The sequence below is a fragment of the Bradyrhizobium sp. Tv2a-2 genome (assembly GCF_000472425.1).
Classification (GTDB): Bacteria; Pseudomonadota; Alphaproteobacteria; order Rhizobiales; family Xanthobacteraceae; genus Bradyrhizobium.
This window is the reverse complement of record NZ_AXAI01000012.1, coordinates 113,212-227,408: the sequence shown is the minus strand read 5'-3', so window position 1 is coordinate 227,408 and position 114,197 is coordinate 113,212. Positions and strand designations below refer to the sequence as shown.

Sequence of the window (114,197 nt, the reverse complement as noted above, 5' to 3'; positions counted from 1 at the left end):
GCGGACGTTCGGGACGCAAGGTCAAGAGCCGCAAACAGGCGATCGCGATCGGGCTGTCGGAAGCGCGCCGTGAGGGCAAGAAGGTGCCGTCGCGGAAGTCGGCGAAGAAGTCGAAGAAGCGCAAGGCCGCGAAGAAGCGGAAGTCGAAGAGATAGCAACTGTCTCCTCGTCGTGCCCGGGCTTGATCCGGACATCCACGTCTTTTCGCGGGCGAGGAAGCACGATCCAGAAATGCGATCAGCTCGCTTTCCGGCGTCTTGCCAATGACCGGTTTGCTTTCTTCGTCGAACGGCGATGCGACATCCGCCGCCGCGCGGGCGCATGTGTCGCGCGGTTCGGTGACCCGCGGCTTTTCAGACTTTGCTTCAGAGCATCCATCAGACTGACGACATTGCTCGGCCGTTCCTCCATCTTCTCGACTTTGATCGGCTTGCCGGCGGCCTTGCGTTTGACAAGCGCCTTCAGAGCATTCTCGTAAGTATCCTTGAAGGTCGATGGATCGAAGTGAGCGGCCTTGCTGTTTAGGATGTGTCGTGCCAGCTCGATCATATCCTTGGTGACTTTCGGAGACTTGATGTTATCGAAGTAGTCCTCGTGCTCGCGCAGCTCGTAGGGGTAGCGCAGCGTGGTGGCGAGGAGGCCTTTGCCGAGAGGTTCGATCGCGACCACGTGCTCGCGGTTGGTCAGCACGATGCGTGCGAGCGCAACCCTGTCCTGATCTTTCATAGCATCGCGAATGACTGCGAACGCATCGAGGCCGACCTTGCCGTCCGGTGCGATGTAATAGGGGTGGTCGAGATAGCGTTCGTCGATCTCGTCTTTCGGGACGAAGCTGTCGATGTCGATCGTGTGAGTGCTTTCGATCTGGATGGCGTCCAGCTCGTCCTTTTCGATTTCGACATATTTGCCCTTGGCTACCTCGTAGCCGCGCGTCTTCTGCCCGTCCTCGACGATCTCGTCGGTTTCGGAATCGACCATCTGCTGCCGTAGCCGGTTGCCGGTCTTCCTGTTGATCATGTGAAAGCGGATTTTGTCGACCGTGGTCGTCGCCGGATACAGCGCGACCGGGCAGCTCACCAGTGACAGCTTAAGCGATCCCTTCCAGTAGGCGCGAGGAGCCATTGCGATCTCCGGACTAAGAACTTTGAAGGGTTTTCAGCGACTTGTCGGAACCCCAACGGGTGTTGCGGGTTTTGGTTCCGAGAGGGGACTGGTGCGTGATAGAGTTCGCGTCGACGCGAAAGAGAAAGATCGATCGTGCTGCTCAGGGACCTCTCGACCTACCGGAAGAAGCGGGATTTTGCCAAGACCGCCGAGCCTTCGGGCGAGGCGAAGGTCGCGCCGGCGCAGCGGCGGCGCTTCGTGATCCAGAAACATGCGGCGACACGGTTGCACTACGATCTGCGGCTGGAGTTCGACGGCGTCTTCAAGTCCTGGGCGGTGACGCGCGGGCCCTCGCTCGATCCGCATGACAAGCGGCTGGCGGTCGAGGTCGAGGACCATCCGCTCGACTATGGCGACTTCGAAGGCACCATCCCGAAGGGCGAATATGGCGGCGGCACCGTCATGGTCTGGGACCGCGGCTATTGGGAGGGCGCCGATCCCGAACGCGGCTTCAAGAAGGGCGATCTCAAGTTCACCCTCGACGGAGCGAAGCTGCATGGCAGCTGGGTCCTGGTGCGCATGCGCCACGATCGCACCGAGGGCAAGCGCACCAACTGGCTCCTGATCAAGCACCGCGACGAATACGCGCGGGAGGGCGACGAGAACACGATCCTGGACGAGGACCGCTCGGCCGCGTCCGGCCGCGCCATGGATGAGATCGCGCAAGGCAAGGGCCGCGCGCCAAAGCCGTTCATGCTCGCGAAGAACGGACGCGCCAAGAAAGACGCGGTCTGGCATTCCAATCGCGGCGAAGCGGCCGACGCGCGCGCCAAGTCGAAGTCGACGAAGGCGCCCGCGAAAGCGAGGAAGATCTCGGAGATGCCCGACTTCGTCCCGCCGCAGCTCTGTGCCTCGGTCGACACGCCGCCTGGCGGCGAGGGCTGGGTCCATGAAATCAAGTTCGACGGTTACCGGATGCAGCTCCGCGTCGGGGATGGCGGCGTTACCTTGAAGACGCGCAAGGGGCTGGACTGGACGGAGAAATTCGCCGCGATTGCCAAGGAGGCCAGCACGCTGCCTGATGCCCTGATCGACGGCGAGATCGTGGCGATGGACGCCGAAGGCGTGCCGGACTTTTCCACGCTGCAGGCCGCGATCGCCGACGGCAAGACCGACAAGCTTGTCTTCTTCGCCTTCGATCTGTTGTTCGCGCAAGGTCTCGATCTGCGCCGGCTGCCGCTCTCCGAGCGCAAGGCTCAGCTGAAGCAGCTGTTGGAAGCGCGGCCAAAAGGCAAGTCGAAATGCATCCGCTATGTCGAGCATTTTGACGCCGATGGCGAGTCGGTGATGGAGTCGGCGAAAAAGCTTGCAATGGAGGGGATCGTCTCCAAGAGGCTTGCAGCAACCTATCATTCGGGACGTTCGGAGAGCTGGACCAAGACCAAGGCGCGGCCGGGCCACGAGGTCGTCATTGGCGGCTATAAGACCACCAACGGCAAATTCCGGTCTTTGCTTGCCGGCGTCTACCGCGACGACCACCTGGCCTATGTCGGGATCGTCGGCACCGGCTTTGGTCAGGACACGGTAAAGCGTATCATGCCGGCGCTGAAGGCTGCCGCATCCGACGACAATCCCTTCGGTGGCAAGAACGCGCCGCGCAAGACGCGCGACGTGCATTGGTTGAGGCCCGAGCTGGTCGCCGAGATCGAATTTGCGGGCTGGACCGGTGACAAGAACATCAGGCAGGCCGCTTTCAAGGGCCTGCGCCGGGACAAGCCGGCACGCGAAGTGAAGGCGGAAGAGCCTGTCATGACCAACGTTGCCAAGCCCGTCGCGCGTACGGGCGCAAAGGTACGAACAGCTGCGACACAAGCGAAATCATCGGAGGTCATGGGCGTCGTCATCTCAAAGCCGGACAAGGAGCTGTGGCCTGATGGCGGCGACGGCAAGCCAGTGACGAAGCTCGACCTTGCGCATTATTTCGAGGCGGTCGGCGAATGGCTGATGCCCCATATCAAGGGGCGCCCTTGCTCGATCATCCGTGCGCCCGACGGCATCCAAGGCGAGCAGTTCTTCCAGCGCCATGCCATGCAGGGCACGACGAAAAACCTGGAACTCGCAAAGGTCTCCGGTGATCGGAAACCCTATCTGCAGATCGACCGGATCGAGGGACTCGCGGCAACGGCCCAGATCGGCGGGCTCGAGCTGCACCCCTGGAATTGCGCGCCTTACGCCTATGACACGCCGGGCCGGCTGGTGTTCGATCTCGATCCCGCACCCGACGTCGATTTTGCGGATGTGGTTGCCGCCGCCAAGGAGATGCGCGAGCGCCTCGCCGATGTCGGCATGGAGAGCTTTTGCAAGACCACCGGCGGCAAGGGCCTGCATGTCGTGGTGCCGCTGCTTTACGGCGCGAAAGACAAGGTCGGCTGGAAGGAAGCCAAGGCCTACGCACAGGCCGTCTGCCAATGGATGGCGAAGGATGCGCCCGACCGCTACCTCCTGAACATGTCGAAGCAGAAGCGCACGGGAAAGATCTTCCTCGATTATTTGCGCAACGATCGCCTGTCGACCGCGGTGGCGCCGCTCTCGCCGCGCGCCCGCGAAGGTGCGACCATCTCGATGCCGTTGACCTGGGCGCAGGTGAAGGGCGATCTCGATCCGAAGCGCTACACGATACGTTCGGTGCCGTCGCTGCTCGCGAAGAGCAGGGCCTGGCTGGGCTATGACGACGCGGCATCGTCGATCAAGGCGGCGATGAAGAGGTTGGTTGATAAGGCGGGATAGCAGTCTCTGGAATACTACATCGCCCGCTTTCGCGGGCGATGCGGCGGATCAGGCAAAAACAGCGTGCAGGGAAAGCTCGCGCCTCAAATCCTTCCGAGCAGAATCAGGATCAACAGGATCACGATCACAAGCCCGAGGCCACCGCCACCGTAATAGCCCGTGCCGTAGAACGGTCCACCGCCGATGCCGCTGAAGCCGCCGAGCAAGGCGATGATGAGAATGATCAGGATAATCGTTCCAATCGACATAAGATATCTCCTCCAGCCCTATCAAGGGTTCTCGTTTCGGGAGGAGAACGGGTGGGAAACTTGAAGGTTCCGCGGTTGCAACCAGAGAAATTCCGCTGCGGCATCTCTTATTTTCGGATCGCGCTGAACTAAATCAAGGTTGGATTTCTGGAGGGCTCATCGATGTCAGCGCCGCTTGTCGTGTCGATACCGCATAAGCTCGGCCGCGAGGAGGCCACGCGTCGGCTCAAGGGCGGATTGACACGCGCAGCCGCCAGTGTGCCGGTGTTGCAGGTTGATGAGGAGCGCTGGGAGGGCGATTGCATGCTGTTTCGCGTGCGCGCGCTGGGACAGCTTGCGAGCGGGCAGGTCGATGTTGGTGACGATCACGTGCGGGTCGAGGTGGTGCTGCCTTGGCTGCTGCAGCGTTTCGCAGCTGCAGCGCAGGCCGCCATCCGTAGTCGTGGTCAGTTGCTGCTGACCAAGAAGAGCTGACGCGCCGCGCTGCAGCAACGAAAGTCTGTGAGCAGCGGAGGCGCGCAGCAGCGCATAAGCTTGTCGTTAACGAAGTGATGCGGATACTTTGATTCGCGCGGGCAGAGGGAACCGACCCATGAGTCGGCACGACATCCGCCGGGCCGTCCGGCCGTTCGATCCCGGACGGCCTCTGCGTTTCAGCCGATGATGCGATGCCGCAGGCGCTTGCCCGCTGCCGCGGTTCGCGCTTTCAAGACCGCAACCGGCAGAGACGCAAACAGCGATGCGAGGGGAATTTCGCCCAAGGTCGCGTCTGGACCTTCAAGCGCCAATCCCTGCAGGTTGACGCTGCCTTCGAGCGTCTCCAGACGTGGCCAGACCCGGCCACCCTGAGTAAATGGCGCGAAGCTTCTCACCACGGCGACGATCGCGGCCTCGCGGCCATGGCACCTTGCGAAGGCGATCACGTGCTCACGGTGGGGACCGTTCACGTCGAGCGGCTGATAATCGCCTGTGGTGAACAGCCCGGCCCGTTCGCCCCGCAGTCTCAACAATTGCCGTGTCCAGGAGAATTTCAGCGCACCGCTTTGCCAGTCTTGTGCAAGCCGCGTCCAGTCGGGCGACTCAAGCGAAGCGAGCAGCCTGGCGCGGCCTGCGAAATCGACCGGGCGGCGGTTATCTGGATCGACAAACGACAGGTCCCAGAGCTCGGTACCTTCATAGAAATCAGGCACGCCCGGCAGCGTGGTCTTGAGCGTCACCTGGCTCAACGAGTTGAGCGCGCCCAGGAGCGCAAGCCGCCGGGCCAGGCTGTCCAACGCGCCAAGGAATTCGCTTGAGATCGCGGGATCGAGGATGCGATCGATGAAGGCGTGCAATCCCTCTTCATAGGCCGCATTCGGATTCAGCCAGCTCGTCTCGGCCTTGCTCTCGCGGGCCGCCTTCAGCGCATAGGCCTGGAAGCGCTCTATGAAGCTCGTGTTGCTTTCGCCGACTGGCCGGGCGCCGAGGAGGGCCTGGTACAGCATGTACTCCGCCGTCACCGAGGGCGCGCGCATCTCACCCGCCGTGACTAGATGCGGTGCGTTCAGGACTTTCCATCGCGCAACCACGGCTGCCCATTCGTCTGACATCTCGGACAGCGCCATCAGCCGCGCGCGCGCGTCCTCGCCGCGCTTGGTGTCGTGGGTTGCGGTGGCGGTCATGCCGTGCGGCCATTCCTTGGCACGCCGCGCCATCATTGCGTGAAAGGCCTCGATCGAAAGTCCGGTCGAGGCCGGATTGCCGCCGACCTCGTTCAGGGCGAGCAGGCGGTGGTAGCGGTAGAAGGCGGTGTCCTCCAGCGACTTCGCCATCACCGGCCCCGTGAACTGCTGCAGCTTGAGCGCAAAGCGCCTCACCCGCAGCGCGCTGTGAGGCGGCCGCCCTGGCTCGAGCAGGTCCATGGTGATGGTATCGCGGAGAAAGTCGAAAATGCCGTCGTCAGCCGCGAACCATTCGGCGCGCGCCCGTTCGATCGTCCTTGAGATCAGCTCACGGTCATGCACGCTCGGGCCGTGGGCCGCGAGATAGGTGCGGTAAACCGGGAAATGCAGGATGTAGAGCTCCAGCGCCTGGCGCAAGCTGTCGGCCGAATAGTCGCGGGTCGAGTAGTGACCGTCGGCGATGCGCGCGAGCAGCCGGCTCAGCACGGTGAACTCGCTGGTCAGCAGTGTCTCCAGCACGCGCCGCTTGGCGGCCAAGAGCACTGGATCAAACCGCGGCGGCGCGTTGCTGATCTGTCGCCAGATCTCATCGAGCCTTCCAAGTCCCTGTCGCTCGATCAGGACCTGCGTGATGGCGTTCAGCCATTCATAGCCGGTGGTGCCGTGCACGCCGGCAAATGCCGGAAGCTTCTCGTCCTCGCCCAGGATTTTCTCGATCACGAGATAGAATGCGCCGGCGTCCTTGCCCTGCGCAGTCCGGATCAGGCGGCGCAGCCGCTGGAAATATTGCGCGGGATCGCGCAGGCCGTCGATATGGTCGAGTCGCAGCCCCTGCAGCTTGCCTTCCGCAATCAGTCGCGCGACCAGCCGGTGCACGGAGTCGAACGTGCCGGCATCCTCGACCCGCAAGCCCGCCAGCGAATTCACGTCGAAAAAGCGGCGGTAGTTGATGTCGCTGGAGGCGAGCCGCCAATGGCCGAGCTTGTAATGCTGGCGTTCGAGCAAATGGTGCAGCGCCAGCGTCTGCGCCGGGCGGTCGGCGCCAGCGCGATAGGCGGCGAGGCCACGCGCGACGATGGCGGCGGCGCCGGGAATATCCCTCAACTCCGCCTTGAAGGCTGGCGCCTCCTTGCGATTGGGGTGCCGCAGGCCGGTATAGCGGGAGGCAAGCGAGATCAGGCGCGCGCCCGCGTCACTATCCTCGGCACCGGCCTCCTTGACCGCCACGCGCAACACCTCGCCATAGCGCTCGGGTGCGATCGGCAGGCGATGCTCGTAATACCAGCAGGAGAAGCTGCCTTCATTCGCGTCGTAGCGCAGCTCGATCTGGCCGCTTTCCAGCGCCTCGCCGTAGGAGACGCCGAGGATCGGCAGCAGCACGCCGCCACGGGCGCGATGCGGCAGCTGGTCCCAATCGATGTCGAAGGAGACTGCATGCGGTGACGCCTCGCCCCATTCCAGAACGTCAAGCCACCACGGATTGTCGTCGAAATGCACCCCGACATGATTGGGGACGAAATCGAGAATAAGGCCGATATCGTGTGCCTTGAGCGCCGCGTCCAGGCGCGTAAAGCCTTCCTCGCCGCCAAGCTCGGAATTTAGTTTGGTGTGGTCGGTGATGTCGTAGCCATGGGTCGAGCCGCGCCGCGCCTTCATGAAGGGCGAGGCGTAGAGATGGCTGATGCCGAGCGCCTTCAGATAGGGAACCACCTCGGCAGCGCGCTCGAAGCCGAAATCGGCGGTGAGCTGCAGCCGGTAGGTGGCGAGCGGAAGCGCGGGAGGCATCTCAGCCCTCGAGCCGCCAGAACACCGACCAGGGCGGGAGGCGATCGCCGGGCTCGCCGCCCCAGATCGGCGATCCCCGCTCTTGCTGTCGGCCGGGCTTTACCGCGCGGCTGATCTCGGTCGAGGACAAATTGGCAAGGAGATGCAGTGCCATTCCGTCACCCATGACCCAGCGTGCCGTCAAAAGCCCATTGTCCTCGGCGCGGGCCTGGTCAAAGTTCGCATCGGCAAGCCGCGGCACGATCTCGCGCTGCCGCGTCTTCAGCAGCCGCTGCACCAGCGTGAGCCGCGCTTGTCCCGCCGCCGAGCTGATGGATTGCCAGTCCAGCACGGCGGACTGGAATGTGGCCGGCTCCAGCGGATCCGGCACCTCGCTGCCATAGCGCGCATAGGCCCAGCCATATTCGCTGCGGCGGCCGCGACGGACTGCTTCGGCGAGATCGCCGTGAAAATCGCAGAAGAAGGGAAACGGCGCCTTCGAGCCCCATTCCTCGCCCATGAACAGCATCGGCGGCATTGGTGCCAGCAGCGTCACGGCAAGCGCAGCCTCAATCGGCTTGCTTCCCGCCAGCGTCTCCAGCCGGTCGCCGAGCGCGCGGTTGCCGATCTGGTCATGGTTCTGCAGGAAATTGACAAAGGCGGCCGGTGCGAGATGGCCGCTGGCCTCGCCGCGCGGCCTGTTGCCCCAGAAGGTGGACGTCTCGCCCTGGTAGACGAAGCCGGAAGAGAGCGAGCGTACAAGGGCCGTGAGTGGCGCGGGATAGTCGCCGTAATAGCCCTGCGCCTCGCCCGTCAGCAGCACGTGCCAGGCGTGATGATAGTCGTCGTTCCACTGCGCACGATATTTGCCGTTTGGCGGGCCCTCGGCCGGATCAAGCAGGCTCGCGACATTGTCGCCATTTTCCAGCACGAGATGGATGTGCCGGCCGGTCTTCTCGGCGAGCTTCCCGACCGCCTCGCTCAGCTCATGCAGCACGGGCACGTCACCGGGCGCGGCGACGATGTGGTTGGCGGCGTCGAACCGCAGGCCGTCGAAGCGATAGTCGCGCAGCCAGTGTAGGGCGTTCTCGATGGCGAAGTCGCGCACCTGCCGAACACGATAGTCGATCGTGCTGCCCCAAGGCGTGTGGGCCTCGGTAAAGAAAGTCGGTGCATAACGGCCGAGATAATTTCCCTCGGGGCCGAAGTGATTATAGACCACGTCGAGCAACATCATCAGCCCGCGCCGATGCGCGGCATCGATGAGCGCTTTCAGATCGTCAGGGCGGCCATAGGCGCTGTCGGGCGCGTACCACAGCACACCGTCATAGCCCCAGTTGCGCTGTCCTGCGAAATCCGCCAGCGGCAGCAGCTCCAGCGCAGTGATTCCGGTCTCGACCAGATGATCGAGCCGGTCGATCATGGCGCGGTAGCTGCCTTCGCGGGTGAAGGTGCCGACATGGGTCTCGATCAGCACCGTCTCGTGCCAGGGACGCCCGCGCCAGTCCGACGCCTGCCACTGATAGCGCGCGTGATCGATCACCTCGCTCGGGCCGTTGACGTCATCCGGCTGGAAGTCGGAGGCAGGATCGGGCACATCGATCTCGTCATCGATACGGAATTTGTAGCGCGTGCCTGCGCCGGCTCCTGCGATGTCGGCGGTGAACCAGCCGTCGTCGCTCCGCTCCATTGGATGCGGATGGTTCAGGAGCAGATCGACGCGCTTGGCGGCCGGCGCCCACAAGCGAAATGTTGCGCCGCGCGCGCTCAGCTTTACGCCAAACTGTCGCGCCGTCATGTCCGGCCCATGAAGGCGAGGACCGAGCGGGCCGGTGCCTTGGTGTCGGCGGCTGCATCGAAGTCGACGGCGATCTGCTTTGCTTCGGTCGTGTTGAGGACCTGTCGCCAGCTCTTGTATTCGGGCATTTTCGGCAGCTTGAATGGAATTTCTTCGGGGGCGGCATTCAGAACGATAAAGATCGGACGCTGTCCTGGTTCCAGCGGGCCCAGCACATAAGCGAGAAATCGCCCCTCCGGAAACTTCCAGTCCTCCTCCTTCATCTCGTCGGCATCGGGCCGCAGCCACAGCACGCCATAGGAGCCGTCGGCGCGCCGTCCCTCGAGCCAGCGGCGAGCGCGGATTTGCGGAAAGCGCCGGCGCAGTTCCGTCATGTGACCGACAAAGGCGGTGAAGTCGTCGCCTTCTTTGCCCAGCGCGTCCCACTTGACCCAGCCCACATCATTGTCCTGGCAATAGGCATTGTTGTTGCCGAACTGGGAGTTGCCGGCCTCGTCGCCGGCGAGGATGAGCGGCAGGCCTTGCGCCAGCAGGAGGCAGGCAAGCTGGTTCTTGCGCAGCTGGCGGCGCAGGCCGAGGATTTTCGGGTCATCGGTCGGGCCTTCCACGCCGCAATTGTTGCTGTGGTTGTCGTTGGAGCCGTCGCGATTGTCCTCGCCATTGGCTTCGTTGTGTTTTTGATTGTAGCTGAAGAGATCGGCCAGCGTAAAACCGTCGTGCACGGTGATGTGGTTGACGCTGGCGCGCTGGGTTCGGCCGTCATGATTGAAGATGTCGGACGAGCCGGTCATGCGTCCCGAGATCTCGCCGATCAGGCTGCCTTCGCCGCTCCAATAGCGCCGCATGGCGCTGCGATAGCGGTCGTTCCACTCCGACCATTGCGATGGAAACCCGCCGACCTGGTAGCCGCCAAGGCCGAGGTCCCAGGGCTCAGCCACGAGCTTGACCTGCGCCAGCACCGGGTCCTGGCGTACAGAGGTGAGGAACGACGAGTTGCGGTCGAAGCCGTTCGGGCCGCGGCAGAGCGTGGTGGCCAGATCGAAGCGGAAGCCGTCGACGTGGCAGACCTCGACCCAGTAGCGCAGCGAATCCATCACCATCTGCAGGACGCGCGGATGGGTCAGATTGACCGAGGAGCCGCAGCCGGTGAAGTCGTCGTAGTAGCGCGGGTTGTCCGGCTTCAACCAGTAGTAGGAGGCGTTGTCGATGCCGCGGAAGCACAGCGTCGGCCCAAGGTGATTGCCTTCGGCGGTGTGGTTATAGACGACGTCGAGCATCACCTCGATGCCGGCGTCGTGCAGCCGCGCCACCGTGGTGCGGAAAGCGTCGAGCGCATTGTCCTGCGCATAGCGCGGCTCCGGCGCGAAGAAGGCCAGTGTGTTGTAGCCCCAGTAATTCGCCAGCTTCTTCTCGACCAATATGCGGTCGTCGATGAAGCCGTGGATCGGCAACAGCTCGATGGTAGTGACACCGAGTTTTTTCAAGTGCGAAATCATCGCCGGGGACGACAGGCCGCCATAGGTGCCGCGGAGATTCGGCGGCACGTCCTCGCGCTTCTGCGTCAGTCCCTTGACGTGGGCCTCGTAGACGATCGTGTCTTCCCAGGGGACATTGGGCCGGATCTCGCGGCGGCCCCAATTGAAAGTCTCGTCGACCACGACGGCCTTGGGCATGCCGCGCGCGTTGTCGCGCCGGTCAAAGGACAGGTCCTCGCGCGGACTGCCCGTGCGATAGCCGAAATGCGCATCGCTCCAGACCAGCCGCCCCAAGAGTCGCTTGGCGTAGGGGTCGAGTAGCAGCTTGTTGGGATTGAAGCGGTGGCCGTGCTCCGGCTCATAAGGGCCGTGCACGCGATAGCCATAGACCTGCCCCGGCGAGACGTCGTTGAGATAGCCATGCCAGACATCCTCGCTGCGCTCCGGCAGCTCGATACGCTCGAGTTCGCGGCGGCCCAGGCTGTCGAACAGGCACAGCTCGACCTTGGTCGCGTTGGCGGAAAACAACGCGAAATTGGTGCCGCGGCCGTCCCAGCTTGCACCGAGGCGTGCATGGCTTCCGGCTGTCAATCGCATCTGTCAGTTTTCCGGTACCAGGAAGATGGCGGCCAAAGGCGGGATGGTCAGATTGAGCTCGGGTGCTTTCGCGTTTGAAGCCGGGACCTCGCCGGTGTTTCCGACATTGGTCCCGCCATAATGCGCAGAATCTGAATTGAAAACCTCATACCACTTTCCGGTGAGGGGCACGCGGACGCGGTAATTGTAATACACGTTAGGCGAGAAATTCACGACGACCAGGCAAACCGCGCGCTCCTCGTTGCCCTTGCGCAGCCAGGCGAACACGTTGTGGTCGGCATCATCTGTGATCAGCCATTCGAAGCCATTGTCCTGGCAATCGCGTTCGTGCAAGGCGGGCAGGGCGCGGTAGAGCCGGTTGAGGTCGCGTACCAGCGACTGGATGCCGGCGTGCTTCCTCTGCTCTACGAGATGCCAGTCCAGCGAATGATCATGGCTCCATTCGCGCTCCTGGCCGAACTCGCAGCCCATGAACAACAGCTTCTTGCCGGGATGGCCGAACATGAAGCTGTAATAGGCGCGCAGATTGGCAAAGCGCTGCCAGTCGTCGCCGGGCATGCGCCCGAGGATCGAGCGTTTGCCATGCACGACCTCGTCATGCGACAGCGGCAGGATGAAGTTTTCCGAGAACGCATAGTGCAGGCCGAATAGGATGTCGCCATGGTGGTGTTTGCGATGCACCGGATCCTTGCTGATGTAGTTCAGCGTGTCGTGCATCCAGCCCATATTCCATTTGTAGCCGAAGCCGAGACCGCCATATTCGACCGGCCGCGTCACCTGCGGCCAGGCGGTGGATTCTTCAGCCGCTGTCGTCGCCTGCGGAAAGCGCGCGAACAGTTCGGTGTTGAAGCGGCGCAGGAAGGCGATGGCCTCGAGGTTTTCGCGTCCGCCGAACTGGTTGGGGATCCAGGCGCCCGAGGGACGGCTGTAATCGAGATAGAGCATGGAGGCCACGGCATCGACGCGCAAGCCGTCGACGCCATAGCGCTCCAGCCAGAACAGTGCGTTCGACACCAGGAAATTGGCGACTTCGGTGCGGCCGAAATTGTAGATCAGCGTGCCCCAGTCGAGATGGCGGCCCTGCAGCGGATTGGCGTGCTCGTAAAGCGCGGTGCCATCGAAATGGCCGAGCCCGTGGGGGTCGTCGGGGAAATGCCCGGGCACCCAGTCGATCAAGACGCCGAGGCCTTCACGGTGGCAGGCGTCGACCAGCGCGGCGAAATCCTCCGGCGGCCCGAAACGGCTGGTCGGCGCGTAGAGGCCTGTCGGCTGGTAGCCCCAGGAGCCGTCGAAGGGATGCTCGCTGACGGGAAGAAACTCCAGATGGGTGAAGCCGAGGTCGCGCGCATAGGCCGGCAATTGTTCGGCAAGCTCGCGATAGCTCAGCCATTCATTGTTGCCCTTGCGCCGCCAGGAGCCGAGATGCACTTCGTAGATCGACATCGGGCTGCTCAAGGCATTGATGCTTGATGGCAGCGGGCGCGGATGCGGGATCTTCTTCTCGTCATAGACGATGGAGGCGGTCTTCGGCCGAACCTCGGTGGCAAAGGCCAACGGATCAGCCTTCAGCGGCAAGGGCTGGCCCTGCGGGCCGATGATGTCGAACTTGTAGTGGTCGCCGGCCTTGGCGCGCGGAATGAACAGCTCCCAATAGCCGGCCCCGCGCACGCGCATCGGGTGCCGCCGCGCGTCCCAGAAATTGAAGTCGCCGACCACGCTGACCCGCCGCGCGTTAGGTGCCAGCACCACGAAGGCGACGCCTTCGACGCCATCGAGCGTCATGGGATGCGCGCCGAGCTTGTCGTAGAGCCGCTGGTCGGTGCCCTCGCCGAGCAGGTAGAGATCGTAGTCGCTCAAAACAGGCGGAAAGCGGTAGGGGTCCTCGAGCTCGACGACGTTGTCGCCGAACTGGGCCCGCAGCTGGTAGCGCTCGGGCCCGTTGGGGAGCGCACCTGCGAACAGGCCTGCATCGTGAATGCGTGACAGTGAAGCAACATTGCCATGCTCGCCGATCGCCTCGACCTTTGAGGCCTCGGGGAGGAAGGCGCGTACCACCGTCCTGTCGCCCTCCTTATGGAGGCCGAGATAGTGGAACGGATCGGAATGGCGGCCTTCGATGATGGCGTAGGCCTCGGCGGAGAGCTTGTTCATGAGGCCTCGTCGGCGGACTCGGACAGGACAAGAAGCGTGGTGCTCAGCGGCACGCGCAAGCCTTCCGGCCGGCGCGCCAGCTCATATTCGATTTCGGCGACGGCTTTTTCCAGTAAAAAGAAGCTCAAAAGCTCATGTTCGGCGCGCAGATCGGCAGGCCACAGCTGCTTGTCCGTCATGGCCTCGTCATAGCCGGCCAGGAAGGCGGCTTTCGCGCCGGTCCGCCAATCGGACAGTGCGGCGACAAGCCTGGAGAAGTCGTCGACGCCGGCCTGGCGAGCGCGGTCGAGCGCTGCCGTCACCGAATAATCGATAGAATGGATCAGGCTCGCGACATCATAAACCGCCGGCATCTTGCGTCGGCGCTCCGCGAGCGGCTGGCCCGGATTGCCCTCGAGATCGATGATGAAGATGTCGTCCCGGACGATCAGCGTCTCGCCCAGATGGAAATCGCCGTGATGGCGTATGCTGAGGCCGCCGATATCGGATGGCAGAGCGGCAATGCGGTCCTGCAACGTCGTGCGGTGGGCAAGCAACTGGTCGAGCAGGGCCTGGTCTGCCTCCTTGAGGCCGTCGCGGCGCTGCTTCAGCGCGTCGAAGACGCGATTGGCACGCGCCGTCGCGTCGGCAATCCAGCGCTCGACGTCATCAGGCCGCAGAGGCTCCGGTGCGAAGTCAGGTAGTTCGGGATGCGCGGCGAGCGCAAGATGCATTTCGGCGAGGCGGCGTCCGATCTGCAACATCAGGCGCTGATAGGGCGCAAGCTGGCCGCCATCCTGCCCGTGCTCGCCACTGGCGCGCACGCGCTGTTCGTCGACAAAGCGGTCTAGATAGCCCGTCGTTACAGTCCAGCCGTCACCCTGGTTCTCGATAAAGGCCTGCACCACGCCGATGGCGCTGCGCCCATTGCCCTCGACCAGCTCGGCGCTGCCGAGCAGGGCAGGCGTATTGGCAAAGCCCGCGACATCAGTCAGATAGCGGCCGAGCTCGACTTCGGGATGAATGCCCGCTTCCACCTTACGGTAGATCTTGACCACGTAGTCATGATCGACCAGCGAGACCGTATTGCGCCCTTCGGCCTCCAAGGCGTGGACGCGTTCGGGCTCCTTGATCGAGCGGTCGGCGAATTCGCCGGTCGGGATGAACTCCAGTCGAAGCCCGTTCTCCTCCACGACCTCGCGCTCTCGCAGATTGCGCAGGAACAGCCCGATGAAGATGGGATCGCCCGCGACATCCAGAAGTGTTCCCTCGCGCGCACCCTGGCGCACGGCAGCGAGCGCCTGCGGATTGTAGCGTTCGCGGTCGAAGCGCACCCATTCGATCTGCATCGGCAGCACGTGACGGCTGGTCACGCCGCTCTGCGTGGCCTCGAAAAAGGCGACCCATGGTCGGTTGTCGCCGATCGTGCAGAACGGGACGGCAGCGGTCAGCGTGGGCTGGATGTCGTTCGGATTGCGCTCCGGATACCAGCGGCTGCGCGCGAGGAAGCCCGGCAGCACGTCGTGCTCGAACACGCCGCGGGTACGCGCGAGCGATACCCAGGTCGAGTTCAAGGGCACCACCAGCGTCTCGAATTCCAGAGCGGCGTGCGGCGCCGGCAACTCCGACTTCTCACGCTCCTCTAGCTGGAACCAGTAGAAGCCGTATGGCGCAAGCGTAATCATGTAGGGCATTTCGCCAATCGCGGGAAAGCGCGTGCGGCCCAGCATCTCCAGCGGAATGCGGTCCTTCCACGGTGACAGGTCGAGCTCGGTCGCTTGCGCCGCGCGCGACAGATTGGCGACGCAGAGAATCACCTCGTCCTTGTACTGCCGGACATAAGCAAGCACGGCGCGGTTCGTGGGACGGATGAAGGTCATGCTGCCGCGGCCGAAGGCGAGCGTCGACTTGCGCACCGAGATCAGTCGCCTGGTGGCGGAGAGCAGCGACGACAGGCTGCGCGACTGCGCCTCCACATTCACCGCCTCATAGCCATAGACCGGGTCCATGATCAGTGGCGCATAGAGCCGGGCTGGATCGCAGCGGGAGAAGCCGCCATTGCGATCGGGGCTCCATTGCATCGGCGTGCGCACGCCGTTGCGGTCGCCGAGATAGATGTTGTCGCCCATGCCGATCTCGTCGCCGTAATAGATGATGGGCGTGCCCGGGAACGAGAGCAAAAGCGAGTTCATCAATTCGATCTTGCGCCGGTCATTGTCCATCAGGGGCGCCAGGCGCCGGCGGATGCCAAGATTGATGCGCGCGCGCGGATCGTGGGCGTAGGTCGACCACAGATAGTCGCGCTCGACGTCGGTGACCATTTCGAGGGTCAATTCGTCGTGGTTGCGCAGGAACAGCGCCCATTGGCAGTTCTGCGGAATGTCCGGCGTCTGCCTGAGGATGTCGGTGATGGGGAAACGATCCTCCTGCGCGATCGCCATGTAGATGCGCGGCATCAGCGGGAAGTGATAGGCCATGTGGCATTCGTCGCCCTGGCCGAAATATTCCTGCACGTCCTCCGGCCACTGGTTGGCTTCCGCCAGCAGCACCTTGTGCTTCGAATAGTGATCGAGCTCGCCGCGCAGGCGCTTGATGATGGTATGCGTCTCGGGCAGGTTCTCGTTGCTGGTGCCCTCGCGCTCGCAGAGATAGGGAATCGCATCGAGCCGGAAGCCGTCGACACCGGCATCCAGCCAGCGCTTCATCACCTGGATGATGGCGCTGACCACGCGAGGATTGTCAAAATTGAGATCCGGCTGGTGCGAGAAGAAGCGGTGCCAGTAGAACTGGCCGGCCTCGGGATCCCAGGTCCAGTTCGACTTCTCGGTGTCGGTGAAGATGATGCGCGTGCCCAGATATTTCTGGTCGGTGTCGCTCCAGACATACCAGTTGCGCGCGCTCGATTTCGGGTCGCTGCGGCGGGCGCGCTTGAACCAGTCGTGCTGGTCGGAGGTGTGGTTGACGACGAGCTCGGTGATCACGCGTAATCCGCGCTTCTTCGCCTCCTGGATGAAGCGCTTGAAGTCCTTCATGGTCCCGAAATCGGGATTGATCGAGCCGTAATCGGAGATGTCGTAACCGTCGTCGCGGCCGGGCGAGGGATAGAACGGCAGCAGCCACAGCGTCGTGACGCCGAGCTGCTGCAGATAGTCGAGCTTCTCCGTCAGTCCCGTGAAATCGCCAATGCCGTCATTGTTGCTGTCGGCAAAGGCTTTCACATGCAGCTGATAGACGATGGCGTCCTTGTACCAGAGCTCGTCGCCATCGAGCTCGGTGACGGGCAGCTCATGCGTATCGATCGATGACAAGACATTCATGGCGCGACCTCACGCCAGGCAGCGGAGAAAGAGGGCGGGATCGCGGTCCGGCTCGATCCGCAGGCTCAGGCCGCCCCAGTCGAGCATCGTTCGCGCGCCGCTGACAAGGTTCTCGACCGCGGCAACATGCCGCCGCTCGCCGCCGATGTCGAGCTTGGTGTCGCCGATCGGTAGCCAGATGTCGTGAATGTCGCGCGACAGCGCGATCACGACGGCGACCGCGTTGGTCATATCGTCCGATTGCTTGACAAAGGCGATCACATTGCCGTCATCGACTGCAATGAAGCGCAGGTTGGCGGTCTGCTGCAGGCTTGGGTTCTCCCGTCGGATACGGTTGATGAGGCCGAGATAGGGCTTGATGTGACCGGCCTTGTCCCAGTCGCGCGGCTTGATCTCGAACTTGTCGGACGCGCGATACTCCTCGCTGCCCGGAAGGGCGTCATGCTCGATGAGCTCAAAACCGTTGTAGATGCCGTAAGAGGCAGACAGCATTGCCGCGAGTGCCGCGCGTGACTTGAACATCCAGACCTCGCCGCCCTGCAGGTGATACGGGAGGATATCGGTCGTATTTGCGAAGAAGTTGGGGCGGAAATAGTCCCGCGTCGGATAGCAGGTGAGCTCGCCGAGATAGTGCTCCAGCTCCGCCTTCGTGGTGCAGGAGGTGAAACGGGTATAGGACTGGCTGAAGCCGAGCTTTGCCAGCCCCTTCATGATTTTCGAGCGCGTGAAGGCTTCAGCCAGGAAAATCACACCGGGATCGCGGCGCTGCACCTCCTGGATCAGCCATTCCCAGAACGGCAGAGGCTTTGCCTGCGGATTGTCGGCGCGAAAAATCTTCACGCCCTGTTCGACCCAGAACAGCACGACGTCGCGCAGCGCGTTCCAGAGGCTCGCGGAATCCTCGCAGGCAAAATCGAACACGACGATGTCGTCGCAGGTCTCCGACGGATTTTCCGCCTGCAGCAGCGACCCGTCCGGCCGCCGCTTGAACCATTGCGGATGTTCGGTGACCCAGGGATGATCCGGCGAGCACTGCGCGGCCAGGGTGAGCGCAACTTCCAGGTTGCGTTCCGTGCAGGCGGCGATGAAATCGCGAAAGTCGTCGAGCGTGCCTAGTTCCGGATGCACGGCGTCGTGGCCGCCGGCGGCCGCGCCGATGGCATAAGGACTGCCGGGATCGCCGTCCATCGCGGGAAGGGTATTGTCACGGCCCTTGCGATGGGTCCAGCCGATCGGGTGGATCGGCGGCAAGCAGATCACGTCAAAATTCATGGCCGCGATATCGGCGAGGCGGGCGGTGCAGTCCTTGAACGTTGCATGGGTCCCGGCCATGGCGTCCTTGTTGTCCGCGGCGCCGTAGTTGTCAGCGGCGGCCTTGTTGCCTGCAGCGGCCTTGTTGCCTGCGGCGGCTTGGCTGCGCGGCATCATCTCGTACCAGGCACCGACGCCGGCCCGCGCCCGGTCGACCACCAGGGGAAACAGTTGCGAGCGGCTGAGGTCAGGTCGGAACTGGCTTTCGGCCATCGCGTGCTCGAGCTCGTCTGTCAGCAACGCTGTCACATTCCCGGTCTGAAGAAAAATCTCGCATTGCTTCAAGATGACGGCCGTCGCGTCCGGGCCGCCGGCTCGCGCCTTGGTCAGCATTCCCGCGCCCACGATGGCGTCGACCGTCGCATCCGCGCCTGTTTGGTGCTTCCTGGCAAAAGCGTCGCGCCAGGTGGCGAATTCGTCGGTCCAGGCTTCGACCGCATAAACGTAGCGGCCGGGCCGATCGGGGACGAAGGTGCCGACCCAGCGATCGTCGGTGTGATGGGTCATCGACACGCTCTTCCAGTCGCGTTCGCCGTCGTGCCGCCACACCAGGTGGGCCCGGGTGACATCACCGCCGTCGCGGTAAATATCGGCCCACACCTCGACGCGCTCACTGCTGATCCGTTTCACGGGAAAACGGCCGCAGTCGACGGTGGGATAGACTTCTTCAAAATGGAAAGCGCCGCCTGCCGCGCCATCGACAAGTTGAAATGATTTATTCACGGTGATGCCATTGACATGCGAAGACTGTCCCGCTTCCCTGCACGAAAGGAGACGCTACCAACCTCTATAACAAGCCTGTGAGCTGCCATTGGTTCCCCTGGGAACAGCCAGCGAGTTTGCGAGTTAAACACGGCTATCCTCTTCCTGCATCTTAAGAATTCGCGATTTGGCTCCGAGCCGTCGCGTGCAAAGTGCGTGCCGAATGGACATTTACAGCAAAGCCAGGTCTCTCGGAGTTCAGGCGGACTACATAGATGGTCAGGGGCGCCAGCGTGTGACGGAAGCAGCAGCGCTCGGGATCATTCTCGATGCGCTGCCGCCGGCCGCGCCGCGACGACTCCTCGAGGGGCCCGCGGTGATCCGCACCGGGCGGCCGCTGTCCTGCGCGCTAAGCCAAGCAGCGGCTCTTCCGGTCTCCTGGAAAATCCTCGCCGGTGCCGCGGTCGTGGCGGAAGGCAAGACGGAGGCGCGCAGCATTGCGTTTCCTGAGGGGCTTAAGCTTGGCACCTACCGGCTGCGATTGATCGATGCGGCCTCGACAAGCGAGGAGGCGCCGCTGATCGTGGCGCCCGAACAAGGCTTTGGCGGCAATTTCGACCGTTGCTGGCTCGTGGCCGTTCAGCTCTACGGCGTCCGCTCGCCGCGCAACTGGGGCATCGGCGACTTCACCGACCTCGAGGGATTGTTGAGGCTTGCCAATTCCCTGGGTGCCGACGGCATCGGTCTCAATCCGCTGCATGCGCTGTTCGACGATCGCCCGGCCGATTGCAGCCCGTACTCGCCGAACAGCCGGCTGTTTCTCAATCCGCTCTATGTCGATGTCGAGAAGCTGCCGGAATTGCCGCGCGAGCTTGTGGCGCGCAACCGCGAGAGTCTGTCGCGGCTGCGCGCGCTCGACATCGTGGACTATGTCGCGGTCGCCGAGCTGAAATGGGCGGCGTTGCGACAGGCCTTTGCGAATTTCATCGCCAGTCCTGCGCTGGAGCGGCGGCGCGATTTCGAGGCTTTCCGGAAAGAGCAGGGCGCGCTGCTGTCCCGCTTTGCCTGTTTCGAAGCATTGCGGCACCGGTTTGGCAGCCCATGGTGGGACTGGCCGGAAGAATGGCGACAGCCGAACGATGCCAAATGCGCGGAATTGCGCGCCGGTGAGGACGCGCGCGAGATCGAGTTCGTCGAGTTCGTGCAATGGACGGCCGCGCGGCAGCTGCTCGGCTGCAAGCAGCTTGCCGGGAGCCTCGGCATGAAGGTCGGGCTCTATCTCGACGTGGCCGTCGGCGTGCAGTCCGATGGCTTCGATGCCTGGAACGAGCAGGAGGCGATTTCGCGCCTGCTCGGGGTCGGCGCCCCGCCGGACCTCTTGAACACCGTGGGCCAGGATTGGGGCCTGGCCGGCTTCAACGCCGCAGGGCTGGAGCGTCGCTCGTTCGAACCCTTCCGCGAAATGCTGCGCGCCTCCATGCGCTATGCGGGCGCGATCAGGCTCGACCATGTGCTGGGCCTCAAGCGGCTTTATCTGGTGCCGCGCGGCTTTCGCCCGGACAATGGCGCCTATGTTCAGATGCCGTTCGAGGCGCTGCTTGCCGCAACCGCCCTGGAGAGCGCTGCGCATGCCTGCGTCGTCATCGGCGAGGACCTCGGCACCGTGCCGCCCGGCTTCCGTGAGCAGATGAACGGCTGGGGCATCTGGTCCTACCAGGTCATGATGTTCGAGCGCGACGATGCCGGAAGATTCCGCGGCATCGATCATTACTCGCCGAACGCGCTCATCACCTTCAACACCCACGACCTCTGCACCTACGCCGGCTGGCGCTCGTTCGCCGACCTCAAGCTCAAGCGCGCGCTCGGCATCGACCCCGGCGAGAGCGACGAGGGACGCTGGCAGGCGCTCGGCGCGCTGGACCAGGCGTTGCGCGGCGCAGGCATCGACGGCAACACCTTCTATTCGGTCGCGAGCTTCCTGGCGCGCACGAAGTCGCGCCTGCTGGCAATCTCGCTTGAGGATCTGCTCGGCGTCGTCGATCAACCCAACATTCCCGGCACCGTCAATGAGCATCCGAACTGGCGGCAACGGCTGCCGGTGGCGATTGACCAGATCGCCTCCGCAATCGATGTTGCGGCACTGAAGGCGGCGACGGCGGAACGGGCCAGGCATTAGGAAGGGCGGGGGTAGCGGTGAGCGAACATTGTCCTCAAGGATCGAAGATTATGGCCTGATCGGCGACTGCGAGACCGCAGCGCTTGTCGGCCGCGACGGCTCGATCGACTGGCTGTGCTGGCCGGCTTTCGATTCCGACGCCTGCTTTGCCGCGCTTCTCGGCGATCGCGGGAACGGCCGCTGGAAGATCGCGCCGGCGGCAGACGCGACGAACATCTCGCGCCGCTACTGGGACGACACGCTGATCCTGGAGACGCAGTTCGAGACCGCGCATGGCGCCGTCGCGCTGATCGATTTCATGCCGCCGCGAGGACAAGCGTCCGACATCGTCCGTCTGGTGCGGGGCTTGCGCGGAAAGGTGGAAATGCGGATGGAGCTGATCATCCGCTTCGGCTTCGGCAACGACATTCCCTGGGTCAGGCGGCACGACGACCGCACCTCGCTGCTCGCGATCAGCGGCCCCGACATGACGGTGTTGCGTACGCCGGTCGAGACCCGCGGCGAGGACCTGACCACCGTCGCCCACTTCGAGGTGAGCGAGGGAGACACCATGCCCTTTGTGCTGACCTATGGGCCGTCGCATTTGCCGCCGCCCAAGGCGATCGATCCTGACGTCGCGTTGCGGGAAACGAAGGAATTCTGGACCGATTGGTGCAGCCGCGGCATCTACGAGGGCGAGCACCGCAATCTCGTCATGCGCTCGCTGATCACGCTGAAGGCGCTGACCTTCGCACCGACCGGCGGCATCGTCGCCGCGCCCACCACGTCGTTGCCCGAAAAGCTCGGCGGCGCGCGCAACTGGGACTATCGCTTCTGCTGGCTGCGCGACGCGACCTTCACTTTGCTTGCACTGATGAACTCGGGCTATACCGAGGAAGCCATGGCCTGGCACAATTGGCTGCTTCGCGCGGCCGCTGGTGCTCCGGCCAATATGCAGATCATGTACGGCATCTGGGGGCACCGCAGGCTGCTGGAATGGGAAGCGGAATGGCTGCCCGGCTATGAAGGCTCTCAACCTGTTCGGATCGGCAATGCCGCGCACGCGCAGATCCAGCTCGACGTTTATGGCGAACTGGTCGACGCGTTCCACCAGTCGCGCATGACCAGGCTCAAGCTCGACGAGCAGAGCTGGAGCCTCGAATGCGTGATGCTGGATCATCTCGCTGAGGTCTGGGACAAGCCCGATCACGGCATCTGGGAGCGGCGCGGCGACGGCCGGCACTATGTATTCTCCAAGGTGATGACCTGGGTCGCCTTCGACCGCGGTATCAAGAGTGCCAAAAAATTCGGCTTCGACGCACCGGTCGAGAAATGGCGGAGACTGCGTGACATCATTCATCGTGACGTCTGCGAGAAGGGCTTTGACGTCGAACGGAATACGTTCCTGGAATCCTACGGTTCGAAACTGCTCGATGCCAGCATCCTGTTGCTGCCGGCAGTCGGATTCCTGCCGCCCGACGATCCCCGCATTCGCGGCACCATCGACGCGGTCGAACGCCACATGATGCGCGACGGTTTCGTGCTGCGCCATGACCCGAGCGAGGAGAGCAGCTACGAGCAACAGCCGATCGAGGGCGCGTTTCTCGCCTGCACCCTATGGCTCGCCGATGCACATGTGCTGGCCGGCGATCTGGACAAGGCACGGGTGCTGTTCGACCGCGTCGTCGCCATTGCCAACGACGTTGGCCTGCTGGCCGAGGAATATGACCCGATTGGCAGCCGCCAGCTCGGCAATTTCCCACAGGCGCTGACCCATATTGCACTGATCAACACCGCCCACAATATCGACGTGGCGCTCAAGAGAAGCGACAAGCCGGCAATGCAACGCTCGCAATAGCAAACTCTATTTATGATTCATCCGCCATGCACCGTCCCAGCCGGGCGGGGGCGGATCGCTCTCCAACATCTCGATCCGACCGAGCAGCGTCTGCGATGGTCCATCATTGGGTGCCGCCTCAAGCGCGGCTTTGAAGGCGTTGCGCGCCTGCTCGAAGCTGCAGGCACGGTAGGCGGCAAGCCCCGCGGCGTAGCGATCGCGCAAGGCGCTCTGGTTCGCCGTCAGCGCACCCTTCTGGCCGAACACCTCGAATACCGATTGTGGCTGGGTCTGACCGAGCACGACGATGCGATCGATCTCGCGCGCCTCGATCGCGCCGCCTGCAGCGGCGACGGTGGCCTCCGTGACCAGCGACCTCGTACCGTATTCCTTGTTCGCGGCCTCCAGGCGCGAGGCGAGGTTCACGGTGTCGCCCATGATGGTGTAGCTCATCATGAATTTCGAGCCCATGCTGCCTGCGAGCACTTCGCCGGTGGCAAGGCCGATCCGGATGTCGCAGTCCATGGGGATGGTTCGCACACCGAGAATTTCGGGCAGTTCCTTGCGCAAGCTTACGACGCGGTCCATCATCTCGGCGGCGGCAATGCAGGCGAGCCGGGCGTGCTCGGCGTCGCCGACAAAGGGCGGGCCCCAATAGGCCATGATGGCGTCGCCGATATATTTGTCGATGATGCCGCGATTATTGCGGATCGGCTCCGACATCATCGACAGATAGTAGTTCATCACCTTGACCAGGCCTTGCGGCGTCACGCCCTCGCTCAGATTGGTAAAGCCCTTCATGTCGCAGAACAGCACTGTCATGACCCGCCGCTGGCCTTCGGTGGCAACGCGGCCGGGCTGATCGACGATGCCCTCTACGATCTTGGGGTCGAAATATCTGCCGAAAGTCTCGCGAACCTGCTCGTTACGGCGCAACTGTTCAACCATGCGGTTGAACGCGCCCGTCAATTCGCCGATCTCGTCGGTCGTCGTGATGCTGATCGGCCGGTCCAGCCGGCCGGCCTCGATGTCACGCGTGCCTTCCAGCAATTGGCGGAGGGGCCGGCTGATTCCGCTGGAGACAAGCCAGGCGAAGCCCAGGCCGATGGTCGCAGCCAGCGCGGTGACGATGGCGGAGATCAGCATGGTTTTCCGCTGATTGCGGATCACCACCGCGCTCGAAGAAAGCACCTGCTTGCGCATGTCGGCGCGGATGCCGTCAATCTTGGCGGTGAACTCGCCGCGCAACTCGTCCGCCCGAGTAAGCGCTTCGTTGAGGCGGGCGGAATCCTTTGCCTCCAGTGCGTGGAACACCTGATTGACCTCCTCGTTCAGGCGCCTGCCCGTGTCGTGGACGGTGTTGTCGATCCGGTCGTCTAGGCGGCCCAGTGCGGCATTGTCGGAGGGGGTCGAGGGGTCGTTGATGATCGCATTGATGAGCTTGCGCGCGGCGTCGGTCTCCTGTTCGACCTCGGGACCCTTCTCCTGATAGATCTTCAGGAGCGAAGCAAAGGTCTGCTCGTCCGGAGGGGTCTGCAGTCGCGCGATCACCATCCGCCGGACGGTCATGGCGCGCTCGAGCGACCTCACATTTGCCCGCGCCAGATCCCCATAAGCCGGTATATATTTCGTCGAGAGCTCGTCCAGGAGATGGGCGACCGTGTCGGTCATGAACATCGAAAGCACCGAAGTGATGACCATGAGCACGATCAGCGCTAGCGCGATGCTGACGATCTTTCGTCGGATTGTCCGGTAAAACATATTGTCTGCTTCGCCCCTGCCCGAGACCTAAGCGCCTGCCAGCATCCCTGCGCCGGCGGGCGCGATCATGACAGGAAAAATCATACAAAATGAAGGGGAACGGCGCGATGAGGACCAAGAAATGATGCGGTGCCTGACCGTCGCCGCAGTGCGAGATTGACGTTAATTTCTCGTGTTCTCCCGTAAAATTGTCTCCATGGCGAGCGCAAATCCGTTCTCTTCGTTGGAGGCCGTGCCGCGGCCCGCGTGGTGCTTGACGTCATCGGACGCGTTGCCCATCGCAAACGACAGACCGCTCTGCTCGAACATCGCTACGTCGTTCTGCATGTCGCCGATGGTGGCGATCTCCTGGGTCGAAATACCGAGGTGCTTTGCCATCGCCTGCACGAAGGTCCCCTTGTTGTGACCGGGCGGGGTGATGTCGAGATAGTAGGTCTGGGACCGGACGGCCGTCGCCCGTGCCCCCAATTCGTGCTGCATTGCCTGTTCGCAACGGATCAGGAGTTCCGGATCGGAGGTCGATCCCACCACTTTGCAGGCCCTGCCAACATAGGGTGCGAAGTCGTCGATGATGGTCGGGTCGGCCTTGATCGCCAGTTTTTCCCGCGGCACGTATTCGCCGTGGGGGTTGCGGGTGAGCCACAGCTCGTTGGTGAACAGCCAGATATCGATGCCGAAATCGGACAGCATCTCCAGGCTGCGCCTGGTGGCAGCCTCCGGCAGCAGATGCTGCTCGATCGGATTCATGTCGGGCCCCACAATAGAACTGCCGTTGAAGGGGCCGACGGGCAGAGTGATCTGCAAGGGCCCGATCAGGAAACGCATGCCAATAGTTGGCCGGCTTGACGTGATGGTGAAGCCGACGCCGGCCTGATGCAGCTTTTGCACCGCGGCGCTGGCGCGATCGGTCAGCACCTTCTCCTTGGTCAAAAGCGTGCCGTCGACGTCGGACACCACGAGCGCGATGCGGGTCATGTGCAGTTCCTGCTTGAGGTGCTGGCCTCGGATCGTCCCAGACTCAGCTGGTTCAAGACATCGTCCACGATTCCTTCAATCGGCGCGTCGATCGATACGCGCACCGCGCGCTCATCTGCGTCAGGCGGCTCAAGCGTCGCAAACTGGCTCGCGAGCAGGCCCGGCGGCATGAAATGGCCCTTGCGGTGGTTGAGCCGGTCCTCGATCAACGGCTCGGTGCCGTCGAGAAAAACGAGGCGGACATCCTTGCGGCCATGCAGCAGCACATCGCGATAGGCGCGCCGCAGCGCCGAGCAGGCCATCACCACATGACCGCCGCTTCGGCAGACGCGGTCGATCTCGGCGGCGATCGCACGGAGCCAGGGCCACCGGTCGTCGTCGGTCAACGGGTGACCGGCCCGCATCTTGGCGACATTGCTTGCCGGGTGAAACGCGTCGCCATCCTCGTAACGCCAGCCCAGTCTTGCTGCGAGTGCTTCGCCGACCGTGCTCTTGCCCGCGCCCGACACGCCCATGACAATGAGCGCGCAAGGGCTATCGCCGTCAGTCCCCACCAGCTTCCTCCGGAAGCGCACTCTTGTCGACCAGCCAGACCGTCTCGCCGGCCGCATATGCGCGGTTCGCCGGCAGGTTCTCGCCGGCGAGCACCCGCGTCAAGATCGCACGCTTGTCGGGGCCCGCTACTTCGAACAGCATTTCATGGCAGGAGCCGAGCGCGGGAAAAGTCAGGGTGACTCGCGGCACCTTGGGCGCGACAGGTGCGGTCGCAACTCCGACCACCCAGCGCTCACGCTCCCCGAGCGCGGGATAATCCGGAAACAGCGAGGCGACATGGCCGTCAGGGCCGACGCCCAGCAGGACCATGTCGAACAGCGGTCTCGCGGGATCGAGGCGCTCCGCACCGTAGAACGATTTCAGCTCCTGCTCGTAAGCGCGCGCCGCGTCCTCCGCGCTCGCAACATCCGTTGCAATGGGATGGATATTGCCGGCTGGCGCACATTGGTCGAGGAAGACCTGCCGCGCCATGGTCATGTTGTGCAGTTCATCGCCGGCCGGGACGAAGCGCTCGTCGCCGATGAACCAGTGCAAGCGGGCCCAGGGAATCCGGCTGCGATAGGGCTCGCGCGCCAGGAGGGCGTAGAGCCGCTTCGGGCTGGAGCCGCCGGTCAGGCAAATGGCGATCGCGCCGTCATTGGCCGCAATCCGCGCCAGAAGCCGCTCCGCTGCGGCTTCGGCAAGCGCTATCGGGTCGGCCGTCCTGATGATTCTGCCATGAGCAGGCGCAGCCATGGTCAGGTCAACTTGCGCCAGCTGCGGCCGTCGCGGGCCAGGAGCTCGTCGGCCTCCTCAGGGCCCTCGCTGCCGGGGTCGTAGATCTTCAGCCCCCTGGCGCCGGCCTTCTTCCAGGCATTGATGAAGGGCTGTACCGCGGCCCAGCCAGCCTCCACGCTGTCGGCGCGCTGGAACAGGATGTTGTCGCCGATCATGCAGTCATAGATGAGCGTCTCATAGCCGGTCGACGGCGCGGTCCTGAAGTAGTCCTTGTAGCGGAACTTCATCTCGACGCCGTCGATATTGATGGTCGGACCGGGTACCTTGGTGTTGAACTGCAGCTCAATGCCTTCGGTCGGCTCGGTGGAGATGACAAGGTAGTTCTGCGACAAACGATCGACCGACGTGTCGCGGAACATCGCAAACGGCGCCTGCTTGAACTTGATCGCAATCTCGGTGCGTTTGACGCCGAGCGCCTTGCCGGTGCGGAGGTAGAACGGCACGCCGGCCCAGCGCCAATTGTCGATGGTCAGCTTCAGCGCGGCATAGGTCTCGGTCGTGCTGCCGGACTTGACATCCTCCGTCTTGCGATAGTCCTCGATTTCGGTGTCGCCGACCTTGCCGGCGCGATATTGGCCGCGCACGGAGTTCTTCTGCGCCTCTTCTTCCGTCTGGGTTTGGATCGAGGACAGCACCTCGCCCTTCTCCGAGCGCACCGCGTGCGCATCGAAGCGCGCCGGCGGCTCCATCGCGACCAGCGATAACAGCTGGAACAGGTGGTTCGGCACCATGTCGCGCAGCGCGCCGGTTGCATCGTAGAAGCTGCCGCGATGGCCGACGCCGAGCTTTTCGTCGACCGTGATCTGGATGTGATCGATGTGATTGCGATTCCAGATCGGCTCGAACATGCCGTTGGCGAAGCGCAGCACCAGGATGTTCTGCACCGTCTCCTTGCCGAGATAGTGATCGATCCGGTAGATCTGGTGCTCGTCCATGAGCTTCAACAGCTCGGCATTCAGCGTTTTGGCCGAGGCCAGGTCGGTGCCGAACGGCTTTTCGACCACCAGCCGCCGCCACGATCCGTTCTCGGCCAGCATGCCGGTGCGGCTGAGTTCTCGCGAGATCGGCAGGAACGCGCTCGGCGGCGTCGCCAGGTAGAACAGGCGATTGCCGCCGGTCTCGCGCTTGGCTTCGAGCCTGTCGAGCCGGTCGCGCAACGCGTCGAACGAGGCCGGATCGCTCGGGTCAGCCTCGACTGCGGTGACGCATTCGAACAGGCGCTTGGCGACCGACTCGTCGACCGGACGCGTAGCGTATTGGCGCAGCCCCTTCATCAGGCTGTCGATCAGTTCGTCGCTCGACATGCCGTTGCGGGCGACGCCAACCACGCAGAACTTGTCCGGCAGCAGATGGCCCGCCGCGAGATTGTAAAGCGCCGGAATGACCAGGCGATGGGTGAGGTCGCCGGTGACACCGAAGATGACGAAGGAGCAGGGGTCAGGCTTCTTTTGCACGTGAGCGTCAGCCATGCGTCTTCAGCCCTTTGCGCCCTTCGGTGGTTCCTTGTGACCACCGAAGCCCGCGCGCATCGCGGAGAGAATTTTTTCGGCGAAGGTGTGCTCCTTGCGCGAGCGGAAGCGTGCAAACAACGCCGCGGTCAGGACCTCGGCCGGCACTGCCTCGTCGATCGCCGCGTTGACCGTCCAGCGGCCTTCTCCGGAATCCTCGACAAAGCCGGAATAGCCTGACAGCCCCGGGCTCTCCGCAAGCGCGCTCGCGGTGAGATCGAGCAGCCAGGACGGAATGACGCTGCCGCGCCGCCAGACTTCCGCGATATCGGCAATGTCGAAATCGAAGCGATGCTCGGCCAGTAGCGTCTCGCTGTTGGCGTTCTTCAGGATGTCGAAACCTTCGGCATAGGCCTGCATCAGACCATATTCGATGCCGTTGTGGATCATCTTGACGAAATGGCCGGCGCCAACGGGACCTGCGTGGATGTAACCACGCTCGACGCGCGAGTCGCGGCCGTCGCGGCCCGGTGTGTGCGGGATGTCGCCTTTCCCTGGCGCGAGCGTGCCGAAGATCGGGTCGAGCCGGTCGACCACCTGCTTGTCGCCGCCGATCATCATGCAATAGCCGCGCTCGATACCCCAGACGCCGCCTGAGGTGCCGACATCGAGATAGGAGAGGCCGCGCTCCTTCAGCGCCTTGCCGCGGCGGACGTCGTCCTGCCAGAAGGTGTTGCCGCCATCGATGATGACGTCGCCCTCCTGCATCAGCTTCGCCAGCGCCTCGATAGCGGCCTCGGTGATGGCGCCCGCGGGCAGCATCACCCAGGCGGTGCGCGGCTTCTCCAATTTGCCGACGAACTCTTCCAGCGTGGCGGCGCCGGTCGCGCCTTCAGCTGCAAGGCTTGCGACGGCCTTGGCGTCCTTGTCAAAGACGACAGCGGTATGTCCGTTCCGCATCAGCCGACGGACGATGTTACCCCCCATCCGCCCCAGGCCGATCATGCCGAGTTGCATCGCAATTTCCTTTTCGTTTGACGTCTAGTTCAAGGCCTGTGCGATCGCGTTGTCGAGCATTTTCAACCCCTGCGCGATATCGCCCTTCAGATGTATGCGCAGCGCGCGACGGCCGCGCTCGGTCAGGACGTCGAAATCACCGCGCGCCTGCGCCTGCTTGATCACGCCGAAGCTCGCTTTCTGGCCGGGAATCTTGAGATCCTCGGCGTCATCGGCGGTGATCTGCAGGAACACGCCGCTGTCGGGCCCGCCTTTGTAGGCCTGGCCTGTCGAGTGCAGGAAGCGCGGCCCGAACTCGGCGCAGGTCGCCAGATGCTTGCCGTCCCGCACCTTCAGCCGCATGTCCTGCAGCGCCTCGATATGCTCGGCATTGCGCTCGATATAGGCGAGCAGCGCGAGATAATCGCCCTTATGCGTGCGGGAAAGATGCGCCTTCACCCAGGACTCGAAGCCGCCGTCGGCGCCGGCCTTGCGCAGCTCGGCGGCGTTGTGCTCGTCGGTGAAGATATCGGCTTCGTCGAACGCCATCACCGGTTCTTCCGCCGGCAGCTTGCCGGTCTTCTCGAAGGCGCCAGTCAACTCGCGGGTCTTGATCTTGGCGCTTTCGACGTCCGGCTGGTTGAACGGGTTGATGCCAAGCACCGCGCCCGCGACGGCGGTAGCCATCTCGAAGCGGAAGAATTCCTGGCCGAGATGGTCGATCGATTTCATGACAATTCGCGCCACCGGATGGCCGGCTTTCTCCAGCGCATCGAGCTTCTCGTCATGGGCGGCATCTTCCTCGCCTTCGGTGCGGATGTCGATGAAGAAGCGGTCGTTGCCGTAAGCTTCCGGCGCGCCCAGCGGCTCGCCGTCGATCGGGATCAGGCCCTTGCCTTCCTTGCCGGTCGATTCCGCGATCAGCTGCTCGGTCCAGGCGCCGAAATCCGCGATCTTCCCCGACGAGGTGATCGTCACCTTGTCGCGGCCATCGAGGCCGGCCTGGCCCATGGCGAGCCCGAGCTGCACGCCGGGATTTTCCTGCGGCGGCACGTCTGCACTGCAGGAGCGCACCATGGAGAGAGTATGCTGGATCAGGCTGCGCACACTGATGCCGGCAGTTGCCGCCGGCACGAGGCCAAAGGGCGAGAGCACCGAATAGCGTCCGCCGATCGTCGGCTCGCCATGGAAGATGCGGGCAAAGCCCTGCTTGATCGCGACCTTCTCCAGGGACGAACCGGGATCGGTGACCGCGATGAAGCGGTGGCCGGCCTTCTTGGCGCCGATCGCCTTGGCGACGCGGTCGTAGAAATAATCTTTCATGGCGTTCGGCTCGGTGGTCGAACCGGACTTGGAGGAGACGATGAACACGGTGTTCTTGATGTCGATCCGCGCTTCCATCGACCGCACTTGGGCGGGATCGGTCGAGTCAAGCACATGCAGTTTGGGGAAACCTTCCTTCTTCGGGAAGGTCATCGCCAACACTTCAGGGCCCAGGCTCGAGCCGCCCATGCCGAGCACGACGGCATCGGAGAAATTCTGTCCCTTCACGCGGTGGGCGTAATCCTCGTAGTCGGCGATGTCGGCTTTTGCTGCGCTGGCGAGCCAGCCCAGCCACTTGTCCTCGTCTGTGCCGGTCCACACAGTCTTGTCACGCTGCCAGAGCCTGCGGATCCTGGCGGATGCGCGCCATTCCTCGCTGTCCTTTGCCACAGCCTTGGCGAGCTCGCCGCCGAGCGCGAGCGTCTGATGGTCGATTGCGGGGCCGAGCACCGTGGCGCGCTTGTGGGCGACGGCGCCATAGAGCTTGTCGGCGGCATCGGCAAACAGCTTGACGCCGTCCTTGACCAGCTCGGCAGTGATGTCGTCGAGCGAGATGCCGGATTTTTCGAGCTCGGCCAGCGCCTGGCGCGCCTCCTCGACATTCTCCGCGAGGCTGTCGCGCAGCTTGCCGTGATCGCGGAAGGCATCGAGCGTAGCCGGCGGCACGGTATTGACCGTGTCGGGACCGATCAGTTCCTCGACATAGAGGACGTCGCTGTACTCCTTGTTCTTGGTGCCGGTCGAGGCCCAGAGCAGCCGCTGCGGCTTTGCGCCCTTGGCCGCAAGCTTCTCCCAGCGCTCGCCCGCGATCAGCCTGTTGTAGTCCTGATAGGCGAGCTTGGCGTTGGCGACGGCGATCTTGCCCTTCAGCGCGGCAAGCCTCTCCTTCTCGCTGGGGTCGTTCGCCCTGGCGATCTTGTCGTCGAGCTGCTTGTCGACCACGGTGTCGATGCGGCTGACGAAGAAGCTCGCGACACTTGCGACATGGGAGGGATCGCCGCCGGCGGCGACGTATTTCTCCAAGCCCTTGAGATAGGCTTCCGCCACCTGCAGGTAGACTTTTTGCGAGAACAGAAGGGTGATGTTGACGCTGATGCCCTCGCTGATCAATTGCTCGATCGCGGGCAGGCCCTCTTCCGTCGCCGGCACCTTGATCATCAGGTTCTTGCGATGGACGCGCTTCCACAGCTTGCGCGCTTCCGTAATCGTGCCCTTGCTGTCGTTAGCAAGATAAGGCGAGACTTCCAGGCTGACATAGCCGTCCTTGCCATGCAGGGAGTCGTAGACTGGCCGCAGCACGTCGGCGGCGTTCTGGATGTCCTCGATCGCGACCTCTTCGAACAATTCGGCGACGGGACGGTCACTCTTGTGCAACGCCTTGCCGATCGGGGCGTCATATTCGTCCGACGAGCCGATCGCTTTCTCGAAGATGGATGGGTTGGAGGTGACGCCCTTGACGCCGTCTTCGTCGATCAGCCGTTTCAGCTCGCCCTTGAGGATGAAGCCGCGGGCCAGGAAATCCAGCCACACCGCCTGGCCATGCTTTTCAAGTTCTTTGACGGGATTCATGATGCCTGTTTCCGTTTTCGAGCTGGTCTGTTGACAAAACACTATCAGCTTTCTGGCGCGATGAGGAATGCCAACAAGGAGGCCTGCTGCCATGGTCGGCCGAAAACATCCGTCCAGAAAAAGATCGAAGAAAAATAACGCCGTTCGCGCCGCTTCGATCCATTCAAATAGGGTCGATACGGCGGCCATTGCGGCACAATTTCGTGACAAGAGCTTGGGAGCGCCGGATCCGTCTCAAGACCGCTAGTAAAGGATAGCCCTGCGATTGCAGCGCCGCCAGGCGTACCACCCACCCGTGTCGACGCCAACGAAGCCCGGCGGGACGTCGTTCGGCGTCACATTCTGCGCCCGCGCGGTGTTGCCGCAGGCGGCAAGCTCGAGGCCGGCCTTGGAAACCGGCCGACATGGGCGCCAGATCGGGGCTCGCGCCGGGTGGCGGCGCGGGCGGATACGGCGTCGAACAGGCCGGAAAACAGCTGACACTGCGCCCTGCACGATGTTGCGGCGACGCACAGCTTCCTCCGGGTTTGACTGCAGCAGTATTGCTTGCGGCGCAGCGCTACCAATTCGTTGCCGTCGGTCACCAGCGAGGCGCTGTCCTGTGCGTCCACGCGGTCGAGGCAGCGACATCGATGCCGCCGCCTTCGCCGAGCTGGAAGGAATAGGCCAGTCGCTTCTCGCCTTCCGGAATGTCGTGCTGACGAGAAGCTTCATCGCCGCGACTTTCTGCTTCCGATGTTGCGCCAGATTCTGCGTCATAACGGCGCATAAAACAGACGTAGGCCTTGTCGCCGGGCGGGCGCATGAACATGTCGATGTGTAAGGTGTCGGCCTTGTTCTGGTCGATCGCGTCCTGAGCGTACGCGTAGGGAGCATGAACGATCTGGGACAGGCCCGCGCCGGCAAAGCTTGCGACAATCGCGGCGATTAGGATAGGGCGTTTCATGCTGGCCTTCCGCAACTCTTTCCAACCTGCACGACATGATTTGGCGCGCCGAACGGCGGCGCCCGGTCGCGCGCGTGATCTTCCGCCTGTCGGTATGGGGCGCGCCGGCTCGGCCGTGCGTTCAAGCGGCCGTTCAGGGGCAGCTGTGCGGCATTCAGGCGGCGTTCATCTGGCGGGCTTGCGGACTGCCTCAAGGCTGATCACAAACGCTTGTGCAGTGCCGAGAGGCGGTATCTCCGGGTTCATACGGATGTTGCGAAGGCGCTACAATAGGCCGAAACTATCGCATTGGAAGGGATTCTGCCGAACTATTGGGCGAAGTGCTTGTTGATATGGCACTGACTGCTTGCGGTACGCATTGCGAAAGGGAGCCTTGCGAGCGTTCAATGGTGTCAGCGTGCTCAGTTTGATTCGTCGGTGAGCAGGAACGCTTCCCTGACTCCGCCCGTTTCAAAATGAGCAGAATCTATCGCGGAGAGAGAGGGATCATGTACAACGATTCTCTATTCAATGCCTTCGCCCGATCGTTCGAGGCGCGAAGCCAGACCGACATGTCGATGGCGGAATACCTGGAATCGTGTCGAACAGATCCGATGCGATATGCGAATGCGGCCGAACGACTATTGGCGGCGATCGGTGAGCCCCAGATGATCGACACGGCCAAGGATGCCCGCCTTGGCCGTATTTTTTTGAACCGCACGATACGCTCCTATCCGGCCTTCGCCGGCTTCCACGGCATGGAAGACACGATCGAGCGCATCGTTGGCTTCTTCCGCCACGGGGCGCAGGGGCTGGAAGAGCGCAAACAAATTCTCTATCTGCTCGGCCCGGTCGGCGGCGGCAAGTCCTCGCTCGCCGAACGCTTGAAGCAGCTGATGGAAGTTCATCCGATCTATGTGCTCAAGGCCGGCGATGAGTTGAGCCCGGTGTTCGAGAGCCCGCTCGGGCTGTTCGATCCCGATACGCTTGGGCCGATGCTTGAAGAGAAATACGGCATTCCGCTCCGCCGGCTCACCGGGTTGATGAGCCCGTGGTGCTACAAGCGGTTGGAGGCCTTCGGCGGCGACATCTCGCAATTCCGCGTCGCGCGCATCCAGCCGTCGCGGCTGCGTCAGATCGGCATTGCCAAGACCGAGCCGGGCGACGAGAACAACCAGGACATCTCCTCGCTGGTCGGCAAGGTCGACATCCGCAAGCTCGAGACCTACGCCCAGAACGACCCCGATGCCTACAGCTATTCGGGCGGTCTCAACCGCGCCAACCAGGGCATTCTTGAGTTCGTCGAGATGTTCAAGGCGCCGATCAAGATGCTGCACCCGCTGCTCACCGCGACGCAGGAAGGCAATTATATCGGCACCGAGAATATCGGCGCGATCCCGTTCTCCGGTATTATCCTCGCCCACTCCAACGAGGCAGAGTGGCAGAGCTTCAAGACCAACAAGAACAACGAGGCCTTCATCGACCGTATCTGCGTCATCAAGGTGCCGTACTGCCTGCGCGTCATTGAAGAGCGCAAGATCTACGAGAAGCTGATCCAGGGCTCGGAGCTTGCCTCTGCGCCTTGCGCGCCGGCCACGCTCGATACGTTGTCGCGCTTCTCGGTGATGTCGCGCCTGCGCAAGCACGAGAACTCGACGCTTTACGCCAAGATGCGGGTCTATGACGGCGAGAGCCTGAAGGAATCCGATCCCAAGGCGCGCAGCGTCCAGGAATATCGCGATGCGGCCGGCGTCGACGAGGGCATGGACGGCGTCTCGACCCGCTTTGCCTTCAAGGTCTTGGCTGCGACCTTTAACCACGACACCCAGGAAGTCGGCGCCGACGCCGTACACCTGATGTATGTGCTGGAGCACTCGATCCGCCGCGAGCAGCTGCCGGAGGAGATCGAGAAGCGCTATCTCGAGTTCATCAAGGCCGACCTCGCGCCGCGCTATGCAGAGTTCATCGGCAACGAGATCCAGAAGGCCTATCTGGAGTCCTACTCCGATTACGGCCAGAACCTGTTCGACCGCTATGTGGACTACGCCGATGCCTGGATCGAGGATCAGGACTTCAAGGATCCCGACACCGGCCAGCTGCTGGATCGCGAGCTGCTGAACCAGGAGCTGACCAAGATCGAAAAGCCGGCCGGTATCGCCAACCCCAAGGATTTCCGCAACGAAGTCGTCAAGTTCTCGCTGCGGTCGCGGGCGGCGAACGGCGGCAAGAATCCGGGCTGGACGTCCTACGAGAAGATTCGCGAGGTGATCGAGAAAAGGATATTCTCCCAGGTCGAGGACCTGCTTCCGGTCATCTCGTTCGGTTCCAAGCGGGACGGCGACACGGAGAAGAAGCATGACGACTTCGTCGCCCGGATGGTCGAGCGCGGCTATACCGAGCGGCAGGTCCGACGGCTCGTCGAGTGGTACATGCGCGTGAAGCAGGCCGGCTAGAGTAGACCTAAGGTGCGATGAGTTGATCTCATCGCGCCTTGAGGCGGATGCAGGCTGGAGGCGGATATAGAGTGGCTTTTCATGTCATCGATCGGCGCCTGAACCCCGGGGGCAAGAGCCTTGAGAACCGCCAGCGTTTTTTGCGGCGGGCCAAGGCTCAGGTTCAAAGCGCCGTCAAGAAGTCCTCGCAAGACCGGGACATCAAGGATGTCCTGGAAGGCGGCGAAGTCAGTATCGCGCTCGATGGCATGGATGAGCCGCGCTTCCGCCGCGAGGGCGGCACCCGCGATATGGTGCTGCCCGGCAACAAGAAGTTCGTGGAAGGCGATATCCTTCCACGTTCCGGCGAAGGCGGGGGCAAGAAGTCCCAGCCGGGGCAGGGTGACAGCGAGGACGCCTTCCGTTTCGTGCTGAGCCGGGAAGAGTTCGTCAATCTGTTTCTCGACGATCTCGAACTGCCCGACCTCGCCAAGCGCAAGCTGGCCGAGGCCGAAAGCCAGGGGCTGCAGCGCGCGGGCTATGCCACGTCGGGCTCGCCAGCCAACATCTCGATCAGCCGCACGGTGAGCCGCGCACTCGCCCGCCGCGTCGCGCTGCGGCGACCCCGGCGCGAGACGATCGCGGCGCTCGAGGCCGAGCTTGCCGAGTGCGAGGACGACGAGCGCCGCGCGCAGCTCGAGGCCGAGATCGCGGTGCTGAAGGCAAAGGCAAAGCGCATTCCCTTTATCGACCCGATCGACATCCGCTACCGCCGTTTCGAGACCATTCCGAAGCCGGTGGCGCAGGCGGTGATGTTCTGCCTGATGGACGTCTCGGGCTCGATGTCCGAGCACATGAAGGACCTGGCAAAACGGTTCTACATGCTGCTCTACGTCTTCCTGAAGCGGCGCTACCGCCATGTCGAGATCGTCTTCATCCGTCACACCGACCGCGCCGAGGAGGTCGACGAGCAGACCTTCTTCTACGGCCCGGCGTCCGGCGGCACGCTGGTTTCCAGCGCCCTGCAGACGATGAACGATATCGTCCGCTCCCGCTTCCGGCCCTCGGACTGGAATATCTATGCGGCGCAAGCCTCCGACGGCGACAACTCGATCTCCGACAGCGAGGCGGTGTCCCGCCTGCTGACCGGCGCGATCCTGCCAGTCTGCCAGTTCTTCGCCTATCTCGAGGTGGGCGAGGCCGGCGGCTACTCCTTCGAAATGCCGGATTCTTCGCTCTGGTCGCTCTATGAACGGCTGCGCGGCAATGGCGCCGAGCTCTCGATGCGCAAGGTCCGCGACCGCAGTGAAATCTTCCCGGTGTTCCACGATTTGTTCCAGCGTCGCGCCAACCAGGAAAAGGCTTCATGACCGAACGACTGTTCGACGGCGCCGACTGGGATTTTATCACCCTGCAGCGCATTCACGATGCCTGTGAGGATGTCGCGCGCAACGAGCTCGGGCTCGACACCTATATCAACCAGATCGAGGTGATCACCGCCGAGCAGATGCTGGACGCCTACTCATCGGTCGGCATGCCGCTGTTCTACAAGCACTGGTCGTTCGGCAAGCATTTCGCCTTTCACGAGGCCTCGTATCGCAAGGGCCTGATGGGGCTCGCCTACGAGATCGTCATCAACTCCTCGCCGTGCATTTCCTACCTGATGGAGGAAAACACCGCGACCATGCAGACGCTGGTGATCGCGCATGCCGCGTTTGGGCACAACCACTTCTTCAAGAACAACTATCTGTTCAAGCAGTGGACCGACGCCGAGGGCATTCTCGACTACCTCGAATTCGCCAAGCGCTATGTCAAAAGCTGCGAGGAGCGCTACGGCCATGTCGCGGTCGAGCACACGCTGGATGCGGCGCATGCCCTGATGTCGCATGGCGTCGACCGCTATCCCGGCAAGAAGAACCTTGATCTGCGCGAGGAAGAGAAACGCGCCGGCCAGCGCCGCCTGCATGAGGAGGCCGCGTTCAATGATCTCTGGCGCACCGTGCCGTCAGGCCCTGCCAAAAGCCGGAAGACGCTGAGCATCGAGCGCCGTCGCAAGCTGCTGGGGCTGCCGCAGGAAAATCTGCTCTATTTCCTGGAAAAGAGCGCGCCGCGGCTGGCGCCCTGGCAGCGCGAACTTTTGCGCATCGTCCGCCACATCGCCCAATATTTCTATCCGCAAAGCCAGACCAAGGTGATGAACGAGGGCACCGCGACCTATGTTCATTACCGCATCATGAACCGCCTGCATAAGCGGGGCAAAATTTCCGACGGCAACTTCCTGGAGTTCCTGCAGTCGCACACCAATGTGGTGTTCCAGCCGGAATTCGACGATCCGCGCTTTTCGGGATTCAATCCCTATGCGCTTGGTTTTGCCATGATGCAGGACATCGAGCGCATCGTCAGCGATCCCACGGACGAAGACCGCGAGTGGTTTCCGGACATCGCGGGCACGCGCGATGTCGAGGACGTGTTGCGCGGCATCTGGGCCAACTACCGCGACGAAAGCTTCATCGGCCAGTTCTTGAGCCCGAGCCTGATCCGCCAGCTTCGGCTCTTCCACCTGCATGACAATCCCGAGGAGCGTGCCGGTATCAGGGTCGACGCCATCCATGACGAGCGCGGCTATCGTCGCGTCCGCCGCGAACTCGCCAAGCAATATGACGTGGGCTACATCGATCCCAACATCGAGGTGGTCGACGTCGACCTCGCCGGCGACCGCCGCCTGATGCTGCGCCACCACGTGGTGAAGGGCGCTCAGCTCGCCGAGACCGACGCCAAGCGCGTGCTCCAGCACCTGGCCGATCTCTGGAGCTATGACGTGTCGCTGCAGGAAGTCGATTCCAACGACAAGGTCCTGAAGGAGTACGTGCTTAATCCGCGGATACAGCCAGTAGCCGCCTGAGGCGGCGGCAGCTACGGATCACCTCGCTTCACCTCGCCGGGGGATGAGGGGAAGCCGCCTCTTTCGCCTCTACCGCAAGCTCGCGTTGATCTTGTCCAGCACCGACGATCCCGGGCACAGCACGTCCGCTTCCAGCGAATTGAGCGGCTGCTCCACCGTGTTGAGATGGCTGTGCAGGTCTTCCGCCTCCGGATCGACATAGAGCAGCCCGGTCACGATCTGGCCCTTCGCGGCATGCTTCTGCAGAAAAGCCTGTGCCGCCACACGGTCATGCACGTCGTAATCGGCGTCGATCTTGCGCAGCGCCAAGCGCGAGCCGTCGTGCTGCTCGACGATCTGCACCGTGCCGGGTGCATAATCCACCGTGATCGGGTCGCGGCCGGTGATGACGTCCAGCCTGTTCACCGCATCGTTGTGTTCGCGGACGTAATCGAAGCTCTTGGTCGAGCCGGCGTGATTGTTGAAGGCGACGCAGGGGCTGATCACGTCAATGAACGCCGCGCCCTTGTGCTGCAGGGCGCCGGCGATGACGGGCACGAGCTGGGTCTTGTCGCCCGAAAAACTGCGCGCGACGTAAGTTGCGCCGAGCTGCAGCGCGATCGCGACGAGGTCGATGGCGTTGTCGGTGTTGGTCACGCCCTTCTTGGACTTCGAGCCGCGGTCGGCGGTGGCGGAGAACTGGCCCTTGGTGAGGCCGTAGACGCCGTTGTTCTCGACGACATAGGTCATGTTGACGCCGCGCCGGATCGAATGCGCGAACTGGCCGAAGCCGATGGAGGCGGAATCGCCGTCGCCGGAGACGCCGAGATAGATCAGCTCGCGGTTGGCGAGGTTGGCGCCGGTCAGGACCGACGGCATGCGGCCGTGCACCGAGTTGAATCCGTGCGAATTGCCGAGGAAGTAGTCCGGCGTCTTCGAGGAGCAGCCGATACCCGAGATTTTCGCAACCCTGTGCGGTTCGATGGAAAGCTCGAAGCAGGCTTCGATGATCGAGGCGGTGATCGAGTCGTGGCCGCAGCCGGCGCACAGCGTCGAAATCTTGCCCTCGTAGTCGCGATGGGTGAAGCCCAGCTCGTTCTTCTTCAGGCCCGGATGATGAAATTTCGGTTTCGCAATATAGGTCATGACACTGCCTTGCGGAGGGGCGTCACCTTAAGGTGATCCTGGTGGTCGCCGATGGCATTGGCGATGAAGCGGGCGGTGATGGGCGTACCGTCGTAATGCACGATCGACACCAGCCGCACCGGATCGATGCCGTTCTCGTTGATGATCAGCGAGCGCAACTGCCCGTCGCGATTCTGCTCGACCACGTAGACGAAATCATGATCGGCGATGAAGCTTGCGACGCTGGAGTGGAACGGGAAGGCGCGGATGCGCAAGCGATCGAGCTGGTGGCCGCGCGCCTCCAGCAAGCCGATCGCTTCGTCCATCGCGGGCGAGGTCGAGCCGAAATAGATCACGCCATATTTGGTAGGCCTGGCTGCATTGGCCTGCAGCGGCCGCGGCACCATGTCCTGCGCGGTCTCGAACTTGCGCACCAGGCGCTGCATGTTGTCGGCGTAGACGGGGCCTTCCTCGGAGTAGCGCGCATACCTGTCACGAGATGTGCCGCGGGTGAAGTAGGAGCCCTTGGTCGCATGCGTGCCGGGAAGCGTGCGAAAAGGGATGCCGTCGCCGTCGACATCGAGATAGCGGCCGAAGTCCCGACCCTCGTCCAGCATCTCCGCGGTCATGATCTTGCCGCGGTCATATTGCCGCGCGTCGTCCCACTTCAGGGGGCGGCACAGCCGGTGGTTCATGCCGATGTCGAGGTCGAGCATCAGGAAGATGGTGGTCTGCAGCCGTTCGGCCAGATCGAAGGCCGTGGCGGCGAACTCGAAGGCTTCCGCCGGATCCTCGGGGAAGAGCAGCACATGCTTGGTGTCGCCGTGCGAGGCATAGGCGCAGGCGATCACGTCGCATTGCTGGGTGCGGGTCGGCATGCCGGTGGAGGGACCGGCGCGCTGCACGTTCATGATGACCGCCGGAATCTCGGCGAAGTAGGAGAGGCCGATGAACTCGGTCATCAAGGAGATGCCCGGGCCGGACGTCGCGGTGAAGGCGCGCGCGCCGTTCCAGGAGGCGCCGATCACGATGCCGATCGAGGCAAGCTCGTCCTCGCCTTGCACGATTGCGTATTTGGCCTCGCCGGACTTGGGATCGTGCCGGTACTTCTTGCAGTGCGCGCCGAAGGCATCGGCCAGCGACGATGACGGCGTGATAGGATACCAGGCGCAAACGGTCGCGCCGCCATAGACGGCGCCGAGCGCGGCCGCGCTGTTGCCTTCGATGAAGATGCGGTCGCCGACCTTGTCGGACTTTCTCACGCGCAGCCCGATCGGGCATTTCAAATTCTGCAGCGCCCAGTCGCGCCCGAGATGCAGCGCGTGGACGTTGGAGGAGAGAAGCTTCTCCTTGCCCTTGTACTGCTCGCCGATCAGCTGCTCGATCAGCTTCGGATCCATGTCAAGCAGCGCGGAGAGCGCGCCGAGATAGATGATGTTCTTGAACAGTTGGCGCTGGCGCGGGTCGCTGTAGGTGGAGTTGGTGATCGCGGTCAGCGGAACGCCAATCACGGTGATGTCGTCACGGAATTTCGACGACGGCATCGGCTTGGTCGAATCGTAGAACAGGTAACCGCCGGGCTCGATGCCGGCGACATCCTTGTCCCAGGTCTGCGGATTCATCGCCACCATCATGTCGACGCCGCCGCCGCGGGCGCCGAGATGGCCGGCTTCGGTCACCCGCACCTCATACCAGGTCGGCAGGCCCTGGATGTTGGAGGGGAAGATGTTGCGTGGGCTCACCGGCACGCCGTGGCGCAGGATGGAACGGGCAAACAGCTCGTTGGCGCTGGCCGAGCCCGAGCCGTTGACGTTGGCGAAGCGAACGACGAAGTCGTTTACGCTGCTGATCTGCTTTTGCTCGGGCATGCTGAACCTGCTTGGACCATATCGACAAGATATTTCTGCATGTCCCACGCGCCGGTGGGACAGCGTTCGGCGCAAAGCCCGCAATGCAGGCAGACGTCCTCGTCCTTGACCATGACGCGACCGGTCTTGAGGTCACTGGAGACGTAGAGGGCCTGCTCGGGATGCGGCGCCGGCGCCTTCAGGCGCGTGCGCAAGTCGCTCTCTTCGCCGTTCTCGGTGAAGGTGATGCAATCCATCGGGCAGATGTCGACGCAGGCGTCGCATTCGATACAGAGCGGCGCAGAGAACACCGTCTGCACGTCACAGTTCAGGCAGCGATGCGCCTCTCCAAGCGCAAGCTTGACGTCATAGCCGAGCTCGACCTCGGTGCGGATGTCCTTCAGCGCGATCACCTTGTCGCGATGCGGCACCTTGTAGCGCTTCTCCGGAGAGATGTCGTTGTCGTAGCTCCACTCGTGGATGCCCATCTTCTGCGAGGTGACATGCACCTCCGGCAGCGGCCGTTCGTTGACATCCTCGCCGGAGATCAGCCGGTGGATGGACAGCGCGGCGTCGTGGCCATGCGCCACTGCCCAGATGATGTTCTTCGGCCCGAACGCAGCGTCGCCGCCGAAGAAGATCTTGGGATGGGTCGAGGCCATCGTCTTGGGATCGACCTTGGGCATGTGCCATTTGTCGAACTCGACGCCGCAATCGCGCTCGATCCAGGGGAAGGCATTCTCCTGGCCGACCGCGACCAGCACATCGTCGCAATTGATGGTCTCGTCAGCTTCGCCTGAAGGCACCAGGTTGCGTCTGCCCTTGGCGTCGTATTCGGCTTTCACCTTCTGGAAGGTAACGCCGGTGAGCTTGCCGTTGTTGTGCACGAAGGCGATCGGCACCATGAAATTGAGGATCGGAATGTCCTCATGCATGGCGTCTTCTTTTTCCCAAGGTGAGGCTTTCATCTCCTCGAAGCCGGAGCGAACGATCACCTTGACGTCTTCGCCGCCGAGCCGTCGCGCGGTGCGGCAGCAATCCATCGCGGTGTTGCCGCCGCCGAGAACGATCACGCGTTTGCCAATCTTGTCGGTGTGACCAAAGGAGACAGAGGAGAGCCAATCGATGCCGATATGGATGTTGGCCGCGGCCTCTTTCCGGCCAGGAATGTCGAGCTCGCGGCCGCGCGGCGCGCCGGAGCCGACGAAGATCGCGTCATAGCCCTCGGCGAGCAGCGCCTTCATGCTGTCGATGCGCTGACCCGCTTTGAACTCGATGCCGAGATTGAGGATGTAGTCGGTCTCCTCGTCGATCACGGAATCAGGCAGGCGGAATTTTGGAATCTGCGACCGCATCATGCCGCCGGCTTTCGGATCGGCGTCGAATACGGTGCAGTGATAGCCGAGCGGCGCAAGATCGCGCGCCACAGTGAGCGAAGCGGGGCCACCACCGACCAGCGCGATGCGCTTGCCGTTCTTGGACGACGGGCGCGGCAGGCGCTGCCTGATATCGTCCTTGAAATCGGCAGCGACCCGCTTCAGCCGGCAGATCGCCACCGGATTTTCCTCGACCCGGCCGCGCCTGCAGGCGGGCTCGCAAGGGCGGTCGCAGGTGCGTCCCAAAATGCCGGGAAACACATTGGATTTCCAATTGATCATATAGGCGTCGCTGTAGCGGCCTTCGGCGATCAAACGGATGTATTCGGGGACGGGGGTGTGCGCAGGACAGGCCCATTGGCAATCGACCACTTTGTGAAAGTAGTCGGGGGCCGCAATATCAGTCGGTTTCATTCCCTACCTGTCCGCGCCAAACACGAACACACTGCGCGGCCTTTTATCTTATCGAGAGGATGCCGAGGTGGCGTCCTTCCGGTTTTTGAATTGCATCATGTGCTCATCTTATTAGAACCAATCTACTTGATGCACAAAGGCAAATTTGTTCCATCGGCGCCTTTTGCCTGTGCAGTGCCGCAAGACTGCGTGATGATGCCCGTTTTGTGGCGCTGCAGCATGTTATGATCGTGCGATTTCAGTGCGTTAACTTTGAATCGCCGGCGATATCGCTCTTGGCGAGATCCCACATCAGCTCATAGATACCTGACGATATTTGCATTGCGGCCTCGGGCGCCGCGTTGCCGGTGAAGCGCGCCGCGAATACGGACGAGACAGCGCTCACGCTGGTGCCGTCGATCAGCACGAACCAGTCGCTTGCACCGCCGCCTGCGGCCGGCAGTTCCTTGGTCGGCCCGGACAGCTTTGCATCGCTTTCGAGCAGATGCATGGAGATGATGCCGTCGAACTCTTTCGGATCGAGCCGTGTTGCGAGCTGCTTGCGCAATGCGTCCGTGTTGCCTTCAGGGCGCAGCCGCGCGATGCCGAGCACGGCGCCGCGGCCAGTTCCTTTGGAGACCGTGATACGCGCCACCGCGCGGATCATGTTCTTGAAGCCTGCCATGGTCTTCACCGACCAAGGCGTCGGATTGGCGAGCCTTGCGCGATAGGCCGGGCTGTCCAGCACGTCGATCGTTTTCGTCGAATAAAGGAAGAGGAATTTCGGGCTGCCGCTATGCGCTACATAGCGCCGCGCCTCGATAAAGCCGTCGATGGCAACGCGCTCTTCCAGATGCTCGCGATCGTACCAGCGGTTGAAGTCGGTTTCGTCGGCCGGGTCGATATCCATCGACGTCAGCAGCATGCCCTTTCCGGCGAGCGGCATTTTCTTGTTCTCCCTTGTCCATTCAGCTTCGCTCTTACTCCACATGGCAAGGAGGCGCGAAGCGCCGTCTTGAACCATAAGGCCCCGATCGTTGCCCGGGCCTCAATCCTTCGGGACGCCTGCTTCGCGGGCTCCTCGGGAGGAGAGGACAGGTTCATTCGGAGGAACGGATTGCTTTTCAATCTTCGCGGCAAGGTCTGCGATCGACCGCATCACCGCGTCACGCACGCCGGGGTCGTACAGCGTGTGGCCGGCGCCCTCGACGATGCGGATTTCGGCGTCGCTCCAACGCGCGGCAAGCGCCTGCGAGGTCGCGGGCGGGCAGAGCAGGTCGTAGCGGCCCTGCACGATGATGCCGGGAATGCCGGCAAGCCTCGGCGCGTCATCGAGCAACTGGTTCGGCCGCATGAAGCTGTCATTCTGGAAATAATGCGCTTCCATGAAGGGCGTCGACGGCAGCGCGCCATTGCCATTGAGCGCAGCGGGATCGAGCCGCGTGCGAGCCGGCGTGTGCTCCGAGAGCGCGCGCTCGGTATCGTGCCAGGCGCGCGCGGCCGGGCCGTGTACGGCCGGATCGGGATCGAGGATGCGCTGCCAATATGGTTGCATCGGCTTCGTGCGCTCGTCCTCCGTCAGCAGCTTGAGAAAATCCTCGCTTAAACCGGGATAGAAGCGCGGTAGCGTCTCGCAGAAGGCGGTCTCGACCTCCTTCGGCGTGCCGAGAAAGGTTGCGCGCAGCGCGATGCCGGAGACGCGTTCGGGATGCGCCTGTGCGTACGCAAGCGCAAGCGTCGCGCCCCAGGAACCGCCGACCACGAGCCAACGCGCGAAGCCGAACTTGTCACGGATCGTCTCCATGTCCGCGATCAGGTGCTGAATCGTATTGGCCTCGCGGCCGCCCTTGGGCCGGCTGCGGCCGGCACCGCGCTGGTCGAACAGGATGGTGTGGAAGCGTTCGGGGTCGAACAGCCGGCGATGATCCGGCTGGCAGCCGCTGCCGGGACCGCCATGCAGATAAACCGCAGGGATGCCGCGCGCACAGCCGACGCTCTCGACATGGATTTCGTGGCCGTCGCCGACCGGCAGCATCACGCTGGTCAAGGGGGCGAAGGGATCGCTGCGCCTTGGTTTGCGCGCGTCGGCGTCAGGCGCCATCGTCGGTCGGCTCCAGCGTTCCGCCGGCGAAATTGCGGTAGAGGAAGCGGGTCACGCCCGCCGCCGACTCTTCTTCCGCCTGCTTGAAAATCTGTTGGTGCACCGGCGACAGCGTGCAGGCGGGATCGGTATTGCCGGCATCGCCCGTCAGCGCGAATGCCTGGCAGCGGCAGCCGCCGAAATCGACTTCCTTGAACTCGCAGGACCGGCAGGGCTCCGGCATCCAACCCGTGCCGCGATAGCGGTTGAAGGCCGCGGAGTTCTGCCAGATCCAGGCAATCGAATGGTTGGAGCGCACGGATTCGAATTCAAGTCCCGTGATGCTCTCGGCAGCATGGCAGGGCAAAATCTTGCCTTGCGGCGAGATGTTGAAGAACTGCCGGCCCCAGCCACCCATGCATTTCTTCGGCCGCAGCGCGTAATAATCAGGAATCACATAGTCGATGGTCAACACGCCCTTGAGCCGCTCGCGCGCCTCTTCGACCAAGCGCGTGGTCTCCTCGAGCTGCGCGAAGGTCGGCATCAGCGCGGCGCGGTTCTTCAGCGCCCAGCCGTAATATTGCACGTTGGCAACCTCGAGCCGGTCGGCGTCGAGATCGACCGCCATCTGGATGATGTCAGGCAGCTGCTGCAGGTTCTGCCGATGCATCACCGCATTCACCGTGAGCGGCAGCTCGAGTTCGCGCGTCCATTTCGCGACCTCGAGCTTTTTCCTGTGCGCATCCTTGAAGCCCGCGACGCGGTCGGCGGGAGCGGCCTCGCTGCCCTGGAAGCTGATCTGCACATGGCAGAGCCCGGCATCCGCGAGGCTCGAGAGCCTGTCGCGTGTCAGCAGCACGGCTGAGGTGATCAGGTTGGTATAGAGACCGACATCGCTCGCATGCTGGACCAGTTCGACCAGGTCCTTTCGCGCCGTCGGCTCGCCGCCGGAAAAATGCACCTGCAGCACGCCGATCTCGGCGAGCTCCGACAGCACCTTCTTCCATTCCGCGGTGGTAAGCTCGGTCGAGCCGCGGTCGAGTTCAACCGGGTTGGAGCAGTAGGGGCATTGCAGCGGGCAGCGATGCGTCAGCTCCGCCAGCACGGCCAGCGGAATGCCGAACGTCTCGGCCGTGGAGGCGGCGGATTCGAGGACAGCGAGCCCGTCACTCGGATCTCGCGCCGCGGTCCCTGCGAGTTCGTCACTCATGGCGTTTTCTCGCGCGCTTCGGTCAGAAAGCCCTTGTCCGCAAGGTCCTGCAGCATGGCAACAACATCGGTTGCGATCGCCTCGCGTGGCGCCGCATATTTTGCCGCCAGCTCGTCCACCATCGCTGCGACGTTGCGGACGCCGTCGCACAGTTTAAGCACCTCGACTGCGATCTCGTCCGGTGCCAGCACGCGCTCGGGCGCGAGGATGACCCAGACCTTGCGGGTCTCGTCGAATTTCAGCCTTGCATGGCGCGGCAGCACCGGCCGGCTCGCCTCGCTGACAGTGATGTTGCGTGACGCGGCCATGCTGTCAATTCCTCAGTTGTCTTTCGGCACAAAGGCGCCCGGCGGAATGTGGCCGTTGACATAGGCGTGATAGAGCGCGTCGAGTTGCACCCACAGCACGTTGGTCTTGAAGATCAGCGCGTTGCAGACCGCCTCGCGCTGCTCCGGCATCTTCGCGTTCCGCTTCACATATTCCAGCGCAAAGCCGGCATCGCGCGGCGCCTGCGCAAGACGGCGCTTGAAATAGGCCATGATGTCCGGATTGACGAAATCATAGTGCTGCAGCATGCCGCTGATGCGCTCTTCATGCAGGTTCGGCGCGAACAGTTCGGTCAGCGACGACGCGATCGCTTCCAGCGGCGTGCGGTCGCGGCAGTAGTGCACATAGGCTTCGACCGCAAAGCGCGCCGCCGGCAGGATACCTTCGGTGGATTCCACGTAAGCCGTGTCGAGCCCGAGGCCTTCGGTCAGCTTCAGCCAGCGCTCGATACCGCCTTCGCTGCCCACATCACCGTCATGGTCCTCGATGCGGTGCCGCCACTCCAGCCGGGTGGCGCGATCGCGGAAGCGGGAGATGACGACCGCATCCTTGATCGGAATCGTGCTCTGGTAGTAGTAGCGGTTCAGTGCCCAGGCCTGCACTTGGCCCTTGTTCAGCTTGCCGCCATGCAGAAGCTTATGGAACGGGTGCAGATTGTGGTAACGCACCTCGCCGATACGCCGCAGCGTGGCTTCCAGATCGGCGGCGCTGTTGAGCGTCACGCCCTTGCCGATCGACAGCGCGGTCATGGTAGCAGCGACATCAACGCTCACAGCACAATCTCCATTCCGTCCGCGGGGATTTGCCAGCCCGCGCGCTCCAGTCCCCTTCGCTCCTCGGTGTCCGCAAGCAGCGCCGGGTTGGAGTTATTGATATGCAGAAATAGCTTCCTCTCGATGGCGAGGCCAGCGAGACTTTCGATCGCGCCATTGGTTCCGGACATCGCGATATGGCCCATGTCCTGGCCCCGTTTCTGGCCGAGTCCGGCTGCGATCATCTCATCGTCGCGCCACACCGTACCGTCAAAGAAGAGAAGGGCAGCGCCTGCAAGGCGCGCCTTCAATACGTCGGTGACGCCAGCGCAGGCCGTGAGAAAGAAGACAGATTTGTCCGTCGTCTTGTCGCGGATGCGAAGGCCGATCGTATCGCCGACTTCGTCGCCGCGGCCGCCGGGCAGCGAAGTGTCGCGTAGATACCAGGCGACCTTGCCCGGCACCGCGAAGGGCAGGATCTCGATGCCGCTACCTGTTCCGTCCGGCAGGCGCGGCTCGAACGGCTCCTCAATCGCTATGGCAACACGCTTGACGTTAGCTTCGGAAAGCACGTTGAAGATGCTGTTGGCTTTCAGGATCGCAAGCACGCTCCTGTGCGCATAGATCGTGAACGGCGAGCCTTCGCGCATCGAGAGCAGCCCTGCCACCGCATCAACCTCACCATTGGTGAGGATGACGCCCGCGATCGGCGAATGCCGCAATTGGCCTTCCCTCGGGTGAAGCTGCCTGGTGGCGATCAGCTGCTGACGCAGGTCGGGGGAGGCGTTGATCAGGAACCAATGATCGCCATCGGCTGAGATCGCGATCGAGCACTGGGTGCTCTTCAATTCGGGCCGGTCACCCCTGGCCATCAGGCATATTGGGCACCCGCAATTCCACTGCGGAATTCCGCCGCCTGCTGCGGCGCCCAGGACGACGAGGCGAAGCATGATCCGTCCCCTGGAAACAGAAGGTAACGTAACATGACACAGGTGGACATCAAGAACGGCTCGTTCCCTTGCGGGAACGGTCACGCCCGGAGGTCCACCTGCATCAGGATTTATGCGAAGACCGGCCGCTTACTTGCGAGCGGCGCAGGCATACATGTTGATTTCCATGCCCACCGGCACTTCAACGATCTTGGGTGCTTTCCAGGCCATTTTGGCTCTCCTTTATTGGTCTGCTGGTCGTTAAGGGTTCGTCGTTGTCCCCATAAGGTAGCGTGCAGGGCGAACTTCGCTAGTGAAATTTTCACGTCGTGAGCGTTTGTGAGCCTCTTTTGCAACGCAAAAGGGTCACGCCGACGCGGTATTCCCGGAGGGGCGCAAACGGGCAACACATTCGCACTTTTGTGGCGTCGGGCACGGCCACGAGCGTTTGCTGCGTAGCGGTCGCGGTACGGTTGGCGGATAAAGAATGCGAATAAAGAAGTTGTGAGAGCCGCGAGCCTTCCAATTTTGTCGCCCGAGCCCCAATGGATTCCAATGGCCAGATATTTCTTCAACACCCGGATCGGCGATGAGCTGGTCGAGGATCCCGAAGGGGAAGAGCTGCGCAACGCCAATCGTGCCTGGGAAATCGCGCGTGCGATGATACTGGAACTTTTGCGCAGCGAAGGCGCGGTCGGGCCGCTGCTCAGCGCCGTCATCGAGGTGACGGACGAGGAGGGCGAGGTGGTGTTGGAGTTTCCCTTCAGCGAAGCCTTCTTCGAGCTGCCCGACGCGACGGTGACCCGGCACTAAAGGCACGGTTGCGAGCTACCCTTGCGCAAGTGCCGAAAAATACACAGACTGCGCGCCTCAAAAAGGCGACCCGCGCCGGCTTGACGACGGTGCGAGGACAACCGCCGCGACATGGGGAGGACGATATGGTCGGTCATTCGTTGCCGCGCAGCATCTGGCTGGCCGGCGCTTTTCTTGGCATTTCCACGCTTGTTGCAAGCGCCCAGCAGGCAGCGCAGCCGCTGCCGCCGGGCTCGGCCCTGATCGGCCGCCCCGACAGCGAGGCCGCGCAAAAGCTCGCGCCCGTGGCGCCGCCGCCGCTACCCGCCGCGCCCGATAAGCTGCCGATCGCGAAACTGAAGGTGCCGGCCGGCTTCAACATCGAAGTCTATGCCGCCGGCATGGCGAACGCGCGCTCGCTCGCGGTCGGCGACAAGGGCACCGTGTTCGTCGGCAGCCGCCTGGTCGACAAGGTCTATGCCATCGTCAACAAGGACGGCAAGCGTGAGGTCAAGGTGCTGGCCTCGGGCCTGTACCGGCCGAACGGCGTCGCCTTCCACAATGGCACGCTCTACATCGCGGAACTGTCGAAGATCTCCAAGATCGACAATGTCGAGAGCGTGCTCGACAACCCGCCCAAGCCGACCGTCATCTATGACGACTTGCCCAAGGACGAGGCGCATGGCTGGAAGTTCATCGCCGTCGGCCCCGATAACAAGCTCTATGTTCCGGTCGGCCAGCCCGGCAACAACGTGCTGCATGACGATGCGCATGGCCAGATCCGCCGCATGAACCTCGACGGAACCGGTGCCGAGGTTGTCGCGCTCGGCGTCCGCAATTCGGTCGGCTTCGACTGGAATCCGGAAAACAAGCAGATGTACTTCACCGATAACGGCCGCGACTGGATGTCGGAGGACGTGCCGCAGGACGAGCTCAACCGCATCACCAAGGTGGGCGAGGATTTCGGTGCACCCTATTGCTATCAGGGCGACATTCCCGATCCGGAATTCGGCTGGGGCCATTCCTGCAGCGAATTCACCCCGCCGGTCGGCCTGATGGGCCCCCATGCCGCGGCGCTCGGCTTCCGTTTCTACACCGGAGGCATGTTCCCGAAAGCTTACAAGAACGCGATTATCCTCGCGCGCCACGGCTCCTGGAACAGGAGCAAGAAGTTCGGCGGCGATGTCGTGGTGGTGAAGCTCGACAAGGAAGGCAAGGTGAAATCGATCGAGCCCTTGATCACAGGCTTTCTCGACAACAACAGCTATGTCGGCCGGCCAGTCGACGTCTTGCAGCTCAAGGACGGCTCCATCCTGGTCTCCGACGACTGGAACGGTGCGGTCTATCGCGTGAGCTACGGCAAGTCCAAGGTCGCAGCGAAGCAATAGGTTGGAATTCATTCCGGGGCGGTGCAGAAGCTCCGCCCCTGGAATCTCGAGATTCCGGGTTCGCGCTCTCGCGCGCCCCGGAATGACGGAGCAAGTCGTAGGGCGTCGAGACGAGCGGATGCAAAAAACAACTATCGCGCTGGCGCTTCTTCTCATCGCTTCATCCGCAAATTCAGAAACCATCGAGGAGCGGGCCGCGACCTGCTTCGCCTGCCATGGCGAACAGGGGCAATCTGAAACCGAGAACACGCCCTCGCTCGGGGGCCAGCAGGCGCCCTATGCGCTGATCCAGCTCTTCATGTTTCGCGAGAAGTTGCGGACATTTGAACCGATGAATGAAGTCGCGAAGCCGATGACCGACGACGATTTGCGCAACTTCTCCGATTTCATCGCCAAGCTGCCGAAACCCAAGCCGACAGCGGATGCGCCCGACCCGGCGCGGATGCAGCGCGCGCAGGAGTTGACGATGAAGTATCACTGCAATTCCTGCCATCATCAGGATTTCTCCGGCGGCGACAACGTTCCGCGCATCGCCAACCAGCGCGAGGATTATCTCGCGAAGACCCTGAGCGAATACAAGGACAACAGCCGCCACGGCTACGACGGTACGATGGCCGACGTGATGGGGCCGGTGACGCCCGAGCAGATCAAGGATCTGGCCTATTTCCTGGCACGGGTGCACTAGCGTCGGTACATTCGCCTACTTCGCACCGCCTGCCGGGGGAAGGGAGAAATCCCAGCGCATGCAGGCCATCCCGCGGCCGGCTGGCCATGCCGCCTCACCGGCGTTACAACACCGTTCACAACAACGGAGTTGCTTATGACCGACCTCTGGCGCCTGTCGGCCGCCGAACTCGCCACGCTCGTGAAATCGAAGCAGGTCTCCGCAAAGGAGGCCGCGAGCGCCAGCCTGGCGCGGCTGGATGCGGTGAACCCGAAGCTCAACGCGGTGATCGACCACAGGCCGGAAGAGGTGCTGAAGCAGGCCGCCGAGATCGACGCCAGGATCGCGCGCGGCGAGGACGCCGGTGCGCTCGCCGGCGTGCCTGTCACGGTGAAGGTCAATATCGACCAGGAGGGCTTTGCCACCACCAATGGGTTGAAGCAGCAGCGCGATGTGATCGCCAAGAGCAACAGCCCGGTGGTCGATAATCTGCGCAAGGCCGGCGCGGTCATTCTTGGCCGCACCAACACCCCGGCCTTCTCCTATCGCTGGTTCACCAGCAACCTTATCCATGGCGACACCAAGAACCCGCGCGATCCCTCGCTCACCCCGGGTGGCTCCTCGGGCGGCGCGGGTTCGGCGGTTGCGGCCGGCATCGGCCATATCGCCCACGGCACCGACATCGCCGGCTCGATCCGCTACCCCGCTTACGCCTGTGGCGTGCACGGGCTGCGCCCGACCGTCGGCCGCATCGCAGCCTATAATTCCGCCTTCCCGGACCGCCCGATCGGGCCGCAGATCAGCGCCGTGTCAGGCCCCCTGGCGCGAACCATCGGCGACCTCCGCATTGCGCTTGCCGCGATGTCGGCCAAGGACGTGCGCGACGTCTGGTGGGTACCGGCACCGCTGGAGGGGCCGCCGGTCGCGAGGCGCGCCGCGATCTGCGTCAATCCGGATGGGCTCAATCCCGTGCCAGAGGTGAAGGCGGCCGTGCTCGACGCTGCCAGGCGGCTGGAGCGGGCAGGCTGGACCGTCGAGGAGGTCAAGGATACGCCGCCGCTACAGGAAGCGGCGTTGCAGCAGACGAAACTCTGGCTCGGCGACGGCTACGAGGCGCAGCTTGAGGCAGCCGAGAAGGAAGGCGATCCCGGTGCGCTGACCTGCCTGCGCGGCAACCGCAACAAGGTGTTTCCGCTCGACGCGGCGGGCTTGTCCGCCGCACTGGCCATTCGTGCCACGATCGCCCGCAAATGGCTCCTGTTCCTGGAGGAGTATCCGGTCGTGCTTATGCCGGTCTCCGGCGAATTGCCGTTCCCCGACCAGCTCGACCGCAAGGACGAGGCCTCCTTTGCCAGGGTCTGGCATGCGCAGCTGACGCAGATTGCTATTCCCTTCATGGGCCTGCCTGGGCTAACGGTCTCCACCGGGCTCGTGGGACGGGCTCCCGTGGGCGTGCAGATCGTCGCGGGACGCTATCGCGAGGACCTTTGCCTCGCCGCGGGCGAGGCGATCGAGGCCGGCGGCGTGCCGCCGTCGCCGATCGATCCGGTGAGCTGAAGAGCCAGAACACGAAGACGATGCCAGGCATTTATGATTTTTCGGCCAAGTCGCTCGCTGGCGAGGAGGTCTCCTTGCAGCGCTTTGAAGGCCAGGTGCTGTTGATCGTCAACACCGCGAGCCAATGCGGCTTCACCCCGCAATATCGCGGGCTGGAGGAGCTGCACCGGGAGTTCGCACCCCGACGCTTTGCCGTGCTCGGCTTTCCCTGCAACCAGTTCGGCGGCCAGGAGCCGGGCAATGCCAGCGAGATCGGCGCGTTCTGCACCAGCAATTATGACGTGACGTTCCCGATGTTCGACAAGATCGACGTCAACGGCTCAGGCGCCCATCCGCTGTACAATTATCTGAAACGTGAGAAGTCCGGCCTGCTCGGCTCCGCCATCAAATGGAATTTCACCAAATTCCTGGTCGACCGCGCAGGCCAGGTGACGGCGCGGCATGCGCCGACCACCAGACCTGAAAGCCTGAAGAAAGATATCGAGGCGCTGCTGTGAACGACGAAAACGAGACCACCCATGACACACTGCCGGACCGCCTGTCGGTCGATCCGCGCAGCCCCTATTACAACGCGGATATCCTGTCGCGCGACGTCGGCATCCGCTTCAAGGGTGTCGAGAAGACCAATGTCGAGGAATACTGCGTCAGCGAAGGCTGGGTCCGCGTCACCGCGGGGAACGCTAGGGATCGCCACGGCAATCCGCTGACCATGAAGGTGCACGGGCCCGTGGAGCCGTATTTCCGGGATAAGAAGTAAGTGTGATTGGCGCTGCACCGGCGCTCTTGCTATTGCCCGCGTCATTCCGGGGCGGTCCGCGCGGGACCGAACCCGGAAGCTCGAGATTCTCAGGTGCGCAATTGCGCGCCTTAGTTCGATGCTTCGCATCGTCTCGGAATGACGGTGCAAGAAACGACTCTTGAAAGAAGCCCCCCATGTCCGTCCGCATCATCGACGTCCGCGAAGTGACGAAGCCGATCTCTTCGCCCATCCGCAACGCCTATATCGACTTCTCCAAGATGACCACGAGTCTCGTCGCCGTCGTCACCGACGTGATGCGCGACGGCAGGCGGGTGGTCGGCTACGGCTTCAATTCCAACGGCCGCTATGGCCAGGGCGGATTGATCCGCGAGCGCTTCGCGCCGCGGCTGCTTGAGGCCGACCCCAAGAGACTGCTCAACGAGGCCGGTGACAATCTCGACCCCGACAGGGTCTGGGCGACGATGATGATGAACGAAAAGCCCGGCGGTCATGGCGAGCGCTCGGTCGCGGTCGGCACCATCGACATGGCGGTGTGGGACGCAGTGGCGAAGATCGCGGGCAAGCCGCTGTTCCGCCTGCTCGCCGAGCGCCACGGCCTGACAGCCAATCCGCGCGTCTTCGTCTACGCCGCCGGCGGCTACTACTATCCCGGCAAGGGCCTGTCGATGCTGCGCGGCGAGATGCGCGGCTATCTCGAGCGCGGCTACAATGTCGTGAAGATGAAGATCGGCGGCGCGCCGATTGACGAGGACCGCCAGCGCATCGAGGCGGTGCTGGAGGAGATCGGCAAGGATGCCCAGCTTGCGGTCGATGCCAATGGCCGCTTCGATCCGGAGACGGCCATCGCCTACGCCAAGATGCTGCGGGACTATCCGCTGTTCTGGTACGAGGAGGCTGGCGATCCCCTCGACTTCGCACTGCAGGCCGCGCTCGCCGAATTCTATCCGGCGCCGATGGCAACCGGCGAAAACCTGTTCAGCCACCAGGACGCCCGCAACCTGATCCGCTACGGCGGCATGCGTCCCGACCGCGACTGGCTGCAATTCGACTGCGCGCTGTCCTACGGCCTCTGCGAATACCAGCGCACGCTGGAAGTCCTGAAAACGCACGGCTGGTCGCCGAGCCGCTGCATCCCCCATGGCGGCCACCAGATGTCGCTCAACATCGCGGCCGGTCTCGGCCTCGGCGGCAATGAAAGCTACCCCGACCTGTTCCAGCCTTACGGTGGCTTCCCCGACGGCGTCCGTGTGGAGCAGGGGCACATCACCATGCCCGACCTGCCGGGCATCGGCTTTGAGGGCAAGTCGGATCTCTACAAGGACATGAAAGCGCTAGCGGCGTAGGCAGCGCGTGGGCTGGGGAGAGCGCAACTCCATTGCCGTTTGCAAGAAGATGGGCTTCGCTTCGCTGTACAAACTCCACGGACGCCGCTCGAAAATTGAATCAGTTGTATCCAGACCATTTATTCAACATCAAATCTCAATCTATCAACGGAGATCGGGTCGCGGCGTAATTCTGACCGTTGTTTCAAGCGTAACCCTGCTCATGTTGTCCAAGAGCGGCTTTGATGAAATGTAGGGGCACGCCACGATCAACCAGCGTACATCAGTGCACCCGTTGGCTTCGCGGCGTGAAGCGAAACGATGGGAAGGCCGCTGATAATGCCATGCGATCAAAATCCGGACAGTCCTCTGTCGGGGTCGGTAGATAGCGAGCATGAATCTTCGCAGAAGAAACTGCGTCCGAACAATCAGTACCTAACCTTCATTTCCGACAATGAAGGAGACCATTGTCTCATCCTATGCACCTTGCCCGCAGGGGCGATCGTGCCGTTACATAGTCACGCCGACCGAGAGACCTCTTACGTGGTGTCGGGAAAGCTCGAAGCTCTGCGGGAAGAAGTATGGGAAAAGCTTGGACCAGGAGAGATGTTCGATGTGCAGGACGGAACCAAGCACGCGTGGAGAAACTCCTCGCCAGCGGCCGCCTCGAGGCTCTGTGTGACGACGAAAAAGATGGCTAAGTTTCTGCGCGAAATATCGGTCCCGGTTCGTGATGCATTGCCGTCAGAAGAGCACGCTCAGCGTTTGCGCGAACTTTTCCATGCATACGGATATTGGCTCGGTAGTCCGGAAGAGAATGCCGCCGTTGGCCTGGATGCCGACTGGAGCGGCCTCCATGACTGATCCGGCTCGGCGCGGCTAGCTCGAGCGCTCCCTCACTCTACAGCATAGACTCATAGATGTGCTCCTAGCCTCGCCTTCGCCCGGGCGACCGCTACGGCAGCATATCCAGCAGCCGCCGCCCTTCGGTCTTCAACAGCTTCTTCACCGCGCTCGAGGCCACCACCTCGCCTTCATTGGCATAGGCTTCGTGGTTCTTCTCGATGTCGTCGAGGCGGTAGAGGTAGTTGACCATGACGCCGGCGGACTCGCGTATACCCTTGGGCGAGAGGTCGCCGAGCCAGTTGATCCGTTCCAGCCGCGCGCCGTTGCCGAGATGGAAGCGGGCGACCGAGTCGATCAGCCGTCCCTTGGAGGTGCGCGCTTTCAGGAAGTAGAAAGCCGCAAGCGGCTCAAGCACGGTGCGGAGCTGCGTGGCAAGCTCGGCATTCTCGAACCAGTTGGGTTCGTCGAGATGCTTCAACATCTCGCGGCCCTCGTCAGTGAGCGGCAGGTCCTTCGCATCCTTCAGCCAGGACATGAAGCCCGGCACCGGCGACAGTGTTACAAACGTGTCGAGCTTGGGCAGTTCGCGGCGCAATTCCTCGACCACCTGCTTGATCAGGAAATTGCCGAAGGAGATGCCGCCCAGCCCGCGCTGGGTGTTGGAGATGGAGTAGAACACCGCGGTGCGCGCGCGATCCTTCGGCACGGTCTGCCGGTTAACCGCCAATAGTGGCGCGATCGCGCCGGGGATCGTCTCCGTCAGCGCGACCTCGACGAAGATCAGCGGTGCGTCGGGCATCGCGGGATGGAAGAAGGCGTAGCAGCGGCGGTCGATCGGATCGATGCGGCGGCGCAGGTCGTCCCAGTCCCGGATCTCGTGCACCGCCTCGTAACGGATGATCTGCTCCAGGATGTTAGCCGGTGTCGACCAGTCAATCCTGCGCAGCACGAGAAACCCCCTGTTGAACCACGAGCCCAAGAGATGGACGATGTCACGGTCGAGCGCCGCGAGATCCTTGTGCCCGTTGAGAAGCGAAAGTAGGTCGGCGCGCATCTCCACCAATGCGCCGGTGCCGCCGGGCGCGCGGTTGAGCCGGCGGATCAGCTCCTGCCGCCGCGGCTCCGTCGCGAAATGCAGCGCGCCGCCATTGCCGTCGCCGGGCTCGGCCATCCAGGCCTCGATCGCCTTGTTGACCTTGTCGCGGTCGGGGCCGAAATTCCGCGCCAGCGCGTGGAAGAAGTCGCGCCGCTCCGTGGCATCGAGATCGTGGTAGCTCTCGAGCACCTCGCTCGCCATCGCGGTGCCGGAGGCTTCGCCCCGGCCGGACAGGAGCGCTTCGCAGAGCTCGATCAGGCTGGAGGCGTCTTCCTTGCCGTCGGCGGGCTTGCCGCGCCCGAGTAGGGTGCGCCCACGCTCCGAGATGGTTGAAAGCAGGTCGGTGAAGAACGCGTTGGCCATGCTGCAGTTCGAATCCGTAAGTCAGCTGGAACGGATTTTACATGGATTTAAGGGGAATGGAGGGACAATCAAGCACAACAATTTGTCATGCCGGCTGCGATTTTGGCTGTGGCGATCGGAAGCACTCAAGCCTTTTGGGTAAATTCGCTCGGTGTCCTGCCGGTAACCTGCCGGAAAGCATGCGAAAATGCGGGGATGCTGGCATAGCCGAGCTCACCGGCAACCTGCTTGATCGAGACGTTGGTATCGGTTGACAGCCGCTCGATGGCGGCCGCAATCCGCGCGCGCTGGCACCAGCTTTTGAAGCTCAGCCGGGTCTCGGCCGAGAACAGTCGCGACAGCGTCCGCGCCGAGGTTCCGATCTTCTCCGCCACCGCGTTGATCTCGTAGGCGACAGCGGGATCGGCCAGCACGAGCTCGGCGGCGCGACGGCAGCGCGGCTCCTGCGGCAACGGGATGAAGGTCGCGGAATCGTCCGCCCGGCGCAGCTCGAGCATCGCGAGCTTGACCAGGAGGGCGGTGCGCTCGCGCTCATCGCCGGTATCGAACAGGGCCAGGATCGCCTGCTGCAGCAAGGGCGACACCCGCACCACGAATTCACGCGCAAGGCTCTTGTGGCGCGGCGCACGCTCGAGCCAGCTGACATCGAAATAGAGCGTGCGCATCTCGATGTCGGCGAGCACGTCGATGGCGTGCTCGAGCAGCGCAGGGACCCAGACAGCGCGATCTGGCGGCACCAGCCACCGCCCCTTGGGTGTCGTCACCTGCATGGTGCCGCGGGCCGCATAGACGAGCTGCGCCTCACGGTGCATGTGGGGATCGAGCCGGGTGCCCTTCCTGTAGTGCCGTGCAACAAGATGCACGCCGTCTTCCGCAGCGCGGCGGTCGGCTCCTAGCGGCTTGATTGGCGTTTCGACGATAGTCATTGGCCGCATCCCGTCATGCCAACAACCTATAACGAAATGCCGAGGAAAGAAAATTCCCAAGAGAATGCACCAAGAAAATTTCCAAGGTAGGAAATGAGGACCTGACTTATGAACAATTCGGGACGGGTGATCGGCTTCGTCAATGCCGCTCACTTCATCGACCACTATTCGATGCTGATCTTTGCCGCCGCCGTCATCGTGATGGGGCCGGCGCTTGGCATGGCCTATTCGGAACTGTTGCCCTATGCGACGCCGGGCTTCATCGCCTTCGGGGCCGGCTCGCTGATCACCGGCTGGCTCGGCGACCGCTGGAGCCGCCGGCACATGATGGTGATCTTCTTCATCGGCATCGGGCTCGCGATGATCTCGGTCGGTTTCGTTCAGACGCCGCTGCAACTTGGCGCTGCGCTGCTTGCGATCGGCATCTTCGCCTCGATCTATCATCCCGTCGGCACCGCTATGATCGTATCCTATGCCGACAAGCTTGGCCGCGAGATGGGGCTGAACGGGGTCTGGGGCAATCTCGGCGTCGCCTCCTCGGCGCTGGTAACCGGCGTGGTCGGGCAATATCTCGGCTGGCGCTTCGCCTTCATCGTGCCGGGCATCGTCACCATCCTGATCGGCATCGCCTTTGCGCTGATGGTCGTGCACGAGGACCGCAAGGGTTCGAAGCAGGCGGCTCCTCAAGCGCGCGTGGCGAAAGAGGATATGTGGCGGGTAATCCTGTCGCTCCTGATTGTCGTGATCGCAATCTCGACCACCTTCAATGCGGTGACGGTCGCGTTGCCGAAATTGTTCGCCGAGCGCCTCGAGGGGCTCACCAGGAGCCCGGCGCTGTTGGGGGTGATCGCGGCCTGCGTCTATGTGTTCGGCGCAATGACGCAATACACGATCGGCAAGCTGCTCGACCGGCATTCGCTCAAGACGGTGGCGCTGCCGCTATCCTTCGTGCTGGCGCCGTTTCTCTATTTTGCCGCCACGCTGTCGAACCTGCCGCTGATCTTGGTGTCGATCGGCATCGTCATGGGCGCGTTCGGGCAGGTCACGGTCAACGATGCCATGGTCGGCAAATACACCTCCGAAGAATGGCGCTCGCGGGCCTATGCGGTGCGCTATTTCGTCGGTTTCACCGCGGCCGGCGCCTCGGTCGGCCTGGTGGCCTGGCTCTATGATCAGGGTGGCTTTGCCACCATGCTGCACGCCTTCGCCGGCCTCTGCCTGCTGGTGATCGCTGCCGCCATCATCCTGCCGCGGGAGATCAGGACGCCGGCGGCGACGGGAGCTTGATGAGATCAAGTTCGGCTGGCGGCCCAGGTCTTCACCTCTCCCCAGCGGGGAGGGGTGAAGCGAGCGGTTCGATTGGTCAAACCTAAACTAAGCAGGCGTGGATAGGCCTCAGGCCTGAGCCTGTCCCGCCGGTATTTGCGTTGATCCTCGGCGTGCTGCTGCACCGCCCGGTCTACGGGCGCTGGCTGCGCGGTGGGCAAGAACGAGGAAAAATCTTGTCGCGGCCACTCGGCACCGATCGAGGTCATCCGCAATAGTCTCTTGCTGTCGGGAGTAAGCACACTCCGGCAGAGCGCCGTCGTTGGCAGCTTCATCGTACTCGCGCCCATGTTTGACAAGTTCAACGGCTCCCTCACGGAACAGGCTGCGGCGCGTGGCTTCTGTCCGGACCGACGCTGAATGGAGATTTCAAAGCGCATGTGTCCCGTCGAACACAGCTGCGCGGATATCAAATCGGTCATCTAGTAATACTATATGCGATCGTCACAATACACGCTAAGGTAAAATCCAACCTCAGGTTGATGTGCGCCGGGTCTTCGGCGGCAGAGATCAGCATCTGCTGGGGAGGGAGCTCGTTCCAGGCTTTAGGGCTTTGGGCAGGGACGCGTCACAAGAATAGACAAAGCCGGGGACGCCGGGAGGCAACAAAGAAATGTTGGATAGATTTGCAAACACCGCACGCATGTGCGGCGTGGGAATTGCTTTGTCATCTCTCCTGAGTGGTGGAGCGCATGCGGACGATCTTTTCACGAAAGCTCCGCCGGTTCCTTATGTTTCGGTCGATGATTTCTGGACAAGACCGTATCTGTTTGGCGATCTCGGCAGGACGAAGCTCAAGGAGCAGGGCATCGATATTGGCCTGACACTTGGTAATGAATCCGTCGGCAACCTGTCGGGCGGAGACAGGAACACCGCAGCCAACGCTGGACAGCTGTGGTTCGGGGCCAAGCTCGATATGGGGAAGCTGGCCGGCATTCCAGGCGGCACGGTCGGCCTCACGCTGGTTGAACGCTACGGCAGCAATCTAAATGCCGAGGCAGGGATTCCGGCCCTGCAGTTGACCAACGAAGTTTTCGGCCGCGGCAATATTTTTCGCCTGACCCAACTCTACTACTCTCAGATGCTGTTCGATGACCGCCTTGAACTCAAGGGCGGCCGTCTTCCAGTCGGCTCCGACTTCTTCTTCGGCCTGTGCGAGTTCATCAACCTGACCTTCTGCGGCGGCCAGCCCGGCAACATCCAGGGTGGTTACATCTATAACTGGCCGGTGAGCCAATGGGCCGGTGTCGCCCACTTCAGTATCACCAAGGAATTGAAAATTTCGGCTGGCGTCTACGACGCCAATCCAAACTATCTGACGACGTCAGACCCCAGCATCTACTTCTTGCCGGGAGTCCCTGGCTCAAACCCCGGCTCGGGTGTGCTGGTGCCGGTGGAGTTGACATGGAGTCCCAGTGGTCTCCTGTACGGGACCTGGAGATTTGGCGGCTGGTATGACAGTGCATCGACGATTGATGGTGGCCTCCCCGGGATCATCGCGATAATCCCGGGCGTCGGCGGTGTCCCAGATCAAAATCTCGGGGATCAAAGAGGCCGCTACGGCATTTATGAGTCGATCCTGCAGCGCTTGACCGTCGACGGCCCCAAAGCACAGGGTTGGTATACCTTCCTCAATACGACCGTCGCCGATCATCGAACGTCGTTCCAGGATTACCAGATCGCCTGGGGCGTCAAGCACACCGGAACATTCGCCTCGCGGCCCGAGGACGAAGTCGGCTTCGCGGTGGGCACGACCCACGTGAATTCGGCCGCCTTCGGCCCGAATGCAGGCGGTAACGAGGTTCCGCTCGAAGCCTGGTACGGCTGGCAGGCGACCGGTTGGATGAACCTCAAATTCGACGTCCAGTATGTGATCAATCCTGGCGGGCGCGGGTATAATGCCGCAGGCGTGAAGACCGATAATGCCGTGGTTCTTGGTATGCGCACCGAGGTCCACTTCTGATGCGCTCAGCGGGCTCGGCCGTCCGCCCTAGCTCCGCGTTTGTGATCACGCCTGCGGCGCGGCCTGCGTGGCGGGGGCCTTTGCCTTCCGCTCCGTACGCCAGTTCTCGAAGCGCTGCACCACGACGAAGAAGGCCGGCACGAACAGGACGGCAAGGCAGGTCGAGGCCAGCATGCCCGAGAACGCGGTGATGCCGATCGACTTGCGCGCGCTGGCGCCGGCGCCGGTCGCCAGCACCAGCGGCACCATGCCGAGGATGAACGCGAACGACGTCATCAGGATGGGGCGGAAGCGGACGCGCGCCGCCTCGATTGCGGATTCGATCAGCGGCCTGCCGTGGTCGCGGTGCAATTCGACGGCGACCTCGACGATCAGGATCGCGTTCTTCGCCGACAGCGCGATCAGGAGGATCAAGCCGATCTGGACATAGAGATTGTTGTCGATCTTCAACCCCTCCAGCACGATGGTCGGCCCGAGCAAAGACAGCGGCACCGCGAGGAGCACCGAGATCGGCGTGAACCAGCTCTCATATTGCCCGGCGAGCACGAGGTAGACGAGCAGCATCGCCAGACCAAACGCGTAGTAGATCTGGTTGGAGACGGCCTTCTCCTGATACGACATTGCCGTCCATTCATAGCCCGTGCCGTGCGGCAGGGTTTTATCCGCGATCTGCTCCATCAAGCTCAGCGACTGGCCGGAGCTGTAGCCCTGCGCGGGCAGGCCGACGATGGTCGAGGACGGGTATAGGTTGTAGAGGCTGATCAGCGACGGGCCCACTGCGGGCGTGATCTTCGCCACCGTACCGATCGGGACCATGTCGCCGTTCTGGTTGCGCACCTTCATGTTGGCGATATCGCGCTCGGTCAGGCGAAATTGCGCATCGGCTTGCGTGTAAACCTGAAACACGCGGCCGAATTTGTTGAACTGGTTGACATAGGAGGAGCCGAGATAGGTCGACAGCGCCGAGAACACCTGGTCGGTGGTGACATGCAGGGTCTGAGTCTTGACGCGGTCAACCTCGACATCATATTGCGGCACGTTGGCCCGGAACGGTGACTGCACGCGCTGCAGCGCGCTCTGACTCTGTGCGTTGGAGACCATTGCGGTCGTGATCGCCTGCAGCTTGGCATAGTCGCTCCCGCCGTCGCGCAATTCCACCTGCATGGCAAAGCCGGCGGCGTTGCCGATGCCCTGGATCGGCGGCGGCGGGATCACCAGCACGCGGCCTCCCATGATGGTTGCCATCTTGTCGTTCAGCCCATAGACCAGCGAGCGCAGATCCTCGCCTGGACCACGCGAGGACCAATCCTTCAGCACGATGTAGGCGACGCCGGCGTTGGCGAGGCTCGCGCTGCTGTCGAGCGCAGAGATGCCGGCGATGGTAGTAACCTGGGCGACGCCGGGCGTCTTCTGCGCGATCTCGGAAACCTGCTTCAGCACCTCCTGGGTCCGGTCGAGCGCCGCCCCGTCGGGCAGCTGGACGGCGGCGAGCAGATAGCCCTGGTCCTCGATCGGAAGGAAGCCGGTCGGCACGCGGGCAAGCCCATAGAAGCCAAGGCCGATGAGGATCAGCGCAATGGTCACGGAGACGCCCGCATGCCGCACGATCACGCCGATCAGCGCGGTGTAGCGGCGTTCCAACCGGCCGTAGACATCGTTGAAGCCGCGATTGAACCAGTTACGCTGTTCCATCGGAACCGCCGGGCGCAGCCACAGCGCGCATTGCGTGGGCTTGAGAGTTGCGGCGTTGATGGCGCTGAGCAGCGCGGTAGCGGCGATCACGAGCGCGAATTGTGAATACATGCGGCCCGTCAGCCCCGGCAGGAACGAGGCCGGCAGGAATACCGAGATCAGGACCAGCGTAATGCCGATGATCGGTCCGAACAGCTGGTCCATCGCTCGGATGGCGGCGTCGTGGCCGTTCATGCCCTGCTCGATATTGTGGGCGGCGCCCTCGACCACCACGATGGCGTCGTCGACCACGATGCCGATCGCGAGCACGATGGCAAACAGCGTCGACAAATTGATGGTGAAGCCGAGCGCGGCCATCGCAGCAAAGGCGCCGATGATGGTGACCGGCACCGTGGTTGCCGGCACCAGCATGGCGCGCCAGTCCTGCAGGAACAAAAGGATCACCACCAGCACGAGGAAGCCGGCCTCGATCAGGGTCTTGTAGACCTCATGCACCGAGGCTGACACGAATTTTGTGGTGTCGAAGGGCGTGCTGTACGTGACGCCTTGCGGGAAGGCGCGCGCAAGCTCGGCCATCTTCTTCTCGACCGCCTGCTGCACCTCGAGCGCGTTGGCGCCGGGGGACTGGAACACGCCGATGCCGGCGGCCGGCTGATTGTTGAGCGAAAATATCTGGCTGTAGGTTTGCGCGCCGAGCTCGACCGAGCCGACGTCGCGCACCCGCGTCACCTCGCCATTGTTGCCGGTCTTGACGATGATGTTCTCGAACTGGCTCACATCCGCCAGCCGTCCGTTGACGTTGAGCGTGTATTGGAATGCCTGCCCCGGCGGCGTGGGCGGGCTGCCGACCTGTCCGGCGGAGACCTGCTGGCTCTGCTGCTGGATCGCCTGGATGACGTCCTGAGGCTCCAGGTCGCGCGCCTGCAGCTGGTTGGGATTGAGCCAGATGCGCATGGAATATTGGCCGGCGCCGAACACCGTGACATTGCCGACGCCTGACAACCGCGACAGCTCATCGCGGATGTTGATGGTCGCATAGTTGCTCAGGAACAGGCTGTCATATTTTGCGTCAGGCGAGCTTAGCGTCACGAACAGAAGAATCGATGTCGATTTCTTCTGCACGGTGACACCCTGATTCTGCACCGACTGCGGCAGTTGCGACAGCGCGCTGGCGACGCGGTTCTGCACCAGCACCTGCGCGAAGTTCAGGTCGGTGCCGATCTTGAACGTCACGGTAAGGGTATAGGTGCCGTCGGCGGCGCTATAGGACTGCATGTAAAGCATGTCCTCAACGCCGTTGACCTGCTGCTCGATCGGCAGCGCCACGGTGTCGATCACGGTCTTGGCGCTGGCGCCGGGATAGCGGGTGGTGACCTGCACGGTCGGCGGCACGACGTCGGGATATTGCGCTATCGGAAGGTTGAGCAGCGCCACCGCGCCGATCAGGATCATCAGAAGCGCGATCACGTTGGAAAGGACCGGCCGTTCGATGAAGAATTTCGAGATCATGGCCCGCTCCTGCTGGCAAAGACCTGAAGTGGTGGACGCTTACTTGGCGGAGGCTTGCGGCTGCTGGATCTTCTGCAGCTGCGGATCGACCTTCTGGCCCGGGATGCTCCGGAGCAGGCCCGCGATCACGACGCGGTCATCAGGCTTGAGGCCAGAGTCGATCACGCGCAGGCCGTTGTCGACCGGCCCGGTCGTCACCGTGCGTTGCTCGACGACGTTGTCCTTGTTGACAACCAGCAGATAGCGGCCGCTCTGGTCGGCGCCGAGCGCGGTGTCAGGCACAAGCAGGGCGTTGTCCTGGGTGTCGACGGGGACGCGGACCCGGACGAAATAGCCGGGCAGCAGCACACGCTCGGCGTTGGGAATGAGGCCGCGCACGGCGAGCGTCCCCGTCGCCTGATCGATGGTCGGCGCCGCGTAGTCGAGCTTGCCGGCATGCGGATAGCCGTCCTCGGTCTGCAGGCCGATCTCGACCGGCGTCTGCTTGAGTTGGGCTGTCGTCAGGCGACCCTCGCGCTTCGCCTCGGCACGGATCCGCAGCACGTCCCGCTCATTGACGTTGAAGTTCACATAGATCGGATCTTGGGAAACGATGGTCGCAAGCTGGGTCGGGGAGGATGCTCCCACCAGCTCGCCGACTGAGACGAGATGCGCGCTGACCATGCCATCGAACGGCGCGGTCACGTTGGTGTAGCTGTAATTGAGCGCCGCGAGCCTGGTATTGGCTTGCGCCTGCTGCAGACTGGCCCGAGCATTGTCGCGGTTCGCGGTGGAGGTGTCGAGCGTTGCCTGCGACACGGCCTGGCGCGCGACCAGATCGGTCTGGCGCTGAAAATCGAGCTCGGCCTGCTTCAGCGAGGCCTGCGCGCCGGCCTCGGCTGCCCGCGCCTGATCGAGCTTGAGCTTGTAGGTCTCCGGCTCGATCGTGAACAGCATGGTGCCTTCCTTGACGAAGGCGCCGTCCGTGTAATCGATCGATTGCAGGAAGCCCGAAACGCGCGCCACCAGATCGACCTGCTTGACGGCTGCGGTGTTGCCGGTCGCTTCCAGATAGCGCGTGATCGTCCGCTGCACGGGCACGGCGACGTCGACCTTGGGTGGTGGCGGCGGCGCGTAGATGTTCTGCTCGCAGCCTGCGAGAGTGACCAGCGCAAGGGAAGCGGCTGCGAGCCGTATCGGATGCCTGCCATGGGTCAGCCGGAGTTGAAGCGGACGAGCAGGCGTCATTACAATGCCTCTTGTGTTCAACGCCTGCAAGCAGGCTCGCGTCTGCATAGCAACATTCCGCATCCAGTGGAACCCGAAACCCGACCGCACTCTGTGGCCAGCCGTTGCGCCGCGACATGCCATGTTCATGGGGATGACATCTTGATCTTGCTTTCAAGAATTTGTCTTCTCAAAGCGGCGTAAGATGAACGACGATGACGAGGATCCGCCGAAAAGCTCATGGGGGAGGGAGTTCAATGCTGAATCGATTTTTGCGGGCCCTGGCGAGCCTGGGTCTTGGTGCAACGGTTCTGGGAGCGATGATGATGATGCCGGCTGCGGCTGACGGTTTGAAGGACGAAATCGCGCCGACCGGAAAATTGCGGGTCGCGATCGCGATCAGCCCGGCCGGCGGCGCGTTCTGGTGCACAAAGACCGAGACCGGCTATGCCGGTGTTCCCGTCGATCTCGGCAAGTCCATGGCGGCGCAGCTCGGCGTTCCCGTGGAATATGTCGTACACCGGAATTCCGGCGAGATCACCGATGCCGCCGCAAAAGGCACCTGGGACGTCACGTTCCTGCCCAAGGACACCGAGCGCGAAGCCAAGATGTCGTTCGGCCCGGTCTACGAGGTCGCGGACGCAACCTACATCGTCAAGGCCGGCTCGAACGTGACCAATTTCGTCACGCTCGACCAGGCGGGCATCAAGGTCGCCGCCGTCAACAACACCACGACCATGCGCGGCGCGCAGGCGTATCTGAAGAACGCCAAGGTCACGGGCTATGCGACCTATGATGAAATCTTCAACCTTCTCAAGAACGGCGCGGTCGACGCCTTCGCACTCTCGCGCGACCAGCTCAATGCCATGGCGAAGAAGCTTCCGGGCACCAAGGTGCTGGACGAGACATTCAAGAAGACGGTCACCGCGGCGGCCGTGCCGCTGAACCATCCGCAGTCGCTCGCCTTCGTCAAGAAATTCATGACGGACGCGACGTCGGACGGCGTGTTGCGACAGGCTTATGACAACAACGGCCTGAAGGACTCACCTATCCGGACGCAGTAGGGCGCGGGCAAGCGGTGCCCCTTCCCGCGGAAATGCCGAGCGGTTTGTGTCAGCTCGGTGTTTGCCGTTGACTCGGTCCGGCCGCGACGCAACCAGATTACCATTGAGTTGGCCGCGTCTTGGGGCGTATGATGCTCTTCCATATTTTATGACGAAATCTGTATTGTGAAGCGAAAAGCCGCATGGCTGGCGGTTCCAGAATCCCCCCAATTGCCCTGCTGCGCGGTCGCGAGAACAGGAGGCTCATCATGGTGAGGGCATCACTTTCTCTGGTAACGGTGTTGGCCGCCGTATCATTCGCCAACCCGGCCTTTGCCCAATCGGACGAAGACAAGCTTGGCAAGGTTCATTTCGAAACCTCGTGCAACGCTGAAGCGCAAAAGCTGTTCGACCGCGGCATGCTGTACCAGCACTCGTTCTGGTACCGCGCCTCGCAGAAAATGTTTGAGGATACGCTGAAGGCCGATCCCGCCTGCAGCATCGCCTATTGGGGCATCGCCCTTAGTCTGTTGTGGAATCCTCATACCGCGCCGCCGGTGAAGAATCTCGCGGAGGGGGCTGCGGCGATCGAGAAGGCGAGGGCCATCGGCTTCAAGACGGAGCGCGAGCAAGCCTATGTCGACGCGCTGGCCGCGATGTACACGAATTACGAGACGCTCGATCATCGAACCCGGCTTCTGGCCTATGCGAAGGCGATGGAAGCCCTGGCGCAACGCTATCCTGATGACGATGAGGCGCAAATTCACTATGCGCTCGCGCTCAACACGTCGGCTTCGCCGGCCGACAAGACCTATGCCAACCAGCTCAAGGGCGCGGCCATTCTCGAGACGATCGCCTTGCGGCAGCCGATGCATCCGGGCGTGGCGCACTATTTGATCCATCTCTACGACTACCCCGCGATCGCAGATAAAGGCATCGAAGCCGCGCGGCGCTACGCCAAGATCGCGCCGGACGCGCCACATGCTCTGCACATGCCCTCGCACATCTTCACGAGAGTCGGCTATTGGAACGACTCGATCGCATCCAATGTCGCCTCCGCGCGCTCCGCGAAGGAGACGGGCGACTTGTCCGACGAGCTGCACGCGATGGATTATCTGGTCTATGCCTATCTGCAGCTCGGCCAGGACGACAAGGCCAAGGCCGTGATCGACGAGATGAAGAGCGTCGCCGGATTCAGCGAAAGCTTCATCGCAGGGCCTTACGCGGAGGCCGCCTCGCCGGCGCGTTACGCGCTGGAGCGGGGCGACTGGAAGGCCGCGGAGGATCTGACGGTGCGTCCGAGCCCGCAGGCAAACGCGCAGGCCATCACCTATTTCGCCCGTGCTCTCGGAGCCGCTCGCGCCGGTGATCCCGAGGCGGCCAAGGCCGACATCGCCAAGCTTGGCGAGCTTCGCGACAAGCTTCGGGCAGCAAAGGATGCGTACTGGACCGAACAAGTCGATATCCAGGCGAAGATCGCCTCCGCCTGGGTGCTTTATGCCGAAGGAAAGAAGGACGACGCGCTGAAGGCCATGAGCGATGCCGCCGACGCCGAGGACCGCACCGAGAAGCATCCGGTGACACCAGGCGTTCCCAAGCCGGCGCGCGAGCTCTATGGCGAGATGTTGCGCGACAGCGGCAATGCCAAGGACGCGCTGACGGCCTTCGAGGCGACACTGAAAAAGGAGCCGAACCGGCTCGGTGCTTATGCCGGCGCTGCGCGAGCGGCCGAGCAACTGGGCGATGCCGCCAAGGCTCGGCAATATTTCAGCAAGATCGTCGAACAGGCCGGCAGTGAAGGCAACACTCGCAGCGAGGTCGCCGATGCGCGCGCCTATCTTGCTGGGCATTAAGAAGGCCCGGCACAAGTTGGGCACAGCGGCGGTAGCGACACTGTCCATGATGTTGACGCTGCCGGCGGGACCTGCTGCAGCCGGCTCATTGGATGTCGTGGGTTATGCCGGCTTTCTCGGAGAGTGGGAGTTGACGGCGACGCTCAAGGAGGACGACTCAACGGCAGCCAACTATTCGGGGCCGCTTTCGATGAAACATGTGGGCCTCTGCACCCAGGACGGCCCGGAGGAAAAAACCGGAGAAATACGTGTTCGGATGTCGACGTCCTCGTCACGGCTACAGGCGACCCTGTCGCTGGACGGCGTCGAATGCGGTTATCAGGGAGTCTTGTCTGAATTCTACAGCGGAACGATGAGTTGTTCCGGCCGCGAGGCGGTGCCGTTGAAGCTTTGGATCAAGGAGGCGAGATAGACGGAGCCGGCCTGGCGCCGCTCGCGTCAGGCTCCGTCAATTCGTTCCGCCCGCGATCGGATCGAGCCCGCTCTTCACCATCTCATCCTTCGCAACCGGTGAGGTCTGCAGGAACTTGATCAGCGCCCTGGCAGCCTCCGGCTCTTTCGAGACCGTGGCGACGCCGGCGGAGAACACGGTGATCTTCTGCAAATCCGCCGGCAACGGACCCACGATATCGATGCCCTTCACGGGCTTCAGTTCGCTCATCTGCTGCAAGCCGATCTCGGCCTCGCCCTTGGCGACGATCTCGCCGACCGGGGTCGCCGGGATCATCTTTGCCTTGTCCTTCATCTCGGCGGCGATGCCGAGCTTGTTGAACATCTCGGTCGAGACATAGACGCCGCTGGCGCTGTCGGAGTAGGCGACCGACTTGGCCGCGAGCAGCGCGTGCTTGACCGCGTCGCTGGTCGAGATGTCAGGCCTGGGCGCGCCGGCCTTCACCGCGATCGCGATCGGAGACTTCACGAGGTCGACGCGGCTTGCCTCGACCACCTTGCCCTTCTTGATGAGATCGCCGAGTGCATAGCCGACCATGATCAAAACGTCCGCCGGCTCACCGCGATCGAGCCGCACGGGGATCGCATTGGTGGTCGTGCCCATCGATGGACCGTAGGCCACCTGCACCTTGTTGCCGGTCTGCCGCTCGAACTCCGGCACCAGCGCGTTGAACGCCGCGGTGAGCCCGCCCGAGATCATGACCCGCACCTCGGCCGCCTCGGCCGAACCGGTCAACAGCAGCAGGGCCGCGAGACCGGCGAACAGGCTGCGGAATCTGGTGGTCGACGGCGTCATAGCTAGTCCTCCCGGGCGTAGTCTTGCGTGCGCCCTCTTATCTTGTACGAGCGTACAAGGCAATGCGGGAGGGGCATATCAGGGCGTCACCCGCGAGGCGGCGACGCCCGCGTGCATCATGAGGCCTGCGCAAGCGCCGGCTAGGCCACTGCTCTGTAGTCCGGCGCCGAGGCGAGAAACTTCGCATAGGCGTCGGCATCGGGCGGCGTGAACTTCTCCTTCAATGCGCTGCGGCGGCGCAAGGATGTGCCGATATCGGCCAGCAGCTCGTCGAAATGCTTGAAGTGATAGGGCGCAACGCACAGCCCGCCATAGACGCCGGCCGCTGGCCGCTCGACGCGCTTGAAGTGCAGCATCATCTCGATGTTGTCACGCATCTCTTGCGTGCTTGGCTGGCGGGCGAGCCTGCCGTCGGCATAGCGCACCAGCCAATGTGCGGCCAGGTCGGCGCAGAGCACGGTGCAGAAGCTGGAGTTGAAGCCGACAAAGCCGAGCTCCGGCAGATCAGGATTGGCAATCAGGCGATAGAGCCGGTACTGGCCGTCAGGATCGACCAGCTTGCTGCGATAGGCTTCGGGCAGGAAGGGGACGCCGAGCTTGTAGCCGATGGCGAGCACCGCGATGTCGCAGCCGGAGCGCTCGCCATTGCTCATGACGATCTGGCCGCCCTCGTAACGGTCGAAGGTGCCGCGGATCGCCTTGATGCGGCCGTCCGCCACCATCGGGTAGAAGCCGGGAGTAGCGATCGGTACCGAACAATTGACGCCGTCCTCGATCCTGGTCTCCGGCAACATCTTGCATTTGGCGAGCTTCAGCTGCGCCTTCAACATGCTTTCCAGCCCGCGCCAGTTCGCCCATACGAACGGCTTTGCGATCTTGTGCGCAAGCCGCGCCATGGGGCCGATGCCCCAGCTCGCAAACATCTCCTCCTGTGCGCGGATGTAGAGGATCCGCTTGAAGTTGACGAGGCCGCCGATGAAATAAGGGATGCGCCACACCGGCTCGCGATAGACGATGGTGACCTCGCGCGCGCCGGAATTGACCGCGTTGACGGCGATGTCGGTGGCGGATTTCGAGCCGCCGAGCACCACGACGCGGCGTCCTTCGGCGAGTGAGGCATCGCCATAGCTGGATGAATGCAGGATCTCGCCGCCTTGCGCTTTGAACGCGTCCTCGCCGGGAAGCTTGAGCTCCTGCGGGTCGTTGAACTGGCCGGTGCAGATCGCGACAAAGTCGAAATCCTCGCGGCCGGTCTTCTCGGGCGTCGTCAACTCCAGCGTCCAGCCGGGCTTGCCGTCGGCGCGGCGGCTCATGGCGGCGACGGTGGTGTTGAAGCGCATCAGGCCGTCGAGCCCGTGGCTTTTCGCGTAGTCCGCGAGATAAGCGTGCACCTGCGGCCCCTTCGGCCATTCCGGATAGGAGTCCGGCATGGCCTTTTCAGTGTAGCGATAAAGGTCCTTGGGGCTTTGCGTCTGCACGTCGGGATAGGCGCGTGAGGGATCCCAGACCCCGCCGAGATTGGCGCTCTTCTCGACGATGGTGACCTTGTGACCGCGCGCGGCAAACGCCTTTGCTGCCGCAAGGCCGGAAACGCCGGCGCCGATCACGCAAACCTGCTTCTGGCTGACCATGTGATTGCTCCGATTTTGTCAAAGCGCGCGTCATCGTTCGCTCGCGAAGAGCGCGATGCAGGTCGGGAATGGCGATGCCGTGTTACTCGTTCGCCTCAGGCGGCAGGAAATCCACCTCATGCTGGGCCGAGATGCGCACCACTTCGGCCGGGTCGGTGAGGTTGTGCAGCTTGTCGAACAGCGCCTCGAGTTTCTGCATCGGCGAGACCCAGAACAGCGCGCGTGCCGGCTTGTCGGACTTGTTGAAATAGCCATGCGGAATGCCGCGCGGCATGCGCACGAGATCGCCGGCCTTGGCCTGCACCCAGACGCCGTCAAGCTTCAGGTCCAGCACCCCCTCCTGCACCAGGATGAACTCGTCCTGGGTCGGATGGACGTGCACCGGTACGAACTGCCCGGGCTCGCTGTTGGTCTCAAAGGCGAAGGTGGAGTCGGTTACGGCTTTGGGAAAGTAGATCTGACCCAGGATGTTCCAGGTCTTGCCGTGAAATCCCTCGCCGTTGCGCGTGATGCCTTTCTCGAGCGTCGCCATGGTCTTGCCCTCCGGTTGATCGCGGTGCGAGCATCCGACGGCGGACGTCGCCTGTCTATCCGATAAACGAATCCGCGTCAGGCGGGGCGTCGCGGGCCGGATTTGCGCGGCGGTGCAGCGAGGAGGAGGGCGCGACGAGATTTGGATTGGGGCGTATCATCGCGCTTTAGCTCCTTGATTGAGCATGATCTTTCCAGCAAACCGCCGCCCGCCTCTCCGGATCATGCTTGGGGCAGGTTGCCCATTGTTCGCTCTCGCCAGCCGCTTGCCAGTACATGAAATTGTTATAAGCTTAAAATAATTTCGAGAGGCGATGGCTGTGGCGAATGCGGTCGTTCCGATGATGGCTGGCAAGGCAATGCCGCCCGATACCGGGCGGCTCAAGGGCTTTGGCCGCGTCGCCACGCCAAACGTCGACGAGGCGGCCGAGCAGATCGGGCGGATCTTCTGTCCTCATGATCTCGAGCCGCTGCGCGCGACGTCGCCAGGCTTTTTCGCACGGCACAATTGCGCGCCGTTCGACGGCTTCTCGATCAACTATGTCGCCTATGGCGGATCGGTCGTGATCGATCCCGGCTGCCTCGAGCGGTTCTTCCTGGTGCAGATTCCCTTGTCCGGATCGGCGCGGGTGCGCACGGCTGCGCGCGACATTGGACGTACACCCGATGTCGCGGCCTCGCTGCTGTCACCAACAGTGCCGACCGAGATGCTGTGGCAGAATGATTGCGCCCAGCTCATCCTGCTGGTGGAGCGCAAGCTGGTCGAGCAGCGCGCCGCCGCCCTGGCCGGGCGGGAAATACAGGCAGTCGAATTCGATCCGCTGATCGATCTGCGGCTGCCCGCAGGGCGCGGCTTGCGCGCGCAGATGGAAGGGCTTGCCGATCTTGCCGAAGGCCTCGGCGCCGGCCGGCCGCTGTCGGCGGTCGCCGCGGCCGATTGTCGGGAGGCGTTGCTCGACGCGCTTCTGCTCGGTCAGCGTCATGGCCTGTCGGAAGCGATCAGGACGTTCGCAGGCGCGGGCGAGACCTTGCCTTGGGCGTTGCGGCGGGCACGGGATTGTCTGCAGGCGCATGCCGCCGAGCCGCTCGATCTGGCGCAGCTCGCGGCCGTCGCCGGCATCGGCGTCCGTGCGCTGCAGCTCGGTTTCCAGCGCCATTTCGGCACGTCGATCTCAGACATGCTGCTGGATATAAGGCTGTCGCATCTCAATGCGCAGCTGAAGCGCGCCGCTCCCGGCGCGCGTATCATCGACATCGCCTTCGATCTCGGCTTCACCCATCTCGGCCGCATGGCCGGCGCCTACCGCGCCAAGTTCGGCGAGACGCCGTCGGCGACGTTGCGACGGCTGCATTGAGATCTCCGGCGGCATTGAGATCTAAAGCAACCTGGTTGAATGGACCTGAGCCGCGTACTCGGTTCACCTCTCCCAACGGGAGAGGTCGGATCGCATCGAAAGATGCGATCCGGGTGAGGGGTTACGGTCTCTCGTCGGAGCTGCGGCCCCTCACCCGGATTGCTTCGCAATCCGACCTCTCCCCGCTGGGGAGAGGTGCACTCTGTGGCGGCCAGCCGAAACCCAATATTTATCTTGCTTAGTTGTTACGAATTGACGTGCACGAAATCGCGCAGGAGCGGATAGATCTCGTTATTCCACTTCTTGCCGCTGAACACGCCGTAATGGCCGACGCCGGCCTGCATGTGATGCACCCGCCGATAGGCGCGCACGCCGGTGCAGAGCTCTTGGGCCGCGAGCGTCTGGCCGATGGAACAGATGTCGTCGCGCTCGCCTTCGACCGTCATCAGACCCATGCGCCGGACGGCCGCCGGATTCACGGCGCGGCCGCGAAACTGCATCTTGCCCTGTGGCAACAGATGGTCCTGGAACACGTCGCGCACGGTCTCGATGTAGAACTCCGCAGTGAGATCCATCACTGCGAAATATTCGTCATAGAAGGTCTTGATGGCTTCCGCCTTCTCCGTCTCGCCTTTCACGAGGTGATTGTGGAGATCCATGTGCTGCTTGATGTGGCGCTCGAGATTCATTGACACGAACGCCGCGAGCTGCACGAACCCGGGATAGACCTTGCGGAACGCGCCTTTGCACTGGACCGGGACGTAGTTGATCAGATTGTGCTCGAACCATTTGATCGGCTTGCTCTTGGCGAATTCATTGACCTTGGTCGGCGCAATCCTTGTGTCGATCGGGCCCGCCATCAACGTCAGCGTGGCGGGGCGGGACGGGTGGTCGTCCTCGCACATGATGGCTGCGGCACAGAGCGCGGAGACCGAGGGCTGGCAGATCGCGACCATATGCGGGCGCGGGCCGAGCTGGCCCAGGAACTCGATCAAATGGGCGGTGTAATCGTCGAGCCCGAAGCGGCCTTCGCCGACGGGAATGTCGCGCGGATTGTGCCAGTCGGTAATGTAGACGTCGTGGTCCTGCAGCAGCGTCTTCACGGTGCCGCGGAGCAGCGTGGCAAAATGGCCTGACATCGGCGCGACGAGGAGCAGGCGCGGCTGCTCGGGGCCGTCCTCCTTCCTGAAGTGAAGGAGCGAGCCGAATGGCGTCGCATAGGCGATCTCTTCGCTCACCCTCAGGTCGCGGTTGCCGACCCTGACACTGTCGATGCCGTAGGGCGGTCGCGTATAGGTCAGTCTGGCGCGGGTAACCAGTTCGAGCGCGGCCGACAGCCGCGACACCACCCGGTCCGACCTCCCTTGAGGGACCAGATTCTGGGGGACAAGATTGAGGTATTTGAGCGCATTGGCGGCCCCCGTCCGCCACGGCTCCGTCATGTCCATCTGGTTCTGGAAGGCCTGATACAGCATCGAATTCATTCACTTTCGCCCCCGCCCCTATGGCCATGCAATATCGAAGCCAGAGCGGGGTCAATTTGCCCTCCAAATTGGCACGTCGCTTGCTGCACAATATGCGGAAAAGCATGGGTAATTGCGCATGCCGGGTGGCGAGATCCAGGTGGTTCGAGGGTTCGTTGACGGGTAGTCTCAAGAGGTAGGGGGAGGCCATATGGCGAAGGCGACACTGACCATCAGCAGCAAGAATTACTCCTCCTGGTCGCTGCGCGGCTGGCTTCTGACCAGGTTCTCCGGCCTCGACTTCGAGGAGATCGGTGTTGCCCCTGATGACGCGTCCGCGCGCGCGGAAATCCTGCTGCTGTCGCCGACCATCCTGGTGCCGTGCCTGCGCCATGACGGCGCGACCATCTGGGATACGCTCGCCATTGCCGAATACCTCAACGAGGCCATGCCGCAGGCGGGCTTGTTGCCGGCCGACCGCGTCCAGCGCGCGCATTGCCGCTCGATCTGCGGCGAGATCCATTCCGGCTTCACCACGCTGCGCGCCTCGCTGCCGGTCAATCTCAAGCACCACTTCCCGGGCTTCAAGATCTGGACCCGCGCGCAGGCGGACATCGACCGGGTCTGGGCGATCTGGAACGAGTGCCTGGCGGCATCCGGCGGGCCCTATCTGTTTGGTGCCCAGCGCACCATGGCCGACGCGATGTACGCACCCGTCGTGACACGTTTCCGCACCTATGATGTCAAGCTGTCGGAGCGACTCGAAGCCTATGCTGCGACGATCATGTCCATGCCGGAAATGGTCGAATGGATCGCCGCGGCCAAGGCCGAGCCGGAGGAAATCGAAGAGCTCGAGGTCGAATATTAGGCAGTTCTGGCGGCGGGTTGCCTTTTTGCGGGCGCCCGCCGAAGGCACGTCTTGCATAACTTCGTGCCAGAGGCTGGGGCTCCGGCTGAATGACGCAGCGGTGGCCGGCGCGTCGAGGCAAATCCCAAAAACGCGGATTCCGCTCTCTCGCCAGATGCTTCCGTGAGGGCTTGCGGCGGCGCGCGCCGATTTGCCGCGCTGCAGGATGGCTGGCGTGATTCTCGCATGGCGGACGCAAGTTGCGAAACGCCGTTTCCGGTGTTGCCGAAAATTTGGACGCCGGCGGTTGTGGTCGCGCCAACATGGTGGAGGCGTCATGAACAAACCTGTCGAGGTCAAGACATTCTCGCACGTCAAACCCGGCGACACCGATTTTAGCGCTGGGGGGTTACGCGACTTCTTCCTCTATCGCGATCTCGGCATCGCGAAGGCGACCGGCGGCCAGGTGATCTGCCACCTGGTCAAGGCCAATCCGGATTGCCCGCCCGAGGAAGGCACCGGCTGGCATCGCCACGAATGCGAGTTTCAGATCGTGATCATGATGAAAGGCTGGGCGCGCTTCATGTACGAAGACAAGTCGACGCTGGTGCAGGCCGGCGACGTCGTGCATCAGCGGCCGAACATCGTTCACTACCTGTACGATTACTCGCCGGACATGGAGTATCTCGAAATCGTCAGCCCCGCCGATTTCAAGACCGTGGACGTGCCCGCGCTGGTCGACAATTTGCCGCCGCCGACACCCTGGACATAGGGCGTGGGTCACGCCGTTGCCCGTTAACTTTTCTCGTATGCAGGCGACGATACCGATCGGCTCGTGCGGCTGGATCTGGTGCGTGGTCTTGCGCCGGCTCCGACATCTAGCCGTGAACAAATCGCTGACCGGCTGCGAGCAGTGATTCGGGCGCGATTCGTTCCCAGCGTGTTCCGAACATTAAGACGCCGTCGACCGGCGTCGCATTTTGGAACAGATCGCATCGACCGACGGGCGGTCGATGTGATCTCGGCGAGTGTCTCTGCCACTCGCCGCGATCCGCTGCTTTCTACAAAACAAAAATCTGCACACTCATTTGTGGCTGTGCGCGAAGCGCGGCAACCGCCAGCCGATCACGGTTGCTTCGAGCGCGCCGCCGGATTCATGATTGCGCCATTGGCCGTCGCGATAAAAACAGTCGAACGGTAGTTGGTAGGTTCCGCTCTGGTCTTCGCACAGCACCTGGACCGGCGTGCCCGGCGGCGGTTCGCCCGCGCCGTCGAATTCAGCCAGTCGTCGATCGCGTGTTGCCATCTGATCTTCCCCGCGTTGCGCGGCGCGGACGCGCCGTCAAGTTCCCCGCCCGCTTGCTGCACCCAGCCGTCTGGAATCAAAAGCGCCGGAATAAGGTATCAGTGTGGTATCGGTGGTGAGCCAAACAAGGCAATTTGATGTGATGAAACGGGGGCGAGGCGTGATGATGATGCGAAGTGCCGCTGCCACTCTGATGGCATTCGCCATGTTGCTGCCGATATCGTGGCAGGCCTGTGCGCAGGACATTCCCGGTATCGAGATTTGCACGGTCGAAAAGACCATGGAGCGACGCACCAGTTGCCTGCAGAGCAATGTCGATTTCCTGCAGAAGACGATGACGAAACTGTCCGCGGATCATCAGCAGAAGATCGATGCCACCAACCGCCAGATTGAAGGACTGAAGGCAACAATCGTCGGCCTGCAGAAGGTCGTGGCCGACCTGCAAGCCGCGCAAAAGCAGGCGGCGGAGGATGTGAAGAAGAAAGCCGACGCACCACCTGCAAAGGAGAGCGGCAAGTAACCGCGCTCACCGTTATTTCCGGGGCGATGTGCTAAAGCGCGATGAGATTTGGTTGAATCGTTATCGCCCTTTAGGTCTTTGATTGAGCATGATCTTTTCGGAAAACCGCTACACACTTTTCCGGATCATGCTCTAGCATCGAACTCAGGTGCGCGACTGCGCACCTGAGAATCTCGAGATTCTCGGTCTGGTGCTGACCACCATTCCGGAATGACGGAATGATCTAACTTCCTTTTTCGCCCGACATCAGCGGTCCGAAGAGCTGCCAGCTCTCGCCTTCGAAGCGCTGCATTTGCAATTGCTCCAGCGGCGCGAAATCGGTCGGGCTGGTCTTGATCTTGGTGCCTGGCAGGTAGATGCCGATTTCGAAATTGAGGTTGGCGGCCTGCTTCATCACGTTCTCGCGGGTGAGATCATCGCCGCATTGTTTCAGCACCTGCTCGAGTCCCTTGGCGACGCCGTAGCCGAAGACGGTGGATGCATCCTCCTGATCGCCTTCCGGATACCACTTTTTCATGAAGGCGCGCCACTCGTTCATCGCGGGATCGCTCTTCCACGCGGGATCCTTGGGATCCTTCAGATAATTGGTGGAGAGGATGCCCTGGCTCGCCTCATAGCCCGCCGGCTTGATCACGCCGCCGATCGAGGCCGACACGTTGGTGAGGAACTGGGTCGGCTTCCAGCCGATCTCAGCGATCTTCTTGATCGCTTGCGCGGCGAATTTCGGCGTCGCAACGTTGATGAAGATGTCGGGATTGGAGCCCTTGATCTGCACCACCTGCGAGTCGACCGTCGGGGACGAAGTCTCGTAGGATGTTTCCACCACGATCAGCTTGCTCGCCTGGTCGCCCAGTCCTTCGTGCAGGCCGATCAGATAATCCTTGCCGAAGTCGTCGTTCTGGTAGAGCACGCCGATGGTCTTGCCGGGAAGGTTCTTCAGGATATACGCGGCGTAGATTCGTGCTTCCGTCTGGTAGTTGGGCTGCCAGCCCATGGTCCATGGAAAGTTCTTGGGATCGTTCCATTTGGCAGCGCCCGTCGAGACGAAGATCTGCGGCACCTTCTTGGCGTTCATGTATTTCTGGATCGCGGTGTTGCCCGGCGTGCCCAGCGGATTGAAGACCAGCAGCACCTCGTCGCTTTCCACGAGCTTGCGCGCCTGCTCAACGGTCTTGGGCGGGCTGTAGGCGTCGTCATAGGAAATGAAATTGATCTTGCGTCCGTTGATGCCGCCTTCCGAATTGATCTTGTTGAAATAGGCGGCTTCGGTCTTGCCGATGGTCGCGTAGGCCGAGGCCGGCCCGGAATAGGGCATGATATTGCCGATCTTGATCTCGGTGTCGGTCGCACCGGGATCGTATTTCTTTTCGGCGTGCGCAGTGCCTGCAAGGGCTGTCGCAAGCGCCCCCGCAAGCACAAATCTCCTGACGTGGCTGAAGTCACGGGTCTGCATCATCGTCCTCCCTGGTACTCACCGATGGCTCAGGCAGTTCTTGATGGAGCAGCTTCTCGAGCCGTCGGATCAATGCGCCGATGAGTATGCACGATTGCGGTCGCCTTGCCAGAGAGGGCTTTGTCGCCATTTTCCGCAAGGCGGGAAGCGGGCGGGGTGCGGGTTCCGCTGCCGCATTGCGAAGCAGAAGCGCAAGGACTGTCAAACGAAGCACGAAGGAAGCGCGCATGATGGGTCTGCTTTGGAGGAGCGTTCATCCATGAATCCCGCGCAAAAGGCGCTCTGGTTCATCGAAAGCCATCTCGGAAAGGCGCTGACGCTTGACGAGATTGCCTCGGTTGCCGGCGTCTCGCGCTTTCACATGGTGCGGGCGTTCGCCGCTGCGACCGGCTTTTCGGTGATGCGCTATGTACGGGCACGGCGGCTGACGGAGGCCGCCCGTGCGCTCGCCCGCGGCGCGCCGGATATCCTCTCGCTCGCGCTGGACGCGGACTATGGCTCCCACGAAGCATTCACCCGCGCGTTCCGCGACCATTTCGGCATGACGCCCGAAGCGGTCCGCGCCGCCACGTGCCTCGACCATCTCAAGCTTCAGGAGCCGATCCTCATGAATTCCACCGCACTCGACAATCTCGCTGCGCCGCGTTTCGAGACCGGCAAGGCCTTCCTGGTCGCCGGCGTCGGCGGCCGTTTCAGCCACGAGAACGGCGCCGGCATTCCGCTGTTGTGGCGGCGCTTTCACCAGGAGATCGCCAATCTTCCGAACTCGATTGGAAATGTCGCCTATGGCGTCTGCTGCAACGGCGATGACGCCGGCAATTTCGACTATATCGCGGGACGCGAGGTCGCCGACTTTTCCGAGCTGCCGCGCGAGTTCAGCAGGGTTCGCATCCCGGCGCAGAAATACGCGGTGTTCACGCACAAGGACCACATCTCCGCGATCCGGCGCACCGTCAACACCATCTGGAATCACTGGCTGCCGCAGTCCGGCTTCAAGATGGCCGATGCCCCGACCTTCGAGCGCTATGATGAGAAATTCGATCCTGCGACCGGTAACGGCGGGCTCGAGATCTGGGTGCCGCTCGGGGCTTGAGTTTCGATGCAGCACTGCTGCGCGTCACGCGCGCAACCGCTTGCTTGGCAAGCGCGGATGACTTTGCCATAAGCTTTCCGTCAACGAAACTTGCGCGCGCGGAAAATGCTTCCGCTTGCGCGCTCAAAGAACAAGCGGGAGGTTTGCGATGTCTGATATCCGCGTGCTGGCGACCGGGCTGGAATTCCCCGAGGGGCCGGTTGTCCTGCCGGACGGATCGGTTCTGCTGGTCGAAATCCGCAGGCAGACGCTGACGCGGGTCTGGCCCGACGGGCGCAAGGAGGTGGTCGCGAAAATTCCCGGCGGCCCCAATGGCGCGGCAATGGGCCCCGACGGCAAATGCTATATCTGCAACAATGGCGGCTTCGCCTGGATTCCGACCCGCACCACCGTCATGCCCGGTCCGCAGCCGGAGGATTATCGCGGCGGCTCGATCCAGCGCGTCGATCTGCAGAGCGGCAAGGTCGAGACCGTCATCGACAGATGCGGCGAGCACGCGCTGCGTGGCCCGAATGACCTCGTGTTCGACAAGCATGGCGGCCTGTGGTTCTCGGACCTCGGCAAGCGGCGCGCGCGTGAGATGGACCTCGGCGGCTTCTATTACCTCAAGCCCGGCATGAAGGAGATTGTCGAAGGCGTGTTCGGCGTGCTGCCGGCCAATGGCATCGGGCTTTCACCGGATGAAAACACCGTCTACATCGCGGAGACGCCGACCGGGCGGCTGTGGGCCTATGATCTCTCGGAGCCCGGCACGGTGCGCCCGCGCGACGCGATCTATCGCGGCGAGCGCGGCAAGCCGATCGCGGGCCTCGGCGGCTACCAGATGTTCGACTCGCTTGCGGTCGAGGCCAACGGCAATGTCTGCGTCGCCACGCTGGTGTCGGGCTGCATTTCCGTGATCGCGCCCGACGGCGCCCTCGTCGAGCAGGTCCCGACCGGCGATCGCGTCACCACCAACATCGCCTTCGGCGGCCCGGAGCTGAGGACCGCCTACATCACGCTGTCGGGCAAGGGCGAACTGATCGCCATGGACTGGCCGCGGCCGGGGCTCTCGCTGAATTTTTTGAACAAGTGAAGGACACCGTCATTCCGGGGCGGGCGCAATTGCGCACCTGAGAATCTCGAGATTCCGGGTCTGGTGCTTGCGCACCATCCCGGAATGACGGAGCTTACGTTTTCGAACGAATGGGGAAGGAACCATCGATGCCCTGGCTCGAACCAGTCACCTTGCGCGGCGCGCACGCACGGCTTGAGCCGCTGGCGGCCGCGCATCGCGAGGGGCTCGTGGCGGCCGCCAACGACGGCGACCTCTGGAAGATCTGGTACACCGCCATCCCGAAGTCTGAGAACATGGACAAGGAGATCCAGCGCCGGCTTGGATTGCAGACTTCGGGCTCGATGTTGCCCTTCACCGTGTTCGATGCCGAGGGCTCGATCGCCGGCATGACCACTTACATGAATGTCGATGCAGCCAACCGCCGGGTCGAGATCGGTTCCACCTGGTATGCCAAACGCGTGCAGCGCACACCGCTCAACACCCAATGCAAATTGCTGCTGCTCGCGCATGCCTTCGAAAAGCTCGACTGCATTGCGGTAGAATTCCGCACCCACTTCTTCAATCACCAGAGCCGCCGCGCCATCGAGCGGCTGGGCGCCAAGCAGGACGGGATTTTGCGCAGCCACCAGATTGCGCCCAACGGCACGCTGCGCGACACTGTGGTCTTCAGCATCATCGCGTCCGAATGGCCGACGGTGAAGGCGCATCTCGAATATCAACTCAATGACAAGCCGCGCCAGGCGACGAGTTAAGGTACGATGGAAACTTTCGATTACGTGATCGTGGGCGCGGGCTCAGCCGGCTGCGTGCTCACCTACAGGCTCAGCGAAGATCCCTCGACCTCGGTCTGCGTGCTCGAAGCGGGGCCGCGCGACTGGCATCCCTACATTCATCTGCCGGCCGGCTTCATCAAGACGTTCCACATGAAGAGCGTCAACTGGGCCTATCAGCAGGAGCCGGGCCCTTATACCGGTGGCCGCAGCATCTATGCGCCCCGCGGCAAAACGCTGGGCGGCTCGTCGTCCATCAACGGCCACATCTACAACCGCGGCCAGCGCCAGGATTTCGACACCTGGGCGCAGATGGGCAATCGCGGGTGGAGCTACACGGACGTGCTGCCCTATTTCAAGCGGCTGGAAAGAAGGGTCGGCGAGGGCGAGGACGAATATCGCGGACGCGACGGCAATCTCACCGTCACCACCATGGACTGGAAGGATACGCTCTGCGAAGCCTTCATGGCGGGCGCGATCTCGCTCGGCATCCCGCGCAACCCCGACTACAACGGCGCGATCCAGGAGGGCGTGTCCTACGCCCAGCGCACCATCCGCAACGGCCGCCGCGTCAGCGCAGCGACAGCCTTCCTGCATCCGGCACGCAAGCGCGCCAACGTCCGTGTCACGACGCATGCGCATGCGACCGAGATTATATTCGAGGGCAAGCGCGCCGTTGGCGTGCGCTACATCAAGGGCGGCCGCGGCGGCACACCGCTGGAGGTGCGCGCCAACAAGGAGGTGATCCTTGCCGGTGGCGCCTACAACTCGCCGCAGCTGTTGCAATTGTCGGGCATTGGCGCCCCCGGGCTCTTGCAGTCGCTGGGCATCCAGGTGCGCCATGCGCTTCCCGCGGTCGGCGAGGGCCTGCAGGATCATTACGCGCCGCGCACGGTGGCGCGGGTCAAGAACATCAGGACCATCAACGAGCTCAGGCAAGGCTGGCATCTCTGGGTCGAGGCGCTGAAATGGGCCACGACCCGGCGCGGCCTGCTCTCGCTGTCGCCGACCATGGTCTATTGCTTCTGGCATTCGGGCGAGACCACCGAAAGCTCCGACCTGCAGCTCACCTTCACGCCCGCAAGCTACAAGGAGGGCGTGCAGGGCCAGCTCGAGGACGAGCCCGGCATGACGGTGGCGTCCTGGCAGCAGCGCCCCGAGAGCCGGGGCTTTGTCCGTCTCCGCTCCGCGGATCCGTTCGCGCCGCCGATCATCCAGACCAACTACCTCGCAGCCGAGCTTGATCGCCGCGTCATCGTGGCCGGCATGAAGCTCGCGCGCCGGCTGCTCCAGTCGGGCCCCCTTGCGCCTTACTACGCCTACGAGGATTTCCCAGGGCCCAATGTGCAGAGCGACGACGAATTCCTCGGCGCCGCCACCCAGCGCGGCACCACGACCTTCCATCCCGGCTGCACCTGCCGCATGGGACCGGCGGACAGCACCTGGGCCGTGGTCGACGACCAGCTCCGTGTACACGGGCTCGAGGGCCTGCGCGTCATCGACGCCTCGGTGATGCCGCGCATGATCTCGGCCAATCTCAACGCCTCCACCATGATGATCGCCGACAAGGCAAGCGACCTGATCCGGGGCAAGGGCGCGAGGGTAAACTGAACGGGCGCGGCGGGGCGCACCTCTCCCTCGGGAGAGGTGAACCGAGTTTTCCGGCCCGAAGAGTTTCCAGCGCCTCGTCGCACCATTGATCGGGCTAGCCAAGCCGGCGTAACCGGCTAGATTGGCGTCGGTCGATTGGATCGTGCGTTCGCAAGCGGGATTGTCGTGACGTCGGGGCGGATTTTCCTGATCTCCTTTGTGGCGATCGTGGCCGGCATAGTGCTCGGCATGATCCTGCGCCGGCAGATTCCCGCCGTCCATGTGCGCGAGGACGCCAGGGACGTCATCCGGCTCGGCGCCGGCTTCCTGACCACGCTCGCGGCGGTCCTGATCAGCCTGATGATTGCGTCGGCCAAAACCTCCTATGACATCCAGGATTCCCACTTCCGCACCCTTGCGGCGTACCTGGTCGAGACCGACCAGCTACTGGTGCAATACGGGCCGGAGGCGACGCAGGTCCGCATCCTGATGCGCCAAGCGATTCCCGCCGCCGTCGACCGCATCTGGCGCGAGAAGCAATCGGCCGCGCAGACCAGCGCCTTCACTGCCGCCTCGCTCGCCGAGCAGCTCAACAGCGCGATTGCGGCGCTGACGCCCGCCAATGATGCGCAACGCGCGATCAAGCGGCGACTCGAGAACGACGCCGCCGAGATCGCGTACACCCGCCTTCTGATGTTTGCCGACGGCGACAAGCCGATCCTGACGCCGTTCCTCCTGATCCTGATCTTCTGGCTCGCCGTGATCTTCGCCAGCTTTTCCCTGTTCGTCGAACCCGGCCGCCTGATGATCGCGGCGCTGCTCGTCTTCGCGCTTTCGGTATCGAGCGCACTGTTCTTGGTCGCCGACCTCAGCCAGCCCTTCGTCGGGCTGATGCAGTTGCCCAAGGAGCAGCTCGAGCACACGCTTGCGCCGCTGAACTAAAGCATGATCCGGAAAAGTGTGTAGCGGTTTTCCGAGAAGATCATGCTCAATTGTAAACCTGAAGCGCGATGACGATTCAACCCAATCTCATCGCGCCTTAGAGCGCAGGTGCAGATGAACCTTGAGCAACGAGAGACCGCATGAAGCTGCGCCGGGCCACACCTGAACGACTGAGCGCGTTCTCGGATGGCGTGTTCGCCGTTCTCATCACGGTGCTGGTTCTGGAATTGAGGCCGCCGGAACGTCCGACGTTTGATGCGCTCCTCGCGCTGTGGCCGACATGGCTGAGCTATGCCGTGAGCTATCTGTTCATCGCCATTGTCTGGGCCAATCACCATTACCTGATGCGCTACGCCGATGAAGCGACCCCGCGGCTCCTGTGGTTCAATTTCGCACATCTGTTTTCGATGTCGTTGCTGCCGCTGTCCACGGCCTGGATGGCGGTGAGCCGGCTCGCGCCGCAGCCGGTGGCGTTCTACGCAGCCGTCCTCTTCCTTGTGAACGTCACCTATCTCGCCTTGATTTGGGACCTGGTCGATTGGATGCCCGGCATGACGATCATACCGAAAGTGCGCAGGATCATGCGCGTCCGGTCGGTGATAACCTTGTGCGCCTTCGGTGCGGCGGTGTTCGTCGCGCTGAAATATCCACTGGTTGGGCTCGGCATGTGCATTTGCTGTCTGGTCGTCTATTTGAGGCCCGAACCGCCATGGGCAGAGCGACAGGCGGGAGAGGGCGTTGATTCTGAAGATACCTAAAGCGCGATGAGATTTGGTTGAATCGTCATCGCGCTTTAGGTCTTTGATTGAGCATGATCTTTTCGGAAAACCGCTGCACACTTTTCCGGATCATGCTTTAGCTCGTAGAGCGACGTCCTCTCTGCGGTGGATCGCTGCAAAGTGTCACCATTGCGGTATACTTTTGGAGAACGCGCTTGAATCGGGCGCCGCAACGTCGAGGGAAACGCGATGGACGTGGCTAACCTGGTCCTGCCCGTGTTTGCCATCATCGTCACCGGCTGGCTGGCCGGTTGGCTGGGCTACATCTCGCGATCACTTGCCGACGGGCTCGTGCATTTTGCCTACAATGTCGCGATGCCGGCGCTCTTGTTTGTGACGATCGCACAGGAATCGGCGCGCAGTCTTCTGGAATGGCGCTTTCTGCTCGCGTTCGGCGGCGGCTCCATACTCTGCTTCCTGCTGGTGCTCCTGGCGCTGCGCGCGGGATTCGGACGCGGCCTCGCCAGCAGCACGATGTACGGAATGTCGGCAGCGATGACCAATACCGGATTTGTGGCGCTTCCGATCCTTCACTCGGTCTACGGCCAGCCCGCCGTCCTGCCCGCCGCCGTCGCAACCGTCTTCGTGGCGGCAGTGATGTTCCCTGCCACTGTCATCCTCCTGGAAAGCGAGGGAAGCGGCAAGCACGGGACCTCAGGCATGCTCGTCCTGATGAAGCAGATCGTGCTCAATCCGATGGTGCTATCGACCCTGATCGGTCTGGCATGGGCGATCACGGGAGCACCGATTCCGGCCCCGCTCGCGGCCTATCTGAACATCTTCGCGGCTGCGCTCACGCCGTGCGCGCTGTTCGCCATAGGGCTCGGCCTGTCGCTTGAGGGAATAACCTCGAACCTCGCAGGCTCCATTGCGCTCGCGGCCGTCAAGCTCGTGATCATGCCGTTGATCGTCTACGTGCTGTGCGTCCTGTTGGGCCTCAATCCGCTTTACACGGTCGCAGCCGTCGTCTGCGCCGCCGTGCCGACCGCCAAGACCGTCTATATCCTGGCCGGCGCGTACAAGGTGGAGGAACCGCTGGTCGCGGCCACGGTCTCGATCACCACGCTGCTGTCGGTTGCGACGCTGTTGGGCTGGCTCTACGCCCTGTCCGGACTTGCAGTGACAGCCGGTTGAATCGGCCTCAGGCCTGAAGGCATCGATTCAGGCGACATCAGTAAGTTTTGAGAGCATTTGTATGGTTATCGACGCACTGTTAGAATATCTGCGGGCAGCAGGAACAAGAGGGTCGGAATGATAGGAAGCTCCTTGGCGAACTTATGCCGCGTCATCGAAGCTGAATCCGTTGACGGAGTTCTGCTGTTGCAGAATCCGCAGGACAATCCGATTTGCCAACTGTCATACGACAGATGCCTGCGCTGTATCGAAATTGTCTGGCGAAAGTACGCAACGAGCGCACAGCTGCGTTTCATTCACGAGATTATTATTTCCATGCTCTCGGAACATTCGGCTGACAAGATCCTAGGTGACGACTCCGATTTGCCGATCGTGCATGCCGAAGATCAGCACTGGATCATAAACGACTGGCTGCCGCGAGCCCGAGCGGCTGGCCTTAAGGCGGTGGCAACCGCGGTTTCGATGACCTTCTTCGGCAGGCTTACGATCGGGAGAATTCATGCAAGAGTGTCCGACGAGCTGTCGATCAAGGATTTTCACAGCATTCATTCCGCCCGCATGTGGCTGAAGGAGCAGGCGACAGAGCCGCCGACCGCTCCGGGCTGAACCGACGGAGCTCTCAAGCTGGCGTGAAGCGATTCAGAACTGCACCCGCGCGGAACGCGCGGCAGGTGAGGGGAACTCTCCATGCGCTGAGCTCGTCTTGAGTCTCCCTTGCCCGGATCGCATCTGGCGATGCAATCGGACCTCTCCCGCAAGCGGACCGCAAGCGGGGCGAGGTAACTTCCGATCAGACCTCGCGCCGGCTCAAGAACGCCAGCCGCTCGAACAGATGCACGTCCTGCTCGTTCTTGAGCAGTGCGCCGTGCAGCGGCGGGATCAGCTTGCGCGGGTCGCGCTCCCTGAGCATTTCAGGCGTGATGTCCTCGTTGAGCAGGAGCTTCAGCCAATCGAGCAGCTCGCTGGTCGAGGGCTTTTTCTTCAACCCGGGCACCTCGCGGACCTCGAAGAAGATGCGCAGCGCTTCCTCGACCAGGCGCTTCTTTATGTCGGGGAAATGCACGTCGACGATCCGGCCCATGGTGTCGGCATCCGGGAACTTGATGTAATGGAAGAAGCAGCGGCGCAGGAAGGCGTCCGGCAATTCCTTCTCATTGTTCGAGGTGATCATCACGATCGGGCGGAGCTTGGCCTTGATGGTCTCGCCGGTCTCGTAGACATGGAATTCCATGCGATCGAGCTCGAGCAGGAGGTCGTTCGGAAATTCGATGTCGGCCTTGTCGATCTCGTCGATCAAGAGCACCGGGCGCTGCTCCAGGGTGAATGCCTCCCACAGCTTGCCGCGCTTGATGTAGTTCTTGATGTCGGAGACGCGGGCGTCGCCGAGCTGGCTGTCGCGCAGACGCGACACCGCGTCGTATTCGTAGAGGCCCTGCTGCGCCTTGGTGGTGGACTTGATGTGCCAGGTCAGAAGAGGGGCGCCAAGCGCCTTCGCCACTTCCTCGGCGAGCACCGTCTTGCCGGTGCCGGGCTCGCCCTTTATCAGCAGCGGACGCTCGAGCACGATCGCCGCATTGACGGCGACCTTGAGGTCATCGGTGGCAACGTAATTCTTGGTGCCGGTAAATTTCATCGAGCTTTGCCTCGCCTTCTGCTCTTGCTGCCTTTTGCGCTTGTCGTCTACTGCCTTTGTCGCAAGCTGAACCTCGCTGCCTTAGCAGGAAAACGCCGCCAAAACAGCCTTATTTGCGGGAATAGAGGGATGCGCCGGGTGCACCCATGCGCAAAATCCGACCGGTTCGGGATAGCCGGGCGGCCCGGGGGCCTTGACGTTCATTATATGACGGGCAATCTGTCACCCATGTTCTTGCAATTCTTCACCTCACTCCGCGATGCGCAGGTCCCGGTGACCTTGCGCGAATATTTGACGCTGATGGAGGCGCTCGACGCCGATCTCGCGGACCAGTCGGTGGAGAGCTTCTACTACCTGTCGCGCGCGGCGCTGGTGAAGGACGAACGCAATCTCGACAAGTTCGACCGCGTGTTCGGCTCGGTGTTCAAGGGGCTGGAAAGCCTGCTGGACGCCATGGAAAAGGCCGACATCCCCGAGGAGTGGCTGAAGAAGCTTGCCGAGAAATACCTTACCGAGGAAGAGAAGAAGCAGATCGAGGCGATGGGCTGGGACAAGCTCATGGAGACCTTGCGCAAGCGGCTCGAGGAGCAGAAGGGCCGCCACCAGGGCGGCAACAAATGGATCGGCACGGCCGGCACCTCACCCTTTGGCGCCCATGGCTATAACCCGGAAGGGGTGCGCATCGGGCAGGAGAAGAACCGCAATTTCCGTGCGGTGAAAGTCTGGGACCGCCGCGAGTTCAAGGACCTCGACGGCAATGTCGAGCTCGGCATCCGCAACATCAAGGTCGCGCTGCGCCGCCTGCGCAAGTTCGCCCGTACCGGCGCGCCTGACGAACTCGACCTCGACACCACCATCAAGGAGACCGCCAACCACGGCTATCTCGACGTGCATATGCGTCCCGAGCGGCGCAACGCGGTGAAGGTTTTGGTGTTCTTCGATATCGGCGGCTCCATGGATTCCCATATCGAGCAGGTCGAGGAGCTGTTCTCGGCCGCGAAGAGCGAATTCAAGCACATGGAATATTTCTACTTCCACAATTGCCTTTATGAGGGCGTGTGGAAGCAGAACCGCCGCCGTTTCACCGATCGCACGCCAACCTGGGACATCCTGCACAAATATCCGCACGACTATAAGGTCGTGTTCGTCGGCGACGCCTCGATGTCGCCCTACGAGATCATGGTGCCCGGCGGCTCGGTCGAGCATGTCAATGAGGAGGCGGGCTCGGTCTGGCTCGACCGCGTCATCCGCACCTATCCGCATGCGGTGTGGCTTAATCCGGTGCAGCAGAAGCACTGGGATTATTCGGAATCGACGACCATCATCCGCCGCCTCTTCGCCAACCGTATGTTCCCGATCACCATCGAGGGACTGGAAGGCGCGATGAAGGAGCTGGTGCGGTAGCCCACGCACTTGTCATTCCGGACAGCACGCAAGGCGGGCTGATCCGGAATCCCGAGGTTGTGGGCGTGGGTCGAGATTCTCAGGTGCGCAATCGCGCACCGTAGTTCGCTCGCCGGCGCGAGCGCCCCGGAATGACGGCGAGAACAAAACGACGCGCGGAACACAGGACAAGCAAAGAGGGAGAGCAATGCCCCAGACCATCCACCGCGGCATCAAGGCCCTGATCGACGAGGCCAATGCCGAGATCGAAACCCTGAGTGCCACCGACGCGATCAGGATCGCGCAAGGCGGCGACGTGGTGATCGTCGACATCCGCGATCCCCGCGAGATCGAGCGCGACGGCAAGATTCCCGGCGCCTTCTCCTGCACCCGTGGCATGCTGGAGTTCTGGATCGATCCGGCGAGCCCCTATGCCAAGCCTATCTTCCAGGAAGACAAGAAATTCATCTTCCATTGCGCCGGCGGATTGCGCTCGGCGCTCGCCGCCAAGACCGCGCAGGACATGGGGTTGAAGCCGGTCGCCCATATCGCCGGCGGTTATGCCGCCTGGCGCGATGCCGGCGGCCCCACGGAGAAGTGGGAGCCGAAGAAGAAGGGATAGAACTCGCTCCTTCGTCATTCCGGGCGCGCGCCCGAACTCTGGTTTACCCGAGTTCAGCCTACAATAATCCAAGTCGGCAACAGCCGACATGGGACGCGAACCCGGAAATCTCGCTCGACAACCTCCGGATTCCGGATCTGCGCGCTGGAGCGCGCATCCCGGAATGACGAACAAGGACAATAGCAGCATGACCACCACCACCGATCCGCTCGTCGCCACCGAATGGCTCGCTGCCCATCTGAACGATCCGAACATCCGGATCGTCGATGCCACCTTCAAGATGCCCGGCGTGCTGCCGCTGCCGAGGGACGACTTCCTCGCCGCGCATATTCCGGGCGCAGTGTTCTTCGACGTCGATGCCGTGTCGGATCACGCCAATCCGCTACCGCACATGTTTCCGAGTGCCGAGCAATTCGGCCGCGATGTCGGCGGGCTCGGTATCGGCAATGACGACACCGTGGTGATCTATGATGCCGGCGGCTGGGTCGCCGGCCCGCGCGCCTGGTGGATGTTCCTCGCCTACGGCCACGACAAGGTTCATCTGCTCAACGGCGGCTTGAAGAAGTGGCGCGCGGAGGGACGCGGCGTCGAAAGCGGCGAGGCGAAGCCGAAGCCGGCCGAATTCAGGGCCAGCTTCGACGCGAGGCGCGTGCGCTCGATGGAGCAGATGGTTGCCAACCTGTCCGGACACGCCGAGCAGGTGATCGACGCCCGCGCGGCCGATCGCTTCGAAGGCCGCGTGCCGGAGCCGCGGCCGGGCCTGCGGTCGGGGCACATCCCCGGCAGCCGCAGCGTGCCCTATAACAGGCTGTTCGACGCGGCGACCGGCACCATGAAGCCGCTGTCGGATTTGCGCGCGGCCTTCACCGATGCCGGCGTCAAGCTCGATGCGCCGATCGTGACGAGTTGCGGGTCGGGTGTCTCGGCCGCAGTGCTGACGCTCGCGCTCTACCGGCTCGGCATCGCAAACCCCGCGATCTATGACGGCTCCTGGTCGGAGTGGGGCAAGGAGGGCGGCCCCCCGGTCGCGACCGGGCCTGCGTGAGCCGGACGCGATCAGCGTGCGCGCGCGGTCGCGTTCGCGAGACCGGGCCGGATGTATTGCATGGCGGCGAACGGGTTCGCTGCCAACCGAGCCTGAGCCGCTTCTTGCGCCAGCCTGGCACGCCGCGCGGCGAGGCGCCGCTGCCGAGCCCGTTCCTCGGCGCGCTCCTTCTTCTTGGCGTCGCTGGGGTCAAGCTCACCGCGAGCGCCTTTCGGCTCCTCGGTCGTAACCGGCGGACCGCCCAGCGTTGCGATCCTGGCCGTCGCCGGATCGGCTGGCGCGCTTGACGGTTCGGGCGTCGCCGGAAACGCTTCGCCGGTCGATACGACTGCCGGCTCATCGACCGCCGGGGATGAGATGGTCGACGCCGAAGCCGCGGGAGGTGCTGAAGCCGCGAGAGGTGTCGCGTCGGCCGCTGCAGTCTTCGTGTCCGTGGCAGCTGGGACTTCCACCACGGCAGCAGGCTGCGCCGTCGGCGCTTCCTTGGGCGCGGTCTCAGGTGGAGCGGACGGCGCCGCGACGGTGGCGACCTGCGTCTCGGCGGCTTCCGTCTTTGGCGCCTCGGGTGCAACGTCCGGCTTGGCGACGTCAGCCTTGGCGACGTCAGCCTCGGCCACGTCAGGGGTGTCAGCCTTGGTGGCTTCCAGCGGGGCGGGGGATTGCGGATCAAGCGCCGCGGTCTTCTCCGCATCCGGCGACGAAGTGGTCTCGGCCGGTTGCGCGGGGGCGGGCACCGGAGCGGCGTCAGCGGCGTTCGGCGTAGTCGCCTTTGGCTCAACCCGCAACATCGCCAGCACAGGTGGGGTTGCGTCGCTCTGCTGGGTAACTGAGGTACCGGAGGCCGGGCGCCAGGTTCCGCTTTCCGCAAACTGCTCGTGAGCGGTGCGCAGCACGGCCGCGGCTCCCAGGCCAAACACCAGAACCGACATGGACAGGACGATCGCGGCGAACAGAAAACGAAAGCCGGGAAGCATGGGGGGATAGATCCGCCTTGCAGGGAACTCTGCGAAGGCCCTCGAGCCATCAGGGAACGCGGTGACCACAGGATTTGGCCACATTCGCTCCGCGGGCGGCGGCAGACCGCGCAAGCGAATCAGGCTCGTTCAAGAATACCGCAATGCAGTTCGCGCCGATGGTGAAAAATCGAAGGCAATGAACGGCCCCAGGTGCCGCGAGAAGTATTTTTCTCCGCCTGCGGCTTCCCGGCAACGGCGTTGAAAGAACGTCACATTTTACCTTGATGGGGGCGGGCTTGGCGGATTTGTCTTGAATGCGCCGCTATCTTCCGTCATCCAACTGTTAACGGTCCGCTGCGGACTTGGGGTCTATACAAGAGCGATGATGATCAAACGCATTCTGACGATCTGTGCTGCCGTGGCGGCGGGCGCGGCAGTGATCCCGCTTGCACAGGCCCAGCAGGCCTATCCGGTGCAGCCCGGTACGGTCTATGCGCCAGCGCCGCAGCCCTATCCGCCAGGCTCGGCCCCGAATTTTGATTCGGTCGATGATGATGATGACGCCCAGGCGCTCCCGCCGCCGGGACCCGGCCAAGGGTATGCGAGAGCCTATCCCCAGGGGCCGGTGATGTCGCCGGACGATCCGCGCTACGGCCGTCCGCTTTATTCCGACCGCAGCATGCCGTCCGGGCCGGTGGTTTCGCCTGACGACCCCCGTTACGGCCGCCCCGCAGGCGCCCCCCCGGCCTATGCCAACGGTGCCGCCGTGCCGACCGGCCCGGTGATGTCGCCTGACGATCCCCGTTATGGCCGCCCGGCTGGCCCGCCGGCGGTAATCTATGCCGATCGGCCGGCCAACGGCCAGCAGGCCTATGTCGATCCCAATACCCCGCGTCCGCCCGAGGGCGTGGGCGGTCAGCCCAACGTTACCGGCGCCGTTCCGCCGCCGGCAACCGGTCCCGACGGCCGGCCGATGATGGTTGCGGCCCTCCCGCCGGAGGAGCAGCCGGAAACCGGTCCCGCTCAGCTGCCGCCGAACCTGCGGCGGCAGGAGGTTGACTTCGCCACCAAGGAGCCGGCCGGCACCATCGTCGTCGATACGCCGCACACTTATCTTTACTACGTGCTCGGCAATGGCCGGGCGATCCGCTACGGCGTCCGCGTCGGCCGCGACGGCTTCACCTGGACCGGCGTGCAGAAGATCACCCGCAAGAAGGAATGGCCGGACTGGTATCCGCCGAGCGAAATGATCGATCGCCAGCCCTACCTGCCGCGCTTCATGGCCGGCGGCCCGGGTAATCCACTCGGCGCCCGCGCGATGTATCTCGGCAATACCGTCTACCGCATCCACGGCACCAACCAGCCGTCGACCATCGGCAAGTTCGTCTCCTCGGGCTGCATCGGCATGCTCAATGACGATGTCTCCGATTTGTTCGAGCATGCCAAGGTCGGTACCCGCGTGGTCGTGTTGCCGGGCGGCCCGCCCCCGGGCACCGCGACCGCATCGGCCCAGCCGGTGCCGGGTCAGGTCCCCCCGCAGCAGCCGGTGCAGATGTCGAATGCTCCCGTTCCCGGCACGCAGCCCACCGTGGTGCCGCCGCTGCCCGCCCCGGTGACCGTGCGCTAGGCGCATACGATCTCGACAAATTCAAAAGGCGACCGCCGTCGGCGGTCGCCTTTCTCGTTCGCGAAAGTTCGTGCCGCTGCTCAGGCCAGCCGGCGCGGCGGCTCGCCCCTGAACCAGGCTTCGATGGTGTCGACCATCTGACCATAGTGGGCGCGCAGCGCGTCGACCGAGACGTAGCCGAGATGCGGCGTGATCACCATGTTGTCGAGCTTGCGGAAGGGGTGGTCGACCGGCAGCGGCTCGACCGAGAACACGTCGACGCCGGCGCCTGCGATCCGCTTCTGCTGCAGTGTCTCCAACAGCGCCTGCTCATCGACAATCGGCCCGCGCGAAGTGTTGACGAGATAGGCGGTTGGCTTCATGCGGGCGAGATCGTCGCGGCTCACCAGCCCGCGCGAGCGCTGGCTCAGGACCACATGGATGGTGATGATGTCGGCGGTCGCAAACAACTCCTCCTTGCTGGCATAGCTGACGCCGATCTCGCTGGCTCGCTCCGGCGTGAGGTTCGGGCTCCAGGCGATCACCTTCATGCCGAACGCCTTGGCGAGGCCCGCGACCTTGCTGCCGAGCTTGCCGAGGCCGACGACGCCGAGCGTCCGACCCTCGATCTCGATGCCCGGAAAGGTCTGCCAGACTTCGCCCGCGTGCATCCGCGCGTTCTCGCGCCCGATGCCGCGGGTCAGCTCCAGGATCAGGCCCATGGTCAGCGCTGCAGTCGGGTCCTGGCTGTATTGCGTGCCGCAGACCACGACGCCGCGCTGCTTGGCCGCCTCCATGTCGAAGGCGGCATTGCGCATGCCGGAGGTGAGCAGGAGCTTCAGCCTGGGCAGTTCGGCAATCAGCGTTCCGGGAAACGGCGTCCGCTCGCGCATGGCGCAGACGATCTCGAAATCCTTCAGCGCGGAAGCGGCCGCTGCCTCGGTCGGAAAATGATGGTTGAACACCGTGACGTCGACACGGTCGCCGATCTTGGCCCAGTCCGCGACATCGAGGGCGATATTGAGATAGTCGTCGAGAATTGCACAGCGCAGCCGCGTCATTGCGAGGGTCCGATCATGGCGAGGGTGACGGCGGAACGACCGTCCGGGAGGGACGCCATGGTTGCGCGCCAGAAGCTGGCGCGCAAGCGGTCTGCCGCTTCAAAAAGTGCTGAAAGCCTGCTCTCAGACGTCGCGGGACTTCAGGCGGAACGCGGCCGCCTCACCATATTTGGCGCGCCAGGCCGGGCCGGGGCCGCGCATGTAATGCTGTTCCGGCCGATAGGGATGGAAGGCCTTGGCGACGAAGTCGCGCCAGAAAGTCCTGATGCCGGCGAGGGCGCCGGAATGGCCGTTCCCGCTCTCGGCGGGGGAAAGGCCCGTGGAAGTGATGGTTGCCATGACGCAGGCTCGCTGTTTTGGTTCGCGGCTCTTGCCGCGTTAGACGCGGTTTCCCCGCGCCGAAAACCAGCTTTGGCCCGATTTGTTAAAAACTAGTTTCAAATGCCGTGATTCGCTGCACACATGGTATCGACCCCGTATTCGCCCGTGGTTAAGGAAGAGAAAACGCCCCGCCCATGGTTGCCCTTTGCGGGTCGCGCGGCTACATCAGCCGCAGCAAAATTCCGACAATTCTCAAGGTTTCCGGAAGGCTTCGCGATGGCGCGCCAGTTCGTCTATTTCATGCAGGGTCTGTCCAAGACCTATCCGGGCAACCGCAAGGTGCTCGAGAACGTCCATCTGTCGTTCTATCCCGACGCCAAGATCGGCGTGCTCGGCGTCAACGGCTCCGGTAAATCGACCTTGCTCAAGATCATGGCCGGGATCGACAAGGAATACACCGGCGAGGCCTGGGTCGCCGAGGGCGCCCGCGTCGGCTATCTCGAGCAGGAACCGCAGCTCGATGCCAAGCTTTCCGTGCGCGAGAACGTCATGCAGGGCGTCGCCAAGCAGAAGGCGATCCTCGACCGCTACAACGAACTCGCCGTGAACTACTCGGAAGAGACCGCCGACGAGATGACCAGGCTGCAGGACGAGATCGAGGCCCAGGGCCTGTGGGATCTCGACAGCAAGGTCGACCAGGCGATGGACGCGCTGCGCTGCCCACCCGACGACGCCGACGTCACCAAGCTGTCCGGTGGCGAGCGCCGCCGCGTCGCGCTGTGCCGCCTGTTGCTCGACCAGCCGGAACTGTTGCTGCTGGACGAACCGACCAACCATCTCGACGCCGAGTCCGTGTCCTGGCTCGAAGGGCACTTGCGCAACTATCCCGGCGCGATCCTGATCGTGACCCACGACCGCTACTTCCTCGACAATGTCACGGGCTGGATCCTCGAGCTCGATCGCGGCAAGGGCATTCCTTACGAGGGCAACTACTCCTCCTGGCTGGTGCAGAAGCAGAAGCGTCTGGCGCAGGAAGGCCGCGAAGAGGCCGCGCGTGAGCGCACGCTCGCGCGCGAGCAGGAATGGATCGCGGCCTCGCCCCGCGCCCGCCAGTCCAAATCGAAAGCGCGCTATCAGCGTTACGAGGAACTGCTGCAGAAGGCCGCCGACAAGCAGACGCAGACGGCGCAGATCGTCATTCCCGTCGCTGAACGGCTCGGTCAAAACGTCATCGATTTCGAAGCTCTCAGCAAGGGCTTTGGCGATCGCATGCTGATCGACGATCTCACCTTCAAGCTGCCGCCGGGTGGCATCGTCGGCGTGATCGGCGCCAATGGCGCAGGCAAGACCACGCTGTTCCGCATGATTACCGGTCAGGAAAAGCCCGACAACGGCACCATCACCACGGGCGAGTCCGTGCATCTCGGCTATGTCGACCAGTCGCGCGACGCACTCGACGGCTCGAAGACCGTATGGGAGGAGATTTCCGGCGGCAACGAGCTGATCCTCTTGGGCAAGCGCGAGGTCAATTCGCGCGGCTATTGCTCGTCCTTCAACTTCAAGGGCGCCGACCAGCAGAAGAAGGTCGGCTCGCTCTCCGGCGGTGAGCGCAACCGCGTGCATCTGGCGAAGATGCTCAAGTCCGGCGCCAACGTGCTGCTGCTCGATGAGCCGACCAACGATCTCGACGTCGACACGCTGCGCGCGCTGGAAGAGGCGCTGGAGGATTTCGCCGGCTGCGCCGTCATCATCAGCCATGATCGCTGGTTTCTCGACCGCATCGCCACCCACATCCTGGCCTTCGAAGGCGACAGCCATGTCGAATGGTTCGAAGGCAATTTCCAGGATTACGAGAAGGACAAGATGCGCCGGCTCGGTCAGGATTCGATCATTCCGCACCGGGTGAAGTACAAGAAGCTCACGAGATGAGGCGTCGATGAGGCGCGCGGCGATCATCGCAGCAGCGATCGTTTCCTTGTGCGGATCGTTTCCCGCGCGCGCCGCTGATGCTGCCTTTACGCAATTCATCGCCTCGCTCTGGCCGGAGGCGGAAGCCGCCGGCGTCTCGCGCGCGACCTTTGATCGCGAGACTGCGGGCCTCGAGCCCGACTACAAACTGCCCGACCTCATCCTGCCGGGGCGGCCCGCGACCGGTGCGCCGGCACAGGCCGAGTTCGTGCAGGTGCCCGCCGATTATATCAAGGAGCCCGCGATTGCGCGGCTGGCCGAGCACGGCCAAAAGCTTTTGCAGCAATATCGCCCCTCGCTCGATGCGATCGAAGGCCGCTTCGGCGTGCCTGCGACCGTCGTGCTCGCCATCTGGGGCCGGGAGACCGATTTCGGCCGCTACACGCTGCCTTACGACGAGGTGCGCGTGCTCGCGACGCAGGCCTATGTCGGCCGCCGCAAGGACACCTATCGCAACGAGTTCATCCTGGCGCTCAAGATTCTCGGCGAGGGCGCGGTTGGCCGCAAGGACATGCGCGCGTCCTGGGCCGGCGCCACCGGGCTCACACAGTTCCTGCCTTCGGAATACTACCAGCATGGCGTCGACCTCGACGGCGATGGCCGCATCGATATCTGGCACTCGGTGCCCGATGCGCTCGCTTCGGCCGCCAAGCAACTCGTCGATAAGGGCTGGCAGGGCGGCTTGCGCTGGGCCTATGAGGTGAACGCGCCGGGCAGTGTCGATTGCACTCAAGGCGTGCCGGAAGTGACCAAACCGATCGGCGACTGGCTGCGCGCAGGTTTTGTCCCCGTGCGTGGCGAGAAGCTCAGCGCGTCCGAGCAGGCACAGCCCGCCTCGCTGTTGCAGCCCGAGGGCATCTATGGGCCGGCCTTCCTGACCACCAAGAACTACTTCGTGATCAAGGAATACAATTTCTCCGATCTCTATGTGCTCTATGTCGGCCATCTCGCCGACCGCATGAAAAGCCCGCAGCCCTTCGTCACACCATGGTCGACATCGACACAGCTGCGCACCAAGGACGTCGAGGCCATGCAGCGCGGCCTCACCCGTATCGGGTTCTACAAGGACAAGATCGACGGCAAGGCCGGCATGCAGACCCGCGCCGCGCTTGGCGCCTATCAGAAATCGGCGGGGCTCAAGGTCGATTGCTGGCCGAGCGCGGCCGTGCTGCAGTCCATCAGCGCCGCGCACTAAAGAAAAGAGCCCGCTCGAAATCTCGACCGGGCTCTTGCAAATTCTCTCAGCTAAAGCGCGATGCGATTGGTTGAATCGTCATCGCGCTTTAGGTCTTTGATTGAGCATGATCTTTTCGGAAAACACACACTTTTCCGGATCATGCTTTAGCTCAGTAGCAGACCTGCACCGGGTGGACCCGCCAAACGCCGTAGTAGTCGTCCCAAACGCGCTGGCGCTGCCAGTAGCAGCCGGGCGGCGGGGGCGGCGGCGCACCGACATACACCGGCTCCCCGTAAACAGGGGCAGGGCGGCTTGCCGCGATGGCACCGCCCACGATCGCGCCGCCAAGCAGGCCAGCCGCGATCCCGACACCAACGCCGTCATGGGCGCGCGCAGCCGGCGCGACCGAAACCAACGATCCCGTGATCGTCGCAGCCGCGACCAAGGCGGCAACTGACTTCTTCATTCCTTCGCTCTCCTGGAGGTGGCGCGCCGGCTTGGCCGCGCCGGGATTAAGTGAACTCTTACGCCGTGTCCGGACCTCGCCGTTGGCGTTGAGAAAACGCCAAAACAGTCAATGCCGGGTAAACGGCCTTCCGAGCGGTCGGAAAAAGCGGTGCTTTTCAGGCCACTAAAGCGCGATGAGATTTGGTTGAATCGTCATCGCGCTTTAGGTCTTTGGTCGAGCATGATCTTTTCGGAAAACCGATACACACTTTTCCGGATCATGCTTTAGACGAACAGCGCCCCGAACGCATCAAAGCTCGGGACGCCGCTAACAGGCTTCAAACAGGATTTGTCGGTCAGCCGCAGACGCGAACGTTGCGGACCCGCCAGGCAAAGCCGTCCCAGAAGCGCTGGTGCTGCCAATAGCAGGGGCCGGCCGGGCCCGGGGCATAGGCATAGCCGGGTGGATAGCCATAGCCGGGACCGTAATAGCCATAGCCGGGGCCGTAGGAATAGGGGCTCGAGGCGATCGCACCGCCAACGATCGCACCGCCGATGACGCCCGCAGCGATGCCCGGGCCCCAACCCCAACCGCCGCGCCAGGCGAGCGCGGGGGAGGCGGTCGAAACAGCCAGCGTGGCAACGGCTGCAAGTGCCAGCAAAGTTTTCTTCATGGCCGTACCTTTCTGAACTCAGTGACACCAGGGCCACTTGTCGGATTCAAAAGTTCCATATCGCGCTTGAACGCTCAATGAACGCATAGGTCACATTTGGCGACAAATCATGACCATAGCCACAATTGTGCGGTGCACAAGGAAATGGACTCCAGGTCGCACTCTGCGCCACCTCGGCAGGGCTGCGGGCAGCGGTGTGCGGCGGTATCAATTGACGCTTTTCGCACCTGGCGTTTTGACCCGCGCTTGGCCTGCCACAGCAGGGCAAGCTTAGATCGATTCCAGCCTGTTATTTGCGGGGTCGGCGCAGTTTGGAATCACTTCAAATCGGAGTTTTTCCCTTTGCGTCCCTCGCTCCGCTTCACTATCCAAGATCGTGCGTCACCAAAGGTCGTCCCGCGTTTTCATGATCGTCTGTTCCTGCAACGTCATTACTGATCACGATGTGCGTAACGCCGTCAGCGGCGCTGACGATGTCGTGCGCCATGCGAAGCAGATCTATGGTTGCCTCGGTTGCAGCGCGGAATGCGGACGGTGCGCGCGCACCATCAAGACCATTATCGACGAGGCGCTCGGCTCGTGCGCACGGGCCTGCCAAGCTGGCTGCCCGCACAACCTCACCGCTGCGAACGATGAGGTCCACGATCATATCCGGGACGATTTCGGTCTCGCGGCCTCCTGAAATTCCCCAACAGAATGCTGCCGCCGGTTCCGGATCTCAGCCGGGACGCTTGTATTGGCCGCAAATCCGTTTAGAACAATTCTAAGCTGCTGCGGCCCTCGCCGCATGCCGCGATTTTCGACCGAGAACCCCCGGAGTGCATCATGCAGGGCGACGCAAAAGTCATCGAATATCTCAACAAGGCGCTGCGTCATGAGCTCACGGCCATCAACCAGTACTGGCTGCATTACCGCCTCCTGAACAATTGGGGCCTGCTGGAGATGGCCAAGGTCTGGCGCAAGGAGTCCATCGAGGAGATGGAGCACGCTGACAAGCTGACCGACCGCATCCTGTTTCTCGACGGCTTCCCCAATATGCAGGTGCTCGATCCCTTGCGGATCGGCCAGGACGTCAAGGAAATCATCGACTGCGATCTCGCAGCCGAGATGAGCGCGCGTGCGCTCTACCAGGAAGCCGCGACCTACTGCCATGGCGTCAAGGACTACGTCACGCGCGATTTGTTCGAGAAGCTGATGAGCGACGAGGAGCACCACATCGACTTCCTCGAAACCCAGCTCGACCTGATCAAGCGCATCGGCCTTGAGCTCTACACCCAGAAGCACGTCGGCGGCCTCGAGGGCGAGGGGCACTGAGGGGGCTACTCTAACCTCTTTCTTCCGGTGCCAAAAATGCGGATGCCCGGGTCAGGCCCGGGCATCCGCCGCCGAGAAAAGCTCCGCGAAATTCAGAGCTGCGTCTTGTAGCGCGCTTCCACCACGGTCTGGCTTTCCGGCTCGCCGAGCGCGGTTTGGTCGTGAATGACCTCGCTGATGCTGGGGAAGCTCGCGCGCGTGACCTGCACGTCCCTCGACCACAGCTTCGAGCGCATCAGCGCCTTGCCGCAATGGAAATAGGCCTCGCTCACCTCGACGCGTAGCACCGCGCGCGGCGGCTTGCCGAACTCGATCATCGCCTCCAGCAGCTTCGGGTCGGTCGTCACCGCGCCCTTGCCGCCGACGCGCAGCGTCTCATCGATGCCGGGCACGAAGAAGATCAATTGCAGCAGGCCGCTGCCCTCGACGATGTTCTTGAAACTGTCGATGCGGTTGTTGCCGGCGCGGTCCGGCATCAGCAGCAGGTTCGGTCCCTCGACATGGACAAAGCCCACGCCGCCGCCGCGCGGAGACGCATCGACGCTGCCGTCCTTGCCGGAGGTGGCCAGCACGCAGAACGGCGACATCGCGATGAAATTCTTCGCATGCGCATCGATCGACGGCCGCGCCTTGGCGATGACGCGCGGGCTCGGTTTGGCATAGATCGCGGTGAGGTCGGCGGAGGTGACGTCGGCCAAGGTGGTGCTCCGGTGGTTTTGCGGGAGGCTAGCAGCGTGTCACAGTCCAGTCATCATGTAGATTGCGTGCCCGCCCCTACAACTCTTGAGGGTTTACGCCGTCATTGCTTCGTCGCTCCGTTCCTCGCAATGAGCACGGTGCGTGCGGCGATCCGAGAGGCTCGCACGAATGGCGGACCCGTTACCCGTGATGGCCATCCCTGAGCACGCTGAGCGCATACCAGCCCCAGTAGACCCGGTGGCGCCTGATCAGGCCGTCCTCGATCTCCATGACTTCCACCAGCTCCATCTGATGGCCCTCCGGCGACTGCCGCGGATATTCCCAGGTCAGCACCCGCCCGTCGCTGAAGAAGCCCTTCTTGAAGCGCTTACGCTGGGGCGGATTGGTCTGGAACACGCGGGTAATGAAAGCACGCAGGTTTTCCCTGCCTTGCACGATGCCCTCCGGCGTCTTCATGAGATGGCAAACCAGCGGGCTCTCGATCGAGGCGTCCTCGGCATAGAGCGCGAGCGAGGCTTCCAGGTCCCTCTTTCCCAACGCGTCGTCCCAGAGCTTGTAGATGCGTTCGACGTCTTGCACGGCTGTTTCCTTTTGTGAGGTCGATGCCTGCAAGGGTCGCAAAGCGGGGGGTGTTGACGTTTCATCGATTTCTGAAATGACTCCCGCCAAAGCGGGATATGATGGTGCTGCTGGGAGCAGGAACCTTGGCAACCGCTGGAGCTCGAAATCGGATGCTTGACCGGCCGGTGCAAACGGGGTTTGCGAAGATCACGCAGGCGCTGAGCGACCCCGCGCGAGAGGCCATGGTGTGCGCGCTGGCCGACGGGCGGGCGCTGCCGGCCGGCGAGCTCGCCGAAATCGCCGGCATCTCGCCGCAAAGCGCCAGCGCCCATTTGCAGAAGCTCGTGGACGCACGGGTGCTCGCGGTGTGGGCGCAGGGGCGGTTTCGCTACTATCGGATCGCCGACGACGAGATGGCCGCACTGGTCGAAAGCCTGGCCAATCTGGCCACGCGCGAGGCGCACCGGCGTGCTTTGCCGCCCGAGCCGTTGCGGCAGTCGCGCAGCTGCTACCAGCATCTGGCGGGCGCGCTCGGCGTTTTGCTTGCGGAGGCGCTGATCCGTCGTGGGCTGGTGAAGCTCGAGGCGCGCACCGGGCAGGTGACCGCGGCGGGACTTGCCTGGTGCCGCGGTGAGGGCATCGCGTTCAACCCGGCGCGCACGCCGCATGTCCGTCTCTGCAACGACTGGACGGAGCGCGTGCCGCATCTCTCCGGTCCGTTTCCGAGCGCTCTGCTGAAACATCTCGTCGACAACCGCTGCCTGGTGCGCAGCCGCCTGCCGCGAGCGTTGCGGCTGACGAGAAAGGGCCGCGCCTTCTTCGATCGGCTCGGCATCAAGGTGCCGTTCTGACGATTGCACTTAAAGTTCGGTCGGGCGCCGGGTTGTCACCTCTCCTGCGGGAGAGGTGAACCAGGATTTCCGGTTTGGGTTATCGTGTGTCGTCGACTTCGGTCTCCGGGCGGTCGCTGCCCTCGGCGGTTTCCGTGCGCCACTTGCCGTCGGGCGTCTCATATTCGATCACCTCGGTGCGTCCCGGCGTGCGCTGCTCGGCCGCGGCACGCTTGGCGGCGGCGAGCGCCGCGGCATGGTTCGGGAAGCTTTCCGAGAACACGCCGTCGACGGTGTAGGCCCAGCCGCCGTCATGTTCGACGATCCTATAGGTGACGTGAGACATCGAGACACCCCGCTTGTTCGATCCGGCACGTTGCGGAAATTGATGCCGCCATTCTAGGCCAAAACAGCGCTCCGATGTAGGATTTTGGCTCGTCCGATCGTCCTTGAGCAAGTGCCGCGAGGCGCCGTCGTTCACGGGCAGTGGAGGTCAAGCATGTGCCGCAACATCAAGACGCTGTTTAATTTCGAGCCTCCGGCGACGGAGGACGAGATCCGCGCCTCCGCGCTGCAATTCGTGCGCAAACTCTCCGGTTTCGGCCGGCCGTCGCAGGCGAACCAGGCCGCGTTCGATCTCGCGGTGGATGAGGTGAGCGACGCCGCGCGGCGGCTGTTGACGTCGCTGCACACCCAAGCCCCGCCGCGCGACCGCACCATCGAGGCTGAAAAGGCGAAGGAGCGCTCGCGGCTGCGGTTCGGTTGATACGCTCATCTCGTCATGGCCGCGCTTGACCCGGCCCACGTCCTTTGCGGCGCAGTAGGCGGACACCCGGGACAGGTCGGGCATGACGACGCCTACTCTTCGTCCCCATTCCTGTCTTTCTTCCTGTCCTTGTGCTTCTTCTTTTTCTTCTTTTCTTTCTTGCGCCTGCCCTCGCCGAATTCATCGGCGTCGTCACCGTGATCGTCGGGGATCTCTTCGTCCTCGAACACCTTCATTGCCTCGAGTTCTTGCGCTTCCAGCGCCGTGCGCTCGGCGGCCTCCTGTTCGCGTTGCTTGCGATAGTCTTCGTAGGCGTCGAAGATCAGATGCAGCCACGGCATCACCTGGTCGATCGACGGCAGCTGGCCGGCCGGTCCGGCTTCGCCGCGCGGGCCGGCAGGACCTTGCTGACCCGGCTTGCCCTGTGGCCCGGCTTCGCCACGCGGGCCTTGCGGCCCCGGTTTGCCCGCCGCCCCCGCCTTGCCCGGCGGTCCCGGTTTGCCGCGCCCGCCATCGGGGCCGCGGCGACCGGGATGGCCCTGCGGACCGGGGCGGCCGGGCTCACCTTGCTTGCCGCGTGGACCGAGCGGTCCCTGTCGTCCTTGCCGGGGGCCTGAATCGTCCGCCACGCGCTGCTCCTTTGTGCTGCGATTCACGAGGCTTCTTAGCAGACGTGCGCTTTGCCCAGCAATTACGGCGCCGCTCACTGGCGGGATTGATCAACATCAATCGACGGCGCGTGCACGACGGTATTGCTTGAGTGCAGTCGGCTGATGGAGCGAAGCGATGAGCGGCGGTTGGAAAGTGGTCTGGCTTGCGGCAGCCGCCGGCACGTTCGCTTTCGTGGCAGCGCGCATCCTGGTCCCGGACGTGGTTCCGGTTGGCTATGCCGACGAGCCGCAGTCGTCCTGGGCAGTGCTGACCGCCTTTGCGCTGCGCGCCATCGAGCTTGTGAGCTCCTGGGTCGCCGCCATCGCGCTCTGCATAATGGCGGCCGCGAAGCTTGGCCGCATCATATCGCCCGGTAGCCGCCATCGGCCATCACGATCGAGCCCGTGACATAGGACGACAGATCGGACGCGAGGAAGATCGCGGGCCCGACAATGTCCTCCGGCTTGCCCGCGCGCCCGAGCGGGGTGTGATCGAGGAAGGTCTGCACGAGCTGCGGATTGGTGGCGCGCACATGCGCATTCAGCGGCGTCTCGATCAGCCCCGGGCCTATCGCGTTCACTCGCACGCCAAACCTGCCGAGATCCGCCGCGAGCGCACGGGTGAAGCCGAGCACGCCATGCTTGGAGGTGGTGTAGGCCGGTGAGTTCGGCGTGCGCACATGCACGAAGGACTGGATCGAGGCGATATTGACGATGCGTCCCTTGCTGCCGCGCAAGGGGTCAAGGAACGCGTGCGTCACGTTGAACACGCCGTTCAGATTGATCGCCATGATGTCCTGCCAGTCCTTGATCACGGCGTCTCGTTCGGCGGTGAAGGCATTGCGGCGGTTGATGCCGGCATTGTTGACGAGGATCGATACCTGACCGACCTCGGCCGCGATCCTTTTCGCAACCGCATTGCAACCCTCGCGGCTCGTCACATCGAGTGCAAAGCTTGTAGCGGTACCGCCGGTCTCGCGGATCTGCCCGGCGGCCTCCGCTGCGCCGTCTTCGTTGATATCGAGCAGCACCACCCGCGCGCCCTCCCGCGCAAAGCCCGCAGCGATCGCCTGTCCGATGCCGGACGCGGCGCCGGTGACGACGGCGAGGTGTTTTTGAAGCAGCGGCATGGCGTGTCCTCCGTTTATTCGTTCAATTTTATTGAAAAGCTAACTCAAATTCGAGCGGCTGCAAGGGCCGGGTATATACGTTCTCCGTGTTCACTCCCCGCCGGGATGAACGAGCAACTGAAACATTGGAAGGTCTCGGTCGAACGCCTGGTGTCGGCGACCGAGATCGACTGGCCGGAGGCGGCGCGGCTTGCGACCGCGATCGCAGGCAATGCGGAGGATGCCGTGTTGCGGCAGGCGGCGAAGCAGGCGATCCCGATCCTGCGCAATGCAGCGCAAGGCAGCGACGATCACGGCGTCAGGCCCGGCGCAAGGCGGCGGTTCCTGATTCTGTTCGACGTGCTGCAGCAACTCGCCACGCCGCGCTTCGGCATGCGCCGCGCGCGGCCGAAGCCGCTGACGCCGGAAGAGCGCGCCCGCAAGATGCTGCATTTGCCACTTGGCAAGAGTCTTGCGGTGCCCGAAATCCGCCAGGCGTTCCGCCGTGCCGCCAAGATGGTGCATCCGGACGCCGGCGGCAGCGAGGAGGCGTTCCGCGAACTGATCGCGGCGCAGGACATGCTGATGCATCCCCGCGCCCACAAGCACTAGCTAGGTCCGGACGCAATTGCTCCACCAAGTGAACGCGGCGACCAAGAGGATGGCGGATAGGAGGTGTCGGCTCGTTTGTCGTAGCCGGCCGCGATACGTCTGAAATCCCGGAGGCGGCGGAACATGCGTTCGATAAGGTTGCGGCCTGGGCTTTAGTGTCAGATCTGTGGGGCTGTCTGCGGGTTGCAACCGACCACGCGGGCTGTTGGCATCCGGGCGGCTTGGCCGGGACGACGGTGAAGGTATGTGATTTTTCTCGTTACACGTGCTTGCTTTTTTCGTCGTGATTCCGGTCGCTTGGCTACAATCGCAACCGTTTCTGACAAACTGCAACAGGGCTGTAATGCAGCCGCCTCATTCATTGATCTCTCGGGCGTCGAGCGGCTCCAACAGCAGGTGCCGGTCAAGAAAAAGCGCTGCCAGCGCAGTGACGCCATTTCCGATGGGGGAACGCTTATGCAACGGCCCGGAATGGATATGGTCCGGTCTGATGCAGATGATCGCGCGTAGGAAATGGTTGAATGGATAGCCTGCTATCACGGCTGTTCCTGCTGCTTGCCGTGGCCATGCTGCCTGCAATCGCGATACAGGCATACAATGAAGTCGACCTGCGCCTCATGCGCCAAGTTGAAGTGCGGGACCAAGCGCTCGGCCTCGCCAAGCTCGCCGCAGCGGACCAGGAGGAGATCGTCCAGGGTATTCATCAGGCCCTGATCGCGCTCTCCGAGCTTCCGGCGATAAAGGCGAAGGACGTCGAAGGATGCAACGCTTACCTTTCCAGGATCAAGGAAAGATATCCGGGGTTCATCGTGTTTTTCGTGAGCGACATGAACGGCAGCCTTTTCTGCAGATCAGGCGGAGAGCGCAAGCCAGTTACAATCACCGGGCGGCCCTACTTCAACAGTGTTCTGACAACCGGCAAATTCACAGTCGGAGAGTTTGAGATCGGTCGGGCGACCGGTCGCAACTCCGTTCACTTTGCGCTACCATTCTACGGTGACGATGGCCGCATGGGTGGCGTCGTCGTAGCAGCTCTCAGCCTCGAGTGGCTGACCGACCACATCGCGAACGACTACATCGCGAAAAAGAGCGTTCCGGCGGGAACCGCACTCGCCATCACGGACCGCAACGGAACATGCCTCGCTCGCTACCCTGATGACGCCCGGTGCCCCGGCAAGAGAGTGCTCGCAGGCAAAGACCCGACGCTCTACAACGGGACTGTAGCGGACATGGTCAACTTTGACGGCGTGCGAAGAATCGTCGGCTTCTCCGCCGTGAAGGTTGATCTACTTGTCAGCGTCGGCCTCGACAAGGCGCAGGCTTTCGCCAAGATCGAACGTCGCACGCAGCGCGACGTGTTGTTGATCGCTCTGGGCACTTTGATTGTGTTGAGCCTAACGGCGTGGGGCGTCCAACGATTCGTCCAGCGCCCCTTTGGGAAGTTGGTTGACGCTGCGAACCAATGGCGGCTCGGTGAATTTGCGCGCCGTGTGGACATCCGGGGCAATTCGGAAATTGCGCGGGTCGCCAACGCGTTCAACTCCATGGCCGACGCGCTGGAGCACCGTGAGCATGAACTGTCCGAAGCAAGGGAGCAGTTCCATCAGAGCCAGAAGATGGAGTGCGTCGGTCAGCTCACCGGTGGTGTCGCCCACGACTTCAACAACTTGCTCACGGTGGTCTCCGCGAATCTCGAACTCATCGAGGATGCCGGCAATTTTGCCAAAGCCCGGCAGTTCGCTGCGGCCGCGCTGCGTGCCGTCGATCGGGGGGCAAAGCTGACGGCGCAGCTTCTCGCATTCTCACGACGACAGGTTTTGAACCCAATACCGGTCAATGCAAACCAGCTTGTGTCGGAGTTCCAGGGGCTCGTTCGCAACGCCGTCGGGGAAGCGTGCCAGGTCAAGGTGCAAACCGATGAAGGACTGTGGCTGTGCCATGTCGACCCGGCGCTGCTGGAGACCGCGCTCCTCAACCTGGCCCTGAACGCGCGCGACGCAATGCCGAATGGCGGCGTACTCGAGATCGAGACGAGGAACATCGTTGTGGAGGAAGGGGGCGCGGCGGGGTGCTTGCCCGGATCGTACGTCACGCTGTCCGTCAGAGACACCGGTTGCGGGATGCTCCCCGAGGTTAGGGCTCGGGTGTTTGAGCCCTTCTTCACCACCAAGGAGGTTGGCAAAGGTACCGGGCTCGGCCTGAGCATGGTTTACGGCTTTGTCCGTCAGTCCGGGGGGCACATTGTCATCGAAAGCGCGCTGGAAAAGGGGACCACCGTCACTCTCTACTTACCCAAAGTGACGCAAGAGCCTGATGCGGAGATCGAATGCATCCAACCCCAAGCGGTGCCGGCCGGTTCGGAGCGAATCCTGGTTGTCGAGGACAATCACGATCTTCTGCACCTCACGTCGGCGATGCTAAGCAACTCGGGCTATCAGGTGCGTTGCGCCCAGAACGGCGCGGAAGCACTTCGAATGCTCCAGAGCGAAGAATTCGACCTCTTGTTGAGTGACATCGTGATGCCAAGCGGGATCAACGGCATTGAGCTTGCCCGCGAAGCAAGGCGACTGAACAAGGACATCAACGTTCTGCTCAGCTCGGGCTACTCGGGAGACGTGTTGGAACGACATCGAGCTGTGGGCGAGTTTCCGATTATCGACAAACCGTTTCGCATGACAGAATTGACGGTGCGCTTGCACTCAATCCTCCACGAAGGCTAAAGCATGATCCGGAAAAGTGTGTAGCGGTTTTCCGAAAAGATCATGCTCGACCAAAGACCTAAAGCGCGATGACGATTCAACCAAATCTCATCGCGCTTTAGTGCGCGCTACGCGTTGACCGCGGCGTGAATGGCGCTGCAGTGTCGGACGATATTGTCGTGCGCGGTGACGAATTGCTTCAGCGGCGTGTCGATATCGTAATAATAGATGTTGGCGATGAAGCCGTAGATGGCGGCATCGATGCTGGTGGGTGACGCGCCATGGACATAGCCATCGGCAGGGATCAGTTCGGCCAGCGCCGAGAGATCGGCGAGGCCGCGCGTCATCGCGGCGTCCGGTTCATATCGGCCGATGCCCTGGTAGTAATAGCGCTCGGCATTGAACGCCTTGGCCTTGGCGAGGCCTTCCTCGGTCAGGCTCGGATGCTCGCGCAGCAGCGCGTCGCGGAACAGCGGCCAGTAGCGCTCGTCCTTCCAGCGCGAATAGGACATCACCCAATAGAGGTCGTCGAGCATGCGGGTGACGAGCAGGTTGGTGGTGCGCTGGGCCGGCGTCAGTGCGGCGTCGATAGTCAGGCGATATTTCCGCGTGATGAAAGAGAGGATGGTTTCGCTGTCGCCTACGATGTCGCTGCCGTCGACGATATAGGGCAGCTGGCCGCGCGGCGCCTTGGAGGCGTCGAAAATATGCTCGTGCGTGAACGGGACGCCGGCGAGCTTGAGAAAGGCAAACACCTTCAGCCCGTAGCCATTGTTGTCGGCCACGCCGAACAGCGGGGGATAGGAATAGAGCGTGAGCATTTGCGTTTCGCCTTCTAAAAATTACGGAGTCGGTGCAGGCTGGATGGAGCGGAAGCGAACTCTGCTATCTTCGCCCTCGCAAAAAACAGCGGTCGGCTTCGCTTTACCCAATCCGTGGCGCCTCACTTCGCAAGCGACGCCACGGCCTCGATCTCGATCAGCATCCTCGGGTCGGGGAGCGCGTGCACCACGCAGGTGGTGCGCGCTGGATAAGGCGCAGGCCCAAACGCGCCGGCATAGAGCGCGTTCATGGCGGCCACGTCAGACGCGCGGATCAGCAGCACATTGACCTTGACGAGATCGCGGATATCGGCACCGGCCTCGCCCAATACGCGGCGGATGTTTTTCACGACATTGCTGAACTGCGCCTCGAATGTTTCCGGCAGCGCCCCGTTGTCGTCAAAGCCGGGAATGCCCGAGACGAACAGGAGATCGCCCACGCGGGCGGCGAAAGAGAGTGGCGGGGCTTTGATGTTTGACGGCGGCGGGAAGTGCTGGATTTTCGACATGACGGCCTCTGGCGCTAAGGGTGAGGGGACCGCCGCGAGGCGCGAACGCAGATGGGGCAGCGGTCACGGCCGCAATATTGCTCCTTTCATCCGCTTTAGGCCAGCGTCGCGAATGGATTTTGTCCCTCGAAAGCTTCGTCTAGATTGAGCGGGACCGATTCGTTTTGTCTCACGCCATCTCAGCAGTCATTCCAGGAGAACCTTATGAGAATTCCATCCCTGCTCCGCGCCGCGCTGGTTGCGCTTGTCGCCTTCGCCGGCCTCTCCGCCGCCCGCGCCGACGAGGGCACCGTGTCGCTCGTCATCTACAAGGCGGGATGGATCATCGGCGGCTCCGGCGGCCATGGCGTCCTAAATTTCCGCGGCCGCCGCTACGCGCTCTCGACCGGCGGGCTCGACTACGGCCTCGTCTTCGGCGGCTCCAAGACCATCCTGCGCGGCCGGGTCAGCAACATCAACTCGCCTTCCGACGTCGCCGGCGTCTATGGCGCGGCCGGCGCAGGTCTGGCGGTCGGTGAGGGTGCCCGCGCGATCGTGCTGACCAACCAGAAGGGCGCCGTGCTGGAATTATCGGGCCAGCAGGTCGGGCTGATGGCGAATGCGGATTTGAGCGGGCTTGCGATTACGATGAAGTAGCGATGGAGCGGGGTCGGCAAAGGCGCGCCAGCGCCGCGCCTACCATCCGGAAATTGTTTCGAGATGGTGCGCACGCTTCACTTTGCTCACTCTACGATCTGATCCAATCCGCCAGTTCTTTCCACGGGTCGATGGTCCAGCTTCCAGAGGCCGCGCCGGACGGCGACGACAACACGAATATTTCGGGGAAGTTCTCGCGAGATCGCTGGCGCCCCAGAATTATCGCGTTCGTTGGCTTTTCATAAAAGAAGCTCGCAGCCTTTTTGCTGGTGAATGCGATCGATCTGGGTTGAAACCTTTGAATCTTTGATTTGAAACCAGCGATGTCGATCGGATGATCGGCAATTTCGTGGTCCATACCCGCAGCAGCTTTGCAGAGATCCGTGAAGCCGAAACCGAGATTCAGCAGGGATGGAAATTCACGCGGTTCATACAATCGAGGCGTCAGACCTACCTGATGAATTGTTCTCCAAAAGCGATTGCCGGGATGCGCGTAGTAATGACCCACGGCGGCTGATCTTTGGCTAGCCGCCGTGCCCACGAAAACCAAACGAAGATTGTCCTGAAGTTGATCAGGAAGTCTTTCTATCGGTTTGGCTGCGCTGCTCACAACGCCCGATTGCTCTCCCTCACCTTGTCCGCATCGAGATAGACGTTCGATCCCATCTCCTTGAACTTCTCGCTCATCTTCGCCATGCCGTCCTCGATGGTGCCGCTCATCGACATCCCCACCGCCGACGGATCATTCAGCGTCGCCGCATAATCGCGGACATCCTGCGTGATCTTCATGGAGCAGAACTTCGGGCCGCACATGGAGCAGAAATGGGCGACCTTGTGGGCTTCCTTCGGCAGCGTCTCGTCGTGGAAGAGGCGGGCGGTGTCCGGGTCGAGACCGAGGTTGAACTGGTCGACCCAGCGGAAGTCGAAGCGTGCGCGGGAGAGCGCGTCGTCGCGCAGTTGTGCGGCGGGGTGGCCCTTGCCGAGATCAGCGGCGTGGGCGGCGATCTTGTAGGTGATGACGCCGGTCTTGACGTCGTTGCGGTCGGGCAGGCCGAGATGCTCCTTCGGCGTGACATAGCAGAGCATGGCGCAGCCGAACCAGCCGATCATGGCCGCACCGATGCCTGAGGTGATGTGGTCATAGCCCGGCGCGATGTCGGTGGTCAGCGGCCCCAGCGTGTAGAACGGCGCCTCGCCGCACTCTTTCAGCTGCTTGTCCATGTTGATCTTGATCTTATGCATCGGCACATGGCCGGGGCCTTCGATCATGACCTGGCAGCCCTTGTCCCAGGCGATCTTCGTGAGTTCGCCCAGCGTCTCCAGCTCGGCGAACTGCGCGCGGTCGTTGGCATCCGCGATCGAGCCGGGGCGCAGACCGTCGCCGAGCGAGAACGAGACGTCATACTTGCGCATGAGGTCGCAGATCTCATCAAAATGGGTGTAGAGGAAGCTCTCCTTGTGATGCGCGAGGCACCACTTGGCCATGATCGAGCCGCCGCGCGAGACGATGCCGGTGACGCGATTGGCGGTGAGATGGATGTAGGGCAGGCGCACGCCGGCATGGATGGTGAAATAGTCGACGCCCTGTTCGCACTGCTCGATCAGCGTGTCCTTGTAGAGCTCCCAGGTCAGCTTGACCGGATCGCCGTCGCATTTTTCCAGCGCCTGGTAGATCGGCACGGTGCCGATCGGCACCGGCGCGTTGCGCAGGATCCATTCGCGGGTGGTGTGGATGTTGCGCCCAGTGGAGAGGTCCATCACGGTGTCGGCGCCCCAGCGGATCGCCCATACCATCTTGTCGACCTCTTCTTCGACCGACGAGGTCACCGCCGAGTTGCCGATATTGGCATTGATCTTGGTGAGGAAGTTGCGGCCGATGATCATCGGCTCCAGTTCGGCGTGGTTGATGTTGGAGGGGATGATGGCGCGGCCGCGCGCGATTTCCGAGCGCACGAATTCCGGCGTGATGAAGGCCGGCACCGCGGCGCCAAAGCTCTCGCCATCGGCAAGCGCGGCTTCGGCGCGCTCCAGCTGCGTCTTGCGGCCGAGATTTTCGCGCTCGGCGACGTAGATCATCTCCTTGGTGATGATGCCGGCGCGGGCGAATTCGAGCTGCGTCACCTTGTGGCCGTCGCGGCCGCGCAGCGGATTATGATAGGCGGAGAAGGCGCGCGCAGCCTTCTCGGCGGAGACATTGCCGTTGTCTTCCGGCTTGATCACACGCCCCTGATATTCCTCGACGCCGCCGCGCTCGAGCACCCAGGCTTTGCGGTTGCGCGGCAGGCCCGCGTTGACGTCGATGGTCGCCTGCGGATCGGTATAGGGGCCGGAGGTGTCATAGACCGGCAGGTTCGGCTCGCCGGCGCCCTCGGAGAGGATGATCTCGCGCAAGGGCACTCGCAGATCTGGCGCAGCGTCGGGGGTCGCAAAGATCTTGCGCGAGGAGGCCAGCGGTCCCGTGGTCACGGCGGGCAGGGTGGTGTCGGGATTGGAGCGAATGTTCATGAGATCCTCCTTTTAATTCTTAATGGCGTCGTTCCGGACGGACCGCCACGGGCGGTCTGATCCGGAACCTCGAGGTTGTGGCGCGAGACTCCGGATTCGCTCGCTGTCGCGAGTGCCCCCGGAATGACGCCGGTGAGAGTTGATCATCACGCCGCCTCCTTCTGCACGTCGAGCCAGGCACGCACGCGCGCATCGGGATCGGCGTTCTGGGTGACGTCGGAAACCACGGCGATGGAGTCGGCGCCGGCGGCGAAGATCTCCGCGGCGTGCTCGAGCTTGATGCCGCCGATCGCGACCAGCGGGATCTTGCCGATCCGCTTCTTCCACTCGGTGATCTTCGGAATGCCTTGCGGCGCGAAGCGCATCGACTTCAGCGTGGTGAAGAAGATCGGACCCAGCGCGACATAATCGGGCTTGGCGCGCAGCGCGGTCGCGAGCTCCTCGTCGTCATGGGTGGAGACGCCGAGCGTCACACCCGCGTCGCGGATGGCCTTGAGGTCGGCATCGGCGAGGTCCTCCTGGCCGAGATGCAGATGCGTCGCACGCGCCTCGATCGCCGCGCGCCAGTAATCGTTCACCACGAGCTTCGTCGGCGTGCCCTTGGTCACCGCCAGCGCCTCGCGCACGATCGCGAGTGCATCAGCGTCGTTCAGATTCTTTGCGCGCAGCTGAATCGTGCCGACGCCAAGCCTGGTCAGCCTTGCGACCCAGGCGATGCTATCAACGACAGGGTAGAAGCGGTCAGGATACGGCATGCCAGAACGGGGTCCCAACGACTGGAGTGGAAGGAGAGGCGAAATCGCGCGCATTCATCAGCCCGGCCTCGAAGGCGGCGCGGCCTGCCTCGATGCCGAGGCGGAAGGCGTTCGCCATGCCGACGGGGTCCTCGGCCTTGGCGATCGCGGTGTTGAGCAGCACGGCGTCATAGCCGAGCTCCAGCGCCTGCGCCGCGTGCGAGGGGGCGCCGATGCCGGCGTCGACCACCAGCGTGATATCGGGCAGG

Annotated in this window: 100 protein-coding genes (2 of these 100 only partly in view); 47 read left to right on the top strand and 53 right to left on the bottom strand. The window is 62.9% G+C overall.

Annotated features, from left to right (window positions below; genetic code table 11):
- On the top strand, positions 1-155 hold the 3' portion of the coding sequence (locus A3AI_RS0125245; RefSeq protein WP_024518265.1) for a DUF6496 domain-containing protein. 79 nt of this gene lie to the left of the window's left edge; the window shows 155 of its 234 coding nt (coding positions 80-234); the start codon falls outside the window, past its left edge; it ends in the stop codon at positions 153-155.
- Between the two features lie 82 nt (positions 156-237).
- Here A3AI_RS0125245 and ku read toward each other — a convergent pair whose 3' ends face one another.
- Positions 238-1,122, bottom strand: coding sequence for a non-homologous end joining protein Ku (gene ku / locus A3AI_RS0125240; RefSeq protein WP_024518264.1), 885 nt, complete (start codon positions 1,120-1,122; stop codon positions 238-240).
- A gap of 138 nt (positions 1,123-1,260) precedes the next feature.
- Here ku and ligD point away from each other — a divergent pair, with 138 nt between their 5' ends.
- The gene (ligD, locus tag A3AI_RS0125235; protein WP_024518263.1) at positions 1,261-3,891 is read left to right on the top strand and encodes a DNA ligase D; all 2,631 of its coding nucleotides are present in this window, start codon (positions 1,261-1,263) and stop codon (positions 3,889-3,891) included.
- An 83-nt stretch (positions 3,892-3,974) separates the two neighbouring features.
- Here the strand turns inward: ligD and A3AI_RS46395 are convergent, their stop codons facing one another.
- Positions 3,975-4,139 carry a DUF3309 family protein gene (locus A3AI_RS46395; protein ID WP_084801020.1) on the bottom strand — a complete coding sequence of 55 codons (165 nt, stop codon included), beginning with the start codon at positions 4,137-4,139 and terminating at the stop codon, positions 3,975-3,977.
- 162 nt (positions 4,140-4,301) lie between these two features.
- Between A3AI_RS46395 and A3AI_RS0125225 the strand changes: the two genes are divergently transcribed.
- Positions 4,302-4,613 (top strand): polyhydroxyalkanoic acid system family protein, encoded by a 312-nt coding sequence (locus tag A3AI_RS0125225; protein WP_024518262.1) that lies wholly within the window; start codon positions 4,302-4,304, stop codon positions 4,611-4,613.
- A gap of 179 nt (positions 4,614-4,792) precedes the next feature.
- Here the strand turns inward: A3AI_RS0125225 and treY are convergent, their stop codons facing one another.
- The 6 genes from treY to A3AI_RS0125195 are packed head-to-tail and all read right to left on the bottom strand — an operon-like array spanning position 4,793 to position 18,915.
- The gene (gene treY / locus A3AI_RS0125220; RefSeq protein WP_024518261.1) at positions 4,793-7,585 is read right to left on the bottom strand and encodes a malto-oligosyltrehalose synthase; all 2,793 of its coding nucleotides are present in this window, start codon (positions 7,583-7,585) and stop codon (positions 4,793-4,795) included.
- 1 nt (position 7,586) lies between these two features.
- Entirely contained in the window at positions 7,587-9,362 is a 1,776-nt protein-coding gene (gene treZ / locus A3AI_RS0125215; RefSeq protein WP_024518260.1) for a malto-oligosyltrehalose trehalohydrolase, read from the bottom strand.
- Positions 9,359-11,434 (bottom strand): glycogen debranching protein GlgX, encoded by a 2,076-nt coding sequence (gene glgX, locus A3AI_RS0125210; RefSeq protein WP_024518259.1) that lies wholly within the window; start codon positions 11,432-11,434, stop codon positions 9,359-9,361. Before glgX ends, treZ begins: the two co-directional genes overlap by 4 nt.
- A gap of 3 nt (positions 11,435-11,437) precedes the next feature.
- On the bottom strand, positions 11,438-13,585 hold the full coding sequence (gene glgB / locus A3AI_RS0125205; RefSeq protein ID WP_024518258.1) for a 1,4-alpha-glucan branching protein GlgB: 2,148 nt from the start codon (positions 13,583-13,585) through the stop codon (positions 11,438-11,440).
- On the bottom strand, positions 13,582-16,881 hold the full coding sequence (gene treS / locus A3AI_RS0125200; protein WP_024518257.1) for a maltose alpha-D-glucosyltransferase: 3,300 nt from the start codon (positions 16,879-16,881) through the stop codon (positions 13,582-13,584). Before treS ends, glgB begins: the two co-directional genes overlap by 4 nt.
- A gap of 9 nt (positions 16,882-16,890) precedes the next feature.
- Complete coding sequence (locus A3AI_RS0125195) at positions 16,891-18,915, bottom strand: maltotransferase domain-containing protein (RefSeq protein WP_024518256.1); 2,025 nt, start codon at positions 18,913-18,915, stop codon at positions 16,891-16,893.
- A 202-nt stretch (positions 18,916-19,117) separates the two neighbouring features.
- Here A3AI_RS0125195 and malQ point away from each other — a divergent pair, with 202 nt between their 5' ends.
- Positions 19,118-21,070, top strand: coding sequence for a 4-alpha-glucanotransferase (gene malQ, locus A3AI_RS0125190; RefSeq protein WP_024518255.1), 1,953 nt, complete (start codon positions 19,118-19,120; stop codon positions 21,068-21,070).
- 28 nt (positions 21,071-21,098) lie between these two features.
- The gene (locus tag A3AI_RS0125185; RefSeq protein WP_024518254.1) at positions 21,099-22,907 is read left to right on the top strand and encodes a glycoside hydrolase family 15 protein; all 1,809 of its coding nucleotides are present in this window, start codon (positions 21,099-21,101) and stop codon (positions 22,905-22,907) included.
- A gap of 6 nt (positions 22,908-22,913) precedes the next feature.
- Here the strand turns inward: A3AI_RS0125185 and A3AI_RS0125180 are convergent, their stop codons facing one another.
- From A3AI_RS0125180 to A3AI_RS0125145, 8 genes are all read right to left on the bottom strand, one after another.
- Complete coding sequence (locus tag A3AI_RS0125180) at positions 22,914-24,647, bottom strand: adenylate/guanylate cyclase domain-containing protein (protein ID WP_024518253.1); 1,734 nt, start codon at positions 24,645-24,647, stop codon at positions 22,914-22,916.
- A 162-nt stretch (positions 24,648-24,809) separates the two neighbouring features.
- Positions 24,810-25,622 carry a Cof-type HAD-IIB family hydrolase gene (locus tag A3AI_RS0125175; RefSeq protein WP_024518252.1) on the bottom strand — a complete coding sequence of 271 codons (813 nt, stop codon included), beginning with the start codon at positions 25,620-25,622 and terminating at the stop codon, positions 24,810-24,812.
- The gene (locus A3AI_RS0125170; RefSeq protein ID WP_051382488.1) at positions 25,619-26,137 is read right to left on the bottom strand and encodes a gluconokinase; all 519 of its coding nucleotides are present in this window, start codon (positions 26,135-26,137) and stop codon (positions 25,619-25,621) included. The genes A3AI_RS0125175 and A3AI_RS0125170 overlap by 4 nt, the downstream gene beginning before the upstream one ends.
- Positions 26,138-26,165: 28 nt before the next feature.
- Positions 26,166-26,912: a 6-phosphogluconolactonase gene (gene pgl / locus A3AI_RS0125165; protein ID WP_024518250.1), complete on the bottom strand. Its 747-nt coding sequence runs from the start codon at positions 26,910-26,912 to the stop codon at positions 26,166-26,168.
- 2 nt (positions 26,913-26,914) lie between these two features.
- The gene (zwf, locus tag A3AI_RS0125160; protein ID WP_024518249.1) at positions 26,915-28,423 is read right to left on the bottom strand and encodes a glucose-6-phosphate dehydrogenase; all 1,509 of its coding nucleotides are present in this window, start codon (positions 28,421-28,423) and stop codon (positions 26,915-26,917) included.
- A 6-nt stretch (positions 28,424-28,429) separates the two neighbouring features.
- Entirely contained in the window at positions 28,430-29,419 is a 990-nt protein-coding gene (gnd, locus tag A3AI_RS0125155) for a phosphogluconate dehydrogenase (NAD(+)-dependent, decarboxylating) (protein WP_024518248.1), read from the bottom strand.
- A gap of 24 nt (positions 29,420-29,443) precedes the next feature.
- On the bottom strand, positions 29,444-32,290 hold the full coding sequence (locus A3AI_RS0125150; protein WP_024518247.1) for a bifunctional transaldolase/phosoglucose isomerase: 2,847 nt from the start codon (positions 32,288-32,290) through the stop codon (positions 29,444-29,446).
- Positions 32,291-32,870: 580 nt separating this feature from the next.
- The gene (locus A3AI_RS0125145; RefSeq protein ID WP_156927930.1) at positions 32,871-33,251 is read right to left on the bottom strand and encodes a hypothetical protein; all 381 of its coding nucleotides are present in this window, start codon (positions 33,249-33,251) and stop codon (positions 32,871-32,873) included.
- Between the two features lie 473 nt (positions 33,252-33,724).
- Here A3AI_RS0125145 and A3AI_RS0125140 point away from each other — a divergent pair, with 473 nt between their 5' ends.
- The 3 genes from A3AI_RS0125140 to A3AI_RS0125130 all read left to right on the top strand — a co-directional run bounded on the left by A3AI_RS0125140 (position 33,725) and on the right by A3AI_RS0125130 (position 38,549).
- Positions 33,725-35,668 carry a PrkA family serine protein kinase gene (locus A3AI_RS0125140; RefSeq protein WP_024518245.1) on the top strand — a complete coding sequence of 648 codons (1,944 nt, stop codon included), beginning with the start codon at positions 33,725-33,727 and terminating at the stop codon, positions 35,666-35,668.
- Positions 35,669-35,739: 71 nt separating this feature from the next.
- Positions 35,740-37,017 carry a YeaH/YhbH family protein gene (locus A3AI_RS0125135; protein WP_024518244.1) on the top strand — a complete coding sequence of 426 codons (1,278 nt, stop codon included), beginning with the start codon at positions 35,740-35,742 and terminating at the stop codon, positions 37,015-37,017.
- Positions 37,014-38,549, top strand: coding sequence for a SpoVR family protein (locus tag A3AI_RS0125130; RefSeq protein WP_024518243.1), 1,536 nt, complete (start codon positions 37,014-37,016; stop codon positions 38,547-38,549). The genes A3AI_RS0125135 and A3AI_RS0125130 overlap by 4 nt, the downstream gene beginning before the upstream one ends.
- Positions 38,550-38,618: 69 nt before the next feature.
- Here A3AI_RS0125130 and A3AI_RS0125125 read toward each other — a convergent pair whose 3' ends face one another.
- The 10 genes from A3AI_RS0125125 to pqqA all read right to left on the bottom strand — a co-directional run bounded on the left by A3AI_RS0125125 (position 38,619) and on the right by pqqA (position 48,798).
- Positions 38,619-39,674, bottom strand: coding sequence for a 2-oxoacid:ferredoxin oxidoreductase subunit beta (locus tag A3AI_RS0125125; protein ID WP_024518242.1), 1,056 nt, complete (start codon positions 39,672-39,674; stop codon positions 38,619-38,621).
- On the bottom strand, positions 39,671-41,521 hold the full coding sequence (locus A3AI_RS0125120) for a 2-oxoacid:acceptor oxidoreductase subunit alpha (RefSeq protein WP_024518241.1): 1,851 nt from the start codon (positions 41,519-41,521) through the stop codon (positions 39,671-39,673). The genes A3AI_RS0125125 and A3AI_RS0125120 overlap by 4 nt, the downstream gene beginning before the upstream one ends.
- Positions 41,491-43,290 (bottom strand): FAD-dependent oxidoreductase, encoded by a 1,800-nt coding sequence (locus A3AI_RS0125115; protein ID WP_024518240.1) that lies wholly within the window; start codon positions 43,288-43,290, stop codon positions 41,491-41,493. The genes A3AI_RS0125120 and A3AI_RS0125115 overlap by 31 nt, the downstream gene beginning before the upstream one ends.
- Before the next feature lie 238 nt (positions 43,291-43,528).
- Positions 43,529-44,215 carry a DUF4286 family protein gene (locus tag A3AI_RS0125110; protein ID WP_024518239.1) on the bottom strand — a complete coding sequence of 229 codons (687 nt, stop codon included), beginning with the start codon at positions 44,213-44,215 and terminating at the stop codon, positions 43,529-43,531.
- A 102-nt stretch (positions 44,216-44,317) separates the two neighbouring features.
- Positions 44,318-45,370, bottom strand: coding sequence for a prolyl aminopeptidase (gene pip / locus A3AI_RS0125105; protein WP_024518238.1), 1,053 nt, complete (start codon positions 45,368-45,370; stop codon positions 44,318-44,320).
- Complete coding sequence (pqqE, locus tag A3AI_RS0125100) at positions 45,360-46,559, bottom strand: pyrroloquinoline quinone biosynthesis protein PqqE (protein ID WP_024518237.1); 1,200 nt, start codon at positions 46,557-46,559, stop codon at positions 45,360-45,362. The genes pip and pqqE overlap by 11 nt, the downstream gene beginning before the upstream one ends.
- Positions 46,556-46,867 carry a pyrroloquinoline quinone biosynthesis peptide chaperone PqqD gene (gene pqqD, locus A3AI_RS0125095; protein WP_024518236.1) on the bottom strand — a complete coding sequence of 104 codons (312 nt, stop codon included), beginning with the start codon at positions 46,865-46,867 and terminating at the stop codon, positions 46,556-46,558. The genes pqqE and pqqD overlap by 4 nt, the downstream gene beginning before the upstream one ends.
- A 12-nt stretch (positions 46,868-46,879) precedes the next feature.
- Positions 46,880-47,635 carry a pyrroloquinoline-quinone synthase PqqC gene (gene pqqC, locus A3AI_RS0125090; protein WP_024518235.1) on the bottom strand — a complete coding sequence of 252 codons (756 nt, stop codon included), beginning with the start codon at positions 47,633-47,635 and terminating at the stop codon, positions 46,880-46,882.
- 20 nt (positions 47,636-47,655) lie between these two features.
- Positions 47,656-48,588, bottom strand: a complete 933-nt coding sequence (gene pqqB / locus A3AI_RS0125085; protein ID WP_024518234.1) for a pyrroloquinoline quinone biosynthesis protein PqqB — start codon at positions 48,586-48,588, stop codon at positions 47,656-47,658.
- Between the two features lie 129 nt (positions 48,589-48,717).
- Positions 48,718-48,798 (bottom strand): pyrroloquinoline quinone precursor peptide PqqA, encoded by an 81-nt coding sequence (gene pqqA, locus A3AI_RS43405; RefSeq protein WP_012029362.1) that lies wholly within the window; start codon positions 48,796-48,798, stop codon positions 48,718-48,720.
- 324 nt (positions 48,799-49,122) lie between these two features.
- Between pqqA and A3AI_RS0125075 the strand changes: the two genes are divergently transcribed.
- The 8 genes from A3AI_RS0125075 to A3AI_RS0125040 all read left to right on the top strand — a co-directional run bounded on the left by A3AI_RS0125075 (position 49,123) and on the right by A3AI_RS0125040 (position 55,914).
- A complete protein-coding gene (locus A3AI_RS0125075) occupies positions 49,123-49,380 on the top strand; it encodes a DUF6894 family protein (RefSeq protein WP_024518233.1) in 258 nt (85 codons plus the stop codon).
- 125 nt (positions 49,381-49,505) lie between these two features.
- Positions 49,506-50,747: a PQQ-dependent sugar dehydrogenase gene (locus A3AI_RS0125070; protein WP_024518232.1), complete on the top strand. Its 1,242-nt coding sequence runs from the start codon at positions 49,506-49,508 to the stop codon at positions 50,745-50,747.
- A gap of 118 nt (positions 50,748-50,865) precedes the next feature.
- Positions 50,866-51,432 carry a c-type cytochrome gene (locus A3AI_RS0125065; RefSeq protein ID WP_024518231.1) on the top strand — a complete coding sequence of 189 codons (567 nt, stop codon included), beginning with the start codon at positions 50,866-50,868 and terminating at the stop codon, positions 51,430-51,432.
- A gap of 135 nt (positions 51,433-51,567) precedes the next feature.
- A complete protein-coding gene (locus A3AI_RS0125060) occupies positions 51,568-52,968 on the top strand; it encodes an amidase family protein (protein WP_024518230.1) in 1,401 nt (466 codons plus the stop codon).
- A 20-nt stretch (positions 52,969-52,988) separates the two neighbouring features.
- The gene (locus tag A3AI_RS0125055) at positions 52,989-53,465 is read left to right on the top strand and encodes a glutathione peroxidase (protein ID WP_024518229.1); all 477 of its coding nucleotides are present in this window, start codon (positions 52,989-52,991) and stop codon (positions 53,463-53,465) included.
- Positions 53,462-53,725: a DUF3297 family protein gene (locus tag A3AI_RS0125050; RefSeq protein ID WP_024518228.1), complete on the top strand. Its 264-nt coding sequence runs from the start codon at positions 53,462-53,464 to the stop codon at positions 53,723-53,725. The genes A3AI_RS0125055 and A3AI_RS0125050 overlap by 4 nt, the downstream gene beginning before the upstream one ends.
- Positions 53,726-53,901: 176 nt before the next feature.
- Positions 53,902-55,071 carry a mandelate racemase/muconate lactonizing enzyme family protein gene (locus tag A3AI_RS0125045; protein WP_024518227.1) on the top strand — a complete coding sequence of 390 codons (1,170 nt, stop codon included), beginning with the start codon at positions 53,902-53,904 and terminating at the stop codon, positions 55,069-55,071.
- 300 nt (positions 55,072-55,371) lie between these two features.
- On the top strand, positions 55,372-55,914 hold the full coding sequence (locus A3AI_RS0125040; protein ID WP_024518226.1) for a cupin domain-containing protein: 543 nt from the start codon (positions 55,372-55,374) through the stop codon (positions 55,912-55,914).
- A gap of 91 nt (positions 55,915-56,005) precedes the next feature.
- On the opposite strand, the gene A3AI_RS0125035 is transcribed toward A3AI_RS0125040, so the two are convergent.
- A complete protein-coding gene (locus A3AI_RS0125035; RefSeq protein WP_024518225.1) occupies positions 56,006-57,355 on the bottom strand; it encodes a malonyl-CoA decarboxylase in 1,350 nt (449 codons plus the stop codon).
- A 125-nt stretch (positions 57,356-57,480) separates the two neighbouring features.
- On the bottom strand, positions 57,481-58,281 hold the full coding sequence (locus A3AI_RS0125030; protein WP_024518224.1) for an AraC family transcriptional regulator: 801 nt from the start codon (positions 58,279-58,281) through the stop codon (positions 57,481-57,483).
- Between the two features lie 108 nt (positions 58,282-58,389).
- On the opposite strand from A3AI_RS0125030, the gene A3AI_RS0125025 reads away from it, so the two are divergent.
- Complete coding sequence (locus A3AI_RS0125025) at positions 58,390-59,568, top strand: MFS transporter (protein WP_024518223.1); 1,179 nt, start codon at positions 58,390-58,392, stop codon at positions 59,566-59,568.
- A gap of 652 nt (positions 59,569-60,220) precedes the next feature.
- Positions 60,221-61,570 carry a carbohydrate porin gene (locus A3AI_RS0125015; protein WP_024518221.1) on the top strand — a complete coding sequence of 450 codons (1,350 nt, stop codon included), beginning with the start codon at positions 60,221-60,223 and terminating at the stop codon, positions 61,568-61,570.
- A gap of 45 nt (positions 61,571-61,615) precedes the next feature.
- Here the strand turns inward: A3AI_RS0125015 and A3AI_RS0125010 are convergent, their stop codons facing one another.
- Together A3AI_RS0125010 and A3AI_RS0125005 are read right to left on the bottom strand one after the other, a co-directional pair.
- Positions 61,616-64,771 carry an efflux RND transporter permease subunit gene (locus tag A3AI_RS0125010; protein ID WP_024518220.1) on the bottom strand — a complete coding sequence of 1,052 codons (3,156 nt, stop codon included), beginning with the start codon at positions 64,769-64,771 and terminating at the stop codon, positions 61,616-61,618.
- 39 nt (positions 64,772-64,810) lie between these two features.
- Entirely contained in the window at positions 64,811-65,998 is a 1,188-nt protein-coding gene (locus tag A3AI_RS0125005; RefSeq protein ID WP_024518219.1) for an efflux RND transporter periplasmic adaptor subunit, read from the bottom strand.
- Between the two features lie 302 nt (positions 65,999-66,300).
- On the opposite strand from A3AI_RS0125005, the gene A3AI_RS0125000 reads away from it, so the two are divergent.
- The 3 genes from A3AI_RS0125000 to A3AI_RS0124990 all read left to right on the top strand — a co-directional run bounded on the left by A3AI_RS0125000 (position 66,301) and on the right by A3AI_RS0124990 (position 69,285).
- Positions 66,301-67,041 carry a transporter substrate-binding domain-containing protein gene (locus A3AI_RS0125000; RefSeq protein WP_036049528.1) on the top strand — a complete coding sequence of 247 codons (741 nt, stop codon included), beginning with the start codon at positions 66,301-66,303 and terminating at the stop codon, positions 67,039-67,041.
- Between the two features lie 248 nt (positions 67,042-67,289).
- Positions 67,290-68,873, top strand: a complete 1,584-nt coding sequence (locus A3AI_RS0124995) for a tetratricopeptide repeat protein (RefSeq protein WP_036049477.1) — start codon at positions 67,290-67,292, stop codon at positions 68,871-68,873.
- The gene (locus A3AI_RS0124990; RefSeq protein ID WP_024518216.1) at positions 68,845-69,285 is read left to right on the top strand and encodes a hypothetical protein; all 441 of its coding nucleotides are present in this window, start codon (positions 68,845-68,847) and stop codon (positions 69,283-69,285) included. Before A3AI_RS0124995 ends, A3AI_RS0124990 begins: the two co-directional genes overlap by 29 nt.
- Positions 69,286-69,321: 36 nt before the next feature.
- On the opposite strand, the gene A3AI_RS0124985 is transcribed toward A3AI_RS0124990, so the two are convergent.
- The 3 genes from A3AI_RS0124985 to A3AI_RS0124975 form a co-directional block, all read right to left on the bottom strand.
- A complete protein-coding gene (locus A3AI_RS0124985) occupies positions 69,322-70,119 on the bottom strand; it encodes a substrate-binding domain-containing protein (protein ID WP_024518215.1) in 798 nt (265 codons plus the stop codon).
- 140 nt (positions 70,120-70,259) lie between these two features.
- Entirely contained in the window at positions 70,260-71,750 is a 1,491-nt protein-coding gene (locus A3AI_RS0124980; protein WP_024518214.1) for a flavin-containing monooxygenase, read from the bottom strand.
- Positions 71,751-71,832: 82 nt separating this feature from the next.
- On the bottom strand, positions 71,833-72,282 hold the full coding sequence (locus A3AI_RS0124975; RefSeq protein ID WP_024518213.1) for a cupin domain-containing protein: 450 nt from the start codon (positions 72,280-72,282) through the stop codon (positions 71,833-71,835).
- A 340-nt stretch (positions 72,283-72,622) separates the two neighbouring features.
- On the opposite strand from A3AI_RS0124975, the gene A3AI_RS0124970 reads away from it, so the two are divergent.
- Complete coding sequence (locus tag A3AI_RS0124970) at positions 72,623-73,636, top strand: AraC family transcriptional regulator (RefSeq protein WP_051382492.1); 1,014 nt, start codon at positions 72,623-72,625, stop codon at positions 73,634-73,636.
- 245 nt (positions 73,637-73,881) lie between these two features.
- Here A3AI_RS0124970 and A3AI_RS0124965 read toward each other — a convergent pair whose 3' ends face one another.
- Positions 73,882-75,120 carry a polyhydroxyalkanoate depolymerase gene (locus tag A3AI_RS0124965; RefSeq protein WP_024518211.1) on the bottom strand — a complete coding sequence of 413 codons (1,239 nt, stop codon included), beginning with the start codon at positions 75,118-75,120 and terminating at the stop codon, positions 73,882-73,884.
- A gap of 190 nt (positions 75,121-75,310) precedes the next feature.
- On the opposite strand from A3AI_RS0124965, the gene A3AI_RS0124960 reads away from it, so the two are divergent.
- Together A3AI_RS0124960 and A3AI_RS0124955 are read left to right on the top strand one after the other, a co-directional pair.
- Entirely contained in the window at positions 75,311-75,967 is a 657-nt protein-coding gene (locus A3AI_RS0124960; RefSeq protein ID WP_024518210.1) for a glutathione S-transferase family protein, read from the top strand.
- Positions 75,968-76,283: 316 nt separating this feature from the next.
- Positions 76,284-76,718, top strand: coding sequence for a cupin domain-containing protein (locus tag A3AI_RS0124955; protein ID WP_024518209.1), 435 nt, complete (start codon positions 76,284-76,286; stop codon positions 76,716-76,718).
- 312 nt (positions 76,719-77,030) lie between these two features.
- On the opposite strand, the gene A3AI_RS0124945 is transcribed toward A3AI_RS0124955, so the two are convergent.
- Positions 77,031-77,252 (bottom strand): hypothetical protein, encoded by a 222-nt coding sequence (locus A3AI_RS0124945; RefSeq protein WP_024518208.1) that lies wholly within the window; start codon positions 77,250-77,252, stop codon positions 77,031-77,033.
- Positions 77,253-77,415: 163 nt separating this feature from the next.
- Here A3AI_RS0124945 and A3AI_RS0124940 point away from each other — a divergent pair, with 163 nt between their 5' ends.
- Positions 77,416-77,772 carry a hypothetical protein gene (locus A3AI_RS0124940; protein WP_024518207.1) on the top strand — a complete coding sequence of 119 codons (357 nt, stop codon included), beginning with the start codon at positions 77,416-77,418 and terminating at the stop codon, positions 77,770-77,772.
- Positions 77,773-77,995: 223 nt separating this feature from the next.
- Here the strand turns inward: A3AI_RS0124940 and A3AI_RS0124935 are convergent, their stop codons facing one another.
- Complete coding sequence (locus A3AI_RS0124935) at positions 77,996-79,228, bottom strand: ABC transporter substrate-binding protein (RefSeq protein WP_024518206.1); 1,233 nt, start codon at positions 79,226-79,228, stop codon at positions 77,996-77,998.
- Positions 79,229-79,484: 256 nt separating this feature from the next.
- Between A3AI_RS0124935 and A3AI_RS0124930 the strand changes: the two genes are divergently transcribed.
- The 8 genes from A3AI_RS0124930 (at position 79,485) to A3AI_RS0124895 (ending at position 87,196) form a co-directional block, all read left to right on the top strand.
- Positions 79,485-80,318, top strand: coding sequence for an AraC family transcriptional regulator (locus A3AI_RS0124930; protein WP_024518205.1), 834 nt, complete (start codon positions 79,485-79,487; stop codon positions 80,316-80,318).
- Positions 80,319-80,466: 148 nt separating this feature from the next.
- Positions 80,467-81,393 (top strand): SMP-30/gluconolactonase/LRE family protein, encoded by a 927-nt coding sequence (locus tag A3AI_RS0124925; RefSeq protein WP_024518204.1) that lies wholly within the window; start codon positions 80,467-80,469, stop codon positions 81,391-81,393.
- Positions 81,394-81,521: 128 nt separating this feature from the next.
- A complete protein-coding gene (locus A3AI_RS0124920; RefSeq protein ID WP_024518203.1) occupies positions 81,522-82,127 on the top strand; it encodes a GNAT family N-acetyltransferase in 606 nt (201 codons plus the stop codon).
- A gap of 6 nt (positions 82,128-82,133) precedes the next feature.
- Positions 82,134-83,756 (top strand): GMC family oxidoreductase, encoded by a 1,623-nt coding sequence (locus tag A3AI_RS0124915; RefSeq protein WP_024518202.1) that lies wholly within the window; start codon positions 82,134-82,136, stop codon positions 83,754-83,756.
- Positions 83,757-83,891: 135 nt separating this feature from the next.
- Positions 83,892-84,677: a bestrophin-like domain gene (locus tag A3AI_RS0124910; protein ID WP_024518201.1), complete on the top strand. Its 786-nt coding sequence runs from the start codon at positions 83,892-83,894 to the stop codon at positions 84,675-84,677.
- 140 nt (positions 84,678-84,817) lie between these two features.
- The gene (locus A3AI_RS0124905) at positions 84,818-85,435 is read left to right on the top strand and encodes a TMEM175 family protein (protein ID WP_024518200.1); all 618 of its coding nucleotides are present in this window, start codon (positions 84,818-84,820) and stop codon (positions 85,433-85,435) included.
- A 210-nt stretch (positions 85,436-85,645) separates the two neighbouring features.
- Positions 85,646-86,590, top strand: a complete 945-nt coding sequence (locus A3AI_RS0124900; protein ID WP_024518199.1) for an AEC family transporter — start codon at positions 85,646-85,648, stop codon at positions 86,588-86,590.
- A gap of 117 nt (positions 86,591-86,707) precedes the next feature.
- A complete protein-coding gene (locus A3AI_RS0124895) occupies positions 86,708-87,196 on the top strand; it encodes a hypothetical protein (RefSeq protein WP_024518198.1) in 489 nt (162 codons plus the stop codon).
- Between the two features lie 184 nt (positions 87,197-87,380).
- On the opposite strand, the gene A3AI_RS0124890 is transcribed toward A3AI_RS0124895, so the two are convergent.
- The gene (locus tag A3AI_RS0124890; RefSeq protein WP_024518197.1) at positions 87,381-88,223 is read right to left on the bottom strand and encodes an AAA family ATPase; all 843 of its coding nucleotides are present in this window, start codon (positions 88,221-88,223) and stop codon (positions 87,381-87,383) included.
- 228 nt (positions 88,224-88,451) lie between these two features.
- On the opposite strand from A3AI_RS0124890, the gene A3AI_RS0124885 reads away from it, so the two are divergent.
- From A3AI_RS0124885 to sseA, 3 genes are all read left to right on the top strand, one after another.
- Positions 88,452-89,627: a vWA domain-containing protein gene (locus tag A3AI_RS0124885; RefSeq protein ID WP_024518196.1), complete on the top strand. Its 1,176-nt coding sequence runs from the start codon at positions 88,452-88,454 to the stop codon at positions 89,625-89,627.
- A gap of 187 nt (positions 89,628-89,814) precedes the next feature.
- Entirely contained in the window at positions 89,815-90,228 is a 414-nt protein-coding gene (locus A3AI_RS0124880) for a rhodanese-like domain-containing protein (RefSeq protein WP_024518195.1), read from the top strand.
- A 187-nt stretch (positions 90,229-90,415) separates the two neighbouring features.
- Positions 90,416-91,273, top strand: coding sequence for a 3-mercaptopyruvate sulfurtransferase (gene sseA / locus A3AI_RS0124875; RefSeq protein WP_024518194.1), 858 nt, complete (start codon positions 90,416-90,418; stop codon positions 91,271-91,273).
- Between the two features lie 11 nt (positions 91,274-91,284).
- On the opposite strand, the gene A3AI_RS43395 is transcribed toward sseA, so the two are convergent.
- Positions 91,285-92,247 carry a hypothetical protein gene (locus tag A3AI_RS43395; protein ID WP_024518193.1) on the bottom strand — a complete coding sequence of 321 codons (963 nt, stop codon included), beginning with the start codon at positions 92,245-92,247 and terminating at the stop codon, positions 91,285-91,287.
- Positions 92,248-92,611: 364 nt separating this feature from the next.
- Here A3AI_RS43395 and A3AI_RS0124865 point away from each other — a divergent pair, with 364 nt between their 5' ends.
- Complete coding sequence (locus tag A3AI_RS0124865) at positions 92,612-93,856, top strand: L,D-transpeptidase family protein (protein WP_024518192.1); 1,245 nt, start codon at positions 92,612-92,614, stop codon at positions 93,854-93,856.
- An 80-nt stretch (positions 93,857-93,936) separates the two neighbouring features.
- Here A3AI_RS0124865 and A3AI_RS0124860 read toward each other — a convergent pair whose 3' ends face one another.
- Both A3AI_RS0124860 and A3AI_RS0124855 read right to left on the bottom strand, forming a co-directional pair.
- Positions 93,937-94,896: a D-2-hydroxyacid dehydrogenase family protein gene (locus tag A3AI_RS0124860; RefSeq protein WP_024518191.1), complete on the bottom strand. Its 960-nt coding sequence runs from the start codon at positions 94,894-94,896 to the stop codon at positions 93,937-93,939.
- A gap of 123 nt (positions 94,897-95,019) precedes the next feature.
- Positions 95,020-95,235, bottom strand: coding sequence for a hypothetical protein (locus tag A3AI_RS0124855; protein ID WP_024518190.1), 216 nt, complete (start codon positions 95,233-95,235; stop codon positions 95,020-95,022).
- A gap of 258 nt (positions 95,236-95,493) precedes the next feature.
- Here A3AI_RS0124855 and ettA point away from each other — a divergent pair, with 258 nt between their 5' ends.
- Positions 95,494-97,146 (top strand): energy-dependent translational throttle protein EttA, encoded by a 1,653-nt coding sequence (ettA, locus tag A3AI_RS0124850; protein WP_024518189.1) that lies wholly within the window; start codon positions 95,494-95,496, stop codon positions 97,144-97,146.
- 7 nt (positions 97,147-97,153) lie between these two features.
- Positions 97,154-98,380 carry a lytic murein transglycosylase gene (locus tag A3AI_RS0124845; protein ID WP_024518188.1) on the top strand — a complete coding sequence of 409 codons (1,227 nt, stop codon included), beginning with the start codon at positions 97,154-97,156 and terminating at the stop codon, positions 98,378-98,380.
- 151 nt (positions 98,381-98,531) lie between these two features.
- Here the strand turns inward: A3AI_RS0124845 and A3AI_RS0124840 are convergent, their stop codons facing one another.
- The gene (locus tag A3AI_RS0124840; RefSeq protein ID WP_024518187.1) at positions 98,532-98,828 is read right to left on the bottom strand and encodes a hypothetical protein; all 297 of its coding nucleotides are present in this window, start codon (positions 98,826-98,828) and stop codon (positions 98,532-98,534) included.
- A gap of 337 nt (positions 98,829-99,165) precedes the next feature.
- A complete protein-coding gene (locus A3AI_RS0124835) occupies positions 99,166-99,483 on the bottom strand; it encodes a hypothetical protein (RefSeq protein WP_024518186.1) in 318 nt (105 codons plus the stop codon).
- A gap of 406 nt (positions 99,484-99,889) precedes the next feature.
- Between A3AI_RS0124835 and A3AI_RS0124830 the strand changes: the two genes are divergently transcribed.
- Both A3AI_RS0124830 and bfr read left to right on the top strand, forming a co-directional pair.
- Positions 99,890-100,165 carry a (2Fe-2S)-binding protein gene (locus tag A3AI_RS0124830; protein WP_024518185.1) on the top strand — a complete coding sequence of 92 codons (276 nt, stop codon included), beginning with the start codon at positions 99,890-99,892 and terminating at the stop codon, positions 100,163-100,165.
- A 143-nt stretch (positions 100,166-100,308) separates the two neighbouring features.
- Positions 100,309-100,797, top strand: coding sequence for a bacterioferritin (gene bfr, locus A3AI_RS0124825; protein WP_024518184.1), 489 nt, complete (start codon positions 100,309-100,311; stop codon positions 100,795-100,797).
- Between the two features lie 92 nt (positions 100,798-100,889).
- On the opposite strand, the gene A3AI_RS0124820 is transcribed toward bfr, so the two are convergent.
- Together A3AI_RS0124820 and A3AI_RS43390 are read right to left on the bottom strand one after the other, a co-directional pair.
- Complete coding sequence (locus A3AI_RS0124820; RefSeq protein WP_024518183.1) at positions 100,890-101,495, bottom strand: MSMEG_1061 family FMN-dependent PPOX-type flavoprotein; 606 nt, start codon at positions 101,493-101,495, stop codon at positions 100,890-100,892.
- Positions 101,496-101,676: 181 nt separating this feature from the next.
- Positions 101,677-102,075 (bottom strand): nuclear transport factor 2 family protein, encoded by a 399-nt coding sequence (locus tag A3AI_RS43390; RefSeq protein WP_036049472.1) that lies wholly within the window; start codon positions 102,073-102,075, stop codon positions 101,677-101,679.
- Positions 102,076-102,227: 152 nt separating this feature from the next.
- Here A3AI_RS43390 and A3AI_RS0124810 point away from each other — a divergent pair, with 152 nt between their 5' ends.
- Positions 102,228-102,908 (top strand): ArsR/SmtB family transcription factor, encoded by a 681-nt coding sequence (locus A3AI_RS0124810; RefSeq protein WP_036049469.1) that lies wholly within the window; start codon positions 102,228-102,230, stop codon positions 102,906-102,908.
- A 79-nt stretch (positions 102,909-102,987) separates the two neighbouring features.
- Here the strand turns inward: A3AI_RS0124810 and A3AI_RS0124805 are convergent, their stop codons facing one another.
- Positions 102,988-103,233, bottom strand: coding sequence for a DUF2188 domain-containing protein (locus A3AI_RS0124805; RefSeq protein WP_024518181.1), 246 nt, complete (start codon positions 103,231-103,233; stop codon positions 102,988-102,990).
- Positions 103,234-103,386: 153 nt separating this feature from the next.
- Here A3AI_RS0124805 and A3AI_RS0124800 point away from each other — a divergent pair, with 153 nt between their 5' ends.
- The gene (locus tag A3AI_RS0124800; protein WP_024518180.1) at positions 103,387-103,653 is read left to right on the top strand and encodes a DUF2277 domain-containing protein; all 267 of its coding nucleotides are present in this window, start codon (positions 103,387-103,389) and stop codon (positions 103,651-103,653) included.
- Between the two features lie 92 nt (positions 103,654-103,745).
- Here the strand turns inward: A3AI_RS0124800 and A3AI_RS0124795 are convergent, their stop codons facing one another.
- Positions 103,746-104,282 (bottom strand): collagen-like protein, encoded by a 537-nt coding sequence (locus A3AI_RS0124795; RefSeq protein WP_024518179.1) that lies wholly within the window; start codon positions 104,280-104,282, stop codon positions 103,746-103,748.
- Between the two features lie 157 nt (positions 104,283-104,439).
- Between A3AI_RS0124795 and A3AI_RS0124790 the strand changes: the two genes are divergently transcribed.
- Positions 104,440-104,712 (top strand): hypothetical protein, encoded by a 273-nt coding sequence (locus tag A3AI_RS0124790; protein ID WP_024518178.1) that lies wholly within the window; start codon positions 104,440-104,442, stop codon positions 104,710-104,712.
- Here the strand turns inward: A3AI_RS0124790 and A3AI_RS0124785 are convergent.
- Entirely contained in the window at positions 104,666-105,433 is a 768-nt protein-coding gene (locus A3AI_RS0124785) for an SDR family NAD(P)-dependent oxidoreductase (RefSeq protein ID WP_024518177.1), read from the bottom strand. The genes A3AI_RS0124790 and A3AI_RS0124785 overlap by 47 nt on opposite strands.
- A gap of 105 nt (positions 105,434-105,538) precedes the next feature.
- Between A3AI_RS0124785 and A3AI_RS0124780 the strand changes: the two genes are divergently transcribed.
- Positions 105,539-106,024 carry a hypothetical protein gene (locus A3AI_RS0124780; protein ID WP_024518176.1) on the top strand — a complete coding sequence of 162 codons (486 nt, stop codon included), beginning with the start codon at positions 105,539-105,541 and terminating at the stop codon, positions 106,022-106,024.
- Between the two features lie 521 nt (positions 106,025-106,545).
- A complete protein-coding gene (locus A3AI_RS0124775; RefSeq protein ID WP_024518175.1) occupies positions 106,546-108,744 on the top strand; it encodes a hybrid sensor histidine kinase/response regulator family protein in 2,199 nt (732 codons plus the stop codon).
- Positions 108,745-108,851: 107 nt separating this feature from the next.
- Here the strand turns inward: A3AI_RS0124775 and A3AI_RS0124770 are convergent, their stop codons facing one another.
- Positions 108,852-109,544 (bottom strand): glutathione S-transferase C-terminal domain-containing protein, encoded by a 693-nt coding sequence (locus tag A3AI_RS0124770; protein ID WP_024518174.1) that lies wholly within the window; start codon positions 109,542-109,544, stop codon positions 108,852-108,854.
- A gap of 122 nt (positions 109,545-109,666) precedes the next feature.
- Positions 109,667-110,053 carry a RidA family protein gene (locus tag A3AI_RS0124765; protein WP_036049466.1) on the bottom strand — a complete coding sequence of 129 codons (387 nt, stop codon included), beginning with the start codon at positions 110,051-110,053 and terminating at the stop codon, positions 109,667-109,669.
- A 204-nt stretch (positions 110,054-110,257) separates the two neighbouring features.
- On the opposite strand from A3AI_RS0124765, the gene A3AI_RS0124760 reads away from it, so the two are divergent.
- Complete coding sequence (locus A3AI_RS0124760; RefSeq protein ID WP_024518172.1) at positions 110,258-110,689, top strand: lipid-binding SYLF domain-containing protein; 432 nt, start codon at positions 110,258-110,260, stop codon at positions 110,687-110,689.
- Between the two features lie 91 nt (positions 110,690-110,780).
- Here A3AI_RS0124760 and A3AI_RS0124755 read toward each other — a convergent pair whose 3' ends face one another.
- The 4 genes from A3AI_RS0124755 to A3AI_RS0124740 all read right to left on the bottom strand — a co-directional run.
- Positions 110,781-111,299: a mismatch-specific DNA-glycosylase gene (locus tag A3AI_RS0124755; protein WP_245286949.1), complete on the bottom strand. Its 519-nt coding sequence runs from the start codon at positions 111,297-111,299 to the stop codon at positions 110,781-110,783.
- A complete protein-coding gene (thiC, locus tag A3AI_RS0124750; RefSeq protein WP_024518170.1) occupies positions 111,296-113,194 on the bottom strand; it encodes a phosphomethylpyrimidine synthase ThiC in 1,899 nt (632 codons plus the stop codon). Before thiC ends, A3AI_RS0124755 begins: the two co-directional genes overlap by 4 nt.
- 146 nt (positions 113,195-113,340) lie before the next feature.
- Positions 113,341-113,949: a thiamine phosphate synthase gene (locus tag A3AI_RS0124745; RefSeq protein WP_024518169.1), complete on the bottom strand. Its 609-nt coding sequence runs from the start codon at positions 113,947-113,949 to the stop codon at positions 113,341-113,343.
- Positions 113,936-114,197, bottom strand: partial view of a thiazole synthase gene (locus A3AI_RS0124740; RefSeq protein WP_024518168.1) — the end only. It continues 521 nt past the right edge of the window; 262 of the gene's 783 nt are visible here — the last part of the coding sequence; the start codon falls outside the window, past its right edge — the gene reads right to left on this strand; the stop codon is at positions 113,936-113,938. Before A3AI_RS0124740 ends, A3AI_RS0124745 begins: the two co-directional genes overlap by 14 nt.

Coding starts and splice junctions, on each gene's coding strand:
- ku (WP_024518264.1), bottom strand. CDS start 1,122: ATGGCTCCTCGCGCCTACTGGAAGGGATCGCTTAAGCTGTCACTGGTG.
- A3AI_RS46395 (WP_084801020.1), bottom strand. CDS start 4,139: ATGTCGATTGGAACGATTATCCTGATCATTCTCATCATCGCCTTGCTC.
- A3AI_RS0125225 (WP_024518262.1), top strand. CDS start 4,302: ATGTCAGCGCCGCTTGTCGTGTCGATACCGCATAAGCTCGGCCGCGAG.
- treY (WP_024518261.1), bottom strand. CDS start 7,585: ATGCCTCCCGCGCTTCCGCTCGCCACCTACCGGCTGCAGCTCACCGCC.
- treZ (WP_024518260.1), bottom strand. CDS start 9,362: ATGACGGCGCGACAGTTTGGCGTAAAGCTGAGCGCGCGCGGCGCAACA.
- glgX (WP_024518259.1), bottom strand. CDS start 11,434: ATGCGATTGACAGCCGGAAGCCATGCACGCCTCGGTGCAAGCTGGGAC.
- glgB (WP_024518258.1), bottom strand. CDS start 13,585: ATGAACAAGCTCTCCGCCGAGGCCTACGCCATCATCGAAGGCCGCCAT.
- treS (WP_024518257.1), bottom strand. CDS start 16,881: ATGAATGTCTTGTCATCGATCGATACGCATGAGCTGCCCGTCACCGAG.
- malQ (WP_024518255.1), top strand. CDS start 19,118: ATGGACATTTACAGCAAAGCCAGGTCTCTCGGAGTTCAGGCGGACTAC.
- A3AI_RS0125180 (WP_024518253.1), bottom strand. CDS start 24,647: ATGTTTTACCGGACAATCCGACGAAAGATCGTCAGCATCGCGCTAGCG.
- A3AI_RS0125175 (WP_024518252.1), bottom strand. CDS start 25,622: ATGACCCGCATCGCGCTCGTGGTGTCCGACGTCGACGGCACGCTTTTG.
- A3AI_RS0125170 (WP_051382488.1), bottom strand. CDS start 26,137: ATGGGCGTGTCGGGCGCGGGCAAGAGCACGGTCGGCGAAGCACTCGCA.
- pgl (WP_024518250.1), bottom strand. CDS start 26,912: ATGGCTGCGCCTGCTCATGGCAGAATCATCAGGACGGCCGACCCGATA.
- zwf (WP_024518249.1), bottom strand. CDS start 28,423: ATGGCTGACGCTCACGTGCAAAAGAAGCCTGACCCCTGCTCCTTCGTC.
- gnd (WP_024518248.1), bottom strand. CDS start 29,419: ATGCAACTCGGCATGATCGGCCTGGGGCGGATGGGGGGTAACATCGTC.
- A3AI_RS0125150 (WP_024518247.1), bottom strand. CDS start 32,290: ATGAATCCCGTCAAAGAACTTGAAAAGCATGGCCAGGCGGTGTGGCTG.
- A3AI_RS0125140 (WP_024518245.1), top strand. CDS start 33,725: ATGTACAACGATTCTCTATTCAATGCCTTCGCCCGATCGTTCGAGGCG.
- A3AI_RS0125130 (WP_024518243.1), top strand. CDS start 37,014: ATGACCGAACGACTGTTCGACGGCGCCGACTGGGATTTTATCACCCTG.
- A3AI_RS0125125 (WP_024518242.1), bottom strand. CDS start 39,674: ATGACCTATATTGCGAAACCGAAATTTCATCATCCGGGCCTGAAGAAG.
- A3AI_RS0125120 (WP_024518241.1), bottom strand. CDS start 41,521: ATGCCCGAGCAAAAGCAGATCAGCAGCGTAAACGACTTCGTCGTTCGC.
- A3AI_RS0125115 (WP_024518240.1), bottom strand. CDS start 43,290: ATGAAACCGACTGATATTGCGGCCCCCGACTACTTTCACAAAGTGGTC.
- A3AI_RS0125110 (WP_024518239.1), bottom strand. CDS start 44,215: ATGCCGCTCGCCGGAAAGGGCATGCTGCTGACGTCGATGGATATCGAC.
- pip (WP_024518238.1), bottom strand. CDS start 45,370: ATGGCGCCTGACGCCGACGCGCGCAAACCAAGGCGCAGCGATCCCTTC.
- pqqE (WP_024518237.1), bottom strand. CDS start 46,559: ATGAGTGACGAACTCGCAGGGACCGCGGCGCGAGATCCGAGTGACGGG.
- pqqD (WP_024518236.1), bottom strand. CDS start 46,867: ATGGCCGCGTCACGCAACATCACTGTCAGCGAGGCGAGCCGGCCGGTG.
- pqqC (WP_024518235.1), bottom strand. CDS start 47,635: ATGACCGCGCTGTCGATCGGCAAGGGCGTGACGCTCAACAGCGCCGCC.
- pqqB (WP_024518234.1), bottom strand. CDS start 48,588: ATGCTTCGCCTCGTCGTCCTGGGCGCCGCAGCAGGCGGCGGAATTCCG.
- pqqA (WP_012029362.1), bottom strand. CDS start 48,798: ATGGCCTGGAAAGCACCCAAGATCGTTGAAGTGCCGGTGGGCATGGAA.
- A3AI_RS0125075 (WP_024518233.1), top strand. CDS start 49,123: ATGGCCAGATATTTCTTCAACACCCGGATCGGCGATGAGCTGGTCGAG.
- A3AI_RS0125070 (WP_024518232.1), top strand. CDS start 49,506: ATGGTCGGTCATTCGTTGCCGCGCAGCATCTGGCTGGCCGGCGCTTTT.
- A3AI_RS0125065 (WP_024518231.1), top strand. CDS start 50,866: ATGCAAAAAACAACTATCGCGCTGGCGCTTCTTCTCATCGCTTCATCC.
- A3AI_RS0125060 (WP_024518230.1), top strand. CDS start 51,568: ATGACCGACCTCTGGCGCCTGTCGGCCGCCGAACTCGCCACGCTCGTG.
- A3AI_RS0125055 (WP_024518229.1), top strand. CDS start 52,989: ATGCCAGGCATTTATGATTTTTCGGCCAAGTCGCTCGCTGGCGAGGAG.
- A3AI_RS0125045 (WP_024518227.1), top strand. CDS start 53,902: ATGTCCGTCCGCATCATCGACGTCCGCGAAGTGACGAAGCCGATCTCT.
- A3AI_RS0125040 (WP_024518226.1), top strand. CDS start 55,372: ATGGGAAGGCCGCTGATAATGCCATGCGATCAAAATCCGGACAGTCCT.
- A3AI_RS0125035 (WP_024518225.1), bottom strand. CDS start 57,355: ATGGCCAACGCGTTCTTCACCGACCTGCTTTCAACCATCTCGGAGCGT.
- A3AI_RS0125030 (WP_024518224.1), bottom strand. CDS start 58,281: ATGACTATCGTCGAAACGCCAATCAAGCCGCTAGGAGCCGACCGCCGC.
- A3AI_RS0125025 (WP_024518223.1), top strand. CDS start 58,390: ATGAACAATTCGGGACGGGTGATCGGCTTCGTCAATGCCGCTCACTTC.
- A3AI_RS0125015 (WP_024518221.1), top strand. CDS start 60,221: ATGTTGGATAGATTTGCAAACACCGCACGCATGTGCGGCGTGGGAATT.
- A3AI_RS0125010 (WP_024518220.1), bottom strand. CDS start 64,771: ATGATCTCGAAATTCTTCATCGAACGGCCGGTCCTTTCCAACGTGATC.
- A3AI_RS0125005 (WP_024518219.1), bottom strand. CDS start 65,998: ATGACGCCTGCTCGTCCGCTTCAACTCCGGCTGACCCATGGCAGGCAT.
- A3AI_RS0125000 (WP_036049528.1), top strand. CDS start 66,301: ATGATGATGCCGGCTGCGGCTGACGGTTTGAAGGACGAAATCGCGCCG.
- A3AI_RS0124995 (WP_036049477.1), top strand. CDS start 67,290: ATGGTGAGGGCATCACTTTCTCTGGTAACGGTGTTGGCCGCCGTATCA.
- A3AI_RS0124990 (WP_024518216.1), top strand. CDS start 68,845: ATGCGCGCGCCTATCTTGCTGGGCATTAAGAAGGCCCGGCACAAGTTG.
- A3AI_RS0124985 (WP_024518215.1), bottom strand. CDS start 70,119: ATGACGCCGTCGACCACCAGATTCCGCAGCCTGTTCGCCGGTCTCGCG.
- A3AI_RS0124980 (WP_024518214.1), bottom strand. CDS start 71,750: ATGGTCAGCCAGAAGCAGGTTTGCGTGATCGGCGCCGGCGTTTCCGGC.
- A3AI_RS0124975 (WP_024518213.1), bottom strand. CDS start 72,282: ATGGCGACGCTCGAGAAAGGCATCACGCGCAACGGCGAGGGATTTCAC.
- A3AI_RS0124970 (WP_051382492.1), top strand. CDS start 72,623: ATGATGGCTGGCAAGGCAATGCCGCCCGATACCGGGCGGCTCAAGGGC.
- A3AI_RS0124965 (WP_024518211.1), bottom strand. CDS start 75,120: ATGAATTCGATGCTGTATCAGGCCTTCCAGAACCAGATGGACATGACG.
- A3AI_RS0124960 (WP_024518210.1), top strand. CDS start 75,311: ATGGCGAAGGCGACACTGACCATCAGCAGCAAGAATTACTCCTCCTGG.
- A3AI_RS0124955 (WP_024518209.1), top strand. CDS start 76,284: ATGAACAAACCTGTCGAGGTCAAGACATTCTCGCACGTCAAACCCGGC.
- A3AI_RS0124945 (WP_024518208.1), bottom strand. CDS start 77,252: ATGGCAACACGCGATCGACGACTGGCTGAATTCGACGGCGCGGGCGAA.
- A3AI_RS0124940 (WP_024518207.1), top strand. CDS start 77,416: ATGATGATGCGAAGTGCCGCTGCCACTCTGATGGCATTCGCCATGTTG.
- A3AI_RS0124935 (WP_024518206.1), bottom strand. CDS start 79,228: ATGATGCAGACCCGTGACTTCAGCCACGTCAGGAGATTTGTGCTTGCG.
- A3AI_RS0124930 (WP_024518205.1), top strand. CDS start 79,485: ATGAATCCCGCGCAAAAGGCGCTCTGGTTCATCGAAAGCCATCTCGGA.
- A3AI_RS0124925 (WP_024518204.1), top strand. CDS start 80,467: ATGTCTGATATCCGCGTGCTGGCGACCGGGCTGGAATTCCCCGAGGGG.
- A3AI_RS0124920 (WP_024518203.1), top strand. CDS start 81,522: ATGCCCTGGCTCGAACCAGTCACCTTGCGCGGCGCGCACGCACGGCTT.
- A3AI_RS0124915 (WP_024518202.1), top strand. CDS start 82,134: ATGGAAACTTTCGATTACGTGATCGTGGGCGCGGGCTCAGCCGGCTGC.
- A3AI_RS0124905 (WP_024518200.1), top strand. CDS start 84,818: ATGAAGCTGCGCCGGGCCACACCTGAACGACTGAGCGCGTTCTCGGAT.
- A3AI_RS0124900 (WP_024518199.1), top strand. CDS start 85,646: ATGGACGTGGCTAACCTGGTCCTGCCCGTGTTTGCCATCATCGTCACC.
- A3AI_RS0124895 (WP_024518198.1), top strand. CDS start 86,708: ATGATAGGAAGCTCCTTGGCGAACTTATGCCGCGTCATCGAAGCTGAA.
- A3AI_RS0124890 (WP_024518197.1), bottom strand. CDS start 88,223: ATGAAATTTACCGGCACCAAGAATTACGTTGCCACCGATGACCTCAAG.
- A3AI_RS0124885 (WP_024518196.1), top strand. CDS start 88,452: ATGTTCTTGCAATTCTTCACCTCACTCCGCGATGCGCAGGTCCCGGTG.
- A3AI_RS0124880 (WP_024518195.1), top strand. CDS start 89,815: ATGCCCCAGACCATCCACCGCGGCATCAAGGCCCTGATCGACGAGGCC.
- sseA (WP_024518194.1), top strand. CDS start 90,416: ATGACCACCACCACCGATCCGCTCGTCGCCACCGAATGGCTCGCTGCC.
- A3AI_RS43395 (WP_024518193.1), bottom strand. CDS start 92,247: ATGCTTCCCGGCTTTCGTTTTCTGTTCGCCGCGATCGTCCTGTCCATG.
- A3AI_RS0124865 (WP_024518192.1), top strand. CDS start 92,612: ATGATGATCAAACGCATTCTGACGATCTGTGCTGCCGTGGCGGCGGGC.
- A3AI_RS0124860 (WP_024518191.1), bottom strand. CDS start 94,896: ATGACGCGGCTGCGCTGTGCAATTCTCGACGACTATCTCAATATCGCC.
- A3AI_RS0124855 (WP_024518190.1), bottom strand. CDS start 95,235: ATGGCAACCATCACTTCCACGGGCCTTTCCCCCGCCGAGAGCGGGAAC.
- ettA (WP_024518189.1), top strand. CDS start 95,494: ATGGCGCGCCAGTTCGTCTATTTCATGCAGGGTCTGTCCAAGACCTAT.
- A3AI_RS0124845 (WP_024518188.1), top strand. CDS start 97,154: ATGAGGCGCGCGGCGATCATCGCAGCAGCGATCGTTTCCTTGTGCGGA.
- A3AI_RS0124840 (WP_024518187.1), bottom strand. CDS start 98,828: ATGAAGAAGTCAGTTGCCGCCTTGGTCGCGGCTGCGACGATCACGGGA.
- A3AI_RS0124835 (WP_024518186.1), bottom strand. CDS start 99,483: ATGAAGAAAACTTTGCTGGCACTTGCAGCCGTTGCCACGCTGGCTGTT.
- A3AI_RS0124830 (WP_024518185.1), top strand. CDS start 99,890: ATGATCGTCTGTTCCTGCAACGTCATTACTGATCACGATGTGCGTAAC.
- bfr (WP_024518184.1), top strand. CDS start 100,309: ATGCAGGGCGACGCAAAAGTCATCGAATATCTCAACAAGGCGCTGCGT.
- A3AI_RS0124810 (WP_036049469.1), top strand. CDS start 102,228: ATGCTTGACCGGCCGGTGCAAACGGGGTTTGCGAAGATCACGCAGGCG.
- A3AI_RS0124805 (WP_024518181.1), bottom strand. CDS start 103,233: ATGTCTCACGTCACCTATAGGATCGTCGAACATGACGGCGGCTGGGCC.
- A3AI_RS0124800 (WP_024518180.1), top strand. CDS start 103,387: ATGTGCCGCAACATCAAGACGCTGTTTAATTTCGAGCCTCCGGCGACG.
- A3AI_RS0124790 (WP_024518178.1), top strand. CDS start 104,440: ATGAGCGGCGGTTGGAAAGTGGTCTGGCTTGCGGCAGCCGCCGGCACG.
- A3AI_RS0124785 (WP_024518177.1), bottom strand. CDS start 105,433: ATGCCGCTGCTTCAAAAACACCTCGCCGTCGTCACCGGCGCCGCGTCC.
- A3AI_RS0124780 (WP_024518176.1), top strand. CDS start 105,539: ATGAACGAGCAACTGAAACATTGGAAGGTCTCGGTCGAACGCCTGGTG.
- A3AI_RS0124775 (WP_024518175.1), top strand. CDS start 106,546: ATGGATAGCCTGCTATCACGGCTGTTCCTGCTGCTTGCCGTGGCCATG.
- A3AI_RS0124770 (WP_024518174.1), bottom strand. CDS start 109,544: ATGCTCACGCTCTATTCCTATCCCCCGCTGTTCGGCGTGGCCGACAAC.
- A3AI_RS0124765 (WP_036049466.1), bottom strand. CDS start 110,053: ATGTCGAAAATCCAGCACTTCCCGCCGCCGTCAAACATCAAAGCCCCG.
- A3AI_RS0124760 (WP_024518172.1), top strand. CDS start 110,258: ATGAGAATTCCATCCCTGCTCCGCGCCGCGCTGGTTGCGCTTGTCGCC.
- thiC (WP_024518170.1), bottom strand. CDS start 113,194: ATGAACATTCGCTCCAATCCCGACACCACCCTGCCCGCCGTGACCACG.
- A3AI_RS0124745 (WP_024518169.1), bottom strand. CDS start 113,949: ATGCCGTATCCTGACCGCTTCTACCCTGTCGTTGATAGCATCGCCTGG.